This window comes from Petroclostridium xylanilyticum (assembly GCF_002252565.1).
Lineage (GTDB): Bacteria > Bacillota > Clostridia > SK-Y3 > SK-Y3 > Petroclostridium > Petroclostridium xylanilyticum.
Genome location: NZ_NPML01000002.1, coordinates 1 through 115343, shown reverse-complemented (window position 1 = coordinate 115343; position 115343 = coordinate 1). Strand labels below are relative to the sequence as shown.

Genomic DNA, 115343 nt, shown 5'->3' with positions numbered 1-115343 from the left:
ATTTACTTCAGGCAGATTCAACGGTTTCTTGAATTCAAAGCCCTTATCGTCTTTTGGTTTGGCAGGCACAAACTGCTGGCTTGTTTTTAAACTTGGATTCCTGACTGTTTTAATTTTTTCGTACTCCATGTTAACCCTCCTACTAAAAAGATTAAAGTAACATTATTGGTGTTTTGTTACCTAAATATTAATATAAATAGCGCTATTTAAGTAAATCTTATAGTTACTATTTAAAAATATTGAGTATATACTTGTATTTTTAATGTATTGTTTTATAATAATATTTATAAAACAATACATTGCGAGAGGAGATTTTTTTATGACCGTAGAACCAATAAGGGATAAAACGAAAATAAAGCAAATGTACCAATTTTTAAACGGGAAAAACCCTAAATATGGTTTATTATTCAAGTTTGGCCTTAATACAGGGTTAAGGATAAGTGACATCCTTTCTGTAAGGGTCGGGGATATTCTAAACGAAAACGGACAGTTCCGTGATTATTTTGTTTTAAAGGAGAAGAAAACAGCAAAAGAAAAAAAGATTAAGCTTAACAGCACTTTGCGTAAAGACATCCAGGATTATTTGAAGATCACGCATCTGGACTATAACAGTTTCCTATTCCCAAGTAAAAAAGGCAGCCACATAGGAAGGGTCCAGGCTTACCGCATATTAAAGGATGCAGCTGATATTTTAGGCATTGAGAATTTTGGGACGCATAGCCTTCGGAAAACCTGGGGCTACTGGACATATAAAGCTTCCAAATATAACATCGGACTTATTATGGACACTTTCAACCACAGTTCCCAATATATCACCCTTCGTTATATAGGAGTAAACCAGGACCAAAAAGATGAGTTATATTCTATTGTCCAGTTTTGAATAGCAGAAGAACTGCCAATATTTTTTGTTTTTTAGAAGGAAAAACCTTTTTTTTGTCGAATAAATATTTTTGTTGAATAATAATGCAAGTAACAAAATACCAATATTGTTGCATGGAATTGTACTAATAGAATTATATACAATACTAATATCAACCGTTTTATATACATTTATACTGTAAGAGGTATGATATGATTACATATTTCGACAATAACAACCCAACAATTAATTTCATGGAAAAACTTTCAGATTTTAAAATAGAATTCGGCATAAGCTGTTTAAGAATTTTGCTTGTTGAAAAAAACAAGATATTTTGTAGTGAAGAAATTGATGCAGCTAATAGTTCCCATTGTTGCGATTCATCTCTTGTTTTGGAAGATGTGTATTTGTCAAGTGAAAAATGGACCTTTTTATAATTAAATTTTGCCCCTCTATGATTTAGCCAGCCGATGGGGCCAGCCCCCACCCCCTCGAAGTATGGCTATGAAGTTCGAGCATAGAGGGAGATGGGCGGCTGGCGCCTTAACAGGCTATCATACAGGAACCTCTCATTGTAAACCGCACCCATATACTCAGTTGCTTCTTATTCCAGTGTTTCAAAGATATCTTCAAAAACTCTATCTCCATACTTTTCATAGAGCCTTGCCGCCATATTATAGCAGTAGTTGTCATCCCGTTCGGATATAATCAATATATTCATGCAGCTTGTTTCCAAAGCCAGGGAGTAAACAACCCGAATGCCGATGTCCCTGTACCTGATTTTAAAGAAGCCCGTCAAATTGTTGCCGCCTTTATTACCAAGGGGCTTGCCATAGCCCTGCGGGTGTGGCAAAGGATTCTTGCTGACTTTGCTGATGCCTGTCAACACTTGCTTTTGTACCGGTAACCGTCTTGCTTCAATAACCGTGGACCTTCTCCACGCCTCCCTATCCATATCAGTATCAATCGCCATATCCATGCCGTGCTTTTCTTCTATAGATTGGAACCATAGACCATCATGAGCAAGCCAGTTTTTTGCAAATATTTTATTCAGTTCCAACAACTCTTCTTTTGATAAATCACTAATTTTCTCCGCTTTTATCATTGAAACAACCTCATTTCTTGAATATGTTATCCATATATTTTTACCATTTCTCATTTAAATTTGAAAATGTATTATCTTAAACTAAACTAATCTAAGTCAAATAAGATCTGTACTAAGTATCTTCTAAACCAACCCCTAAGCATTTATTTCTTCCGCGGCAGCGGAAAGTTCTTCGCTGGAATCACTTATTTCACCGGTTGTGACAATAACTTGCTTCAGTAAGCTAAGGTCTTGTCTAATACTGACCTTCATGAAAATTTTTATCACTGTAGCAGCAGCTTTCAATAAAAGCACTTACTACCTCCGGGTCAAACTGCGTCCCCGCATTTCTTTTTATTTCAGCTATTGCTTCCTCCCTGCTCATTGCCTTCCGATATGTCCTGTCATTTGTCATGGCATCAAAGGCATCAGCAACCGCCAGAATTCGTGATAACAATGGAATTTCCTGCCCCATCAGCCCTTGGGGATAACCTTTGCCGTCCCATCGCTCATGATGGGAGAGGATATGTTCGGCAATAGGGGCAAGTTCCGGCACCGTCTGGGCAATCCTGTATCCTATTTCAGGGTGTTTTCTCATTTGTACCCATTCTTCCTCGGTTAAAGGCCTCGGCTTCATCAATATGCTTTCCTTAATCGCCACCTTACCGATGTCGTGGAGTATCGCTAAAAGTTCCAGCTCGTCCAGTTGTTTGGGGGGTAGGCCCATACTCTCACCAATCCTTCTGCACATTTCTTTCAACCGTTCTGCGTGTTCTTCCGTTTCCATGCTCTTTTCGAAAAGGGTAGCCTTCAGGGAAGATATAACGGCATTTCTGTAGCTTTTGGCATGCAAAAGCTTATTGCGGTACATCCAGTCCTCGGCTTCTTTCAATACCTGCCAGATGTTTTCTTCGGCTCTGCTTTTTGCGGCATAGCCAAGGGCAATGCTCACCTGTACGGGACCGTCCTTCTGGGAATCGCATTTTTCTTTGATCCGCCGGGTAATTTCCCCAGCCGTTTTTATATCGGTCTGAGGCAAAAGGATAACGAATTCGTCCCCGCCCCACCGGGCAATAAGATCCTCCCGGCGGCAGGAATTTTTGATTAGTTCCGCAGTCTTTATCAGCAGCCTGTCGCCCTCCTGGTGCCCGAATGCGTCATTAGCCAACTTCAGGCCATTGAGGTCGCCCATGATTACGGATATTGGCAGTTGACTCGGCGTATCCAGCCTCTTTATTTCTTCTTCAATAAACCTGCGGTTGTAAAGGCCGGTAAGCTGATCGCGCAAACTCAAGTATTTCAACTGTTCTTCATAACGTTTGTGCTCTGTGATGTCGCTATAAATCACATAAGCACCAAGCAATTCACCATCAATAATAATGGGAAAGCCTCTTATTATAACTTCAACAGGCAATCCTTCTTTAGTATAGTGTGTGCCTTCTACTATAATTTCCTTTCCCGATAATAAAGTTTTTGTATAATACCTGTTGGCAGTGTTTTCTTTTTCCATATCAAGGACGTAGTCAAGATTTTTTCCTTTTATTTCTTCCAATTTATACCCAAAAAGCTTATAAAAACTATAATTAATTTCCTCTATACAATAATTATGGTCAATGCGGACTATGGCATCTGTTGAGTTTTTAAACAAAACTTCCAGCCATTTCTTTTCAGTTTGAATTTTTTTATCGACTTCCACGCGTTCTGAGATATCTCTTGAAACAGCAACTGTACCTGCGCATCTGCCCTCCGCATCATAAACAGGAACCTTAATCGTTTCAAAAGGAACCAGACTACCATCATGACGTTTAACCCACTCTTCATAGCGCTGAACGCTGCCTGATTCCATAACCTTATGATCAAGTTTCCTGTGTTTGTTTGCTTCAGCTTCATTATAAAGATCCCAGTCAGTACGCCCGTTTATTTCTTCCGGTAAAAGAGATAGGAACTTTCCCGCGGCCTCATTTGCTACTTTATAAACCCCATTTTGGTCCTTGTAAAAAATCAAATCCGGAATAGTGTCTATAATTACTCTCAGTAAATGACGCTCCTTTTTCAATTCGGCCTCTATAGCTTGACGTTTCATAGCGGCATCAAGATTAGCAAAACAGTTTTGTGCCAACATATTAGTAATAGGTAGAAGCTCTTTTAGAAACATTTCTTCAATAGGAACGTTCCTCCCTAATAAGAGCAGTCCGAAGTTTCTCAGTGGGAACCCATAGTAATTTAAATCCTTTTTTATTACTATGACGTTTTTGTCCTCTTCTTGTAACAATTTTCTTTCAAATTCTCCAATAAGCTCATGATAAACAGGATTTTTAAGGATTATCCGTGGCACAACATAGATAGTTTCCAAACGATTATTTTTGTATTGTAAAACACTGACATGGGTGCAGTTCAGTTTTCTCAAAAATGCAGATGCGGCCTTTTTCACCAGCTTGTCCAGTTCCTGCTCGCCACTGACACAAAGAGCTAATTCGAGCAGAATTTGACTCCATATTGTATAATCCATTTTTAATCCTCCAACAATCCGATGACTGAAGTCTTATTATAAAATTCAAGATAATCTTTTCCCGTATTAGCAATCTCCCCTATAGTCAACACCCCCAGAAGCGGATATCCTGCATACACTGCTTCCAGTTCTTCATTAAAATCAGACTGGAGAAAGAGAACCCTGGAAACACAGTCCACAAAAAAGGTAGTTAGAGGTTTTTCTTTTTTCCCATTGACTGTTTTCCAATAGGATGCTTCAGCCAATTGACGGGCTTTGGCTGCACCAGCAATCAAAGAGTCTTTATCTCCTTTTAATATATAGACAAAAGAATTCAAAGGAACTTCTCCGACACAAATCAACCTGCCGCCATCCAGCGCAATAGGATCTCGAACCACCATTTCTTCTGCCATTTTTACAATCCCAAAGGGAAACCCTTTCGCCAGTTGGAAGAAATCAGTATTGTCAAAAGATTTCCCGGATATTTTTTCCACCGTTTCCCGATATACTTCAAATGCCGGACGCCAGTTCAGTGAAATTATTGTATTGCGGTCTGCTTCCGTTACTTTCAGTGGACCTGTCACAGGCTTCCAGCCATGAGCAACCCCTACCCCGCTTTTTATATCTGCCAGGGCAAAAACTGCCGCATCTTTTAATAATCCTTCCCCGGTAAAAACACAGGGCTTCCTTTCAAATGTCAGTGAACCGGCACCACCACCAATATAATTCGGGAGAAGCCCCCAACAATTAAACATGCTCTCAATTAGGGCAGAGATATGTTGGCTAAGTCCATCCATAAAGACAAACATCGTTTTATTTTCAAGAGATTGCCATTCAAAAGTTTGTTCTATGATTGCGTCCAGATCAGTAGATATGTCACTGATATCTCTAATCACCGCAGTACTTACAGGTTGACTGATACCAGCAACAACGGTTCCCTTCTCGAATATTTCTTTATCAAATAAAATCTGAGGAAAAATTCCTCCAAATACTGTTTTTTTACACTGTTTTAAAACTTCATCAACCTTTTCAGGAGTAAAGCCGTTGGCATCACAAGCCAGAATGAGAACTCCCGATGTATTCTCATCATCAGCTGCCTGTTTTAACAGATACTTCAACCTTTCCACAGTACCTTCCCTGTCTAAATTTATAAACATATTATCGCCCCTTTCATTCTGCAGGCAATGTCAATCTTATCATATTTTTTCTTATTATCCAATCCCGGGCAAGAATCACGATAAATGCAATATAATGCTTTTCTACCATGTGGCGTTCAATGCTTCCAACTTTTACTACAATGCCTCAGTCTAAATTTCCAACCATCGGAACTTGTCTTTCATTTCCCAAGTCCCGGGTATTAGCAATCAGCTTTTTCATTATAGTTTATCGCAGCAAATCGGTGCTGGAGCACAAGCATAAAGTGCTTCCAAAACATTGACACAAACATCACAATAGTATAGCTCCTTCCATCCAATCACAAAATCACTTCTAAACGGTATAATATATTTATTTTCTACATAATTTTCCAAATTCCTTCTTTTTTCTGTATTTTTTGAAAGTCATCTTGCTGCCATACTCAAATTTACAACACTTCTCCTCTCTCTACCTTCGTCTTCAAAACAAACACTGCTTCCACTAGCGGGAGTATATACCACTTCCCCGGTAGATTCATTTTTCAGTACAGTGCCCGAAAGTTTTCTTATCCCAGCACGATTTTTCTCAATTAACTGCTGAATTTCAACAATCATATTGGTTATTAGGATTTGTTTCTCCTTTACCAACTCATAACCATGCCAAAGTGCAGTTCTGTAGTTTACCACTTCTTTTGCTGCCGGGTTATTATAATTCTCTAGGGACATTGCTTTAAATAGTTCATCATGTGTTGTAATAATATTCTCGATTTCAGAGCTGTCTTTGGCTTCATTGATAGTTACAGCATTTATAAGAATATTTTTATTTGGTATCATATCTGCAAAACCTTTGAGTTCCGCTAATGCTCTATGGGATCTTGCAAGTTGTTTTAATACTCTTTTAGTTTCAAGTTCTGCATCTGGCGGTAAAAGTTTTACTTTTTCATCAGCCATGTAAATCCCTCCTCATGCCTATATTATAGACGTAATCTTTTCCTATTCCAATATAACATGGGTAAAAAATAAAAAAAATTACCCACGTCTTTAAGACATGAGTAATTTCTTCTTATATCCTGATGACAATTCAGTCATACAACTTTTCTTTTGCCGTCAAACAACGTTACAAGCTCATCAAGAGCAGTTCTCCTGCGTGGAGACGTTGAAAGGAATATAATTTTTTATGTAAATGCAATCCGTATGGCTGTGCAAGATTTTCTTTCTTCAATTAACAAGGTGCTACACACTATTATTAACAATCTATGTCTGCGAATGTAAAATCTTTTTTACGCTATATATAGATACAATGAAAGGAATCTCTCAAGTCATTTTTCATCAAACAACTCTTTCTTTAAATCATCCAATGTCTTTCCTGATGACGGTTCAAATGAGACTTCTTTTTTCAACGTCAAATTGATGTGGCTTTGTAGTAATTTATTTTGTATTTTGTTAATAACAATGGTCAAATTTTTTTCTTCTGTTAGCGGTAAGACCACATATATTTTATCTTCCTTTGTAAATACACTATCAATTTTACGAACAGTCTGCTTAATCATAGAACTTGCCTCATCCAAATAGTTTTTTTCTCCTTGAAACAGCAAAATACACAATGGTTTACTAGCTCGATTTGCCCGATCATATTCATTTATTATAACTTCCTCTATTTTTGTTTTATCATCTTCTTTCTTACCCTTTATTTCCCCATAAAAAGTCTCCATAACTTTTTCTATTCGTTTCGCAAGAAAATCAAATTTGAATGGTTTTGCAATATAGTCTATTCCACCAGCTTCGATAGCATCTTGTACAGTTTTGTAATCGCTATGCCCAGAAATGAATATAATGGGAATATTGCAATATACTGGATGATCTCTCAGTTGCTTTGCAAAATCAATCCCACTAATCCCTGGCAATCCTATATCTAAAATGATAAGGCTGACATCATTCAGATAAAAATGTGGTCTTTGACTGATTACATTAGCAGAACTTAATTCTACAATATTTGAAAAACCACTTTCCTCTAATACTTTTTTAATTTGTAATCGAACAAGATGACAATCTTCAATGATCAGTATTTTTTCCATTCTATAACTCCCCTTCCTTTTACGTGCTTAATGATTTACCCCTTTTATTTGGAGAATTTGACTTATAGCTTAAATTTTTCTTATTGTTTCTCTTACTCAGAAGTTATCAGATTCACTCAAGCTGTATGTATTACAAAAACAAATATCTTCTCTATCAATGTTTTTTGCAACATACATTGCCTTATCGGCTTTTACTATTAATTTATCAATACTATCTCCATCCTTGGGATAGAAACTGACACCTATGCTTAAAGATATATCTATTTTTTGTCCTTCATATGTTATAGGTTTATTAACTTTCTCATTTTCATAGCCGGGAAAATCAAATTTGCTTTTCCTGTCAATTTTTCACCAAATTTAATTGATGATATCATTAATGTCCCTTTTAAAACATTTGGAAGATGAACATTTAACTTTAAATTTTGGTCTTTCAGGTATAAAAATTCTATCTTAGGCACATCTAATAGTATTTTTTTGTCGATTATCTCAGAAAGCATGGAAGCCGCCTTGCCGACACCTATATTAAATATTTCTTTGAGGATATCATATTTCAGATCATTTATTTTCATAATTTATCATTCCTTATCATATCACATACAGTTTTTGCTTTTTCTTCATTAAATGGTTTGTTTATAAATGATAATACATTATATTTTTCTATTTCCTCTCTTACATTTTTTTGAACATCTGCAGTAAGTACGATTATTTTTGCATCAGCATCATAATCTCGTATTTTCTTTATCAAATCCTTACCGTTTAAATTAGGCATTAGCAAATCTATGAACACATAATCCGGATTAATTTCCTTATAAGTTTTAAAACCTTCTTTTCCATCACTTGAGAAATAAATTTCTGCATTATTCAAAAACTGTCTTATTAAGTTGGATGTAATTTTTTGTGAAAAAATAGAGTCATCTACTATTAAAATTTTTTTCATAAGAAATCTCCTTTACTTTCAGTAGTATATAAACATAACACTATCGCATAAGGCAACTCGGCATTTACCGTAGTCCAGCGGAAACTATAGTTAAATTAAGAATTTCATAACTTTCAATGTTGTATGCATACCATAATACAATAATATATAAAAAGCCAGCAATTAATATTTGAAAACTAATTGCTGGCCGGTTGCACCACTAATTCAAAATTCCCAAGGTGCCCATATATAATGGGAATTTATCATCATTTCCAACTCCTATATAAAAATCATTATATTTTCATAAAATTTAATTGTTTAAATTATACAATTATTTTACTATTTACATCAAGTAAAATCAATACTTTTAGCACGGTAAATTCATGAACCCATTTCCTACCAAAACCTTTTTACAAGGTTTTTAAAAAATGCCATTTCAGCATTCATTTTTATAAGATGAGCCGTATTTTTAATGTGTTCCCCAGTTTACAATGAACAGGAATCTGTCTTGGATCAAATATTATCATAAAATGTTTAAAAAAGCTCCCTTTATATTTTTTATTGACCATCGATATCCCCAATCTAATTTATATCTCTAATCAATATCTTACTATAAAAGGATTTGCTTTTTTACAGGTAATTTATTCATTGGCTAAATGTTCCTTCATGAATTTGCCGTGATTACTCTTAGCTTTCTAATTACCCAATAATGACAGACTCCCTTAAACTCTGTGTTTGAAATCTCTGTTTCTATAATAACTATCCTACTACTTATTCAAACATACAACCCATAATTTCAAATTTCTCAATACTATTTTCATAAACTTTTATCGGAATTTATCACAACTTTGACCACCATAGCCTATATCCTTTTTTATCCGCGGAGAACTCATATTTCATTAATGCGGAACATTTCCGGAGTTGGCTGTACTGTTTCAACCCTTTCATTATCATCTCCGAAAAATAATGTCATCTGTTTCAGAAGTTCATAAAACTCAGGATTTACTCTCATAAACTCAGAACTTGGACTCCCATAGTCATGCTATAACCTGTTATGCCGAGCTTTCACGCAGCACATTCCAAATCGGTTTTTGCAGTGATCGATTAAATATTTGTTTACATATTCCAGAGGGAAACGATGCTCCATGCCTTTGTATACCACATTAAAATATTCTACTGTAGGTTGGATTTCCCCCATTTGCTTATCAACTACCGTGTATGTAAATACCTCTATCTGTTCATATCCCAATTCAACTTTAATATCATCTATTCTCCTGTAATGATAAGGATCACCCTCTCTTGCATCTATTGCTGATACTGCCTCTTCCGGAATATTATAAACCACACCTAAGACATAATCCTCAGGCGATTCTATTATATCTAAGACGCCTCCTTCCCATTTGTTGGAAAACCTTGTGAAAGCCAGCCGATAGCCATTGAGTATGCCAACTCCGCAAATATCAAATTTGCCTTCACATCCTGCATTCCTCATAGTTTCCTTGAATGACTCAACATTTGTACAACTTCCATAAGCAAAATACTTTTTACTTATATCAATTCTCCTCTCTCTTCCATGAACTTTCTCCAGTCTCCATCCGGCACCAGGATTCCATTATCTTGCGCATATCTCTCATCAGTGTAGATATATACCCAACAGACCATCTCTTCCCCGTCCTCTGTCAATATGTTCTTTATATCTCTCACGTATAGATTATTGCTTCTCCCTTCAACATAGCCCTCCAACCTGTCCAGAGATTTCAAAAGATTCTCATCAACAGGTTCTATGACTTCACCTTTTACTATTTTATTTCCTGCTAACAAAGCTGGATAACCTTCAGGCAGATGGTAAAGCAGTCCATGTGTTTTCCCTCCTTTCCTTTTCTACGTAGAGAATGCGCACTGCCAAAGAAAAAGCCCTTTTCTCTTTGGTAGCTTCTCTCTCGTGTTCCTTCAAGGATATTATAGCGCCATATTATCAACACTGTTTTTAATTTTATTCTGGGACAAAAAGGCAAATGCATTGGATTTGGGTTTTTTATCTTTGTTTTTTTAACATCTTTTTCTGTATATCCCCTAAATAGTCTTTCAACCATATCCCTGTTATTATCGATATTTTATACTTTTATCTTTTAAAAACTTTTCAACAACTTGACATATAGTATCTGCCATAAATATCCCACCTATTAATGATAGTTAATATTGTCGAACATATACTCCCATAATACCATATAATGCCTGGTAACTCTATATCTATTTCTATAAATCAGAGATTTCGTACCAAAATTCCAGTGGAAATTTTATTTTTACTTAAATTGTTATTTTTTATATTTACTTTAAAATAATGAGAATAAAAACCGATCAATTTTTTCAGTTAGAGCATCCTTTTTACTGTCATGAGCTTTCGTATAATTAGCTCCCGAGGTTTCAGTTTCTTTTGCATGGCTTTCAGGCTTCCTCATCTGCAAAACACCTGCCAACCATGTCAATTTTGTATAGTCAGATACCATCCAATAACCCCTATAAAGAAAACAAAATTCGCCCTGACGGGCAACTTTAAAACCACAAATCGGATGGAGGCTAAACTTCATCCGATTTTATTATCATATCTCCCTCACAATGTGGACATAGGACAATTGGACTTCCGTTTTCAGCAAATTCCTCAGGTATATAGCTTTCATACGCTACAAAATCAGGTACATATTCTTCATATCCACACGCCCTGCATTTGAACATGATTAATTCATCTGGCTCATTTCCGCCAAACGGAATTTCATCAAATTCTTCATAGACTATCTCTTCATTTTGATTTGCTTTACTCATAATAATCCCATCCTATTCATGTTCTTACAAAATCATAGATGTATCCATATTTGTAATGCCATATTTCCCACAAATCCATAGTTTCTCTACTTTTTTTACATTTCAATGGATCCTTTGAAAAATTGTTTATCATCAATGCTCTCCATGTTAATGCTCTGTCTTTTGTGTCCCACCAGTCTTTTAATGTGTATTGTTTGCCTTTTAATCCACTTTTGATATACTTCAGTAATCCAAAACATTTCTTCACTTTTTGTTGTATACTTCCTGCATATACACCATATCTTCTCACCATCTTAAAATGCTTTGGCGGTATGTGCATCATCAGCTTCCCTATAAATTCTTCCACTTATATATTTTTTCCCACACTTATTGCAAAACCTACTTTTGCAACTAAAGCCTACTTTAATCTTCTCAAAACATTGCATGCAAATATATGCTACAAAACCTAACGTCACATCTCCACAATGTAGCATTTTTAAGACTTCACTGAGTAAGTGTTCTCTCATTTTCTCTGGAAACTTTTCTTTCTTAGCTTCCCAAAATCTATTAAAATGTTCTTGAAATATTTGTTTGATAATCCCTTTTGTCTTCATGATTATTTATTATCTCAAAATCCTATATCCTTTGCCAATACTTATCCACAGAAATTTTGCGCAAGCTATTTCCTTAATAACAAAAAAAGCCGACACCCTGCGGCATATGCGAGGAATGCCCTTACCGTTGAAATAAGTCAAAGCCTGTGGCGGGAGTGCGGCGTTTGCCGCCTCCCCGCTATGGGCGGCAAGGAGGAAATGATGGATTATCAATGTGTAACAACGCTTCAAGAAATAAGCGATTATCTCTGCGGCGCAAACCTCGTAGCTTTTGACTTTGAAACCACGCCCAAAGAGGAATACCGCAGGGATGAAAAGGCGGCGCTGGATGCGCAAATTTCCCATAATGGCAACAACAAGTTTTCCGTTTGCCAGAGCATCAACAATTTTCTGCGGCTCATTTGCAGTACAGCCCTCCGCTTTTAATCCGAAATGCCTTGCTCCGTCAGAAATGAGACTATGGTATGAACCATTCCCCTCACAACGATATCCGTTTTTATATACCCATTCACTCATTTGAACCGGATCAACAACCGGGTAAGGGGACACTCCTCTGCTATCGCCGGTCATCCTCTGTGAGGAATGTCCCAGTAAGCTTGAAACCACCATTGCCAGTGATGTCGGCCCACAGCCGCTCGTGCCGATGGTTCCGGTCTTCCCATAAGGCCTATCTGCCCATCTTTTGTCAGCCTGATTGAAATACACTACATCGATAGCTCCATCCGAAAAGGTTGCTCCCGAATAATCAATGCCGGTGCTTTCCCTGTAGCTTGTATCGTTTAAATCAATAGTCTGGTCAAGAGAAAAACTGTCACGTAGCTGTGTTACCTAGGCAAGCTCATTACCGGAAAATATTGTGCTCAAATAGTCCAGTGGATGCGTTATGATATACACAAACATGGTCAGAATTAAAAGCACCGATATTACCGGTATCAGTGCAATCATGATGATTCTTTTCCGTGCTTCCTCATCAGCAGCCGCCTTTAAGGCTAATTGTGCAAGTATTTTTGTCGTAGCCGGGTCTATTGCCATGTAGAATCACCTCCATAGAAAAAAGCAGCCTATTCGACTGCTTTTTTATCATATACACCATGAATGGCTAACAAATAAATAACCGCAACTCTGCGAGCTGCGGTCATAAATTCCAAAGAATCCTGACAGGGTGACACTCCTGTATCTCCTAACAATGGGCGACGGCTGCCTGTTCCGTCCTCAAGGATTCTTCACTTACTATTTTATTGTCTGTCTAAAGTAATTATACACCCAAAACTTATTTCGTTCAACCACATTTTTACCCATTTACTCATTTAAATTTTCATTATAAAGGAATAATGCATTTTTCTCTCTGTATTTACGTACTTTTTCTTCACTCATAACAAAAAGTGTTCTAGCAAAGTATACTCCTTTTCCAGATACTCTTACTGCAAGCAAAACATGCTTTCCATCCATTTCAAAAACTTTAATGTATTCAATAGATTCTTGTCTTGGATTTTTTGAAACATATGTTGGGTTTTCAATTATCTCTTCTATCCTACCACCATACCTTTTATAGTCTTCCGGGTGCTGACTCAACATGTGGTCAATATTTTGTTGTCCAATTATTATTGGTGTGCCAGGTTGAATATCAAGACCAAGCAATTCAATAACTCTCTGGTTAATCTCTCCTATTTTTCTTTTGTCCATATGCAGTTCTCCTCATATTCACATTATAGAAGATATCAAAAAGAGATTCAACCAAAATATAGGAAAATATTTACCTACCCCCAGCCTTACCCATAAACCTGAACTTGTACTCCGGTATTTCAAACACCACATGCAGCCGTTTTTAGCCAATCATCACAATAATAGGCATAATTTATACGGGATATCAGCCAAGAATTAATTTCAGTTATCCATTTATAAGGCAAATTAGAACGATGTATTCTTTTTTCATAATCCACTGCCGGTATTCCCAAATCACCCAGTAAATCAACGCCAATTAACTTGGCTCCGATGTATTCTTTATCCGGATATATTTTGCTTAAAATATCCACCATATTCATGGTCCAGAAATGATTGAAATTCTTGATCTTAGAACTATTCTCATTATCGTCAAAGTATGGCGGTATAAACTCACAGGATACTTCCGTCTCCGATACTATAAATTTAATAACATTAAAATGCCGTATAATACGATCTCTTAATAGTGACTCGCAAATTGTATAAGAATCAAATAACTCCTGAAAAAAGAGACCTGACACCATATCAGCCTTAGCCTGTAAATCGCCATTTTTAATTGCTTCTCGTAATATTTCCAATGAAAACGGCAATTGGATTTTTTGTTTTCTTTTTGCTAACCAAAATAAAGAATATCCGAAATCAGACCACTCAGAATCCGATTTTGGAACATTGAGCGGAATATTAGAATTTTTCACCCATAAATCCGTGGTATCATAGGTAATTACCGTACTGGTCAATGAATTTTTCATCCATTCAATATCTCTTATTATTCCTTCCGCCATTTCAGGAAAAATACTTGTAAGGTTTTCTGAGATAAACTCATTAGGCCGCAATTCACCGGAAATATCAAGTGGTGCAAAAGCCAGCCAACCGTTGCCTTTTTTAGCAATGAGTTCGTCATAAACCTTTTGGTTGCGTTCTGCATACAACTTCACGTCAAGCCAAAGTATTGTGTTTAACATGCAGGCAAACATCGTCCAATCACGGCAAGGAACAGCAGTAAGCTCCGATATTAATGATGGATCATACGGGTTTTGGGTAAAATAGTCCATTAGAATTAACTGTGGATAGCGACCCTCGATACATTTTAGAACCGCTAATAGTAATTGCGAAGGACTATAAGCAATTTTTTCAAGAAGGATATCATAAACAATTGAAGCTCTCAAAGGATGAAGAGTTTCAATATAGCGGCCATCATCGGAACTCTTTAATAAATACTCCTTACTCATTCTATCTAAAGCAGCAATAGCAGTATCACAACTACACTCTCGCTTAGCATCCTTAAATAGAACGGGACAGCCTATCTTCCCTGCATAACACACTAAATTCAAGAGCATAAGCCAAGAATCAGGATTTTTTTCACTTATTAATTTTTCTACCTGTCCAACTAAGCGTTGACGCAATGTCTGATTATTATTGAGAAGATAGATAAATTCTAAAAAGGTACCTCCTTCCCCGAATCGTTTCCATGCCTCATCAAAACTTCGGAATATCGGATGTGGATTGTCTAATGTTAAAACTTTATAAATATTCTCTGCTTCTATTTTGAAGAAATATAAATCAATTATATCTATTGATATTACGCTTCCATCTACTTTTGATAATTTGAAATCTTCTTCCCTAATAGATACCAAAACAGGAACTGAAACCCCTCTTGCCTGCAATTCTTGAAGCAATAGAACCCAATTGGTTTCTCCAGGATTAACATCGATATATATAATAATGTTCCGGGCATGTTTGATAATCCCTTGTAAAGCACTTACTAAATTCTCAGCCTGCCGGAAAGATTGTATATGCCTGACACAAAACACAAGCTGCTCAGGATAATTATCCAAAAGAAATCTATAACATAATGCGGATTTCCCTTGACCAGACACCCCTTTGATAATCACAGCTTTATGATTGCTAAGCGACAGACTGATTTTCTCAGTCCATTCACTACGGACAAAATCCAAATTATTTCGGATATGGGCAGGATGGGTAGAAACACCCTGGGAAAATTCTTGTTTGAGTATTTCAAAAGATTTATTTGAAGTCATATCACACAGCCGGATAAGGGATTTCTGATATTCTTTGTAATAGCCGTCAATAGAAGCTATATCCATACCGATTTTATATATTTTTTCCTGCCACAGAGGTAAAGAGGTATAGCCTTTGGTTTTGGATAGATCAGATATATTTTGTACACTTAAACCAGCAACTTAGTAAATCACTCCAAAGGCCTTATCCATCAGCCTTTCACCCTCTCAATCCTCACAACTGTCTCCACGTGACTCGTAGCGGGTGAAGTATATATGGCTGTCCAGCCTTGTCCGTCTGTCCTTCATGCGCTTTAGCTGCAATACGAATAGCTTTATCAAGCATTTAGTACACCCCATTTTATGTTTCCGATATAGATTAAACAGCAAACTATATCTATAATTTTTTAAACTCCATATACTACTTTAAAATCTGTTCAGGCTTTTCAAACTGCATTCTTCCGGGCTGAGCGTCAAACATATTCTGGATATCTACAAACGCACCCAAAGCATTCAACGCAAGTGTAAGTTCTTTAACAGCCTTTTCTTTATCCTGAGCATTAATCGATTCTATAGCACTTTTTATAAGATACCTTACATCATCTGCCCATATGGCATATCTTGAAAAGGTAGCAACATTGTTCCCATCACGCTGGTCAAAGGCTGCTCTCTCCAGTCGGGAATAAATATATTCCTCGGTATTACCATTGTAGTGTTTTAATTCACAGAAGGCTTGATGCTTACCGAGAGAAGAATAGAATTCAAGAACAGCCCGTATATTATCAGTTAGTTTCATCTGGTATCTCACCCTCTCCCATGACAATTTTAAAGCTCTTTTAACGGTTTAATGATCTTTTCAATTAATGCTTCATCGTCTGTAATACTGATAAGTGGCAAACTGAAAACATACGCCTCATCAATATGTTTGCATTCCTCGGATTGGAAATGATTAACTTTGCCATCCAATTCATAGTTATTGTCTTCACTTGCATCAGACCAATAAAACCAGATATTCCATAAATCCCAATGATCCCTTTTATCTATATCGGAGTATACAATTTTTCCGGCAGTAATAATTGGTTCTTCTACTTCATCTCCCCAAAAAGTGATTGTAATGCATTTATTAACCAGTTTATCTTTATTGTTTTGATAAACTCGGAAAATTGCTTCAACAATCCATCTGTCGGCCTCCTGCAAGCTTGCGCTTACATCCTTTGTTATTCTATTACCATATAAGTTCCCCCATTCAGGAGCCAATTGGTTGTCAATTTTAAATATTAATCGCTGACATTCTTTAAATACTTGTTGAATATATTGAAAAGCTAATGTTATTTGATGTCCCTTTTGAATATCACTCACACTGATTCCCCCTATAAAAAATATTTTTTTCTATTGTAATATCTAAGTTGTTCAATTGGTCAAAATAAGTTTTCTTCTCAGCAGAACTGTTTTCATCATTATAAAAAATCGGGTACGGCAATGAAAAAGCTGAATTCAACGACTTTTCCGGTAGAGATATCCCTGAAAAATCCCTCAATCCGAGCTTTTCCATATACTTCATCAAGTCGTCTACGATAATCTTTTCAAATGATGAATAGAATGGATACATTTTCTCAAGTGTTTTGTACAATTGATGCCATCTCAGATGAAATACATTTTCTTTTATTTCATTATATCTGCTTTGTATTATTTGGGTAGTTGCCGTTATATCCAAGTAAGCTTCGGCTTCTGTCAAATAAATAATATATCCCTTTCTGCCTTTGAAGCTTGACACAGATGATTCCGTAAAATTCTCTATATCATTACTTATTGCTTCAAAATAGCGAACTAATTGATCATTTTCGTCTGTTCCACTTTTCCCTGATTTGAATTTTGCTTCAACAACAAGAAGCAAGTCATCAAAACCATGTACATGGTCTCTAAATATAAGGATTAAATCCGGCTCTCCATAATTCTGATTCCAGGTCCAGAATACATATTCTACTTCCCGATAGCATCTCAGTTCAATTCCTTCCGAATTTAATTTTTCCCAGAGAGTTGTCCTTTCCTCGTTATATAAAAACGCAGATTCAATAAAAGGAATCAATATCATGTCTGGCCTTAGATATTTTAGAGTGCCAAAGACTGTTGAAGTAAGGATATCCTCAGTATACTCATAACCTAATGATTTGCCTTCAAGTACGGCTTGTATCAAATTATCACCCCCAATGGATAACTCCAAAAGCTCAAAATAGGTTTATTATTTAAAGAACTTAAAAATATCAAATATACTAAATGTGGTTTTACGGTAGACCTTGTTATACAAGGCTTTTTTAGGATTTGTAATCCAACCCCATCCTCTTGGTGCTTTCACCCCTAAGCTATGGCGTATGTATCTTTTTACACTCGTTCTTGCTGCAATACTCTTTCTAATACTTGGTTTTCTCATACCAAACTTCACCATGATCACACTCCCTCTATAATAAATTGTATCAAACAATATGTACAATAAAACGGACAGTCGTTTTTAATTTATAAAACAACTTATCCGCTTTACTCTGCATAAACTATTTGCATTATAATTCCTTTAGCGCCCATCATTGGTTTTTCCGGAATAGTTTTAAGACCTTTTTCAAGGATTACTTTCCCCATCACTGCCAGACATAAGGCATCTACCACATCGTCAATTTTCTTTCTATATGGGACATCGGCTAAAAATTTCTCTACAACTTGATCTGCTTTAGGATAATATTCTCTGAGTATTCCAAGACGTTTTTGTTGACCTTCGGTAGATGTTTTATGCTCAAGAATTGGCTGATTGTTATTAAGCTTTGAAAAACAAAATTCCGGATGGCTTTCAAGAAGCCCGTTTTTCCACTGAGGTTTGCTTTGCAAGAATTCATCAACTTGCTTTATTGCTTTGGCTATACCCAAGGTTTGTTCAGAGAGGCTTTTTCCTAAAATAGCAATGTTTCGCTCCCTTGCTACTTTCTTATCTTCTGCATATACTGCCTGTCTGCAAGGAACTTCAAATATGCTTGAGCCTTTCTTACCAAGCTCCTTTTTCACAATCAGATCTGGGCGTAGCTGATCTACAATTTCAATATTCGTCATTCTGTCAACTCGATAATGGGTGAAATCATTATATTTTTCTGAGAAGGTAATAAGATAATAATTTTCATCATCCCAGGATAAAGCATAAGGACTTACAAAATAAAGTTCTCCATTCTTTCTATATCTCTTTTCTTTTTTAATATCGTAGTCAAAATACTTGAAAGATACCTGCTTATTCTCTGCAATTGCGATATGAAGCCTGTCCACATTATAATAAATGTTTTCATTAATAGCCTTAACCCTGTTTGCCACATAAACTTGGCGATGAAGTAACGCAGCTTGATTAGAGCTTGCCAGGCTCTCGATCTTTTTTATAAGTTCATTACTCTTTTTATATGTAATAAATTTCGAACATTGAACAGCATCAACCATAGTTTCAATTCCGGTAATTCAAAAGGACGGTTTGTCACAAAATAATCCGTAGTTTTTGTTTTCCGAGTAGCAATATCTATTCCGTAATGACGTAAGGCCTCTATATCGTCGTAAATTGATTTTCGCTCAGCAGTAATGCCATAGCGTCCAAGTTCTGCTATCATGTCATTTATTGTCATTGTATTTTCTTCATCCGTTTTTTCAAGAAGCATTTTCATTAAGTATAGAATTTTCAACTTCTGATTGGAACTTTTTGCCATAACTGCACCCCTATAACCGCAATATTATTCCAAATAATTACACCTCCAATGATACCATAATATCACAAGAGGTGTCCAATAAAACGGATTGTGTTTTTGTATCCTACTTTTATCAGACTAATATTTTTACCGATATAAATTTGGTCGTTCAAAAAATGGACTCTATGAATGCCGAGGGGTATCATTTCAGAACATAAGTGTGATTCTAAATCTCATATTTTTCTTTAAACTTCTTAACCGCTGTCCTGCCCTCCATTCATCACAGTGCGATTCTATTATCCTTTACGTTCTTAACCTGCTTTGGGTCAACCAGTCTTTCCGGGTGCTCCTGTTCCTGCTTCTTGATATACTCAAGAAATCCTTCCAGACCGCCATGCTGTTCCAACAACTGCTCTCTTGACTTCCAGACTTCCTCAACAATCGGATCTCTATACGCCATAATTATCCCTCCCCATCAATTCATCAGGCGTTAGCAATATCGGTTCAAACAAGTTATTCTTCCGGTTGTAGTTTCGCAGCTTCGACATTATCTCGCCTTGAGCCATATGTGTACAGTTCCATGTGAGAAGATAGTCCATCTCACTTATTACCGCAAATGCAAGATGGTACGCATCAAGCCTTGCCTTCTCAGGTATATCCAACAATTTAATGTACTCATCGGCAAGCCTGCTTATATCATCTGTCAGCTTCAATATTTTAATACCGGAAATCAAGTCCAGCCTTCTCTTTGCTGCTTCCGGGTCGCCCATACGGCATTCTGCAATGACTACTTCCGAAATATATAAATCGTACTTAAATCTTGCAGTATCCCACCACTCCCTTGATGTCTGCTGCCTGGCAGCAATAACGATATCCCTGCTGAATCTGGCAGTAGCATAACTCGGTATTGTTGTTTCTATATAAACTTTCTCCATCGCAGCCTCCTTCACTTAACTATCAACTCAACTATATACTTGTACGTCAGGCTTCACGCTAACAAGCCTGTGGTACTTGTAGTATGTGTTCTCACTGCCAACAAATACCCTTCTTCGGCTCTGTCTGACCTTCAATGTCGGATCAAGTCTCATCCTGAAATCAGTCTTGCTATTGTCGCTGATCTGCTTAATGCTGCCCATATAGATCACGGCATGGTACATTTCCTTTCTATCCTCATACTCATATATTTCCTCGACTCCTGTAATCCATCTTGCAGACCAGTTGGGTACAGGCTCAAGCCTTTCCTGTATCTTTCTCTTAATGTTTGAAACTACATATTCATCATCAATAAGCTGTTCGCCCTCACCCTTGATAGTCTGATACAGAGGAAGTACATACTATCTTCTTCTTGACCCTGCTTGAGGCAATGGATGCCATGTCATTAGCAATATTCACAAGGAATGTTACACCTTTATACATCGCCCATAGGTCAACATTACAACCAGCCCCAGTAAAGGCTTCCCACTTTGCAGGTCTTCTTGTCCCTGTAGCCATCGGCATCAGCAGGAAGGTATCGGTAACCTTTGCTGCCGCCTGTGCCAATACCACAAGTAGCTGATCTCTATTTAAGAGAAATGCTGCGTGTCCAGCGAATTTCATCCTACGCTCTATCTCAATGGACATCTGCTCCGTGAGCTTCAGCATGAATTCTCGTACCATTTCAAGCGGCTTCAGGTAGACAACATCCAATCCTTCTACACAATACGCATCACGAACAATTTTGTTCATACCTTCATCATTCCAGTATGTTTAAAATCCAAGCAGTCTGTTAACTGCATCCCTACATAGAGTATTATAACACAACGAATGCGATGCTGTCTTAAAATTTGTGCACAAAGTTGGATTTTTCCACATCGACTATCGTTGCTCTCTCTCCCTAAGCTCCAGGTATATCATCACAAATATGCGTATTCAAGGCTCTTTGGAGTGGTGGTAATCAGGCTTCAAACTGCACAAAACAACCACGTATATATTATGTGCCATCAATGACTGTTTGTAACTAACTTTTCTAAAATTCTTAAAAATGACAAATTAATGTTAACTGACGTAGAGGTACTTACAGATACAATTCATCTACCTTCATTAAAATCTATGCCTATGTTATTATCAATCAACTTATTCTGTTCTGTACTTCAATGATAGTATAGTCTTTTGTGGGTTATTGTTGGGGGTTAATCTGTATTGATTTCCCCCACGTTTCCTCCAAGATTCCCCCAGACTTTTGTGGCTGAAGCCGCTATTTATGAGGTGTTCGGGTTTATCTTAATGCCTGTCCTAATGTTTTCACCGAAAAGTTCCGAACGCTCTGTATAACCTTTCATAGAATAGGGTCGCAGTGTAATTAGAAGCTCCATCCTTCAACTTCCATGAATTGTTCAAGGTTAATACACTTAACATTGAATCGCTCACAGATGTTCGGTATCTTTGCTCCATTGGGTTTATTAGCTTCATTTGTAATGACTGTACCGTCAATTATTTTTGCTTTCGCAATAACGAATGGGTCTGCTACTGGCTTACCGCTTAGTAGGTTCTTTCCGGATATTATTACTTGGAAGTGCTCTACTTTAAATATGTCCTGAACATCCATCCCATGTCCGTACTTCTCCGAGAATTTATATGCAGTCACAGACTTGATATTGGTCTCCAGCTTTAAAAGCTGCTTTAAAAATATAAAACGCAGTTCCCTATCAAACTCATAAAGTGCATAGATTTCATCAAAGTCGGCACCATCCTTAAATTTCTCTTCGGGTGATGCAATTTCCAGAAACAGGTCTTTGTAGCCATTTATAACATTATAATAATTTTCGGTTTGAAGAACTCCTATGGCTCCTTTATCAACTTTCAATCCCCTACTTCTGAGTATCTCTATCTGCTCACGATAAGTTTTAAACAGCTTGTCCCCCATCGCAATCCCCTTAATGTAAAATGGCCCTGGCTCTCAAGGAACACCAGGGCACTGATCAACTTTATCGATAACATCTTTTACAAGGTTATCGTAACATAACAATTACAAGTAGTCAATACTTATTGTGATTGTCATGCATAAATAGTATATGCAAAAAAACTAAAATAGAATCTCATTATACACTATTTTACCGCAGACGCTTAATATTTTCATAAAATACCAGCGGTGACTTTTTGTCATTAAATATTGACTTTTCATCGTCTATACCGATGTTTATACCGATGTTTCCCGAAGTTTTTCTGCGGAATATAGTTGTGAAAAAGCCTGTTATTTCAAACTCCGGTTCAGGTATTCCAGCTTCTTTACAGGCTTCCTTCATCCTATTAATACCTGTTCCCATTTTCTCTATATAGTGAATACGGTGCAATAAGGAAGCAATGGTAGGATTCCTTGTCATACTTCTTTTCCCGAAATCCTCTAAAGTCATACCGTGAGGCAGGGAACCAGGATTGCTGATTTCAACCCGGTCATCAAAAATCTCAACCATCACGTTGGCACCTTTTTCAAAGTAGTCCCTATGACAAACAGCATTAATAACTGCCTCCCTTATTGCTATTTCAGGTATTTCAAGAATCTCTTTTCTACGGATTTCCTTGATTTCATATCTCAAGTTCAGATGCTTCTTAAGAAACAGAACAGCCTCATCAATAACAGTAACCAAATCACCAATCAGGTCTTTCCGGTCAAGAACTGTTATCTTTTCAGTCCCTTTATATAAAGCACAGACCACTTGAGCCTGAGGAATATATTTCATAGGCTCATTTGAAAAGAATAGCACTCCTGCATTTGTTAAAGAAGTATGTCCTTCTGTTTTCACACAGCAATCCAGATTCAGAAGCATATCTTCCGGAGGAAGAACATTGCTAATTCCAGAAAGGTTCAGATACTTATCAAATGCTTTCCTGTCCAAGGATTCAGGTACTGTCGCCTCCGATTTAACAAGTTCATCAAATCGTATACGCCCCTCTGACTGTATAAAAGCAATAATTTCATTCCGTCCAAGCTTTTGAGAATTTGGCCCGACTCTGAGGAAAAAACCCTTTGAGCAACTATACGGCTTTTCTTTTCCTTCTGGCACTGACAGGATGATAATATTATTAAAAACATCAAGTTTAACAGCTACGTCCGGCTGTATCTGTCTTAGCGTGTCGTGAATTCGAGAACGGGCGGCGTTGCTGATATCAGTGCCAGTGATTTTGTCACCATCATCAACACTTATAAATACACGTCCGCCGGATGCATTTGCAAATGCGCATACTTCCTCTACGAGGCTCTTATCCACACTTTCTTTAAATTCAACTTTATAGCTTTCACCCTGATCTCAAGTTCAGTCTGCGTCATAAAGTTCAACCTCAAATCATAATAACCCAAAATGCCTATACAATTTGTTAAAATATAGTTACTACCATTTTATCCGCTTGTCCAAAATTATGCAAGGAAATGTTATTCTAATCAATCTTGATTCTTATTAATTATCTTTTTTGTACACTCAAGGGTTATCTAAAATCAACAAGGTAACAAAACCTCTGCAGCCCTCTATTTATCAACCTTTCGCCCTCTCAATCCTCGCGACAGTCTCACAATGCCTCAAGCGCATGAAAAAGATAATTTTTAGGAAGTTTTTCTTAAGTGTATAAAGCCATTTTCAATATGCAAGTCTAAATTCTGTTCTTTACTTTTCTTCTTTCCCAAGACAACACTTTTTATATTTCTTTCCGCTTCCACAAGGACATGGATCATTTCGCCCCACATAATTTTCCCGCTTGAAAGGTACATTCATAAAGTTTTGATTACTCTTGTGCTCGTTTAAGAAAGTTCCCATAAAACGCTCATCCTCTATCTCATTTTCATCATCCTCATCAAACGGGTATTCGCCATCACCATCCACTTCACACGAAAAGCCTCCAACCCATCCTTCCAGTGAATGTACATCTTCTTCAGATATAAAGGAATAATCGTCATCTTCCTTTAGTTCATCCAGAACCTCTTTTACCGACCTTTTAAGTTGGCGGTTCATAAAGTCCAGGTCAGCGATGATTTCCATTACTTTTCCATCTGCTACCGCCTTTTCTATGTCGTCCTTAAGTCCTGCAGGGTGTATCAACGAGCAGCACCTGGGAAGCGTGTCCCACACAAAGCTATAGTCCACCTCAAGCTTTCCATTAAAAAGCTCTTTGAAATAGAAAACAAGCTGTTCTCTCGAAACCACACCGTGATTCAATAAAATCAAAAGAGATTCTAACGCCTCTGTTCTCACATATTCATCCAATGAAGAATTCTCTATGATTCCTTTGATCGGTTCTATATTTCCGTCACAGACTGATGCAAGGATGTTTTTAAAATCCTCGGTGACCACATCCCCCAGCAAGTCAAATATCTGTTCATCCGGTAGGGATGCAATCTTGATAATACTTTCATACGCTTTTTTCTCTCGAAAGTATGCGAGAAGATAAATTGCAGGAAAATGAACCAGATACTTTGCGTCTTTTGATAAATTTTCTACATTACTTAGCGTATATTCCAATATTTCAAGCAGTTCCGGAATCGCTTCCTCTTTATTCGCCAAAGCATATTTTACAGCCTCTGCCGGGTAATGATCCTCAAACCGCTCATACCCCTTAAAAATTTTTAAATTCATCGTCGTAGCTCCCCTCTATGTTTGCCTATTCCTCTCTCCCGCGCATCGCGTGGATGTTAATCTGGGGTTATATGTCATGGAATGTATATAGAAAAATTCACAGCATGATTTATCTTCCCTTCCTGGGCGCTCTTACATCAAATAATCCAGATGCTTGTAATGCCTGGTTGAGCTCACCTTTAAAGGCAGTATGCCGGGGATACTTACTTCTATATTTTTCGGTTAAATCCATACCTTCCTGCTTTTCTCCCCTGTTTGCCAAGGTCTCAGCCATTGCAACCAACAGTCCTGCTGCTTTATGATAGCTCCCCCGATGCTGGTTGCTGACAATTGCATCTACCCTACGTCCTATTTCGTCTTTACACCATTTTAGATAAAACTCCTCTTGCTCCTTGGTTAGTTTTATAGACTCTTTTATAACCTCAATAATCTTCCGGTACTTTTTAACATAATCCCTGCTTGCATTATAACTCGTATTTTCAATCACATTCTCCCATTGTTCGTAAAGAATTTTTGAGTGAATTCCTTCCTTTGATAAAACTACCATCATAAACGTTACAAATACCGGTTTGGGATTTTCACTGGAGCTCCAGCCAAGCGGACCTCTGCCTTTACACATTTCAAATACCTTTTCATATCTTCCACCTAAAAGCAGAGCATTGAATAGAACCCCTTCGGATACAAAAGACGTATTTTGCTCTCTACTGTGGTAGTTGTTTACAGGTATCCTGCTTTTACCTCGAAGCTTCATAATTCTTTGTTCAGCTTCATTCCGTACCTCTTCAAAGCAATCACATTCAATAGCAGTTATATACAAGTCAAGTAAATATCCCATAGAAGGATTGGAATAAAAGCATTCCCTATACCCCTCCAATTTCAACTTATTATCATTCAACTTTTCCCCTATCCTTGAAATGGTTTCTGCTACTTCAGCCCTTACTGCATAATCTCTGGGAATCCTGGACAAACCTTCTCTGGCAACCTGAATGACCGAATCTGTATCATCTTCCATCTCTAAAGACGCAATCCAATCAATATATGCCTTGGGATATTTATCTGGATATTGCCTTGCAAATTCAGAAATAGCAGGAATACCACCCTTTAAAAAAACAGCTTCCCTCAGTAACTCGCTGACGTTCATTGGACTTTGTTTTTTTAAAAATTCAATCCATTCTGCTAGAAAAGCGTCAAAATCCGGCAACAAAGTGTCTAACGCATCAATGATATTTTTCAATTTAATTTTACGAGTCAGATACCTGTATTCATTCATTGATTCATACAACGAAGCCGGCCGCTCTTCGGAAGTGGAATTCATATATACAGACCTGAGAAAGAGCGCAACCTGCTCATCCATATCCACTTTTAACATATTACTGTAATCCGGGTCGCCAGGAAGATGTCCCGGTTCCTGTCCCATCTCCAATATGTCGAATAGTCTTCTATAGGCCTCTTCAGCAAGCTTATATTTTCCTTGCAGCAATAAACTTCTGGCTTGCAGAAAAAATTCGTCCATTTCCTCTGCCCAACTTTCATCGCCCCAATCTCTTTCTTCATGGATTGCATCATCCCAGCCCCATCCGTCGCAATATTCACCATCCTCCACTCTCTGTGCAAAAGCTTCTATCTCATCCATCAGCGTTTCCAAATTGGATATAACTTCCTTCTTATGCTTCGGAAGTACTAATTTATCCAAAAACTCTTGCCTCTTTGAAGGATGTTCTTTGCTGGCCCAGTCCAAGATTAAGTTACAAAAATCTTCTGTAGCAAAATTTTTTAAACGCATCCTTACTTCTTCCATAAATTCTTTATAACTTAATACAGCCATGTCTCTACTCCTTCCCTTTTCTATCCCCATAATTCCTGATATTCTTCTTTGTATTGTTCAAATTCATCCCCATAGTACTTCTTAAGGCGTTCAAAAATTTCAAACACAACAGGGCAAACCGCACAGTTTTCAACAAGGTTGATGAGCCTTGACCATATTTCATCTTTGTGCGTAAATGGATATTCCCTGCAATTTTCCGGCCTGCATTCATAGATTGAGCAACCAATTCCTGTTAAAAACGGACAGGGTTTTTTATTTATTATAAAGCCTTCTTCTGTTTTGATAAGATGCTTATCTTTGAACGCAACATCTGTCATTCCCAATCTTTTGGAAATCAATTGTTATTTGTTCACGGTTCACAGTTCTCAGTTCACAGAAATTAACCAAGAAAATCCTGTGAACCGTGAACTGTGAACTAAAATAGACAATGTAAAGTACTTAGTAATACTTATATAGATTCTGTTCCCCGTCTGAGAGGTTTCCTAATTTCTTTCGGAGGTTCTTTGACATGGTCTCTATCACAGGAACCTTTATCGTCTTCATCGCAATAGAAAAAAGCCAGCAATTTTCAATCTCCCGGTCTCCTCAAGATAATTCGAATCAAAATATATGTATGTTCTGCATTTGTCTCTTTTTTCATATTCAATGGCTTTGTTTTTAATAAAATCGGTAATGTCTTCATCTTTTTTACAATAAAAAAGAGAGAACGCGTCTCTTCATAAATTCTCATCAATGTCCTTTGCTTTAATCAAGCCTTGGAGCGAAGCAAACTCAATAATTTTCTCTCACTCCTTTTCAAATCAGCAATAACATTTCTGGAATCTATATTTAAAGGCTTTGTATTCTGAATTCCTTTTTGAAGCCTCTCAACGATCTCTCTTTTTGTTATAGCAAAATCCTTTGTAAATGAAATTGTTGCCATCTTTGATCACCTCTTTCTCTTGCCTTCACTTTTATTATACTACCAGACAAATAAAATATCAAACACATTCAGATTTAAAATTTACATTGTTTATTTCCCAATACCATTTTTCTTGAACCTTTGCGAACAAGCAGAATTTCTTGTCATGCGCTTTTTTAATTTCCATCTTTTTCCACTCAATACCAAATCTTATTAAATATCATTTTTGTGCACTCAAGGGTTACCCAAAATCAACAAATTTATAAAGTACCCCAAACCCTCTATTCATAAGCCTTTCACCCTCTCAATCCTCACGACGGCCTCACAATGAAAAGTCCACAGAAACATGTCCACTGGCTTGATTCCCTTAACATAAAACCATTTTCAAAGAGGTAATTCAAATGATACTATTTTTATCCAGATGCATCTATGGAAAACGGGGTTTTTGAAATTGCTCTCAAAAACCCCGCAAACCTGCATGGTTACTAGTCAAAATGGACTTGCATCTATATTGACTTAACATTTTGGTGGAGGCGAGGGGAATCGAACCCCTGTCCGAAAACATATCCACACAAGCTTCTCCGAGTGCAGTCAGTGTTTTGACATTCCCTCCACCTGACGCCCACTGACAGGCTTCAGGCTTTAGTAGCTTCATTTGTCATGCCAGGCTCAAAGCTTTGCCAGGTCACGTTCACCGCTGGTCGACGCCCAATCCCGGGCCGCGGTAGTCCCGGGTTGAACGGCTGCCTTTAATTAGGCAGCAAATGCTAAATTATCTTCAGCGTTTATATTTAAAATTCCAAGTTTTAAAGTGGCCCTGGTCCACTACTCGCTACTCGTGCTTCAACATCCCCGTCGAAACCAGTACGCCCCCATATATAAGTGGGGAGTGAATAGTGAAGAGTGGGAAGAAAAACATCCCTCAAAATACAACTATTCGTTCCACATCTATCAATAATTATACACTATCATATATAAGATAATGACAAGTTTAAGTGTACACTGGCAAACACTCCCCACTGTCCACTACTTATATCTTATTTCTTTCTTTTAATGCCCTGTCCATATCCCGTTTTGCATCTCTTTCTGCAATATCAGCTCTTCTGTCGTAGTTCTTTTTACCTTTTGCAAGTGCAAGCTCAACTTTAACTAATGAGCCTTTGAGATAAACCTGCAGCGGTATAAGTGAGTATCCTTGCTGCTGTGTTGCACCTATCAGTTTGTTTATCTGGTAACGGTGTAAAAGTAATTTTCTATTCCTCAAAGGGTCTTTATTGAATATATTCCCCTTTTCATAAGGGCTGATGTGCATACCCTTTAAGATTACTTCTCCATGGTCCACAGAGGCATAGCTGTCTTTCAGGTTGACTTTGCCCTGACGTATGGATTTAACCTCAGTACCTGAAAGCTCAATACCTGCTTCATAGCATTCTTCTATAAAATAATCATGTCTTGCTTTTTTATTTTGCGCTATTACTTTTACACTATCTTTACTCATGTTTTGCACCCACTTGCAACTGGATAAAATAGCCCTACTTGTACCGACAAATAGGGCATATACAGCTTATTCTAACGTCTCAACAATTTATTATATCACTGTTAATTTAATTGTCAAGTATAAATAAATTCCTTGTATACTATTTTTTTCTTCTTTTTTTGGTTTTTTCTTTCTCGGGTCTTTGACAGTTGCAACTTTTCAAACAGTGCTCAAAGCCTTGAAAATAGCACATTTTTGTGTCAAATTTGATTTTCTAAAAGTGCGTATTTTCTAGTGATTTTATTATTTTAATCTTAATTTTCAAATCATATCTGCCGATTTGTTAAATGACAGCAAATGCAGCATTAGCAAGAATTTTAAAAAACTACGCAAATTTTTTATTTAATCAAAAGCCTGAAACCCTTTAATATCAAGCCTTATCAGGCTTTTTGTATTCGTCAAGTGTCAAATATGGGATTATATCACTGTTAATTTAATTGTCAAGTATAAATAAATTCCTTGTATACTATTTTTTTCTTCTTTTTTTGGTTTTTTCTTTCTCTTTTGTCTTCTCTCTTTTCTTAGGTCTTGTGGATACTTTTGCTTTTTTATTTGCTAATCCAGTCTCAGGTATAGTATAAAATTTATCATCTTCCAATTGCCCGTCGTTTTCAATTTCTTCAACTAGGACAAAATCAATCTGCCTAGTTGCTAAATCAGCTTTAACCAATTTTACTTTTACTTCATCACCAATCTTATAGATTTTCTTTTTATTTTCTCCAATCAAGCTGTAATGCTTATCATCATATATATAATAGTCATCCTCCATGCTGCTTACCCGGACAAGACCTTCTATAGTATTCTCCAGTTCAACAAACATTCCGAAGGAAGTTACACTGGAGATAACTCCTTCAAATACTTCTCCTACCTTATCCTGCATATATTCCGCTTTTTTCAAATCTTCCGTTTCCCGTTCCGCTTCCTGCGCAGCAATTTCCTGATCGGATGATTGTTTTGCTGCTTGCTGTACAAAAGTTTTTAAGTATTCTTCCCTTGCAGGTGTGATACCTCTGCTGAGATTTTCCTTGATAATCCTATGGATTACAAGGTCAGGGTATCTCCTGATAGGTGAAGTAAAGTGGCAATAATACTTGGCGGCCAGCCCAAAGTGGCCTAAATTTTCATGAGAATACTTGGCTTTCATTAATGAACGAAGCATTACCGTACTGATAATTCTTTCTTCTTTTTTTCCCTTAATTTTATTCAACAGTTGCTGCAGTGATTTAGGATGTATCTTCGCAATACCTTTCAAATGGTATCCCAGATTGTATATTAATTTATTAAAATTTTCAATTTTCTCCGGGTCCGGTTCTTCATGAATCCTATATACAAAAGGAGTATTTGCCCAAAACATATGTTCTGCTACCGTTTCATTACAAATAAGCATGAATTCCTCTATAATTTTGTTGGATATGGTTATTTCATATTTTTTTACTTCAACAGGCTTTCCTTTTTCATCTAAGATAATTTTTGCTTCCGGAAAATCAAAATCTATACTTCCCCTGTCAATTCTCTTTTGTCTTAAAATCAGCGCCAGCTCTTTCATTAGTTTAAAATCATCAATTAAATCTTTATACCTTTCTATCAGCTCCGGATCTTCCTCTTCCAGAATCCTGGTAACATTCGTATATGTCATCCGTTCTCTGGTTTTGATTACACTGTCAAAAATCTCATAATCAACTACTTTTCCTGTTTTATCAATTTCCATAAAAACTGAAAGGGTTAACCTATCGACCTGGGGGTTTAGACTGCATATTCCGTTGGATAACTTTTTGGGAAGCATGGGAATTACCCTGTCTACAAGATATACACTGGTAGCTCTCTTAAATGCTTCTTTATCCAGTGGACTGTTTTCGGTCACATAATGGCTTACATCAGCGATATGTACGCCTAGCCTATAATTTCCATTTTCCAATCTTTCCACTGAAACAGCATCGTCTAAATCTTTTGCATCTTCGCCATCGATGGTCACGATCTTTAGATGTCTCAAATCATGACGTTTTTGTATTTCATTTTCAGGTACAGTATCAGATATTCTTTCAGCTTGTTTTATTACATCCTCTGGAAACTCTTCACTCAAATTAAATTGTTTAATGATTGAAACAATATCGGTGCCCGGATCATCCTTGTGTCCCAATACTTCAACAACTTTTCCTTCTGGATTCCTTCTGGCCTCCGGCCATCTTGTGATTTTTACAACAACTTTCTGCCCTGTTTTTGCACCATTAAACTCATCCTTTGGTACAAAAACATCCTGGGATATTTTTCTGTCGTCAGGCACAACAAATCCAAAATATTTGCTGCTCTCAAAGGTACCTACAATTGTCTCATTAGCTCTTTTTAAAATACGGATTATTTCTCCTTCGGCTCTTTTCCCTTCAATAATTGCACGGGTAAACCTGGCGATTACCCTGTCATTGTGCATTGCTCCGTTAGCGTTTTCCAATGGAATAAATACATCTGCAATGGTTTCATCATCAGGAACAACAAAGCCAAACCCTCTCTCATTGCCCTGAAACCGACCAGTAACAAGTCCCATTCTTTCAGGAATTCCATACCGGTTTTTCTTAGTCTTAATAATTCTTCCATCTGCCTCTAATTCATCTATGATGCTTAAAAAATGACCTATTTCCTCCCTTGGTACATCTAAAACAGTAATTAATTCTTCAATTAAAAGAGGTTTGTACGCATCCTCCCGCATAAATGCCAGTATTTTTTCTTTTTGTGTCATATTCACCACGTCCTGTTTTTAATATCATTTATTATAATACTGTCCAAATTTGCTTAATCTTACTCCAAATCTTTTTTGTTTTTTAATGCATATTAGGATCTATTTTATTGTAAAAGGCCAAAGACGCATTGTTCCATCCGCAGAGTTTCGAGGTAAAAAACTTCCCAAAAACAACAAAAACATCCTGTGACAGGATGTTTTTAAATATTTTTATCTTAAGAGCGCCAATAAAAGTGAGGTAACAATAAATACAACGGCAGCAACGGATGTCCACTTGCTTAATATTGCATCAATTGTTCTTCCTTTGTTTTTACCAAAAAAAGTTTCTGCACCACCTGCAATAGAGCCAGACAAACCAGCACTTTTTCCTGACTGTAAAAGAACAATCGCAATTAAGGAAATAGCAACAATTATATGTATAATTGTTATAAATATAGTCATTTTTACACCTCCCAAATTGTTAACACAATTATTTTAACACATTCAAATAGCCAGTACAACAATTTTTTGAAATTTAGGGTGCATTTAATTTAGTTGAAGAATATTGTTATAACAGGCTCTAAGCCTTTTTGCAACGCTCTTTCCATAATATTCATCAACTAAAAAATATACACGCTGAAATTTAAGCGTTAAATAAAAAGTGGGAAGGTGAAAAGTTAAATATTTTAACTCTTCACTCCCCACTCCAAACTGCTAATTATTATTTGTTTTTAAGATTGAACCAGGCTTTTAATCCCAGGTATTGGGCAGTTTCTCCCAGTTCCTCTTCAATTCTTAATAACTGGTTGTATTTTGCAACACGGTCAGTTCTTGAAGGTGCTCCGGTCTTAATCTGTCCTGCATTTACAGCAACCGCAATATCAGCAATTGTTGTATCTTCAGTTTCTCCGGACCGGTGAGACACAACTGCAGTATAGCCTGCTCTGTTAGCCATTTGGATAGCGTCCAGGGTTTCAGTTAAGGAACCGATCTGGTTAACCTTGATAAGAATGGAGTTTGCTACACCAAGATTGATACCTTTTTCCAATCTTTCAGTATTGGTTACAAATAAATCGTCTCCAACCAATTGAACTCTGTCACCAATTTTTTCAGTTAAAAGTTTCCAACCTTCCCAGTCATCCTCAGCAACACCGTCTTCAAGGGAAATGATTGGATATCTGTCAGCCAGGTCAGCCCAGTATTGTACCATTTCTTCTTTGGTCTTAACAGCTCCGGATTTTGGAAGATGATATTTTCCATCTTCTTTATACCATTCAGAGGAAGCTGCATCGATAGCAATTCTGAAGTCATCGCCAGGTTTGTATCCGGCTCTTTCGATAGCTTTCATGATTACATCCAAAGCTTCTTCGTCCTTGCTGAGGTTAGGAGCAAATCCACCTTCATCGCCTACAGCAGTAGTGTTACCCATTTCAGATAATACTTTCTTAAGGTTGTGGAATACTTCTGCACACATCTGTAATGCTTTTTTGAAGCTGTCAGCTCCTACAGGCATAATCATGAATTCTTGAATATCGACGTTATTATTTGCATGAGCTCCGCCGTTTAATATGTTCATCATTGGTACGGGAAGTACTTTTGCATTAGTTCCTCCTATGTACTGGTAGAGGCTCATTCCAAGTGCTTCAGCAGCAGCTTTTGCACAAGCCAGAGATACACCTAATATTGCATTAGCACCTAATCTTCCCTTGTTAGGAGTACCATCCAATGCAATCATAGTCTTATCAATAGCAACTTGATCCAATACATTCATACCGATGATTGCTTCTGCAATTTCATTGTTTACATTCTCAACAGCTTTGGTTACACCTTTTCCAAGGTATCTATTCTTGTCACCGTCTCTTAATTCGACAGCTTCAAAAATACCAGTAGATGCGCCGGAAGGAACAGCAGCTCTTCCTACATACCCTCCTTCTACCACTACTTCAACCTCAACCGTAGGATTTCCTCTGGAATCCATAATTTCTCTCGCAAAAACGTCTTGAATTTCAATATACTGCTTCATCAAAATTTCTCCTTTCGTGATATTGTTTATATTACAAGTGGGGAATGCGAAGTGAGGAGTGGAGAGTATAAAAGCCCACTGCCTGACGTCCATCATCCCTCACTAGCTAGCTCTAGTATATAATTATTTAAGCAAGCTTTCACCTGTCATTTCCTTTGGCTTTTCCAGCCCCATGATATCCAGCATGGTAGGAGCGATATCAGCCAATCTTCCTTTTTTAAGTTTTGCGTCTTTTCCAATCAAGATAAGAGGCACTACGTTAGTTGTATGGGCTGTGTGGGGGCCTCCTGTCACATAGTCAATCATCTGGTCTGAGTTGCCGTGGTCGGCAGTAATAAGTATTATTCCATCCTGGGCTTGTACAGCTTCTACCACTCTTCCTATGCATTCATCTACTGCCTCAACAGCTTTTACAGCAGCTTCAAAAACTCCGGTATGTCCTACCATATCACAGTTTGCATAATTTAATATGATAACATCATATTCTTTAGAATTTATTCTCTTTACTACCTCTTCAGTCACTTCATAAGCACTCATTTCAGGCTTCATGTCATAAGTTGCCACCTTGGGGGATGGAATTAATACCCTGTCTTCTCCCTCATAGACTGCTTCTACACCACCGTTGAAAAAGAAGGTTACATGGGCATATTTCTCTGTCTCTGCAATTCTGAGCTGCCTGTAGCCAAGTTTGCTGATATATTCCCCAAAAGTATTGGTAAGTTCCTGGGGTTTAAAAGCCACTGATACATTAGGCATTTCGGCATCGTATTGTGTCATGCACACATAATGTACAGGGAAGTAACCCTTTTTTCTTTCAAAGCCCTTGAACTCAGGGTCTACAAATGTACGGGTAATTTCTCTGGCCCTGTCCGGGCGGAAATTAAAGAAAATGATAGAGTCATTCTCCTCTATAGTCGCTGTTGGTTTTCCACCCTTTGTAATCACTGTAGGAATTACAAATTCATCAGTAACATCATCATTATAGGACCTCTCTACCGCCGTAACAGCCGATTCACAGACAGGGCCTGCGCCCAATACCATTGCTTCATAGGCCTTTTGGACGCGTTCCCATCTATTATCACGGTCCATTGAATAATATCTTCCCATTACAGTAGCTATTTGCCCAATCCCTATTGCCCTCATTCTTTCTATCAGTTGTTGTACAAACTCTCTTCCTGAGGTAGGTGGAACATCTCTTCCGTCAAGGAAGCAATGAACATACACATCTTCCAATCCTTCTCTTTTAGCTAATTCTAATAAAGCATACAGGTGTGTATTATGGCTATGCACACCGCCATCGGAAAGCAAACCAAACAAGTGAAGTTTGGAACCATGTTTTTTGCAATTATCGATTGCTTTTAATAAAATTTCATTATGGTAAAATTCGTCTTCTTTAATAGATTTGGTAATTCTGGTTAATTCCTGGTAAACAATTCTTCCAGCACCAATATTTGTATGTCCTACTTCTGAATTTCCCATTTGTCCTTCAGGCAGTCCTACATCCAACCCGCTGCAATGAATAATAGTGTTTGGATATTCCTTCATAAACCTATCCATATTAGGAGTATTTGCTGCCATTATAGCATTACCTTTTTCTAACTCATTTAGCCCATATCCATCCAGGACAACAAGCATAACCAGTTTATTTTTCATAAAATTCTCCTCACAATATAGTTCACGGTTCATAGTTTACGTTTCATAGTTCACGGATAAAATGCTGTGAACTGTTAACTGTGAACCGTGAACGTTAATATTAGTCATTATATCTAACAATCTTACTAAACTCTTCAGCCTTCAGGCTTGCTCCACCTACTAAACCGCCATCAATGTCAGGCATGTTCATCAATTCATTTGCATTTGCAGCATTTACACTGCCGCCGTATTGTATTCTGGTGTAGGTTGAAACTTCCTCACCAAACAACTCTTTAATAGTTTCTCTTATTACTGCATTTACTTCATTAGCCTGTTCTGCAGTAGCAGTCTTTCCTGTCCCAATTGCCCAGATAGGTTCATAAGCAATAACTACTTGTTTTGCCTGCTCAGGTGTTAATCCTCTTAATGCTATCTTTGTCTGCATTCTAACAAGGTCATTGGTAATACCCTGTTCTCTCTGCTCAAGAGACTCCCCAACACAAACAATTGGTATTAATCCGTGCTTGAATGCAGTCAATACTTTTTTGTTTACAATTTCGTCAGTTTCAGCAAAATACTGCCTTCTTTCAGAGTGACCTATAATCACATACTTTACACCTAAATCAACAAGCATATTAGGCGCAACTTCTCCTGTATAGGCACCTTTCTCTTCAAAATACATATTCTGCGCACCAACTGCAATGTTTGAGCCCTCTACTGCTGCTTTCACTGCCGGGATACAAACAAACGGCGGGCATACAACTACTTCCGCATCAACATTTGCCACAAGGGGTTTTAATTCTTCTACTAAAGCAACTGCTTCGGTAGGAGTCTTATTCATCTTCCAGTTTCCGGCTATGATTTTTTTTCTTGGATTTTTATCATCCAATACAGCTATTCCTGGCAATACTTTTCCTTCTAAAAATTCAAGGGAAGCACCACCGCCGGTTGAAATATGGGTCATCTTATCTGCATATCCCAGTTGTTCAACTGCTGCAGCTGAATCACCACCGCCGATAATGGTAATAGCATTAGCTTTTGCAACACATTCAGCTATCTCTTTTGTCCCTTCTGCAAATCTGGGGAACTCAAATACCCCCATAGGCCCATTCCATATAATTGTTTTTGCTTTCTTTATTACATTAGCAAATTTTTCTACAGTAATATGGCCGATATCAACACCCATCCAGCCATCGGGCATAGCATCAGAAGGTACATACATAGAATTTGCATCAGGCTTGAATTCATCTGCTACAATACTACCTACAGGCAGCAACAAATCAACACCTTTTTCTTCCGCTTTTTGCATAAGCTTTCTGGCAAGGTCGAGTTTATCTTCTTCACAAATTGAATTACCAATCTTATAACCTTTTGCCTTTAAGAAAGTATATGCCATTCCTCCGCCTATGAGCAATGCATCTACCTTATCCAGAAGATTTTCTATAACTCCTATTTTATCAGAAACCTTGGCTCCACCCAAAATAGCTATAAAAGGTCTTTCCGGGTTAGATAAAGCTTTACCCATTACTTCTATTTCTTTTTGAATCAAATATCCGGCAACCGCTGGAAGATAGTCTGCAACCCCAGCCGTTGAAGCGTGAGCTCTGTGGGCAGTTCCAAAAGCGTCATTTACAAAGATATCCGCCAGGCTGGCAAGAGCTTTTGCAAATTCCGGATCGTTCTTTTCCTCTTCCTTATGATACCTTACGTTTTCCAGTAAAACAACGTCTCCGTCTTTCATTGCAGCAACAGCAGCTTTTGCACTTTCTCCAATTACATCTTCTGCCATTACTACTTCTTTTCCTAATAATTCGCTCAACCTTTTTGCAACGGGTTTTAGACTGTATTTTGGATTAAATTCTCCCTTTGGTCTTCCCAGGTGTGAACAAAGTATAACCTTTGCACCCTGATTCATAAGATACTTGATAGTTGGCAAAGCACCTACAATTCGGTTTTCATCAGTGATATTTTTGTTTTCATCCAATGGTACGTTAAAATCACATCTTACCAGCACTCTTTTTCCAGACACTTGAATGTCTTCTATGGTCTTCTTGTTCATCATTTTTTGTCACCTCTTATAAAGATTATGTAACTATAAATTTTAAAAAAGCCCGGTCCTATAATGCATTTACTACACATTACAAAACCGGACCTCCAATTCTTAATTCTTAATTGTTAATTGTCAATTCTCAATTCAAAAACTATCCACTGTCCACTATTTTCGCACTAATGTCCACGGATGCAATTAATATTGCGGCTCTCTCCGAGCTATCTTTATATTAAATCCCTTTGCTGGCAATATAGTTAACAAGGTCAACGATTCTATTGGAATAACCCCATTCGTTATCATACCAGGATACAATTTTAACCATATTGTCACCCATTACCATGGTAGATAAACCGTCAATAATTGACGATCTTGGATCACCTTTATAATCGATAGATACCAAAGGCTCATCAGAGTATCCAAGGATACCTTTCATCGGCCCTTCAGCAGCTGCTTTTAAAGCAGCATTAACAGATTCTTTAGTAACAGGTTTTTCAGTTTCTATAACCATATCCACGATAGATACAGTTGGAGTAGGCACTCTTAGTGCAAAACCATTGAATTTGCCTTTAAGCTGAGGCAATACTAAAGCAACAGCTTTTGCTGCACCAGTTGTGGTAGGAATCATAGAAAGTGCTGCAGCTCTAGCTCTTCTTAAGTCAGAGTGAGGAAGGTCAAGAATTCTCTGGTCATTTGTATATGAATGAACAGTTGTCATTAACCCTTTTACGATACCGAATTCAGCATCAATAACCTTTGCAAAAGGAGCCAAACAGTTTGTTGTACAGGATGCATTGGAAATAATATGATGCTGTGCAGGGTCATACTGGTCTTCATTGACACCCATAACAATTGTAATGTCTTCGTTGGTAGCAGGTGCAGAAATAACAACCTTTTTAGCACCAGCTTTCAAATGCTTTTCAGCTGCTTCCCTCTTGGTAAATAAGCCTGTAGATTCAATTACAATCTGTACACCAAGATCTGCCCAAGGAAGGTTTGCAGGATCTCTTTCTGCAACAATCTTTATTTCCTTGCCATTAACAATGATAGCACCTTCTTTAACTTCAACAGTGCCATCAAATTTACCAAAACAGGAATCATATTTTAAAAGGTGTGCAAGCGTTTTTGAATCTGTTAAGTCGTTGATGGCTACAACATCAATCTGATCAGCAAATTTTTCCATAATTACTTTGAAAGCATTTCTCCCAATTCTTCCAAAGCCGTTAATACCTACCTTTATTGCCATAGCAAATCATCCTCCTAGTATGTAGTAGTGTTGTATTGATATATATTTAAGCTACAACGTAGCCTACAACCTATTAGTAAGACTTTCCTATATTGCCGAATACATTTTATATTATTTCAATCAAGTTTTCAAGTGATAAAAGAAAATTTATTAAATTTTTAACAATTTCCTGCTAATCATAATACAGTCCCTTTTAAACATCTCCAAATTTCTTATAAATTATACTGTTTTTTTATAATTAACCAACTTTAAAACTAAATATTTTGACTTTAAAGTTGGTTAATTTCATCGATAACTACATTAATTTATTTTTAACTTTAATATCGGTTATCGATATAAATAATCACCAAATAGTAAATACAGATATTTTGATTCAGCTTTGTGCTTAATTTTAGTGAATATGCTTAAAAAAAATGAGACTAAGAAAAAGTATTCTACAAAAACTTAATCTCAATCTCAATTTTAGTCTCTTATAAAAAATGCCCCAATAACTCCCGGTCCGGAATGGGCACCAATTACGCTGCCTACTTCTGAAATTACAAAGCCCTTGGGGTGAAATTCATTCTCAATTGCTTCTTTTAATTCTTCAAGCCTGTCCGGTATAGCACCGTGAGCAAGACCAACAACCTGATTAGACATATTATAGCCTTTACTTTTTATAAGTTCAACCATTTTAGGGATAATGTTCTTGCTGCCACGTATCTTATCCACCGGAACTACCAGCCCATCTTTAATTCCCAATACCGGCTTTATATTCAATATATTTCCTATTACAGCAGCAGCCAGATTGATTCTTCCACCTTTTTTTAAATATTCCAACGTATCTACAATAAAGTAGGTATCTATTCTTTCTAATAAGTAATTGACCCGCCCGATAATCTCCTGTTTAGATTTTCCTTCTTTCGCCATTTTAGCAGCTTCTACCACTACCATACCGTAACCGTAAGATAGCAGCATAGAGTCGATGACTTCTATATCTGCATCTTCTATGCTATTCTTTGCAATTACTGCCGATTGATAAGTACCACTTGCTTTTGAGGAAAGGGTTACACAGATAATTGAATCATTTTCTTGCAACTCTTTTCTAAAAACTTCTTCAAAAGCTGCCGGACTAATCTGTGAAGTAGTAGGCATTACATCGGAATTTTTCAGTTTTTCAAAAAACTCGGTGGAAGTAAGATCGTACCAATCTTTATAAGACTCTTCACCAAAATGAACTGTTAACGGTACAACTGTAATATTCAGTTCCTCTGCTAGATTCTTTGGGATGTCTGCAGTACTATCTGTAATAATTTTAATTTTTGCCATTGATTTTCCCTCCCCGGTTCTTTTTTACCATTCAAATTTTGTCAAATTCCCTTGTCCCTTAAGTGACTCAAATCCCTTTTGCCGTAAAGCTTCATATACTATAATGGCTACCGAATTAGAAAGATTGAGTGACCTGGCTCCTTCAATCATAGGAATTCGTATACACCTGTCCTTGTTATCTTTCAAAAGTTCTTCAGGAAGCCCGGCAGTTTCTTTACCAAATACCAGGAAACAATTATCAGGGTATGTAATATCGCTATAAATATTTACTGCTTTTGTTGTGGCATAAAAAAAGTTTCCGCCTTTATTTACCTTAAAGAAATGTTCAATATTATCATAATATTGTATGTCCAGTAAATGCCAGTAGTCCAAACCGGCTCGTTTTAAATGCCTATCATCCACCGAAAATCCAAGAGGTTTGACAAGATGCAGACGCGCACCCACTGCAGCACATGTTCTTGCAATGTTTCCGGTATTTTGGGGAATTTCGGGTTCTACAAGAACAACATTTAGATTCATTTTAGTCCCATCCTTTTATTCCGCTACTGCAATATCCAGCTCTATGGTTCCGCCGTTAGAAATGTTTAACGGCACACATACCGTCTTCATTTTATTAGTGGATATCTGCATGTTATCTCCCATCAGTAAAGAAGGCGGAGTAATATCAATAGCTATTCCCCGGTTATATAATATTGTTGCTGTATTTCCAAGTATCATATTAGCCGCTTCGGTAACAGCACTTCTGGATATTTCATCAAGTTCAGTTACCGGCATGCCCATCATCATAGCAGATGCAATTTTACAGGCGACTTCTTTATTCATACTAAAAATTACCTGCCCTCTCAGCTTCCCGGTCAATCCAATAATAATAGCTAAAGTATCGCTCGGATAAGGAGAATTCTTCAGGTACACCTTTCCAAGGGTTACTTCCATATTCGCAATTGATTTTAATACCGATTGACTTGCCTCAATAAACGGGTTAATATATTCAACATTCATTTTACCCCCACCCCTCTGTAAATATTGTATAATTCCGCCAATATTGCTTATAATTAACCAACTTTAATTTATTTTTTTAATTTTAATATTTGTTGTCGATATATGCCAACTAAACATATAATTATTATTCTATATGTTTTATTAAAAATCCTCTTTTTATGTAGATTATTTTAAAAATTTCTGAACCCACCTTGGCCTTTTTATTTCTATGGCCTTTTTAGGACATAACTCCTGGCAGCAGAAACATTTTATGCATTTATTCAAATCTACATAGGGCTTTTTTCCCCGCATGCTTATTGCCTTTGGAGGACAATTCATTTCGCAATCCCTGCACCCGATACATGTTTCATGTATAAATACCGGTTTTGGACTGACCCATCCATTAATCTTTTTTTGCATAAAGGGCGGTAAACCGTCCAAAAAACTTACCGCTCTTCCCACCGGTAATTTATAATCTTTTATCAGAAATGTGCTTATGTCATCACCTAAGATATTAATTTTAGATATGTCAGAAGGACAAAGTCCTCTTTCAATACTATTTACAATTGTATATACTTCTGACGGACTTATTCCAATAATGGTCGTGGCAACCAAATCTACTAAATAAGGGCTTGTACTAGCTATAACCGCTCCTATTTTCCTAGGATCTCCTCCTGATGGCCCACTCCCCTCCATTCCAACGATAGCATCCATTATGGATAAAGAAGGACTTATTAATTGACATAAATCCACCAACATATTGCAAAAATCCTTTTTATCCTGCATCCTGAAATGGTATTCTGCCTTATATGTGCCGGGGATCACCCCAAAAAGATTTTTAACAGCACCTGTAAACAAAGTCATGCCATGCGTCTTACATTTTGGGACAGTAATTACCAAATCCGCCTCCAGCGCCGGACTGATCACCATGAATGACTTGGTAATTTTACCTCCAGTGAAAGAAACCTCTTGATGGGTAAGGTCATAATTTAATATTGCGCCGGTTTTTTTGGCTACTTCTTCAATACCGCAAACTGAGTAAACACCTTTGAGCGCTTTCTCAGTATATAAACCTCCCGGACTATCCGCTATGGTAACAACGCCTCCCGCTTCCTGGACAGCCCGCGTAAGAGCTTCTACAAAAACAGGATGAGTGGTTGTAGCTTCTTCGGGCTTTTTTTTCATTAATAAGTTAATTTTAAGTAATACTTTCATGCCCGGTTTTACAAACTTTTGTATTCCGCCAAGATTGATAAAAGTCTGGTCTATAACAGTTTTAACTTTTTTATAGTCATATTCATCGCAACGCAAAAGTGAAACATTATTCATATTTCTCTCCCTCAAATAAAGTATTTTTTAGAAATTTATTATTATATTAACTAACTGCCACGCCGGGCACACCCGGCACAAATAATGATGTGGCCTTTTTTTGTCTGAAAACCGGTAGTTTCAGGCAAGACTACGTTTCATATTATTAAAGAAAAAGCACCAGTTATATAACCGGTACCTACATACTATTTTGCTCTAATTTTACGAGCATTATCAATTTTGACAGTATTGTCTCTTTCCCTTGGCGGATTATCAAATGTATTGATAAAGTCTCTTAGTTCGGTCTCTTTCCTAACCAAATCAATCTGAAGCTGTTGAATGGTTTCTTTTAATTCTTCATTTTCTTTTTTATATTTTTCAAGTTCTGAGGTGGCTTCATCCAGCTCTTGTATATATTGTTGCACCTGGTTTCTGAGGTTATCTAAAGCCTCAAGGGTTTTAAAATAATCATCTGCCACATTAATTGCCGTAAGGACCGCTGCCATGGAAGTACTTAATCTGTTATTTAAATTAGTTATTTCATTCATCTTTTTATCTATGTATAGTGCTACTTTTTGAATATATTCTTCTGATTCTACACCTATTACCGTATAATCCTTGCCATTAATTTTAACTTCGACTTTGGTTTTTGATGCCATAAATTGACTCTCCTTATTGTTCCCTGTTATCTTATATTAATAGAAGATCATCCGAATTTACCAAACTATATTTTCCGTAATCTGCTTTATCCGCTTGTAAGTAATCAAAACCTATTGTATTAATTTTTATTATACTATATAATGTAAAAAAATAATAGACTTTTTTACTGTTCATTAAATTCAAATGGGGAAATATTTCATTTTGCAACTATAGTCCTAAATCCTTATAGTGCTAAATACCTATATTAGATAATCTTGTCGTATTATAAAATATAAAGTAGTATTTTGGTTGATATTATTAAGAAATTATACTTTACAAAAAAGCGCAATTTCCTATACTATATACTAGGAAGTTTAATAAAACAATTTCTATTAAATGGTTAGGAGAGAGTATGATAGATATTTACATTAGTATAGCCAGTCTCTTAATACTAGCTGGGACAGTTACTCTAATCTTATTTTTTAAAGAAAGTGCCCATATTTCATCATTTGCTACAATTACATCAGGTATAATTTCTCTTATAATAAGTTTAATCTTTCCATTTCTTTTGAAAAATTTCGATTTTACTATGATTGCCTTATTATTGTCAGTAGTTCTAATGTTAACCTCTATTCTTGTCCTTTTTATTGAAAATAATTTAAGCAATGTAATATTTTCTAAAAGAACACAAAAAAGGGACTGCTATAGGTATGATAAAACAGAATGTGTTTTAGGAAAAGGTTTAAAAAATATATCAAATATATCAAATTTATCAACCATTGATAAGTACGATAATACAAAAAATATTAGCATCCATGGTGTAGATTCGCAGGAAAATACGTATAATTTTGACCGGGGCAGTGTTAGTACCAGCACCTCCAAAAATGATGTTTTATTAGAAGTTGGACAACCAGATACAACTCCATATTATCAATATGGACAGCCGCCTAGTCTTAAACAAGAGGATAAAAACACTAATTTGTCAACAGGTCTGGATATGGAACTTATAAATATCATCAACAATAGCATAGAAACCCTTGGCAACAAAGAAATAGATTCATTAAAGGAAAGTTTGGAAAACGGTGAGCTGATGGATGAAGAGGAATTGAGGCAACAGTGCGAAGAAGCCCTTGCACAATTAGGTAAAGACTGGTTGAAACAGGCACTGGTTGAAGAAATTTAGAAGCAAAGGGACGGCAGACTGTGCAAAAACGGAATGCCAAGGGGACGAATGCCAAGGGGACGGGGTTATCGACAACCTGGGTGTTGTCAACAACCCCGTCCCCTTGACACTGTCCCGTCCCCTTGACACTGTCCGTCCCCTTGACACGCCCCTTGACACCCTTTACTTTAAGCTATCAAAATAATCCTTATTCTCTGCTATTACTTCAATAAAGGCCTTAACAATATCGGGATCAAACTGGGTTAAACTGCATCTTTTTAGTTCTTCTATTGCCTCATTGTAGCTTTTTCTTATTTTATACGGCCGGTTTGAAGTCATTGCGTCAAAACTATCAGCTACGCTTAATATTCTGACAAGGTATGGTATGTTTTTCCCGTTTAACTGTTCCGGGTAGCCCCGCCCATCATACCGTTCATGGTGATACATGATTAGCGGAATGACATCCTTAAGAGAAGCGACGGGCTTTATTATTTCTACACCGTTTACCGGATGTTGCTTTAGAATATTCCATTCTTCATTGGTTAACGGCATTTTTTTATTCAGGATTTCTTTTGGTACTTCTATTTTTCCTATATCATGCAGATAAGCTCCATACTTTAAGGTTTTTTTTTCTTCCTCAGTAAGGCCCAGCTTATTTGCCACCAAATCACAAAATATGACAACCCTTTCCACATGCCCATAAGTATACCGGTCCTTTGCATTTATAACACTGATTAACGTTTTTATTGAACTTACCAGGTCAATATGTTCTTTCTCTATATCCATTTTCAATTCTTCCAAAATTGAAAAATAAGTTTCAACCCTGTTCTTATTAAAGAACTTTGCTCTATAAAGAGCATCATCAGCACTATTGATTAATTCAGTTTTAGATTTTGCCTTATCAGGGAAACAAGAAACTCCCACTGATACCGTAATTCTACCGTTGGGTTGGTTTTCTTCACCCTCAAAACTGTCCTGCTCCACTGCACCTCTAATCCTTTCTGCAACTGCCAGTGCCTGCTGCTCCGAAGTATCAGGCAGGATTACAGCAAATTCTTCTCCTCCATAGCGTGCTACAATATCCTGTGACCGTACATTCTCTTTTAATATTGCAGCAGTTTGGCTCAAGACCCTATCTCCCGCCTGATGTCCATAAAGGTCGTTATAATTTTTAAAATAATCAATATCTATAAATAATAGGGCAACCGGATAATTTTGTCTTTGCGCCGTTTCAATATGCTGAGTCAATGAATCCTGGAAAAATCTATGGTTGTACACCTGTGTTAATTCATCTATATTCGCCAAATTAGCCAATTGTTCCCTGTATTCTTTTTCTATTTTTACGTAATACCCTAGAAGCCATGCTGTCAGTACAAAGACACCTACTAATATCAAATCTGTTTCAAAGTGTTGGTTTACTGTATTGTAGGGCATGGCAATCAAATCGATAATTAAAATAATTCCAGAAGATATTGAAGCTACAATAATCCCATAAGCCATTCCAAATTGAATTGTTGAAGTAATAATTATAAATAAAAATAAAAATTTATATTGACTTATATGTGCACCGGATAAAAAAATTAAAATTGAAAATATCAAAATGAAGCCTATAATTTCAACAATGCTTGCACTATACGTATTTTTTTGAATTCCCTTTTTAGAGGAAAATACCCAACTTGCATTAATTAAGACAATAATAACAAGACTCACATTTAAAGTAATAATATTATATCCACTGTTATCTGTTTTAATCATGCCAAGCGCTGTCGCGTTATATTTACTAAAGATTATAATAGCACAAAAAAACAGTGAAAGTAATTTAACAATTGATGCGATTTCATAAATTTTCTTTCTTCGTCTATCTTCAAATTTATACATTTTCCACACCTATATCAAACTTTCTTATATAGATAGCAATAAGAGGCCAAGAGTGGCCTCTTATTGCTATTCTCCACGTAAACATTTTGGCTCTTCAGGTTGATAATACCCCACAAGGCATGCTGACGCTGATGCCATAAAAGCAAAAAAAGTCAGCACAGAAGCCCCTAAAGCAGCCATCATCATTAATAACCTTTTTTTCATATTCTTTTACCTCCTATTAAAATAGTTATTTTTCTCAGGAAATCATCTAATGTAGCCACTAAGAAGTTTCCTGGAGATGTCAGCATAAAGGCCTGCCACATAAGACCTGTACATATAGAAAGAATAATATTAAGTAGATTTACACTGTCAACTTTGTAGTAGAATATAAATAAAACTATTGTAATTCCCAACAAAATATGAGCAACTCTTATGGCTCCTTTTCTTAACCGTCTTCTCGTTTCTTCCTTCTTTATAGGTTTGTTAGGACTGTCTACAGGGCAGCGTCTGTAAATAATGTAATATGCAAATATAAAACTCAAAACAGCATAAACAAATACTGCTATCATGTTGAAATATATATCAAGCTTGTCTACTGCCATAGCAAGGCTGTCAAATATGATAACTCCCATAACTGCACACCGGTTAGGAGAGGTTGAGTGAGCACCACCTGAATACTTCTTTAAAATGGCCGCTGTACATAAGATAATTGCTGCCTGTAATAATATATCAAAAACAATTCCAAATATTAGTATAAGAAAAGTAGACCATACTGTATGAATCACAGCAAACGCACCATATGCCAGGACTTCTTCCCGGTCCTTGTCCAAATTTAAAGCAGATGATATTCGTCCTGCCAAAGAGTTTGAAAGCTTCTCAAACAAAAACATATTAACCCTTCACCTTATTCAAATAATATTTTATATAAAATATGCCCGTTACTATTAAAGAAAACAGCAGCAGGGAAGGCAAAAAATATAACTGCTTTGATAAGGCATCTTTTAAATATATTTCAGCAGAAATACGAAGTCCCTTATCAAGAATCAGGAAGTTGAGCCACTCACACAGCAATAAAATAATAACAGCTATCAAACTGGTGGCAACAGCCTTAAAAACATCAATGCCATTAATCTGAACCAGTAGAAAAATATGTATCATAAGATTAATAATAATGTGTACACCAAAATTTATAGGCAAAAGTCTCACTAAATACGTACTTATCCCTAGTAAAATACCGGATATGAGCAGCTTCTTTTTTTCTATTTTTGTATTTGACAGAATATAATTTGCAAAAATAAATAAAACTCCTTCAGGAATAGTCCGTACAAATATTTCAAATAATGATAATCTCAGCATTTGACACATCATCCTTTTATGACAAATAGTTATTAAAAATTTATTTCTGACCTCAGCCTTTATATATTTCGACGTAAATATTAAAAATCCTTCTAAAGCATAAAAAAATATGCTATATGGTTCACAGTTAACAGTAATAAACGATTTAATAGCTTTTACTGTGAACCGTGAACTGTGAACTTATTGACTTTATCTGCCATGTAAAATCATTATCAGTAAATATATATTTAATATATATTAAGACTAATAATTATTTATCTAGTTTGGGAAAATATAAGTATAACTTACGAAGCATTTATTATTAAAAAGAAATAGAAATAATTTTACATGCTATCGCTATAGGAAAGGGTGAACGCATTTGTCCATCATTTTTGTTGTAATGATTCGGTCGTTTGTTTCTTTTTTTGCTTTGTTGATACTGGTACGTTTAATGGGTAAGCAGCAGGTGGCAGAACTGAATTTTTTTGATTATGTGGTGGGCATTACCATTGGTTCTATCGCTTCTACACTTTCAGTGCAGGTCAATCAAAATACAACCGCTACTTTGGTGGGGATGGGGATATGGACAATACTCCCTATCTTATTGGCATATTTGAGCCTACACAACATATGGGTAAGGAAAGTTTTCGAAGGTGAGGCCACTGTAGTTGTTGAAAACGGGAAAATTTTAGAGAAGCATTTGGGAAAATTGCGTCTTACAACGGATGACCTTATTTCACAGCTCCGGTCTCAGGGTGTGTTCAATGTAGCCGATGTTGAGTTTGCTTTATTTGAAACCAACGGCAGCCTAAGTGTACAAAAGAAATCTCAAAAGCAGCCCCTTACCCCCAGTGACCTTAACCTGCCAACCCAATATGAAGGACTGCCTACAAATTTGATTGAAGATGGAATTATACTTGTTGATGCCCTCCGCTCTTTAAATCTATCAAAAGCCTGGCTGTATCATCAGCTAAAGAAACAAAATATCCAGGAGGTTTCACAAGTTTCATTGGCTCAATTAGATACAAAGGGTAACCTGTATGTTGATTTGCAAGGGGACCAGCCCTACTTTATCATTCCTACAACACAATAAACAGCTAAACCTGAATCTGAACCCGAATCTAAATACAAGTTAAGGAGGCTTTATTTTGAGAAAATATTTATTCTTGCTTATTTTTTTATGCACCTTTTTATTCCTTGCACCTTCCTGCACTCCTGTAAAAAAACCGCTGGACCGCAGAACTGAATTTTCTAAATATTTAAGTAATACAGAGGACGATATTCGAAAGGAAGATTGGAAAAATGCATTTAACAACCTGGAAAACAGTAAAAAAGCCTGGAGAAAAATAAAACCATTTCTCCAGTTGGATATTGATCACGATTATGTAAATGATATCGAGAATAATTTTACTTTGCTAAAAGGGTATATTGAAACCAAAGACAAATCAAACTCCCTTGCTACTATCCTTTTAATTAAAGAAAACTGGGAAAATATCGGACAAATGTGAAATAATTAATGTTTTGTGTCAGTTTAAATATGATTCCAGGCTCTAAGCTACAAAGCTTAGAGCCTGGAAAAACTTGCGTATAATGTTATTTTTGCAATTCCTTCACTACATATTGTTCAAAGAACTCTGCCATGTTCTTTTCATTAACTGAATGTACAGGGCCGTCTTCAATTTTTACTGAAACCGCTTTTGCACATTCACCAAGGCAAAATGCAGCTTTTACCGTTACCCTGTCTCCACACTTCCTGTCATTAATCATTGATTGCAACCCGTTAATTACATTATATGCCCCTTTCAGGTGGCAGGCACTTCCGATACATACATGAATGGTTAACATTTTCTCACTCCTTTGCATGTGTACCATGGGATAGAGCGTTGTGGAGAAGATGACGTTTATCTTTCAACATCCCATTATAAAGTGCAACAATCATCGGATTCTCCTCCGACCTCTTGATCTGCGAAGTTCTATCTGCTTTATAAATTCCATTTGCCCTGTTTTGCTTTGTATAGGAGTTAGTAGGTATAGGCTGCCCTGCTCCTCCGATACATCCACCTGGACAGGCCATCACTTCTACAAAATCATAGGACTTTTCACCTGTACGAATTCGTTTTATAAGCTCTTCCGCATTCTTGAGACCATGTACTACAGCAATTCGGATTTTCCTTCCATCTATCTCCACTTCAGCTTCTTTTACCCCTTCCATGCCCCGGATGCCCACAAATGCAATTTCCTTCAAGGTATTTGAGGTTTTTTCCTGGTAGCATCTCCTTAATACTGCTTCAGCCACTCCTCCGGTTACACCAAATATAATTCCTGCTCCACTGGCAAGACCGAAAGGCATATCCAGAGATTCCGGCTCCAGTTCATTAAAGACAATTCCCGCCTGCTTAATCATAGATGCCAATTCCTGCGTTGTGATTACGATATCCACATCTCTTTCACCTGCTGTTACAAATTCAGGCCTCGACGCTTCAAACTTTTTAGCAGTACACGGCATGATAGAAACTACAACCGCTTCCCTGGAATCAATTTCTTTCATACTTCTATAATGTTCTTTAATTACTGCTCCAAACATTTGCTGAGGTGAACGGCATGTAGATATATTTTTCAGCAGCTCAGGAAATTTTTGTTCTGCATACCTGAACCAGGCAGGGCAGCATGAAGTAAATAAAGGAAGTTCATCACCGCTGTTTAATTTTTCATTAAACTCTTTAGTCTCTTCCATTACCGTCAAATCAGCAGCAATTCCGGTGTCATAAATTTCATCAAAACCCAGTTTTCTCAGAGCCGCAACAATTTTACCCGTTACAATTTCTCCAGGAGGCAAACCAAATTCCTCTCCAAGAGCAACCCTTACTGCAGGAGCTATTTGGGCAACAACACGTTTGGTTTTATCATGCAATACCTTCCAAACCCTGTCAGTTTCATTTTTTACGACTAACGCCCCCGTAGGGCAAACAGATGTGCATTGTCCACAGCTAACACATTCTACCTCGGCTAACTGTTTGTTAAAAGCAGGTGTAACCTTTATTTTCGACCCTCTGTATGCAAAACCAAGAACCCCTACTCCCTGGACCTCTTCACACATTCTGACACAATCGCCGCATAAAATACACTTGTTAGGATTTCTAACAATAGATGTGCTGCTCTCATCCAAAGGATAATTATTATTGATTGTATCAAATCTGATCTTCTTTATACCAAACTTCATTGCAAGTTCCTGCAATTTACACTTACCATTTTTCTCACAAACAGTACAGTCCCTGCAATGATTGGATAATAGCAATTCCAGTATCATTCTCCTATGCTTTTGAAGTTTCGGCGTATTCGTATATATTTCCATTCCATCCTTGGGTGGAGTTGAACAAGAAGCCATCGTTCCACCCCATTTATCTTCTACCATGCACATCCGGCAGGCGCCATAAACACTCAACTCAGAATGATAACAGAATGTAGGTAAGTCAATACCCGCTTTCCTAACGACTTCAAGAACATGTTTCTCACCATCAAATTCAACTCTTTGTCCATCTATCAACATATAACCCTTCATGGCTTATACCTCCTCAATTGCAGAAAATGGGCAGGATTGCAAACAAGCACCGCATTTTATACACTTTTTCTGGTCAATGCTGTATGGTTCCTTAATTTTTCCTTCAATTGCATTTACGGGGCATACTCTCGTGCATTTACCGCATCCCTTGCATAACGCCTTGTTTATTTCTATAGACCTCAGCGCCTGGCATGTTTTTGAAGGACATTTCTTATCTACTACGTGGGCAATATACTCATCTCTAAAATATTTCAAGGTGCTGACAACTGGACCGGCTGCCGTTTTACCCAATCCACACAAAGCTGTTTTACTTATTGTATCAGCCAGATCAAGAAGCAGGTCAAGATCTTCTACTGTCCCTTTACCGCCAACAATCCTTTCCAATATCTCCAACATTCTCTTGGTCCCTTCGCGGCAGGGCACACACTTTCCACAGGACTCATTCTGGGTAAAATTCATAAAGAATCTTGCTACCTCAACCATACATGTATCTTCATCCATTACAACCAGACCGCCCGAACCAATCATAGCCCCTACTTTTTTCAATGAGTCAAAATCAAGAGGCAAGTCCAGGTGTTCTTCAGTTAAGCATCCCCCCGAAGGACCGCCTATCTGAACCGCTTTAAATTTTTTATTATTTTTGATTCCCCCGCCTATTTCAAAAATAACCTCTCTTAAAGTTGTGCCCATAGGGACTTCTATTAAGCCCGTATTATTTACATTGCCTGTTATCGCAAAGGCTTTGGTTCCGGGACTTTTTTCAGGACCTATGGATTTATACCACTCACTTCCGTTTATTATAATTTGAGGGACATTGGCAAAAGTCTCTACATTATTTAATACCGTTGGTTTACCCCACAAGCCGGCTTCTACCGTCCTTGGCGGCTTTACCCTCGGCATCCCCCTTTCGCCCTCTATAGAAGCTGTAAGGGCACTTCCTTCACCACATACAAAAGCACCGGCCCCCTGATTAATATGGATGTCAAAGTTAAATCCGGAATCCAGGATATTCTCGCCCAGCAAACCATACTCTCTAGCCTGGTCAATAGCAACTTTTAATCTCTCCACAGCAAGAGGATATTCTGCTCTTACATAGATATAACCTTCCGAACTTCCGGTAGCAACCCCGGCTATGATCATCCCCTCAATCATCCGATGAGGGTCCCCCTCCATGATGCTTCTATCCATAAAGGCACCCGGATCCCCTTCGTCTCCATTACATACCACATATTTTATTGCACTATTCTGTGCCAGTACCTGTGACCATTTTTTCCCTGCCGGATAGCCCCCGCCCCCTCTTCCTCTAAGGTTGGAGTCTGAAACTACTTTACAAATCTGTTCAGGAGTCATTTCAAAAAGACATTTGCTTAATGCCTTATATCCTCCTTTTGCTATATATTCCCGGATAGATTCCGCATCAATATGGCCGCAGTGTTCCAGGACAAGTCTTGTCTGTTTTTTGTAAAACGGGATTTCTTCCTGTGCAGCATAGGTCCTGCCTTCCCATCTGTACATCAGCCTCTCGACCGGTTCACCTTTGATAAGGGTTTTTTCTATTATTTCCTCACAATCTTCAAGTGTAACTTTCAAGTATAGATAACCGTAAGGCTCAATTCTAACCAGCGGACCCATTTCACAAAAGCCGTGGCAGCCACTTTTCTTAACGCCTATCCCCTGTTTTTCTTCAGAAAGGTCTACCTCAACCAATAAACCTCTGTCTTCCACCATTTCTTTTATTCTGTTATAGATTGCAATGGAACCGCCGGCTACGCATCCTGTCCCTGCACATACCAGCACTTTCTTTTGCTGTCTTTCCAGCGCTTCGCTAAATAATTGAGAGAATTCTTCCAACTGCTGAAGCGTTCTAATTTTCATTTTGACTCCTCCTCCCTTATGCTTCTTAATAATGCAGCTGCCGACTCAGGTGTCATCTTGGCATACACCTTGTCATTCACCGTAATAACCGGCGCCAATCCACACGCTCCAAGACATGATACGGTTTCTACCGTAAATAAAAGGTCATCGGTAGTGTGTTTTTCTTCACTTAATCCCAGTTCGCTTCTCAATGCATTCAAGATTGGTATGGATTTTCTGACATGGCATGCTGTCCCGTCACATATTTTGATTACATATTTCCCCTTAGGCTCCATAGAAAAGTTTTCATAGAATGTAGCCACACTAAAAACTTTAGCAGGAGTAATCTCCATCGCTGTAGAAATATACATCAAAATTTCTTCAGGGAGATATCTGTACTCCTTTTGTATTTCTTGCAGAACGGCAATTAAAGCAGATTTCTTTCGCTGATATTTTTCAATAATCCGGTCTACTTTTTCTAATTGATAAGTTGTTGACATTTTGAGCCTCCCCTTCCCCAAATACATTATTAATTCTTGTTGATTGGTATTCTGTATTTTGTATACAGCAACCGCGAACAAAGGCGCATTGTTCCAGCCGCATTGTGCGCCTTTGTCCACAGCTTTTTGCGTAAGCTATTGCCTTAATAATAAAAGATATTGTTAAAAAACTAACAATTTAATTATACATGGGCTTTGTACCTGTATCAAACATTGGATAATTTTCATTTTATTATGAAAAATTAAGAGGAGATTATTAGATATGGCTTTTATATAGTGGGGAGTGGGCAGTGGGCAGTGGGCAGTGGGCAGTGGGCAGTGGGCAGTGGGGAGTAAATCGAATTGAGAATTATGAATAGGTTACAGTTCACAGTTTTAGGAGATTTTTTACTGTGAACCATGATCTATTATCAAATTGAAAAAGAGCAACACCTTGTGGCATTGCTCCTTAATCACAGTAGTAAAATAGAACAAAGCACGGGGACGGTCTCCCGTGCTTCTCTTGCTTCATGCGTGTTTCCATGCTTCCCTCGTCTGAAAACTTACCCTGTAATGACGTTATATATTTCATCTCTAAGATTTATAAGAATTCTTTCAAGAAAGTCACTGCTGTTTCCAAGCATTCTTATGATTGTACCAAACCTTTTAATAGTAGTCAGTCCATAATCAATACCATGAATATTTTTTAAGAGTTCATAAAATCTATCAAGAAGGCGATAATTAAAATTATCGCAAAAAAATGCCAATGTAGCCTGATGTGTATAGCCTTCAAAAAAGCCGATTCCTTCAAGTCTTTGACAGTCTGGCAAAAGTAATTGATTATCAAGGAATATTAATTCTCCATTGTAATAAACCTTATTACAACTCTTATATTCTTTAAATTCAAAGCGTTCTCCTCTTTTCTCCCTTCCACAGGCAAAAACCTCAGAATACAGAAATGCAGAACTCCTTTTTAAATGGCATTCTGAAGTAGAATAAAATCTCGAACGCGCAAAAGGTATTGTAGGTTTTTGGACATAGTCAAAGAAAGCTCCTTTTCCTAATAAAAACTTGTTAAACTGGCTTGCGTACCCCTCCTTCATACGGTGAATTTTATTATATGACTGCCCATGCAATGCAACCCTTGAACTATCACCCAATTCAATGTTTATGCGGTAACAATCTCCTTCCATAATTCCGGCCGAGGCAGCCATTACCATAATATTCATAATGCCCTTTGTGTCATCAAAAAAAGGCTTAGCAATTTTGTATGGAGCTGTGAAAAATGAGTCTTCAAGCATAGTGACTCCGTTTGTAACTTTAGCTTTAATATACAATTTGCTATCTTTACCAAATTTGTTAATCATTATTATACACCTTCCAGGAGCACGCTTCGTTTTATCCATTGTATAACTTGGTTAAGACCTTCATTGGTATTGAGATTAGTAAAAACAAATGGCTTATCACCCCTCATCTTCTTAGAATCCCTTTCCATAACTTCAAGGCTCGCCCCAACATAAGGCGCCAAATCTATTTTATTGATAACCAGCAGGTCTGAGCGGGTAATTCCCGGTCCTCCTTTCCGTGGTATTTTATCTCCTTCAGCAACATCAATTACATAAATTGTTGCATCTGCCAGGTCCGGACTGAATGTTGCAGACAAGTTGTCGCCTCCGCTTTCAATAAAAACAATTTTTATATCCGGAAACTTTTTTATTAATTCTTCAACCGCTTCAAGGTTCATGGAAGCGTCTTCCCGGATAGCAGTATGCGGACATCCGCCGGTTTCAACTCCAATAATTCTTTCAGGCGGAAGCACACTGTTTTTAACTAGAAATTCCGCATCTTCCTTTGTATAGATGTCATTTGTCACTACACCTATACTGTAGCTTGGTGCCAAGAACCTTGTTAAACGTTCTATAAGTGCCGTTTTACCTGAACCAACAGGCCCACCAATACCAATCTTTACATATGCCATTTATTATTCCCTCCAAAACATTATGATATATATAATCGAGTATACAGTCTTTCATGCTGCATTGCTCTTAAATCAAATCCAATACAGCATAACCCTAGGCTTTCCTCGTTTAAAACCTCAACTTTATCGATAAGCTGTTGAAAAATTGCGTGAGCTTCAAACAATATGTCCTGCCCGTCTTTCTGGCTTATAGGCACAAGCTTTGCACAATTATTGACAATGGATGAAGCAGTGCTGTAGATAACAGCTGACAGCGCATCAGTTTTTCCAATATTAAAAAGCTTTGTCACCAAGCCATATAATATGCTGTAATGCCCGGCACATTCTCCGCTTTTCACCAATTGTGCATAAGAACTGAAAAAAGAATTATCCTTTAAAATGGATTCCACTATTTTTAAAAAGCGTATTCCCAATTTGGTACTAGCTATCCTAAGTTCCTTGGGAGTCTTAACAGCACAAAGAAGTTTATCTAGACAACGGATGTTTTCAAGTTCTGCCTCATTTGTATATTCCCACGCAAGTTTAGCCGCTAGTAAATCATTATAGAGAAAATTGTTCAAAAGATAACTCTGCAGATACTTCCTTGAAGAGTCAGCATTATGAACAATACCCTTCTGAACATATGTCTCCAAGCCATATGATTGAGTATATCCGCCAATTGGAAACAAAGGGTCGCTTATTTGAAGCAGGCAAAAAAGAGGATGCGTTTTAATCTCAGTGGGAGTGGGAGTGTGAATGCCCATGTGCATGACCCCCTAAAGGCGTTTTCAGCTTGGCTCTCTTCCTATTTGCCGCAAAATCACACTTTAAAAGCACAGTTAGAAGCGGTTCATCAAATGGTGTCAGTAACTCACCGTCTTCGATAAACAACGGAGCATGCCGGTTTCCAATTTCATAACATGCTTTTCCCATTTCAATCATTGTATTTGGCTTTATTGCAATACAGTCGCATTCGGATATTTCTACAATCAAAGCCTTTTTATCGTCCTGCCACAGAATATCACCGTCGCGCAGAGGACGACCTCCATTATTTCGAATCCCCACATCCAGACCATTTTTACTTACCTTGTGGAGCACTTTCTTTTCAACTTCATACCACTCTATAAAGACGTAATCACGTTCAATTTCTCCAATATCCTTGTCTTTAACATTTCCTACAATCTTTTCAATAATCATCCTTATCCCTCTTTTTATCTGTATTCTAAAACAGGAAGTAACGCTGCGCCATCGAAAGGGTTTTGAAAGGCTCGCATGTCAACAGCTCCCCGTCAACCCTGACATCATATGTTTCCGGGTCAACTTCAATATTAGGCGTAGCATCATTTAAAACCATATTCTTTTTAGAAACCTTTCTACAGCCCGAAATAGGAACAACCATCTTTTGGAGTTTCAATTTTTCAATTGAACCTAACTCCAAAGCTGTTTTTGAAACAAATGTGAGACATGTACCATACTTTGCTTTGCCAAAAGCTCCGAACATGTTTCTGTAAATAACCGGTTGAGGTGTAGGTATTGATGCATTGGCATCTCCCATTTTACTTGCAGCAATAAATCCGCCCTTCAGTATCAACTCAGGCTTGACCCCGAACATGGACGGTTTCCATAGTACAATATCGGCAATTTTACCCTTTTCAAGGGAACCCACATACTTGGATATCCCATGGGTCAAAGCAGGATTTATAGTATATTTTGCGATATATCTTTTCACACGGAAGTTGTCGTTTTTCCCCTGATCTTCCTTCAGAAAACCTCTTTGCTTTTTCATTTTATCTGCAGTTTGCCAGGTCCTTATTATAACTTCTCCAACCCTGCCCATAGCCTGGGAATCAGAGCTCATCATACTGAAAACTCCGAGATCATGCAGGATATCTTCCGCGGCGATAGTTTCAGGCCGTATTCTTGAGTCTGCAAACGCAACATCTTCAGGCACTTTGCTGTCAAGGTGATGGCATACCATCAGCATATCCAGGTGTTCATCAATTGTATTTACCGTAAAAGGCATGGTTGGATTGGTAGAAGACGGCAGCACGTTTTCGAGGGAAGCAATCCTGATGATATCAGGTGCATGCCCACCGCCGGCTCCTTCGGTATGGAAAGTATGAATTGTCCTTCCGTTGATGGCTCTCATGGTATCTTCAACAAAACCTGCCTCATTGAGCGTGTCGGTATGGATCGCCACCTGTACATCGAACCTGTCCGCTACCCTTAAACAGGTATCTATGGCTTTTGGAGTTGTTCCCCAGTCTTCATGCAGCTTAAGACCGATAGCACCTGCCTCGACCTGCTCTATAAGAGGCTCTTCAAAAGACGCATTGCCTTTTCCAAAGAAACCCAGATTCATGGGAAAGCTTTCAGCAGCTTCCAACATTCTATGAATATTGAAACTTCCCGGTGTACATGTGGTTGCATTAGTCCCGTCTGCCGGTCCCGTCCCTCCGCCAAGCATGGTTGTAATGCCGCTGTATAATGCAGTTTCTATCTGCTGAGGACAAATGAAATGGATATGCGTGTCAATTCCTCCGGGAGTTGCAATAAGCCCTTCTCCTGCAATGACCTCTGTCGATGCCCCAATCACCAAATCAGGCAATACGCCCTCCATCACCCCGGGATTTCCGGCTTTTCCTATTCCTACTATTTTACCATCTCTGATACCGATATCGCCTTTTACTATCCCCCACCAGTCAACAATAACAGCATTTGTAATAACCATATCAAGAGCGCCATCCTGTCTTGAAACTGATGGTGACTGCCCCATCCCATCCCTGATGGATTTGCCTCCTCCAAACTTGCACTCATCTCCATAAACTGTGAAATCATTTTCGATTTCGACAATCAAATCCGTATCAGCAAGTCTTATACAATCCCCCTTTGTGGGCCCGTACATTCCGGCGTATTCCTTACCCGGTATTCTATAACTCATGATCTCATTCAGCTCCTTTGAACCCCAGATTTTTTATCTTTAAAATAGCATTTTTAAAAATCTCTTCATCCTTTAAGTGTCCTCCTGTAAGACCATTTAAGCCATGAATAATTTTTCCTCCACCAATAGAAACCAATTCAACCTCCTTCTCCTCTCCCGGCTCGAATCTAACCGCCGTTCCAGAGGGAATGTTAAGCCTCATACCAAATGCTTTTTGTCTTTCAAATGATAGACATTTATTTACTTCAAAGAAATGGTAATGTGAACCTACCTGAACAGGCCGGTCTCCAGTATTTGAAACCCTGATAGCAATTTTTTCCCTGCCGCTGTTCAAGGTAATATATTCGTTTTTAATAAAATATTCGCCTGGTATCATAAAAGCCTCCGCCTCCTTTAATCAACGAATGGGATTATGTACGGTAACAAGCTTTGTACCGTCAGGAAATGTTGCTTCAATCTGGATTTCGTGAATCATGGCATCCACACCTTCCATCACATCATCCTTTGTAAGAATCTTCGTCCCAAAACGCATCAACTCGGTAACTGTTTTTCCATCTCTTGCAGCCTCCATTAATTCTGCACTGATCAATGCAACTGCTTCAGGGTAATTCAGCTTAAGGCCTCTCTCTTTTCTTTTTTTGGCCAGTTCTCCCGCAAAGTGCAGCATCAGTTTTTCTATTTCTTTTGGTGTTAAATGCACAACCATCACCTTCCCAATCAGAATAAAATTTACTATAGGCCTAAATGGCTATCTTCTCCTGAATTTCTTGAGGGTCAACATCTTTAGTGGCACCCTCCATTACAATTCTCCCCTTATCCATAACGTAAAAATAATCAGCAACCTCTAAAACAAACTCCAGATACTGTTCAACAATAAGCATGGTTATTTTTCCATTGCTTTTAAGCTTTTTTATGACTCTGGCAATTTCCTGAATAATGGAAGGCTGAATTCCCTCTGTAGGCTCATCCAGTAAAAGCAGTTTCGGATTTGATACAAGAGCTCTGGCGATTGCCAATTGTTGCTGCTGTCCACCGCTTAAATCCCCGCCTTTTCTCTTCAGCATGGTTTTTAAAACCGGAAAGAGTTCGTAAATGCTTTCATCCATGGTGCCTTTATTTTTGTTTCTTTCAAGCCCAAGAAGCAGGTTTTCATAGACGCTTAGCTGCGGGAAAATATCCCGTCCCTGCGGGACATAGCCAATTCCTTCAAGTGCCCTTTTGTAAGTAGGCATTTTAATCATTTCGGTTCCATCGAATGAAATGCTGCCGTTTGGTGTTCTCACAAGACCCATTATACTTTTCAGAAAAGTCGTTTTTCCAACTCCATTCCTTCCAAGAAGGCAAACTACCTGCCCTTCATTCATCCTTAAATTTATGTCCTTCAATATGAGGCTTTCATCATAATATGCACTCAAATTTTTAACGTTAAGCACATTTATTCACCCCCTCTTCCCAAATACACCTCAATCACTCTTGGATTTTTTTGGACTTTTTCCATATCACCTTCGTCTAGAAGAGTTCCCTCATGAAGAACCGTTACGGTGCTTGCACATTCTCTTACAAACTCCATATCATGTTCAACCACCACAACAGAACATTCCTTTGATATTTCTTTCAGAAGTTGGCCGGTCTTTTCCGTTTCCTTTCTCCCCATGCCGGCTACAGGTTCGTCCAAAAGCATGATTTCCGGCTGCTGAACAAGAAGCATTCCGATTTCCAGCCATTGTTTCTCTCCGTGAGATAAAGCTGCAGGCATCTTGTACCTCTTTTCGTATAAACCAATGATATTGAGCACATGCTTGATTCTTTCCATTTGCTCCCCAGTAAGCTTTGAAAAGAGCGTAGAGTATATTGACCTCTTCTTCTCAGCCGCAAGCTCCATGTTTTCATAAATTGTAATACCGTTAAAAACTGAAGGAACTTGAAATTTCCTTCCAATTCCAAGTTCAACGATTTCATGTTCCGACATTTTGGTCACATCACTTGTTCCCTTGAATATAATACTGCCTGCAGCAGGCTTTACCCGCCCGCAGATTGCATCAAGCAGGGTAGTCTTGCCGGCGCCATTAGGACCTATAAAAAAGTGTATATCCCCTTTTTTTACAGAAGTACTAAGATGATTTACGGCTTTGAATCCATCAAAACTAACCGTCAAATCCTTGATTTCCAAAACTCTATTCATATAGAACCACACCTTTTGGATTATTCTTTTATGATGAATAAAACTATACTTTATCGGTTCCAGCATTTGAAACTTTTGCAAATATTTTAACGCTGTTTTCCTTCTCTTCAGTGTTCGTAAATTTCCCTAACTTTCCTCTAACTTGATTAAAAATTCCCACCAGCCCTGATGGCATGAAAATAACAACAACGATAAAAGCAATTCCGATGAAATATGACCATATATCGGGAAAGCTTTCACTAAACCCACTCTTTAGCAAATTAACAAGTATTGCGCCGATAATCCCGCCAATCAATGTTCCACGGCCGCCTATGGCTACCCATATCACCATTTCCACCGACGGTACAATCCCCATTTCTGCAGGAGATATAATGCCGACCTGGGGGACAAATATCGCGCCAGCCAACCCGGCCAGGCCAGCTGAAATGCAATAAACAAATACCTTGTATACCGTAGGATTGTATCCTGAAAACCTGACCCTGTTTTCAGCATCCCGAATCGCAATCAACACTTTCCCCGTACGCCTGTTTACGATAAATTCGCAAAATAAATATGCCACTAAAAGCATCAGTACAGACACGTAATAAAGCCCCACCTTGGTCGAAGAAGCAGAAAGAGGAAAACCAAAAATGCTTTTAAAATTTGTTATACCGTTTGTTCCACCGGTGTAGGCCTGCTGGCCTACAAATAGAACCACAAAAATGATAGAAAGAGCCTGTGTCAATATTGAAAAATATACTCCCCGGATCCGGTTTTTAAAGGTTAAATATCCTATCAGCAATGCCAGTATGACAGGTAAAAGAACCGTCATGATCATTGCAAACGGAGCTGATGCAAATGGCTTCCAAAACCACGGCAATGTTTCCTGTCCGCTCCATTCCATAAAATCCGGCAGCTTGCCTCTACTGGATTCCAATTTTAGGTACATGGCCATACAATAGGCTCCCAACCCAAAATAAACACCATGTCCAAGGCTCAATATTCCCGTGTATCCCCAAATCAAGTCAATGCCAAGGGCAAGTATTGCATAGGCTACGAATTTGCCCAGCAAATTGGTCCTAAAATCGGATAAAAACAGTGGTGCTAGGCATAAAATTATAAATATTATGAATGCGGCACCGGTCTTTCCCAATATGTATTTTTTGAAATTTTCAACAATCTGTGTCAACTTGTTCCACCTCCCGTTACTCATCAAGGGTGCGGCTGCTTATTGTAAAGAACCCTTGTGGCTTCCATTGCAGGAACATGATTACTACCAAAAACACAAGTACTTTTCCAAGGGATGCATTGGTAAAAAATTCGAAGGTAGTGTTTCCAATACCTATCGCTCCAGCCCCTGCTACCGTCCCAATGATCCTGCCCACCCCACCTAGAACCACAACCATAAACGTATCAACGATATAATTGGTCCCCAGGGTCGGCCCGATAGAACCAAGAAGTGTAAGAGCGCAACCTGCAATGCCTGCCAGCCCTGACCCAAATGCAAAAGTCATGGCATCAATTCTTCTTGTATTTATGCCAAGGCTTTCAGCCATGCTTCTATTCTGCATTACAGCGCGTATCCTGCGTCCACTGCCGGTCCTGTACAGAAAATAGTACACTCCAAATATGCAAAATGTTGTAAGCAATATAATAAATAGCCTCTTATACGGAAGCTGCAGATCTTTCATAAGAACAATTCCGCCATTCAGCCATTTGGGACTCTTGACGTCCACATTGGGAGCCCCAAAAATGTTTCTTGCAAGCTGCTGCAAAACCAGGCTTACTCCCCAAGTAGCCAGCATGCTGTCAAGGGGTCTTCCGTAAAGACGCTTGATAATTGTAATTTCAAGCAGATATCCCACAAGGGCTGTAACAAGAAAAGCAGCAGGTATGGCCACAATAAAATAGCTGTCAAATAAACTTTTATCAACAAAGGATACAAACATGTTTTGTACCAAATATGTCACATAGGCGCCAATCATGATAAGCTCACCATGGGCCATGTTGATAATCTTCATAAGGCCAAAAGTAATGGCAAGTCCCAGAGCAGCCAGCATAAAGACAGAACTCACGCTTATACCGTTAAATATTTGCAGTATATATGTATTCATAGCCCCATTCACTCTCCAATATTTTTGTCTGTGCAGGATGTTAAATCTGATCCTGCACAGACAAAGCCATTTTAATTAATTGCTCAGGTCTTTAGCCCAATCGTAGGTCTTTAGGAACGGATCAGGCTTTACCGATTCTCCTGTACTCCAAATCTCCTTTATCAAGCCATCTTCCTGAACTTCTCCGATTCTTACAGGTTTCCAAAGATGCTGGTTTTCGCCTTCTATCTTGACCAGTCCCTCCGGTGCTTTGAATTCAAGGCCTTTTGCGGCTTCCTTTACCTTGGCGACATCTGTGCTTCCGGCCTTTTTCACTGCTTCTGCCCATAGGTATACCTGTATGTAAGCAGCTTCTATAGGATCATCCGTTACACGATTTTCACCGTATTTTGCCTTGTATTTCCTCACAAACTCCTTATTTTCCGGAGTATCTGTAGTCTGGTAGTAGTTCCATGAAACAAGATGACCTTTTATGTTTTCAGCACCGATTCCGCGTATTTCCTCTTCTGCAATACTTACCGACAATGTGGTAATATCTTTCGAAGTTATTCCTGCATCCTTTAACTGCTTGAAGAAAGCAACATTGCTGTCTCCATTCAATGTGTTAAATACAACATCCGGTTTTGCTGTCTTGATCTTATTGACAATTGTGCTGTAGTCTGTGTGTCCAAGCGGTGTATATTCTTCTGCTACAAGCTCGCCACCCATGGCCTTTAACTGTGCTTTAATTATTTTGTTAGCGGTTCTCGGGAAAACGTAATCAGACCCCAGGAGGAAGAACTTCTTACCTTTGTTTTTGAGCAGCCATTCAACTGCAGGCACTATTTGCTGATTTGGAGCCGCACCGGTATAGAATATGTTTGGCGAAGATTCCATTCCTTCATACTGTACAGGGTACCATAACAGGCCATTATTTGCTTCAAATACCGGAAGTACCGCCTTACGGCTCGCAGAAGTCCAGCATCCGAAGACCGTTGCTACCTTGTCATTTTGTAAAAGTTTCTTTGCCTTTTCGGCAAATTTGGGCCAGTCTGAAGCTCCATCTTCAATGACAGGCTCAATCTTTTTGCCAAGAACGCCGCCTGCAGCATTGATTTCTTCAATAGCCATCATTTCAGCATCTTTAAGAGACACTTCACTAATTGCCATTGTACCGCTTAGAGAATGTAAGATACCCACCTTGATTGTATCACCAGTGGCAGCCGGTGTACTGGTTTGAGTACTTACATCGGAAGTAGCCGATTGCTTTGATTGGTCCGATTTCTGGACGCCACACCCTGCCAAGAGCAGCATTGATACCGTAATAGTCATAGATATCACACTAATAATTCCCTTTCTTAACTCTTTAAAAAACCTATTTTTCATTACAATGACCACCTTTCAAATTTGTTTATGAACGTATTCTTTCCAAAAACCATACCGAGTAGCCCCGGTACAAAAACAATGAAAATATGGCTGATTGGTCAGGTCTTCGAATGGTGATTTTCCGACTGTAACATTCCATGTATGATGGTGCTTCCTCGCGCCACTTCTATCGGGTTTCGCAAACTCCAAACTCCGACCTCCCAGCTCTTTTCATTAACACACATTTCATGGCCATGAATGTAATGTTTTGTAATGACTAAATGTAAATAAAAATAATAGGCGCTATAAACAATACACACATTTCAACTTCCATCATGGAAAGTGCATTCTTTATAGCGCCTAAGCCATATTCGATTGATCCAAAACAAGAATCAACCATCAATATTTACATCATTATATTACAACCCAATTCAAAACAAAGCAACATAAAAAAATAGTAATTTTACTATAAAAAAATGCAATTTTCTTAAATCCCTCTTTTTCTAAATTCAATAGGTGTATATCCGGTATAGTTTTTAAATAAACGAGAAAAATAATCCGGACTGCTATAACCAAGTTTTTCACTTACCTCATAGTTTTTGTAGTTTCCTGTACGAATCAGATATTTTGCATGTTCCATCTTAACCTTTGTGACATAATCACTAAAATGATACCCTGTCTTCTTCTTGAAAAGCTTTCCAATATAGTCGCTTCTCATATGCACTTCCTGTGCTATTTTTTCAAGACTTATGTCATCTTCCACATGATTTAGAACATATTCGCAAGTCTTTTTAACAATACTGTCTGGCTGATGTAGTTCATATTTCCTTACTGTTTCTAGCATTCTTCCAATATATTCAACAAATCTTTTTTTCAAATCCTCTGCCCCTCCGCCATAAGGTATACTATCCCATGATTCCATCTTTTCAACTATTCCAAGCCACGGGTAAACAACAGCCATTTCCTCCGATAGTTTCGTGAGCACTTTTTCAAGCAGCATGTCCATTTTATAAAAATTATTCTCACATGTATTAGAAATATCCAAAAAAGTCCTTTCTGCCTCCTCTAAAATCTGTGAATCTCCTGACATAAGTAATGAGACAAGATTTATCTCCCGTTTTTTTGGATAATAAAACTGAAGATTTTCTTCAAGCAGTTTTCTCTCCTCTTCAAATTTCATTTTTTGTAAATTCTTTTCATCCAAATGCCTTTTAGTTCTTTCTAGAGTCTCACCTAACACGTCGTCATTCACAGGCTTGGTCATGTAGTCAAATACTCCAAGACGAATGCCTTGTTTAGCATAATTAAAATCACTATGGGTACTTAGAAATATTACACATACATCTACTTTTGCAACCTTAAGCTCATTCAGAAATTCTATTCCATCCATGCCCGGCATTTTAATATCAGTAATAACCAGGTCAAATTGTCCTGATTCAAGCTTTTTTAGAGCTTCTTTCCCATCACAAGCCTCTTCTTTAATTACAAACCCATTTTCACTCCATTTTTTAAACCGTTTAAGCATATATCTTGTTGTTTTGTCATCATCAACAATCAATACTTTATACATGCTTTCCCTTCTCTCCTATTTCAACTATCTTTCTTTTTTCCTTAATTCTCATAATAATTTTATGTAAAGTTTCTGCCGCTTCTTCAAGATTATAGGATAAGATTTTTTGATTCAACTGGTTGTACTCCCTTCTATCTAATTTTTTCGAAAGATAATACTTACATGATTCAAAGAGGTCTTTAGCTCTTGAATCTCCCTCTTTTAATAAATTAAGAAGATCCTGTAGGATATTTCCCATGTTCTCAACAACCAATCTTTTATCTTCTGTATTTTCTTGATTTAGTACGGTGTTTATAAATTTAGTCGCACAATCACAAACCGCCTTTAGCACATTTTCAAAATCTTCTTTTGCAGATTCCATTTCCTCATCTACCCTGTTTACAATAGCTTTTTCCAGTCTTGCAGACACTTTCATAAGACCGTTTGCCCCAATATTGCCTGCAATGCCTTTTATTGTGTGCACAAGTTTCTTAGCTTCTTCAAAATCTTCTACAGATATAAAATAATTTACCTTTTTATCATCTTGCCCGTGATTACAAATAAACTGTTCAAGGATGTCTTTATATTTTGCCTTTTTGCCACCCATTCTTTTAATTCCGTTTTCAAAGTCAATACAATTTTGAAAATCAGATTCTTCTTCAAAAGGTTCATCAAAAACCTGAACACTATCTTCAATATTTAAAAAACTTTTCAAAGCATTCATAAGTTTTACCGGATTCAAGGGTTTAGTCAAATATCCGTTCATACCGGCCTCTTTCGCTTTTTGAGCCACCCCCTCCACTGCATCTGCCGACAATGCGATAATGGGCAGATTGTCAGTACCCTGTAATGCCCTTATGCGGCGTGTAGCTTCATATCCATCCATCTCGGGCATTCGAATGTCCATTAAAACTGCATCGTATAATTTTTGTCGTACCATTAGGACTGCTAAAGAGCCGCTTTCGGCGGTATCAACATTAAAACCAAAATTTTCAAGAATTTCCTTTGTCATTTGCAAATTAATCTCGTTATCTTCTACAAGCAGGATCTTTTTTTGCTTGAAAATTCCTTTTAATACTTCTATTTTATTTTCATTTTGTGTAACCGGAATTTTATCTAATATTTCAAACTTAGCTGTAAAACTAAATGTTGAACCTTTTCCTACCTCACTTTCGACATAGATTTCACCATCCATGAGTTCAACAATTTTTTTACAAATGGCCAGTCCAAGACCTGTCCCTCCATATTTTCTCGAAGTAGATGCATCACCCTGTGTAAAAACTTCAAAAATGGACATTTTCTTTTCTTCGGGTATACCTATTCCGGTATCAGAAACGTTAAACCGGAGAATAACAATGTTTTTTTCTTTTTTAACCAATTCAACTAGAATATATAGACTTCCTTCATGAGTAAACTTTACTCCATTTGAAAGAAGGTTTAAAATCACCTGCTTTAACCTGGTAGTATCACCTTTTAAATACTTTGGTACATCGGGTTTAATATCAAATTTAAGCTCAAGTCCTTTTTGTTGGGCCTCAAAACCAACCATGCTGCAAAGATCGTTTATGATGCTGTAAAGGTCAAATTCAACTGCTTCAAGAGTCATTTTTCCTGCTTCAATTTTTGAAAAATCAAGTATTTCATTGATAATTCCCAACAGGTTTTTTGCCGCCATCCCGATTTTTTCGGAATATTCCTTTTGTTTGGGTTGAAGATGGGTATTTTCAAGGAGATATTGATATCCAATAATGGTATTTAAAGGTGTTCTTATCTCATGACTCATATTTGCAAGAAATTGGCTCTTTGCACTGTTTGCCAGTTCTGCTTCTTCCTTGGCAGCTTTCATAGTTTCCTCCGCACGTTTCCTTTTAATCAGTTCATCTTGAAAGGAATTATATAATTGATTAAAGGTCTGTGCCAGCATTCTCAACTCCTGCGACCCTTCTGGTGTGAGACTGAAAATTTCATTACTAAAGGAAAAATCTTTTAATAGTTCTGTATAATTCTTTATTGGATACGTAACTTGTGTAAATAATATTCTTATTAGCACAGCAATTGCACACATAATAATCACTGCCAGTATGGCCTGCAATATTGCAGCCCTTGTTGTTGCTTTACGTGCATTCTCCAATTCAGCTTCCAACCTGGCATTCATGATTTTCTGGAATTGCGCGATAGGATCCATGATACTTCTTTTGTCTGCATCATACTTAGCGTCAAACATGATATCCCGTGCTTTTGCCAATTTCTCATCCTTGCTGAGTTGTTGATCTTCACTGCTCAAATGAAAACTTGCCACTTCAGGTACCATATTGCTTTCAGCTTCACCCAATGCCTCCAGGACCAGTCGCATCGACCGTCTCTCGGTTTCAACAAGGGCGTCTGAATTTTTTTTAGCTTCAGCCAGAAGTGCCAATTCATCGCTTGGCGAATTTAATTCTCGGAGTCGTGCTATAACATTGTCCCGTGTTTTCGTGATATTTATTTCTTCCCAATATTTTTTCAGATGAGTGATGTCTTTAGTAACAGCGTATTTTCTCGCTTCATCTGTAAGATAATCCGAGGCATCCGCCAGATTGATGCCAAGTTGCTTAAACTCGGTTCTTCTCTTTTCTGCTGTTCGTTCAGCTTGAATACTAGAGTTCATATATAAAATACTAGCTCCAAGGAGTATTGCTATAAAGAAAAATATCCCTAACATTAGCGCACTAATCGTCGATTGCTTTATGATCATTTTTGATTTCATACAAAATGTTTCCAACACCTCCATGCAAAAATAAATGGTGAATATATCGATCCGGATTTTTTTAATTTATAAAAAAAAGGCATAGAAACAAGTTTGTAAGTTCTTCAAACTTGGCCTCTATGCCTTATTAATTTATTTTAAACCAAAAAAACTGCTTTTACAATAGCTTAAAAATATTAAAATATTAATTATACTTGCCTTAATTCAATCGCTCAGTTAAAATATATATAAAATTATGCTGTAATCAGGAGTTGGTATTCTTGGGAAAAATTCATCTAATAAGTCAGCCAGAAATACTGTTAGTGGATGATACCCCTGAACACATAGAAGCCGCCGTATCCGTACTTCGCGAAAACAATTTCAGAGTAAGAATCGCAACAAAAGGCAACACTGCTTTGAAATTAATCAAACAACATCAACCAGATCTCATCCTTTTGGATATATATATGCCGGAAATGGATGGTTTTGAAATCTGTGAAATTATTAAAAGTAACAGTGATTTTAGCAGCATACCGGTTATCTTTTTAACTGCCAGCAATGATGAAGAAAGTATCAAGAAAGGGTTTGCGCTCGGTGCTCAGGATTATGTTGTTAAACCCTTCAATATCTCAGAATTACTTGTACGTGTAAATACGCATATAAAATTGAAACAACAGACCCAATCCCTTAGAGAAGCAAATCGTGAACTTGATAGCTTTTGCTATTCTGTATCTCACGATTTAAAAGCTCCCTTACTGTCCATTAGCAAGCTAATCGAGTATCTTGCGTCAGACTACCTTGATAAATTGGATAGTGAGGGACAGGAGCTAATTAATAATATTCGGGAAAAATCGATGGAAGTAATAAATATCATTGACCATTTGCTTGAGTTTTCCAAGATGAGTGAAATGCAGATGCAAACTGAGGTTATCCATCTGGAGCAGTTGTTTCATAAGGTTTATGATGAACTTATAAAACTTCAGCCCAAAAGGCAAATCAAATTTAATGTAAAGCACCTTCCTGATATAAAAGGCGACCCTGTAATGATAAGACTTCTTGTTTTGAATATTCTTTCCAATGCTCTAAAATATACTCGCAATAGAAAAAAAGCAATCATTGAAGTCACATCGTCCGAAAGTGAGAGTGAATATATCATTTCAGTACGGGATAATGGCGTGGGCTTTGATATGCGGTACGCTTCAAGGCTTTTTGGAGTATTTCAAAGACTTCACTCGCAGAACGAGTTTGAAGGCTCCGGTGTAGGATTGGCAATATGTCAAAAAATATTAAAGAGGCACCATGGTAAGGCTTGGATGATAGGTGAGGTAGACAAAGGTGCAACCTTCTACTTTAGCTTTCCAAAAACATAAATTTTTAACCTCTAGTTCCACCCTAGAAAAAATAATGAAAAAGAGCAACACCTTGTGGCATTGCTCCTTAATCACAGTAGTAAAATTATTCCAACTCCGCTAATCTTGTTAATATTTTATTGCTTCTTTCAATAAATCTGGTCATGGCTTCCGATTCCAGTTGTTTGTGGCTCATCATTGCGAGGTCGTAAATCTGCTCACAAATCATCTTTACGTCTTCTTTCTTTTCCGGTTTATCCTTTAATGTGAGAATCATTTTGATCAGGTTATTATTTTTATTCAATACCAGTGTCTGCTCTTCGGGGAACATGGCTCTCATGTCCATGCCGCCAAACATTGCGCTCATTTCCTGCATTCTTCTTGAATGCTCGGATAATAGTATCATTCCGGAGACATTGGCAGCTTTTAGATTCTCTACCTGTATCTTCAACTTTTCGTTATTTAATGTCTCTTTGAATATCTTCTCCAGACTTTCCTTTATATTTTTATCAGCAGTTTCATCCTGTTTATCTTCTGTATTTTTCAAGCTTTCAGAGAGGTCGGAATCTATACGGTTAAACTTCACATCCTTTTCCTGAATCTCGAGGAACTGGATAAAATGCGTATCAATTGTTGAAGGCAGCAATATTGCATCCAATCCCTGCTCTTTAAACAGGTTAATATATTGGGCCTGCTGCTTTTCATTTGTTACATAAAATACTTTGTTTTTATGCCTGGATTCATTCTTTTCTAAATATTGTTTTAAAGTAACATATTCCCCGTTAATTGTTTTATAGATGATAATATCTTTTACTTTTTCATAGAATTTATTGTCACGGATACATCCGTATTTAATAAACGGATGGATGTCATCCCAGTAACGGTTATAGTTTTCTCTTTCGGTATTGAAGAGTCCGGTCAGCTTATCAGCAACTTTCTTTGTAATATGACTTGAAACCTTCAATACATAACCGTCATTTTGCAGGAAACTACGGGATACGTTCAAAGGTAAATCAGGACAATCCAGCACACCTTTTAGCAGCATTAAAAACTCGGGGATTACCTCTTTAATATTATCGGCTACAAATACTTGATTATTATATAATTTTATCTGTCCTTCAATACTTTCAAATTCATGCCTCAACTTAGGAAAATATAAAATACCCTTCAGGTTAAACGGATAATCTACATTTAAATGAATCCAGAACAAAGGTTCATTAAAATCATGGAATACTTTCCGGTAAAAGTCCTTGTATTCCTCATCAGTACAATCCATAGGCTTTTTGAGCCATAGTGGGTGCGGATCATTAATAGGCTTTGGTGCTTCCTCTTTTTCACCGTCTTTTTTATCCTTCTTCTCAGGGTCTGCATTCTCCAAATAGATCTCAACGGGTAAGAATGAACAATATTTTAGTAATATCTCTCTTAACTTAAATTCATCCAGAAACTCCTCGCTGTCTTCGGCAATGTGTAAAGTAACAGTAGTACCCCTTTCAGCGCGCTTGGAAGTATCCATCTCGTATTCTGTCCCGCCGGAACAAATCCATTTTACCGCTTCAGCATCTTTTTGGTAGGAAAGGGTATCAATTTCAACGCGACCGGCTACCATAAAAGCTGAATAAAATCCTAATCCAAAATGCCCGATAATTTGACTGCCTTCATCCGTCTTATCCTTGTATTTTGCCAGGAAATCCTCCGCTCCTGAAAAAGCAACCTGATTAATATACTTCTTAACTTCTTCGGCAGTCATACCAATACCATTATCTATAAACTGGAGCGTTTTATCTTTTTTATTAAAGACTACTTTTACATAATATTTTGTATCTTCAGGAATTTCCGCTTCACCAATTGCGGATAATTTCTTTAATTTACTAATTGCATCGCAACCATTGGAAACTAATTCCCGGACAAAAATATCTTTATCAGAATACAACCATTTTTTGATAATAGGAAAAATATTCTCAGTATGTACCGCAATATTCCCATTTTCATGAATCATTACAACCCCTCCTCATCTTAAGTGTTTTGTTTTCTATTCATAAACTATATAAGTCATAAGACTTATAGGATATTTAGCTTTTTGCATTTTATATTTTACACCTGGAAAAAATACATTGTCAAGAAGAAATTAGCACTCGTCGTCATAGAGTGCTAACAACATACCTCCGAAGCCAGTAGTAATATATATAAATAACACTAAATATATGACATACATTGTGACGGGTAAGTAGCATCACGTATAGAATGTTGCAGCCGGAAAATCACCCTCTCTATTATATGGAACAACGCTGGCACAAGAATCATAAACTGTATTAAGCCAAATCATATTTTTATTAAAAGGAGTTATCGATAATGGATATGTATAGAAATAAAATGATGTGTCCCTACTGGGGGGGATATATATTTTTTAGCCCTAATAACGAGCCTTATAGGAAAATGCCAGAATCAAATAGGAATATAAAGGCGATTGCCCACATAGTTGGAGGACCACTCGCTCCACAATTAAAAGGAACCGTGCTTTTTGAAGATGCACCCGGGGGTACCAGGGTAACGGTAGAAGTGACAGGTCTTCCACCATACCAGCCTGCCCAAGGGGATAAGGCCCCTGTCGGTCCTCACGGGTTTCATATACACGAGTTTGGAAATTGCGAAGTAGGTGATCCCGAAAATCCATTCCAGGCTGCCGGAGAACATTGGAATCCCACCAATCAACCCCATGGCAACCATGCAGGAGATTTTCCGGTATTATTTTCAAATAACGGTTATGCCAGGATGTGCTTTTTCACTAATAAATTCAAACCTATAGACGTGATAGGCAGGGCTGTCATTATACATCAAAATCCCGATAACTACCGTACCCAACCGGCCGGTGACGCAGGCAAGCGGCTGGCATGCGGGGCAATTAAAGCAGCAAGCTCCTTTTAATGTGTTGCATTAAAGCAGCTTTGCTGCTTTTTGTCCTTGCCTAAGAAAGTATATCAAAAAAAACAAAAGCGCATAAAACATTTACTATTGCATTTATATAAATGAATATCTATAATATAACTAATACAGTTTTGGAATGAATTTACTCTATTTATTATTGTATATTTAATTTATTAATCATAGGAAACAACACAGAATAATATCGATAACCTATATCAAAATTATAAATAAACTAATGTAGTTATCGATGAAATTAACCAACTTTAAAGCTAAATATTTGGCTTTAAAGTTGGTTAATTATAAAAGAATATTAAATAATTTTAACAGTAATTAGGCAGGAGATAGGAAATGGACCGATATCAGTTAACAAAGAAAATTGCTATTTTAGGCATTGCAGCAAACATATTATTATTAATTCTAAAGTTAATAGTAGGATTTATCAGTAGAAGCCAGGCCATGATTGCCGATGGCTTTAACAGTGCAGGAGACGTATTTGCTTCTGCAATGACTTATGCCGGAAATAAAATTGCCAGTCAACCGGAAGATGATAACCATCCGTATGGTCATGGCAAAGCAGAATATATTTTTTCCATGATTATCAGTTTTTCTCTCCTGCTTGTCGCCTATAAAATTTTTCGCAGCTCATTGGATGCCATTCTTCACAGGGAGACATTTATTTTTTCCTGGTGGCTGACCGGAGTTGCTTTGCTAACAATCATATTAAAATCCGGACTGTTTATATATACACGAAATGCCGGACGCCGCGAAGACAATCTGCTCATCCTCGCAAATTCTGAGGATCACCGGAATGATGTATTTGTTACCTCTTCTACTTTGCTCGGCATTATTTTTGGCAGTCAGGGAATTTACTGGATTGATGGCGTTGTAGGAATCGGGATTTCTCTATGGATTGCCTTCATCGGTATCCGCATTTTTAGCAGTTCCTATCATGTGTTAATGGATACCACTATCGATGAAGCGTTAAAGTCAGATATTATAAAAGCAATCGAATCCATTAACGGGGTAGATCATGTGGATGACGTTACCGCAAAACCTATAGGGCTTGGATTTATCATCATTGTGAAGGTTTCAGTAAAGGGTGATATGACAGTCCGGGAGGGACACAGCATCGCAGCCCAAATAAAGCAGAAGGTAAAAGGCTTTAAACACGCAAAAGATGTGCTGGTGCATGTTAATCCTGCTTAATGAGAAACCAAATTATCAGTAAAAGATTTTTGAATCGTACTTTTTTGAATCGTACTTTTTTGAATCGTACTTTTTTGAATCGTACTATGGAAAGAATGTTGAGGAAAAGCTTAGAGCTTGTTAGCGCAATGGATATTTGGCTTTTCATTAAAGAGCCAGTATAACTTTATATTCAGAGGTGATTCTATTGACTAAAGAAACTTTCTTACACCACGAAGCACATGTATGGTATTTATTTCACAGCGGTTTTGCTATTAAAACTCCAAATCATTTTATTGTTTTTGATTATTATAAAGACACTCCTGTTCGGCAGCCTCCCTGTTTGGAAACAGGAGTAATCAACCCTTCAGAAATACAAAACAATGCTGTCCTGGTATTTTCATCCCACAGCCATTATGACCATTTTAATCCCACGATATTAAAATGGAGGACAAGGATCAAAGATATAACGTACATTCTCTCATCCGATATTAAAGAAAAACAGGCAGACGACATTCTTTTTGTCAGTCAGGGTAACCACTATGATGTAAACGGTGTCCAGGTAGATGTACTTGGCTCTACCGATATAGGAGTGTCCTTTCTGGTAGGTATAGATGGATTGACTATTTTTCATTCTGGTGACTTAAATTGGTGGCACTGGAAGGAAGCCAGCGAAAATGAGAACCTCCAGATGAAAATAGGTTATAAAACCCAAATAGATTTATTAAAAGGAAAGAAAATAGATTTAGCTTTTATTCCTGTGGACCCGCGGCTTGAGGAATTCTACATGCTCAGTCTGGATTATTTTATGAAAACTGCAGGTGCAGCTATGGTTTTTCCGATGCACTTCAGCGATAACTTTTTAATTTTTGAAATGCTTAAACGTGACGCAAGCACAAAGGATTACTACACAAAAATAGTGAATATTACCCATAGAGGGCAGCAGTTTATCTACAAGCCTGTTTGATAGTCAACCTTATGAAATTTTTGACCCTGAACATACATGGAAGAGAAAGACTGTTACTAATTTCTACGCCAAAAAACTTCAGGTTAAAATTTTTGAAAAAGGAATATGTGTGTACGATAGTCCGGATTTGGATACTATTAGAAACTACTGTGAAGAACAGATTAACGCGTTATGGAATGAAGTCTTGAGATTTGAAAATCCGCATAGGTATTATGTAGATCTATCCAAAGCATTATGGGATCTTAAGGAAAAATTATTGCAGGAGCAAGCACTTAAATGATGGATAAAAGGCATCGATTCAATTATAGTTTTTATATTTCAGTTTTTTCAAGGATTAAGTAATAAATAATTGCATTTATTGTACAAAAGAGTCATAGAAAGCTATGACTCTTTTCTTCATAATTCCATTTATTTTAAAATATCTGTTAACCGCAATGTCCTTTAACATCTTCTCTTTTTACCATATTAATATGCTCAATACCGGCTTCCATATAAGTTTCTCCATAAGGGACGAATCCCAGCTTCTCGTAAAATTTTTGTACTTTAGTCTGGGCATGCAAATGAACTTCCTGAGCGCCCAAATCGAAAGCTTTACGGACAAGCATCCGAACTACTAAATCGCCTAAGTGTTTTCCCCTATATTCACTCAACACGGCAATCCTGCCCAATAAATACTGCCCGCCTGTAACAACTAGCCGCCCCGTTGCTACCGGAATATTATTTTCATAAACAACAACATGATGGGCTGTTTTATCTAATTCATCCTTTTCCAGTTCTTCTGGAACCTTTTGCTCTTTTATAAAAACTTCTTCACGTATTTTATAAGCGTGAGACAGGTCTTCACCTTTAGTAAGCCACTTTGTTGTTATCATAAATTTCTCCCTCTTGATTATGCTATATGTTTAGTTTAATAAAAAAACTTTTCTTCTGACATGATAAACATTAGCCATATGTTACCACCTCATGTTTATGATAACATATGTTAATATTATAAGCAACTATATATATCGACATGGGGACGGTTCCTCAGTCGCATGAAAAGCGCATTCGACAGACGAACCCTCCCCAAGTCGCACCGTCCCTATAAGCCGTTACGCCTGACTTTTGTTCAAGAAAAGGTATTGCTTTAGCCGCCAATTCATCTGGAAAACAATGTGCATGTATATCAATTATCATAACGTTTTTTAACCTCCAATAAGAATTACCTTTATTTCATATCCCTATACCTGTTTTTACTTATTAACCAACATTCCCCATCCAATTCACTCTCCATTTTGCCTTTCTCTATCTGCTCAAGAAAATCTGACACATCCTCAATAACCCTATCAGCCGCCTTGCTCCACAAAATAAGATGCCCTGATTCCTCATAGAATTCAAGTTTCTTGCACTGTGAACCAATATGTCCGTATATGTAAGTTGCACTACTCTTTCTCACGGTATCGTCTTCCAAGGCTTGAACCGTAAATACTGGACATTTTATTTCTTCCAGTATTGGCTTTGTCCTGGATAATAACAATCTAAAATTCAACAAGGCATTGAAAGGCAAACTTCGGAAAGAAGCAATGTATCTGCGAATATTGTTTAGTTTCCTTACCTTTAAGTCCTCAATAATATTTATGATAACTCTTTTCAAATCCCAGTAATAAATTGGAGTATTCAGTGTTACAACTGCATCCACTCTGTTATTCAATACAAGCTGGAAAGCAATCAAGCCTCCCATAGAAAAGCCCACCAGATACAAAGTATCACACTTTTCCTGCAGTTTATTATATCCCTCCTGCGCGGAGGCAATCCAATCCCAATAGGTACATCTCTTCATGTCCTCCCGTTTCCCTGTATGCCCTTTTAATGAAGGGCATTCCACTCTATAACCCTGTTCTGTCAGGAAATCTGCCAACGGTCTAATTTCATCCACATTTCCACCAAACCCGTGTATTAAAAGGCATCCTATTGCAGCTCTTCTATTTTTAATATCTAACCTCTCTGGCATCTCCCTTTTCTCCCTTCTAACTCTCGAACTGTTCGCAATATCACTGTTTTATTCATTATTCTGTTTTAAGAGTTACTTCAACAATTTTTTGCCTATTAAAAACCCTCTGTGGTATGATCCTGTTTCCCAATCCCCTGCTCACCACCATTACAGTCTGATTCTCTTTATATACACCAGATGTGTAGCGAGGAAAAAATCCTCTAAATTTTTTCAACAGTGTAAGAGGACACTTTATTCAAAACTCAACAATCCACTCTCCATACATGTCACTAAATCCAGTTTCCGCCTCATGCCTCTAAAGTCAATCTCAAGAATGGTTCTGTCATTGACTTTTTCATGGACTGCTGCAGTGAACCCTTCACCAAACTTTTTATGATGTACAATGACACCTTCACCGATTTTGTTCAGCATTTCACTATTCATACAAGCAACCACTTCGTTCACAAATACCGACCTCGGTTCCGCAATCCCGTTTTTACTTTGTGGACTGACCAGATAAAGGTACTCCTTTGCTCTTGTCATACCGACATAAAATCTTCCTTTCATTAAAATCTTACTTTTGTATCAGACATAGTTCTTACTCTATGGAACTATAATTTTAAGTACATGCTTATATATATATATGAATATATAAGTATGATACTCCTAATTTTTATATATGTCAATAGTAACTGCAACATTTAGAAAAGAAAAAAGTGCATGAAGTTTTTCTTCACTGCACCCTTTTTGTTTAGATAATTAACCTAACCTATCCTACTTATCAAATCTGGTTATTTTTTACCCTCTGTATCAAATCTTTTACTTTCTCTTTAATAATATCCCTTGTTTTTCTATAATCTTCTATCGGGCCACCTGACGGGTCAGCAAGCCCCCAATCCTCCCTATGCTTGCATGGTACATAAGGGCATTCTACATTACATCCCATCGTTATTAAGATATCTATTTCTGCTGGTATATCACTTAACAACTTGGGATGATGACCGCTCATATCTACTCCTGCTTCTTCCATCACTTGCACTGCCAATGGTTTTACTTCAGGATAATGTTCTGTTCCTGCCGAATATGCTTCTAATACATCACTTCCTAATTTCTTTGCCCAACCTTCTGCCATTTGAGAACGACAGGAATTGTGGACACATACAAATGCAACTTTCTTTTTCATATGTTATACACCTCTTTCATCAATTTGTTTAAACCAATGTCTTGTGTTGTTGGCTATTCTAACAAGGGTAAGCATCAGCGGCACTTCTACCAATACTCCTACTACAGTGGCAAGGGCTGCTCCTGATTCCAGTCCAAATAATGAGATTGCTACTGCAACCGCAAGTTCAAAGAAGTTACTTGCTCCAATCATCCCCGCCGGTGCTGCAATATCATGGGTAAGTTTCCATGCTTTTGCCCACCCATAAGCAATGAAGAAAATTAGGAATGTCTGGATAATTAATGGTATGGCAATTAATATAATGTGTAGAGGATTACTTAAAATAATTTCTCCCTGGAAAGAGAAAATAATTACTAAAGTAAGTAATAATCCTATAATGGTAATATTATCGAATTTCTTTAAAAAAACATTTTCAAAGTATTCTATTCCTTTATGCCTGATGATATATTTTCTTGATATGTATCCACCTGCTAAAGGAATAACAACAAATAGTACAACAGAGAGAAATAAAGTATCATAAGGTACAGTCACATTGCTTACTCCAAGTAAAAATGCTACAATTGGTGTAAATGCAACTAATAAAATCAAGTCATTGACTGCTACCTGAACTAATGTATAAGCAGGATCCCCTTTTGTTAAATAACTCCAAACAAACACCATGGCGGTACATGGTGCCGCTCCTAATAATACTGCACCAGCAAGATAGTCTGTTGCCAAACCTGGGTCAATCCACTTGCTGAATATTACTTTCAAGAAAAACGCTGCTATGAGATACATTGTAAAAGGTTTAATAAGCCAGTTTGTTACACAGGTAACTGTGAGTCCTTTTGGTTTTTTTGTGGCACTGATAATACTGGAAAAGTCAATCTTGAGCATCATAGGATATATCATAAGCCATATCAATATGGCAACCGGAATAGATACCTGGGCATATTGAAACTTATTTAATGTTTGAGGAACTACAGGAAGTAGTTGACCAATGGCTACCCCTGCTATAATACATAAAGCCACCCATAAAGTTAAATATTTTTCAAAAAAACCTAATCCTTTTGTTTCCTGCATTACTTCTTTATTGCTCATGTTTTATTCCTCCATTTCTCTTAATTTTAAACTTGCCTTGTTTTATTCATCTAATTGTTCACAGGCAGTATTGCCATCCTTGCATTTCTTTAATTTTTCTGTGTCTTTTATGCACTGGTTGTTTATGTTCATTTGATGGTTAAGAAAATCATAAAGCAGACTATTTTGCTGTATAAATTCATCGTCTACCTTATAATAGACCCATTGAGATTTCTTTTCATAAGTAATGATGCCTGCATTTTTTAATTTGTTTAAATGTCTTGAGACATTGGATTGAGTAATACCAAGTATGGCTTCAATCTCACATACGCACAGTTCCCCCTTTCTCAACAAATTTAATATTCTTATTCTGTTTTCATCTCCCAGTGCTTTAAATATTTCAACCAATCTATTCACCACACTTATATATGATTATATTCATTTACACTCATATAATATGCCTAATTTTATATTTTGTCAATATAAGCTCACATTTTATTTGTATTTTTATACTATCATCATAAAATTTTCTAATTCTTATTCAAATTTCTTTTTCTTACGAATAGATAATCCTTTATCTATTGCATCCTGTATAATTTGATGACAACATTTTCCCAAAGGGTTTTTCTTTTGGCACTGTGGATTACTCATAGCCCCAGTAAGTTTTAAAACTTCTTTCATATTATTAGTACCATCTTTTACCACTGCATTTATAACTTGTTCCTCTGTTACTTTACTACAGTAACAAGCGTATGCTGTTGTTCAAATTTTTCAATTTCTAAAGTCCGTGAATAGGGAGTGTGAATAATTCAGGGTAATAAGTTATAACGAATTCTTCTTTCCATATTGCAGGGATTTATGTACTTAAATCTTCGATGGATGTTTAAGTACATAAATCTGCATATCTGCCATATACTATAGAATTTACTTCATTTACAGTACATGCTGTCCAGATAGCATAGTCCTGTATTAGTTTTAAAATATTTCTGTTTAATGGTTTTTATCTGTTCTTTTTCCATACCATCCTCAAAAATATTTACAAGAAAATCTGCTTCCACAAGAATTTGAAAATCTATATCATCTATTTTGCTATAAGTATGATGGTTGCCTATCAAATAACAAACTCTGTCTAAAAAATCTTTACTCAATATAAATTCCTGCAAAATATCACATGCTATAGGTGGCCCTTCTATTTCCTGGTACTTTCCAGCAGATGACGAGTATTTCCTTTCACTTTCCTTAATCCCGATATCATGTAAGATTGCAGCCGCTTCAAGGATTTTAAGTTTTTCTTCCGGGATATTCTCAAGTTCCCCTATGCTTTTTGCAAATCCATACACCTTTAGCGCATGATTAATTCGCTTAACATCACCATCAAAGTATTCTATCATTTTCTTCATGGTAGCACTTACAATATTCACCATATCCTCTCTCCTCTTTTAAAGCCTACACTCATAGTAGGCAAACTCTGTATATATCTCATCGATCCTGTGCTTTATCATGATCTCTTCCTGTGAAGGTTCTACCTTCCTATAGTATAGTGTAGACCTGTTATCTATTTTTTCTCATATTCACTTTTAATATCATTAATTTCCTCATTTTTATCAGCAAATACTGCTGCCATATTTTCTACTGCTTCTGTTTTCCACCTCCTGACCAAATTCGGGTTTAGTTCATATTTGGCGGCTATTTCATTAAAGGCATTTCCTCACGCAAAACTTCAATAACGATTTTTGCTTTAAATTCTGCCGTATGATTTCTTCTTTTCACCTGTGGATAATCTCCTGTTTTTTCGTCTTAATTGCCGCACTTATTATACCAAAATTCACTAAGAAAATCGATTTTCGTTGTCTAAATTTCTATAACCATATTTCTAATACTTTCCTCATCATAAGTCTATGGATTTGCTAATCCGGAGTACAATATTAACCTGGGCTTTAACTATTGTTGACTCGTTAGCAACCTTGCCCCCCTCCTCCAATAAAAATGCAACCAGCTTTTCCTGTGGAAGTATATTGAAAAGAGCCTTCCTTACTACCATGGCCTCTATGGCAGGATGATCTATCTTTATTATCTCATACTGTTCGGGAGATAGTATATCTACCATACGTCTTGCCGCCTCTGGCCCAATTGGTGCCCTCCTGCCCACAATCAATACATCCTGCATGTGAGGCATTTCAAATTCTGACATACGCATGGTAATTTCAACTTTTTTAGTGCTATCTACACTCTTCGACATTTTTTCCCTTCTTCCGTTTGATTTAACGAGAATTTTACCATAATTTGAACAATTTTAGTATTTTAAAATCCAATGAAAAATATATAAATATCATACCTCTCTCATGGATGCCACTTATAATAACCATTTCGGAATCAAGTGGGAAGAGTTCGCCCTTGACCTGCTGGACAAAAGATCAGAAAGAAACAATAGGAGCCTTCCTTCTCTTGTCTGGAAAAGTTCATAATACATCATCGGTTACAACTCCTTTACAAAAGAAGTTAGTATTTTAATACTTATCCCATTTATTCCACCAGATTCATGATATACACATCATATTTTACTATTTCCATTGGCTTATTGCAAATATAAATTGTTTGCATAATGCACATTCTATCCGCTAAAAATATCCTATCCCATTATTTAGAAGGATGGAAAAGAGGTGGATGACAAGTGGAAGATGAAACAAAGGATACGGTTCTTGATAATGAATCTAATTGCACACTTCATTGTTGCAGGATTTTTCTTTTTATTTATCTTTAACAATAAGGGATTCTCCTCCATATATGAGAGCTGTGACCAGAATGTATAAAAAATAAGTTTTAGCAATTCATTGCTCACCTACACTAATGTTTAGAGGTAGGCAAATTCTTGCCTCTCAATACTGCAATCATATTATCCATTCTTTCCCCAACATCCATTTTCCCCGTAATCTCCAATATTATAATTTTGTACAGAAAGACTCTTCCATGGGGACGGTCTCCCAAGCAGATAGCCCTGGGCATACGAAATACCCAACTGTTTTGCGGTATTTAAGTCTTCCTCTGTTTCTATTCCCTCTAAAATAATTATTGAATAACCATCAAATAGTTTTGTTAAATGTTCGATTATTCGTTGTTTTAGTGGGTTTTCTGCTAAACCCGCAGCATAGTAGCAATCCAGTTTAATATAATCAGGGTTTAACTCTACCCAGTGCTGAAAAAAGGAATAGCCTGAACCCATATCATCTACTGCAATTTTTACACCACGCTTCCGCAGTTTGTTAATCACTGATTTTAATGCTTTCCAATCATTGACAGGTTCACTTTCCGATATTTCTATTACCAAAGGAGCGGGGGTAACAAAATGTTCATCCCACCAGGATAAAAACCATTTCTCAAGTAGAGTAGAGGGAAATACGTTTAAGAATAGATTGCTGTTGTAACTCACTGAATTTATTGCCTGAAATAGCAAATAGGAATCAAGTTCAGTTCTGCAGCCCTCTTGTTCTGCCTGCTTAAATATATCCAGAGGAAAAAGTTTATTTAGAGATTTGTTGCGTACAAGAGCCTCATATCCAAGTATCTCTCCAGTTTCTATTTGGCAGATAGGCTGATACCAATGTACTAAATCCGATATATCAATCGTTTGTATTTGCTTTAAAAAATTCACTTTTGTCCACTTCCTTTATGCTAAACATTTCGTTCTGCATAAAATCATTAACCTATTGAGTCTTTTTTTACACACAAAAAAGCAGGCACTATATGAGTTGCCCGCTTCCAGTAATTTATGAATAAGGTGTAAGGTTTAAGCAGCTTTTTGGCTTTCCCTTAAACCACATCCCTTGATCCTTGCCCCTATATCAACTGGCAACCCAACCATCATGGCACTTATATGCTTTAGACTTGTGGCTTTGCGTCCCCGTCTTTCGACGAGTTTGCCTTTTTCAAATATTAAGTTTTAAAGATAGTAACACAGTTCATTTTTATAGTAAAACATTACCATAATATTATTTATTATCTCTATTAACATAGAAATTGGAATCAATTACTTTAATATTATCGTTAATGTTTAAAACGGTATTGCTGTAATAATAAACTGCATCTATTTTTCCATTCCTGTCTAAAACTTTACAGTATGTTGAAATACCAGAAGGTGTCCCAACTATTCCCATTTTTATACACTTTCCTGCAATTAATAGGCCGCCACGCACAATGCTGGACGGCTTTTTAAACAATATAGCATTCTTTGCCATTAAATTGGTCTGGTAACACCCTTTGTCGGCAATTACTACATTACCGTTAGCCTGGATAAATGAAGTTTGTCCATATTCAAAAATTATATCTGCCTCATTTCCATACAATTCTTCTATTTTATTTATATAATCATTTATTTCTGTATAAAGTGTTTTTATTTGCCTTGAATCTTCTATGCACTTTGCATTGACACCAGTTAGTATCCTTTTTACGTCTTCTAAAATTCTAATGAGTTCGTTTGTTTCTTCATCAATGGATAACTTTATTAAATTTTGAATATCTTTCATAAGGTTGTCTAATATATCCTTTTTGCTAATTACAACTTGAAGCAGTTCCCTTCTAATATCTACATGATTCTTTGACATTTCTGACAACTTCGCCACACTTCGACACTCTTTTACCACTTCAAGGATTTGCTTCAATTTAGGCGTAACGCCCAAATAATTTAGCATATTTAAGCCAGCCGATACCTTACTGTTTATAATATTCCCATGGACTCTGATATTGCCTTTTGCATACACATTTGCATGATAGATGTTGCCAAAGACCGTAATATCACCTCCAGCAGAAACCTTCAGATTTTCAGCTATATTCCCTTTGATTACGATGTCACCATCAAAGCGGACATTGCCAGTACCAACATCTACATCATGGGGTACAACCAAAGTAGGGACAACACTTATTACACCTTTTTTATACTCTGGCCTTCCAGGAGAAACGGCCACCACTTTTGTTTCGTTATCTAATAAGACAGCCCCCTTTCCTACTTTGAGTGGTATATTCTTTCCCTCCCTTGCTTTTAATACCTCGCCAGTTACAGTAAATCCATCCCTCCCTGGAAATGCAGGAGCAACCTTTAACGCAAGCACATCTCCAACATTTACAGTAGGAATAATTGTATGAGTCATAAGGTCCACTTTTTTTTTCAGTATCAAAATCAGGATTCCGATAACTTGTATTTTTGAAAAAGAATTTTATTTTACTATTGAAACCATTAATTGGACGCTTCCCTTCTGCTACAACAGCACTTCCTCCGTTAGGTTCACTTATCAATTCATTTATTTTTTCTACATTTATAAATTTAGTGTCAACATTTAATTTTTTCAATTCCTCAAGGCATTGGTCCAAAGTAGCGGCAGGTGGTTGAATTTCATTATAATCTGAACGAATAAATACAACATTTCTGCGTTTTTCGTCTTTAACAAAGTATTTTTTACCAGGAATTTTGTTAATTTCCAGTATTGCCTGCATTTTATCCTTGGATAAGCGGGCTTCAATTTTAGTAACAGGTTCAATCACTGTAGCTTTGAATTCAATCCTGTCGCTGCTTGTCACAATAGCAGCACCAAAAACCTTTTTACCGTTAATATACACATCTATTTTGGGATCATCTACTACTATGGAAGCATATCTACCCTCTTGCAAAGGGTCGGTGACTTCTACCTTGCCAGAAATAATTTCAATGTAACCATCTTTATTCTGCTGTTCTGATAAATCTTCATTTCTATGATTTATAAGTTCTATCTTATATTTCCCTGGTATTTTAACCATACCCCAGAATTTACTATTCGGTGGTTTAATAATATATACTTTCAATTGTTTCTTATCACATTTATAGACCTTTTCAGCCTCTAAAATAGCTTCCTTTACACTACTTGCACTGATTATCATTATACATTTCACCTCTCTTTCTTTATTCGGGAGCCATTTATGTCTAAATTGTTTTAATGCTAAAAAAGCTCTTATGTACCAATTAAACTTTATATCTTAATAATGAAACAAAATATCTATATTGTTACTTTATATGTATATATTTTCTATAATTAGAAATTTTCCTGACTATTTTATACACCAAACTACGATGATATATCATTTCCTTTATTCTACCTAATTATCTAAAATGGAAAAGTCCACCTTATTGCAGGTGGACAGCAGATATATCAAGCAACTTTTACAGGATAATGGTTTTAAGGAAATAGCTATAGCAGGACTAAATGAACATTTTTATGCTATAACTGCAGGTCGGCTGATGGTCCCCAATCGCTGTCACGCTTCATCCATTCTATAATCACCATTTTGCCATCATCCTTCAATGCCCAGTAATTAACCCGTGCTACTGTACTTGCAAGTATAACAATTTCACGCTCTGTAAAGCTCTTCTGGATTTTCTCTATCAGCTCTTTTGGTATCATAATAGGCGATTTTGACAAACACCTCGCATATATTCAATTGCAAGCCTTTCTCTATCCGAAAATGATGACACTAAATCTGTTCCCACACATCCTTGTAACGCAGCAAGCTCTTCTCTGGTAATGTTGTATTTATCAAATTCAAAGGAATTCATATCTATGCAAAATGGGCAAGATACAATAAAAGAAGCTTGCATACGAACAAGCTTCAAGATACGCCTATCAAGGTCTTTGTCTGCATGAGCAACTAAAGACTCCAGCACACCAAAACTAACGGCTGTTTTAGGATACCAGGCTAACAGTTTGGGGACAAGCAGCTCTTTACCTGCAACCTTCTTACTAATCCATATTCCTATTCTTATTAAAAGCGGAATCCTTTTAGGTAGTTTTATAAATGCTTCCATAATATCACACTCTTATTTTTGCTCCCCTGATTCAGTTTCATAATTCCAGTCAATAATATCCACAAGATTATAAACTATTGATTACCATAACGTACAGTTCAATCCAAATCAACTGCATTTTCATAGATTAATTTTTTATCCTTCGCTGTTATAACTTTTTCGGTCATTAAGGCAATAAGAAAAATTCCTGGAATATCAACGATGAACCTGGTAATCATAAACTTCCACCCCATTGAGGATGCTTCAAAAAGCAGCATAGGTATTTTCGTCGTAGACCATGCTCCAATGAAGATAAAGACGTTGGACAACTTGCTGCCTTTACGAAGTAATACCCCAGCCACGGGGAAAGCTGCATAAAGCGGCCCCGCTGCTGCTGACCCCAGAAGAAATGCGATGGTAATTCCAATGAAACCTGATTTCTCCCCCATTAATTTTATCATGGTCTCCTTCTGTACCCAAACATCCAATAAGCCGAGTAATATGAAAATAGGTGGTATTACGGATAACATTTCAAGCAAGTTATCCCCTGTGATTTTCAGCGATTTCTGTCCTATTTCTGGTGTTACAAGAATGATTGCAAGATTTATAACCATCAGTATAAAGAAAAAACTATAACGTTTTAAAGTGTTTTTCATTACAATATCACCCCGATCACAATTGCTACTACAAATGAAAAGACAAATGCCAATGAGTTTCTTATTATGGCTGCTTTCTTTCCGAAATATTTCATCTCTACGGGGATAGTAACAATACCCACCATCATTAAAGTCGAAATAAAAACCGCTATTTGCATAAAGCCAGCTCCACTTTTCAGTAACGCAGATGCTAACGGAAAAGCAACAAATCCAGGAATTAGCGTAATGGATCCAATAACAGCAGCCACGATCATCCCAAGCCACCCTGACTGTTCTCCAATCAGTTTTGATATGGTTTCAGGACTCATTACAGCAAGGGTAATTCCAATGATGATTAAGATAGACAGAAATTGTGGCAGTATATTCTCAAAAGATTTCCATGCCTTTTTAAGAGCCATTTTGGTTTTTTTCCTGTCCTTAATAAATGAAAGGAGAAGCAGTCCTAATGCAAGGATATATAATATCACCGTAAACAAACATATACACCTTCCTATCTTAAAAAATAAGCCGAACAATTCGGCCTTTATAGTACGAATATTTTGAGTTTAGTAACTTTTATTTTGATATTCATTGTATGGTTTAGACTTTCTATAGAGTTTGCTTAAGACCTTGACAGTAATCTATCAATTTCTGCTTAGTTGAAACCAACGACGATATTTCCATTTATGTCAACCACAGGAACACCTCTTTGTCCTGATTTTTGAATCATTTCCATTGCACCATCCCGATCTTGGGCTACATTGATTTCTTTAAATTTCACTTCCTTATAGTTTAAATATTCCTTCACCCTTGTACACCAGGGACAGGTTGGTGTAGAATAAACTGTAACATTCATAGTAATACCTCCTCGACTATTGATTTTTAATGTAATTATTGAGTATCAACACATATCATCCTATTTTAATTGCTCCCATAGGACAATAATTCACGCACTTTTTACATTGAATACATTTATCCATATCCACTTCGGGGGCTTTAAAGCCTTGTTGTTTCAATGCTCCTACAGGACATATCCTTACGGATGGACATGGATGGTTTTGTGGACACCTGTTTTTGTCAACAGTTATTGCCATGTAAACACCCCTTTTCACAATTTCTATGTCAGTGTATATATACCCCATATGGGTATATAATAACATAATTTTATTTAAATTTCAATATATTTGAATATTAGATTTTTAAACAATGATTGACTTATACACTTTTTTATGGTATAGTATTTCACAGACATTAAAGTCATGAAGGCTTTTACCATCTTTAAATGAAAACTACTTTATGAAATCAAACCACGAAGGGATGCTATAAGGAATAGCTTTATTTGTGGTTTTTTGTTTTTGAAATACAACCATGAAGGTACGCCAAATGAATTGGTACTTTCATGGTTTATTTATTTTATTATTTGAAAGGGGATTTTCAAAATGCAGAACAAATCAGTAAAGGAAATGGTTCTATCGGGTCTATTCATTGCAATGGGGCTGCTGCTGCCCATGATTTTTCATGCCTTTGGTATGGGATCAACATTCCTACCCATGCACATCCCAGTATTACTCGCAGGGTTTGTTGTAAGTATGCCTTATGCCATTGCTGTCGGTGTAGTTACGCCAATTTTAAGCTCACTGCTCACAGGAATGCCTCCGATGTTCCCAGTTTTACCCTATATGGTATTTGAACTCGCTGCCTACGGGGCTGTTGCAAGTCTGCTGTATAGAAGATTGAAACTTAATGTGTACATATCCCTGGTAGGAAGTATGATTGTTGGAAGAATAGTATCTGGCATTGCGGTTTGGGTTCTTGCAACCTTCTTCATGGCAAAACTCCCTGGTCCAATCCTATTTATAACTGGCAGTATTACCAAAAGCATTCCTGGCATTATCATTCAACTTGTGTTTATTCCAGCATTAATACTGGTGCTTAACAAGAGTAATCTAATCACAAGAGAGGGGCTTCCAAGTGAATCATAAAGAATTCTTCAACTCAATGGCAGAAAAATGGGATACTATTTGCCACCATGATAAGAATAAGAACAATGAGATGCTGGATTTAGTTAATATCAAACAAGGTTCAAAAGTCCTCGATGTCGGAACTGGTACAGGGGTGATGATTCCTTTCCTTACTTCAAGAATCGGTGATACTGGTGAAATTGTTGCTGTAGATGTTGTCGAGAAAATGATCGAAGTAGCCAGGAGCAAATACAATGATTCCAACGGTAACCCCGCAGCAAAACAGATGTTATCCTGCATTTGCTGCGAGGTTTTGGAATCGGGTTTATTATTCGGGAGTGTAGATTATTATTTTTATATAGCATAAGGTGTATTATGAAATCCTTTTATAAATTCTACAATTTTCTTTTCATCTATTGGCCTTTCAATATAATATCCTTGAATTTTGTCGCATCCATATTCTAATAATTTATCAAACTGTTCCTTATATTCAACACCTTCTGCAATTACTTTATATCCCAGTCTATGTACAGTATATATAATTGACGATATCAGTTTCTGTATTTTTTCATCTTGATGGATATAATCAATAAAAATTTTATCTATTTTTACTTCCGTTATCGGGGAAAAAACAAGGCTTTTTATGGACGAATACCCTTCGCCAAAATCGTCTAATGCTATATCAACTCCTAAATTAATAAGTTCTGTTAAATCCTTGAATCTTTGTTCATCTAACTTTAATATTTGAGTTTCGGTTATCTCTAATTTTATTTGACGAAAGTCTATATCTTCCTCATGGATAGTTTCCTTTATTTTTTTCAAAAAATCCTTTTCTGCCACTTGTTGTGGAGATATATTTATGGCTATCTTTAAGTTTAATCCTTCCTTGTTCCATTCTTTTATTTGTCTTAAAACTTTTTTTATAAGCCAATATCCCAGTTTCCTTATAAGCCCCATTTCTTCTGCTATGGGAATAAACTCGGCAGGTGAGATTTCTCCTAATTCTTGATTCTTCCATCTCATTAAGGCTTCTGCTTCATCAATCTTTTTTTCCACTACATTGTAAATAGGCTGATATATTAAATATAACCCTTCATAATTTCTTTCTATGGATTTTGTTAATTCTTTTGTTAACAAAGTCTTTCTCTTTATTTTTTCTTCTATAGAATCTGTAAAATGTTTATAGTTTCCTTTTCCTTCGGTCTTCCCTTGATACATGGCAATATATGCTTTTTTTATAGTATCATCTATTTTGTCATTTGAATTAGGAGTATATATCCCTATGCTGACGGTAGACAGTATCTCATAATCTTCTTCTTTAAATACTTTATTAGATTTATTCACTATGGATTGAACTTTTTTATCAATTAACTCCTTCTCATTTTTATGAAGAAGTATAACAAATTCACCGCCGTTATATTTAAATACTATTCCTTCTTCCCCAACAATTTGGGACAATCTATTGCCAAACATGGATAAGAATTTATCTCCTATAGAATGACCAAAGGTACCGTTGATATATCTAATGTTATCAATATCTAAAAATGCCACTACATACTCCTCTATATTTTCAATAAATGGACTTTGTAAATATTCTTTACTTATGACTACTCCTTGAACACTTTTTATATCCATAAACCTCTATTTTTTCACCTCTTGTATTTGTATAAAGTGATAAAAGGGCAGTAAAATCATTCATACTGCCCATCATTTTTGAATTAAACTTTAAACCTGCTGACAACCTCCATTAATCCTTCTGCTACAGCACTTAAATTTTGGGCTGTGGATGCCACTTCCTGGGAAGATGTAGTGAGTTCTTCTGAGGACGCGGCTATTTCCTCCGTTGCTGCTGAGTTTTCTTCTGCTATAGCACTTGCACTTTCTACTTTTTCTATTACAATATCCTTTTTATCTACAATCCCTTGCATAGACTTATATGTTTCTTCCATGTAAGGAGCGATTTTTTCTACAGATGCCAATATGTCCTCAAAGGATTTTAATGTTTTGCTTAAAATATCTACTTGTTCATTTACAAGACCTTTAACATCATTTGATGTACGGATGACTTCATCTGTATCTTTTGCAGTAGATGATACCAAATGTGCAATTTTTTCCGTAGACTGTCTTGATTCTTCTGCCAGTTTTCTCACTTCTTCGGCTACTACTGCAAATCCCCTGCCGTGTTCTCCAACCCTTGCCGCCTCGATGGCTGCATTCAGTGCAAGAAGGTTGGTTTGTTCCGATATGGTTGATATGATTTCTGTTATACCGCCTATTTCCTTTACAGAATCTGTAAGCGTTTCTACTTTTTTAACTACTATTTCAAAGGCTTTTCTTATATCTTCTATAGATTTTGCCAGTTTGTCTATTTCTTTTTTGCCTATATCGGCTTTGGATGCAGTGTTTTTAGTTTCATCTGATACGTTTTTCAAAGTTTCATATGCATATTCAATGCTACTAGTTACATCTTTCATTGCACTGGCTATATCTGTTAAATCTTTTGCCTGACTGGTTGCTCCATCTGCCACCTGCTGCATGGTTGATGTCAGTTCCTGTGAGGATGCCGACATTTCTTCTGATGTTGCCGCCAATTCTTCCGAATTAGCACTTACTTCTTTTGATTTTTCACTTATATTCAGTATCATTTCTTTTAAAGAATTATGCATATCTTTTAATGCATTAGATATTTCTCCAAATTCATCCTTTTTATTGAGATATTTAGAATGAATTTCAGTTGTAAGTTCTCCTGATGCTATTAAGTTTAAATATTTTTTAACGTTATCCAAAGGTTTGACAATATATATTCTTATTAGCATATTAAATAACGCCGTATTTATTATAATCAGTATTAGTGATACGGTTCCAACACTATAAATTGAACTATTTAGAATATCTTTATTTTGAGCAAACATTGAATTGAATTGAAAATATGCAGTTATACCAACAAAAACAATAAACAATATTTTTGTTAATAAGTAACCGAAAATTATTTTTCGTGTGATAGAAAATTTAAGTTTAAAATTTTTCATAATTACATCCTTTCTTTCTATTTCTATTTTTTCTTCCTTTGTGCTACTCCTATATAGTTTTCTGGATACTTTTATCTATACCACACTTATACTTCACCTTCGCAAGCAAGAAATTATTCCAACTTTTTACTTGCAAGTATTTTTTACCAATTCTATGTAACAATATAAGTATATTGTTACATTATATGTTTTAAAAATTTCCAACACAACTAAAAATTTGAATAAGTTTTCTTATTTCACTATGCTCTATATACCTTGATACAGTATGAATTTCTTACGAAACTTATACTACCCTTAATAACAGTTTTACTATTTTTGCCTTGTTAACTGGTTTAGGTATATCTAATATACAATAAAATACTTATAGTTACGAACCATCTATGATAGGTGGCTCTCCTATATATATACGAAGGAGGCGGTATAATACATTTACCACATTCTAATGAACCTCCTCGACTTATAGGTATGAATTCGAAAACTCGTAGAGCTTCGAATTCTATATTTGAGTCCAAGCATTTTCTGCTTTACCTCCAATATTCTCCATTAAATTCCAATATATTTTCCAATTCACCGTGGGATAAATCACCACGGCTATTAAACCCCAAAGTCGGTTTAAACCGACTATTTTTTAAATGCTTTATCCAATATTAACCATATCTGGTTCCATTCTATAGGCCTTACCCCTGTTATTTTTTGATGTGATATCTGCTATTCCTGTATCTCTTCTTCTAATATTGAAGGTTTTGGCACCTTTGCCCTTGTATATAGTACAATTCCTCTTTCATAAACCTTATCACTGAATTCACTTAAGAACACTCTACATTCTTCTAGAATTATGCCTTTTAGGTTCTTGTAGATAATATTTGTTTATTAATGTTATAAATATAGCCAGCCATGCAAACCCTGCTGAAAAACCTGCCAGCACATCACTCGCATAATGAACTCCAAGGTATATCCTGCTAATTCCTATAAAAAGAATCAGCAAACTAAAAAAGATTACAAGTAGATATTTTATAAAACTATTCTTAGTATTTTTATATATAAAATACAATATCAAACCATAGAAACTTAAACTTACCATAGAATGACCGCTTGGAAAACTAAATCCGCCAACCTCAACCAGACGCAGTATATCCGGCCTTTGCCTGTGGAATATAACTTTAAATACTTCATTTAAAATCCATGTAGCACCTAGATTTACCGCTATAACCTTTCCATACAGGGTACAATTTTTATTTCTTCTTAAAATTACATAAGTTAACAGGGCAATAAGGACTAAAATTGAAGCCGAACCCATATAAGTTATAACTACCATAATAGTTGTCGTACTTTTAGAAATAAATGTGGATATATAATCATATATGGTTTTGTCAAATATAACCAGTTCATTCCTTATAAGGTCTTCAGAAAGTTTTATAAATAACAACACTGGGAAAGTGACGGTAAATATCATTTTTTTATATTTGCCGAAATATTTAATGACTATAAAAATAAATCCAATCAACAGAACAATAATATAAAAATAACCTTTTGCTATTGTTTCAATTCTATTCCAATTTTCACCTAATACAAATCCCAGTCCAATGAATGATATGCACCATATAATTGAACCGATAAGGTTATAAAATAAAAAACTGCTTAATTTGATTTTACTTATCCCACTTAAATAAGGTACTATATGCCTGGCTCCCGGTATATATCTGCTAAATAGCAACAATAAAACTTTATTTTTATTAACCATTCTTTCTGTATATTCCAACTTGTCTTGTGTAATAAAAATATACCTACCATATTTTATAAGAAAATTTTCACCATACCTAAAACCAATCGCATAAGCCAATATTGAGCCCAAAAATGTCCCAATTACAGCATAAATAATAGATAATATTAACGATTCATTAGAGTTCTTCCATGTTAAGTATCCCAAAAAAGCCATTAAAGGTTCTCCGGGAATTGGCAATCCTAAAAATTCCAGTGCCAGACTTACTATAATACCTGAATTACCATACTGTTGGATTAGCGTAATAAAGTAGTTCTTTATCAATGTTTCACCTCTTAATTTTCATTATTCTGTTGGCAATCACAATCATAAATAATATTGGACCATATTTTGAAAACATAATCATTATTTTGTCCAGCAATACACTTTTATAGGCTAGTCCATTTATTGCTTTGAACAAAACAATATTCATTTGCATCAGTATTTCCTCCTTTTTCTCTCTGCAACCATAAGAATAGTTATTATCAAAAATGTAATCAGTATATTTTCTTTTAACTATAAATCTCATTTATCTCATCATATTAAATTTTACAATTATTATCCAAATCAAAAGTCATAATTCATAAATTAACCATCTACAGTTCTAAATATATAAATAAAAATAGTAAAAACAAGCAAGCGCTCGCAACAATATATATTCCAACTTCAGCATATTTTTTATACTTCAGCATAAAATCATAGATTTTATAATATTTACTTTTATAGTGTGCAATTGTTCCAGTGCCCTGAACAATACCTGTATCTTTTAACTTTTTCCATACATAGTAGAACATTACACACAATATCGTTATCCCAATTGTTATGATGTCAAAGTAGTTTTCAAGATAATACTTTGCAGTATCTCCAAGGCAAAATATAAATAATCCTTCAGCAAAAAATCTAATACCTCTCCCTATTATGGAAGATATTATAAATATAGATAATCTTACATTAAAAACACCTGCGGATATTGTAAAAATCTTATAGGGAATAGGGGTCAAGCCCGCTATAACAACAGCCCACCCACCGTACTTCTCAAAATAATTTTGAACTTTATTTATTTTATCTTCTTTAAAAAACCTTTTTAATAAAGGTTTCCCAAATTTTCTCCCGAGCGTATGTCCAAATATACCACCTAAAACTGATGCAACCGTTGTAACTAAAGCATAGATTATGGCTAATTTTCTATTGGCAAAGGCCATAGGGATTAGTAGTATATCAGGAGGTATTGGAAAAAAAGATGATTCCGCAAATGATAAAGTAATGAGCCCTACTACTCCATAGGCTTGCAGCAATTGTATAAAGTTTGTTAAAAATTCATTCAAAGTTATCACTTCCTTTGCTCTCGATTTATTACCATATCTATTTTTAACTTATTGCCGCATTTACCACAGCCGTATTTGAAAAATTTTTCCACATACATAAACCGGGATAGCCTTACGGAAAGGATATCCCGGCTTTCTACTACTCTTCTACTTCTTCATTTATATCGTCTTTGTCATTTGTATTTTTGCTTTCATTTTCTATACTTTTGCCTTCTTTTTCGTCATCTGCTTCAGACTTTAATATTTTTCCCGTATTTGCATCAATTTTGATATCATATTTCTTTTGTGCTGTTTGTACTTCTACTCCGTAAACGATAGTTCCATCTTCGTCTTCCAGTTCTACTTTTAAAACTTTTGCGTCTTTTTGTGAAGATAGGGCAATATTTTTCGCTTCTTCCCGACTGATTTTAACATTTGCCTTTGAAAGATTGATATCTTCCTTATCTTCTTTCTCTCCTTTTTCAGCAACTACAGCACTCTTTGCAACAGCATTGTTATCGGCAGCAAAAGCCTTGGCATTAATTAATCCCAAGGAACCAAATGCAACTCCTACTGCAAAGATTCCTCCCAAAGCAAGGGTAAGTATTCTCTTATTCATGGACATCTTCTCCTTTTCCTGTTTTGATTTATTTATTTTCTTATCTTTTAAATCCATAGTCTCACCTCCTCTCGTTTAGTATGAATTTATTATAGAAATATTTTCTTAAAACACCATTAGATAAACATTAGAATTGCATTAGAAAGAGCCTGTAATTCTTACAGGCTCTTTCTAATATATAATTATTTTAAAGGAAGGATTATTATTATATCTGTGCCTTTTCCAGCAGCACTTTTAACAGAAATGCTCCCTCCATGAGCATCAACAATCCATTTAACAATGGGCAATCCCAATCCGCTTCCTCCTGTACCCCGTGCCCTTGCTTTGTCTACACGGTAAAACCGATTAAATATTAGGGGTATTTCTTCTTCAGGTATTCCTATTCCGTTATCACTGATAATAATTTTTGCATTATCTCCATTATTGATTGCATTTATTTCTATCTTTCCGTTTTCTGAAGTAAACTTTATACTATTATCAACTAAAGCCCTTAACATTTGCTTTAACAGCCTTTTGTCTGCATAAACCCGTTGAGAATCATTTTGTTTAGAAGATATATCACGATTTGGCGCAACAATCCTGCTCTCTTTTATTACCTCATTGATTAACTCATTTAGCCAAAATTCTTCTTTTACCAGTTTTTGAGTCCCACTCTCACCTCTTGCAAGGAAGAGTAGTTTTTCAATTAATTCCGTCATATTTGAAGTTTCATTTTTTATAGCATCAATTGATTCTTGAAGAACATCCCTATCTTCCTTTCCCCATCTGTCTATCAGGTTAATATATCCTTGGATAATAGAAATTGGCGTCCGAAGTTCATGGGAAGCATCAGATACAAATTGGCTTTGTCTTTCAAAGGAGGATTGCAGCCTGTCAATCATTTCATTAAATGTCCTTGCAAGTCTTGTCAGTTCGTCATCAGGCCCTATAACCTCTATTCTTTTGTTTAAATCATGAATACTGATACTTTGTGCAGTTGTAGTGATATTGTCTATCGGTTTTAATACTTTTTTACTTATGATAAAACCTATTAATACAGATATCATCATGCCAATTGCATCGGCAATAGCCATCAATACAAAAAGTATTTTCATAAATCCATATTCATTTTCCATATCCTTAATAACTTGCAGATAGACAATTTTTCCGCTATTAAGTACAATTTTACTATTTCTAAATACTAAATGCTTTTCTCCAGCTTCTATTTTTTTAGTAATATCTAAAGGCGTGGTTATTGATATTTCACCGGTATAGTTTTCTGACGAATTTAAGATATTACCATTTATATCTGCAATATTAATATCTACATTTTCATTAAATTGAACTTCTCGAATGAATTCTTTATTTAATAAATCTTCTTGCCCATTATCTGAATCCTTCATTTTATCAATCATAATACTACTTGTATTTTCGACCTGCTGGATTGCCTGATGGACAAGAAAATACTTTACGCCATACAGAATAGAGGCATTCAATAAAATTAACACTAATGAAAATAACAAGGCATAAATCATTGTTAATTTTAAAGAGATTTTGGTAAACCTCAAAAAATTAATTCTCATTTGTATTCTCCTTCAGCATATACCCCACACCCCTTATGGTATGAATAAGTTTGGTTTTAAAAGTATCATCAATTTTACTACGTAAATATCGGATATACACATCTACAACATTTGTATCTCCAATATAATCATAGCCCCAAACCTTTTCTAATATCTGCTCCCTCGTTAAAACAATACCTTTATTCTTCATAAGATACTCCAATAAATCATATTCTCTTTTCGTCAATTCAATGGACTTTCCATTCTTACTAACCTGCCGTTTTGATAAGTCCATCGTCAAATCACCTATCTGTAAATTTTCCCCAGTATTTACCAACTCATCCTTTCGCCTTAATGCAGCACGTATTCTTGCTAATAACTCTTCGATTGCAAAAGGTTTTGTTATATAATCATCTGCGCCTATATCCAATCCCATTACTTTATCAGTAACATCATCTTTGGCAGTAAGCATTATAACAGGTATATTTGAAAACTGCCTGATTCTTCTGCACACTTCCATTCCATTTAATCCCGGAAGCATAATATCTAGTAAGATTAGGTCATACTTATTTTCTTCCGCTTTTTTCAAACCTTCTCTACCGTCGAAGGCAGTATCTATCATATATCCTTCGTGCTTTAATTCAAGTTCTAAAAATCTTACTATCTGCTTTTCATCTTCTACAATAAGAATGTTATAATTCTTCATCTAATCCTACTCCTTATTTAAGATGTTTAGGTCCTATACATTAAACCTGTTTACCGAATTTGTCAAATCTTCTGCATAGGCTACCATTTTCTCGGTAAAGGCTGATATTTCCTGAATGGTTGCCGTCTGCTCCTCAATTGAAGCCGATATCTCTTCAGTACCTGCCGCACTTTCCTGAATAATTCCTACAATATTTGATATTTTGTATATATAAACATCAAACCTTTTTACAATGCTTTCATAAAATCATTTTCAAATAACTTTACTCAAACTTCGCACCTATAAATGTGCTGTCGAACCTTGACAATTCAATACTTTAAGGCAATTCATAAGCGTTAAGTTAAGCCACATTAAAGTAGGCAGTTGCGGCAAAGACCAATTGGATTGTCTTTTATACGGCAGATTAATAGCAATTGTTTTGATGTTTGTAATGTATTCTGCATTGCAGCAATTGATGTATTTGAATAAGCAGCGGAGTATAAGTATGATTCTGTTTATCAAATTAATTGCTACAAAAGCAGATATAATATCAAAAACCTTGCTGTAACTGCAAAAGCAATAAATTGTTTAGTATTCGTTTTTCAAAGGACAGCTGAACAAAGCTTACATGACTCAAGAACGCGTAAAACAACAGCTGAAATATTACGGGAGCATTCTTGTGTCATTAGTATTTAGCAAATTATGGCTTAGGTTAACGCCTATGATTCAATATTTAATGTTTGCTATTATTCCCTGTCCAATTTCTACAGACGCACAATATTTATCTACAAAACAAACTATAAATGATTCATTATATTTTGGAGGCTTTATTGTAAGAGGCCACATATGCTTACTTATGATGTCCTTCTCTATTTCATTTAAATCAAATACTTTAACAGCATTTTCAAGTGCTATATCTGGATGCCTGAATGCATGCTTCCCTCCACTTAGTTTTGTAGTTCTCCAATCATATAAGAATAAATCGTGCAGTAACCCACCCCTTGCAGCGGAAACATAATCTAAGCCTACATATCTACAAATCATATAACTGTAAAATGATACATTTAAACAATGGTCAAGACATGTCGTAAAGTAATGATGCCTATACCGATTCATCATTTTTACATTTTCATTTCTCAGCAAATCTTCAATGTAACTCTTATATTCCCTATAAATCTCGTTGTCTGCCTTTAACTTTAACCTTAATTCTTTTAAACTCATTTTGTACATATTCTCTAATCTCCTGATTAAGTTTGCCAACATTTAAAAATCGCAATTTAGGAAATGCCTGAAAAATCCTTTTGTATTTTACTACTCGTTCACGAAAATTTTCCATAGGGTTTTTATAATTCATCAGTACAACTTGCTTTAGGTCTATTATTTCTGCAACTGATTTTATTGTATCAAAAATAAAATAAATAATTATAATAGCCGTCATAATAAATTTCATTGACATGTTCAAAAAAGCAACATACTTAACAGTTATAGGATGAACAAAAGTGATTAGAATATAAGAAAGTATTCCCCAGAATATAGAATACTTTATACATACTCTCCCATGCAAATTTAAAAAGTTATTACTGTAATCCCACCATTTGCAGTTAAATATTTTCTCTAAAACATATCCGGTGATATATTCAAGTATTGTTGTTAATAACATAGCCAACAATATTTTAACTGGTGCTGACTCTGATATAATGCTAAGGCTATTATTCAAAAAAATTAGCAACTGAATAATCAATATTGCCCCAAATCCATATATGGGACAGAAAGGACCATGCAAAAATCCTCTATTAATAAATTTCTTTTTAGAAATACTAGCATAAATTGTTTCCAGCATCCATCCTATAAAAGAGTATAGGGCAAAATATATTACAATATCAAAAAAGTATTCCCCCACTGTTTCTTCCCCCTTACAATACTACACTCAACATTACTCATAAATGACCGGACCGTAATACTGAAATAATAAGAAACAATACTATTGCGCCGGCAATTACCAGACCAATTTTTAAAATTGTTATATTTAGAAAATATACCTCTACTCCTGTATGGGCACTCATTCCAGAACCTATAATAATGCCTGCAATGACGATACTGACTGCCAGTAACACCATACTAAATGAAAGACGGTTAAAAATTTTTTCTATTTGTTTCACAATTCTCTCAATATCCTTAATCTTAAACTGCATTGTAAAATCTTCATCTTCTATTTTTTCTAAAAAGTTCAGCATCGAGGATGGGAATTTCCTTGCTAAATTACCATAGTCCATAATTCCGCCAATAAATTCTTTTCCTATTTTTTCGGGCGAGAATATTCTAAACATTAACTTTCCTGTAATTGGCTCTGCAACTTCTAAAATATTAAGTTGTGGGTCTAATTTTTCTACTAAACCTTCTAAGGTAATAAGTGATTTTGCAAGCATTGTGAACTCGCTCGGAATCATAATATTATAGGAAAAGGCAAGGTGAAAAATCTCATTGAGTACCTCACCAATTTTTATCTCGCTTAGAGGAATTGACAAATATTTATCCCTTAATATATCAATATCCTTCTCAAGTTTTTTTATATTTACCCAACTTGACATTGCATCTAATCCTACTATTCCTTGAATAATCAATTTGCTGTTTTTAAATGTAATCCCCATTAGCATTTTAAGAAATTGGGTTTTCCGTTCCTCACTTAACTTCCCCACCATACCCAAATCCAAAAACGCAATTACATTCCCTTCTAAAACCATAATATTACCGGGATGGGGGTCTCCATGAAAAAAACCATCTCTTAATATCTGATTAAATATAGAAGTAGCAAGGTTATGAGCAATTACTTTACGGTTAAGCCCTGCTTTCTCCAGTGCTTCAAAATCATTTAACCGTATACCATCAATATATTCCATTGTTAATACACGACGTGTTGTATGAATCCAACTGATATTAGGAACAATCACATCTTTATCTTTCATAAAATTTTTCTTAAATGTTTCTGCATTTTCTCCTTCAATTCTAAAATCCAGTTCATTTTTAATAGTAATTTCAAATTCCTGCACCATCTTACTAAAATCATATAGTTTCCCATACTTCGTATGATTGTCAATAAAATATGCGAGGTCCTTCAATATTTTTAAATCAAGGTCAATGTTCCTCTCTATTTTAGGTCTTTGAACTTTGACAACTACTCGTTTCCCTGATAGTAATTCTGCAAGATGAACTTGTGCAATAGATGCTGCCGCTAAAGGCTTTTCATCAAATTTCGCATAGATATTTTCTAGTGAGTCATCCAATTCGCTTTCTATCACATTTCTAACTTCTTCAAATGGAAAAGGCGGTACTGTATCCTGCAATTTTTCCAGTTCTTCAATGATATCCTGTGGTAGAAGGTCGGGTCTTGTACTAATGATTTGCCCCAACTTTATAAAGGTAGGTCCTAATTCTTCTAATGATAGCCTTAACCGCTGACCTACAGTAAGTTTCGTAAATTTATTTTCAGCCGTGTGTTTTACTATTCTTTTCCTTATATTTAAATAAGACAGGATGCCCATCTGGTCTATGAAAGTACCAAAACCATGTTTGATAAACACTAGAATAATTTCTTGATATCTTTTAATATGCTTATATCGATTAATAGCAATCAATTTATATCACAACCTATTTACAGTTTTTTGCATATACCACTTAATTTTTTATATGTTATTTTTTAGTCTTGACTATAAGTTAAGTTTTAAACCAAAGAAGGTCGGATGACCGAATTAATTGTCTCAGGTAAAAACATTGTTCACTTTATGATTTTTTTACTTTTTTAATTCTTTCTTGAGATTACTAATATCATCTTTTGTTGCAATCTCTTGTTCATTTAGTATCTCTATGAGTTCTTGCCTGATAATCTTCTTTATATCTTTTTCTGAAAGTAAATCTTCTTTTCTAGCAATATTCATGTAATCCAATGATTCAATAATTACATCCTTTATCATTTTCTTAAAGTCTTCTCTCTGCTCTTCTCCCTTTTTTACTAAGTCATTAACTAAATCTTTTGCATCTTTTCTCGCTACTTCTCCCTTGTTTACTAATTCATCTACTACTGCTTCAATTTTTTCTCTTGAGTATGAAAATAAACCAAGTCCCATATTAATAGATTTTTCAATTATACCTGGCATACCAATCTCCCTTTCTTTTTACAAATTTATTCAAATAATATCTGCATGGCGTTTAATGCTTCCGGCAAATCTTCTTCTTCGTCATCAAGTAGAACCTGTATAGCCGTCCCAAACATTGCACCTAAAATAAGTCTTGATAAAGATTTTGGTGAATATCCTTTTAGATGCTTTATTTGAAGATTATTCAAAATGTACTTTTCTATCATATTCGATAGTTCCTTGAATAAATTGCTTAGTAAACCACTAAAAGCAGGTGTCCAAAGTGCTAATCCTGTAAAATCATATAGTAATTTAAAAAGTTCTGGATTGTACTTTAGTAAATCTCGAAAATATTTTATCAAAGATAATGCTCTTTCCTTAGGGAATGCCTCTACCGTTAAGCACTCCTCAATCTCTAATAAATATTTTCCAATCATCATTTTTACTACTTCTGTAAATAACCCTTCCTTATTCTTATAGTAATAGTTTAACTGGCTAAGGACAACACCTGCTTCATCAGCAATGTCTCTCAATGAAACATTGGCGTAGCCTCTAGAAGATATGCATTTAGAAGCAGCCAATAATATTTTTTCTGATTGGTTTAGTTTATCAGTTTCATCTGCCACGCTCTTTCTCTCCTCCTTTAATTCGGACATCCGACCTACAACAAAAATATTATCATACTTATAAGATTTAATAAAGATACTAATAAAAATATCCTACTTAAAATCAATTTATACTATCTCTTTGTGACTCTTATTGCTGTTAAATAATAATATGCATTGGTAAAAACCACCATATACAGCCCACGCCTCCAATTCCCAAGTAATGATACCCCGTAGGGGTAATCAACTCACATCATATTATCGCCACTGTACATATCGCTCCGTTCCTTACAGCCCTGTCTGTTTCCTCCTTTGGGTCTATTACACCCACTACGAGCCTCTTTTTTATTTCTTAAACATCTTGGGATAAGGCTTTGGAGGTTAGCCGTACCACAGGTGAAATTCCCTCAATAAACCTAAACTGATATACATTTTAACTATAACTTTATATTTCATTGAAAAACTTTTTTATTGCTCATTTAAAAGTTCCTTCAATATTGCTTTAGATTCCTGCGGGAGTATTTTAATAAAGTGTTCCAGTCCGATGTTGTATACAAGGGCAATTATCATATTTTCCCGTTCTCTTAAATCTGCTAGTGCCTGTCCATCAAAAAGTTCCAATTTGTTTTCATAGGGAGTATGCTGAGCCCACTGCTCACAAGTGAGCCTCTGTGGTTCTTTAAAAGGTATTAGTTCTTCCTTATCTTCTTCTGGTACAAAATACTCAAGTGCATTTTCTACCCATTTTATAAAGTCCCGCTCTTGTGGGATTTTACCGCCATTTTCTGCTATTTGCTGATTTACAGTATCCTCTGCTATTTTTCTAATATCTTCTTTGCCATCAAAAACCCTCAAAACAGTACTCTCGGGCAACTCAATAGTCTGTAATACTTGTTTTATACTAAAACCCATTTCTTTTAATTTCTTTACAATTTGCAGTGTACAAGACATTTCTCCTGTTAACTGACCTATTTTTCGTCCTTCTTCACGCATATCAATTCCCATATGCCTTTTTCCTCCCTAAAGTTCACAAGCCGCAATCTATAAAAATTCAGTATTAAATATAACTGCACTTATTTCATGGATAACCCCTTATTTATAGCAACCTGAATTATTTTGTGACAGCACTTTCCTAATGGATTATTCTTTTTACATTGGCTGTTTTTCATCGCCCCTGTAATTTCTATAATATCTTTAACGGTTTTTGCACCATGTTTTATTACGGCATTTATAACCTGTTCCTCTGTAACCTTGCTGCAGTAACAGGCGTATTTAGGATTGGCATCTTTTTTAAACCATATAGGCACTTTCACTTGCTGTTTATCAAACTTAACACCTGATTCTGGATTATAATAAACAATATCACATTCTTCATTTACGCATATATAATAATCCATATCTCCGACCAATTCTGCAAGGGCATCAACTACCAAATGCTTTACTGTAATATTTTTTACTTTAATTCCTGATGTTCTACACACAGGACATGTATCGTCATTTTCTATTTTATGAAATGTATCTTTTCCACCAGAGCAACAACAATTATTTATTTTTTCATTTGTCATTTCATCCTTACCTTCCTTTATTTTATCATTTTAATTATATACCCTCATTCTTGTATCAAGAAATATAAAATCTCAGAACTTTATTTTCTTTTCTTCTTTACCCTTTATAAAAGGACTTTTCTATTTTTTAATTTTTTCACTATTATGAATTGAACTGTTCAACACAACTTTATTATCTATTTAACACAACTTTTTTATTTTTAACACAACTTTTTTATTCGTGACACGAGTTTTTTTGGGTTATACAGAAAAGCCTTCTTTTTATGTGTACACAGGTTCATTTACATTTTTAAATATCAAAAGCAAAGATACAATTGCTAACAAGTCAAATAAAGACGTCATAGTAATCATTGGAAGAGTTCCTTCTATTCCAGCCAGGTTCATTGAAATTCCCTTTGATAAAAGCGCAGCCATTATCAAAACATTAGTGACCGTCGCAATTGGTGCTAACATGTAACCAAACGGTTTTTTCTTTATCAAAAGCAACCCTGATAAAAAAATCCCGGGCAGAAAGAATGCCAGGTCAAATGCTTGAACTGTGAGTGTAGTGCCATGCTCAACTTCCAAAGGTACAGAACCGTCAATGAGTGTTGGTATGACTCTCGCAAGCCACAAGTATCCTATCATTGCCGTAGAGAACATTAGGTAGCCTCCTGCAAACCTAACTGGCAATTTACTACTGAAATAAGAACTCATTTTTTCAATATCAAATGCCAGCAAAGTCAAAACAAATGCAAAAAAACTTGCTGACATAAGCACTACATATACCAAAAACAGCCTGTTATACATTGCAATAAATGTATATATCATATATGTAATTAAAAAATATCCTAATGTTCCACCCAGAAGCAGCCTTCCTTTTATTAAACCTTTTCTTGCCAGAAAGAGCGAGATTATAAGAATCGGGATGCCTAAACCCAATGTCACAATATCCTGCGGTATGGCCTGCAGGGCTGCTAATACAGAATTGTTGCCATATATTCCTTTACCGTAAATAGTTATTGTTTGACCGTGTATTGATGTAAAATTATATTCTCCAGGACCTTGTTTTGAAAAAATTCCACATGTTGTTGCAATCAATGACAGAGCAGCAATACATAATACCAGTAAACTTATAGACTTTCTAAATTTCATATTCCAAATACCCCCTATAAATTTGCTTAATAACTATTGTATCACACTTTAATAATATACAATGCAATATTTGTAAAATAAATGAATGCCTAAGATTCTCTTCTTAGCCCTGGACTTCTACTTTTTATTGATTCAATAATCGGATTTATTGATTTTTTATTTGTCCAGTCAGCAGGATGTTTATAGCATGCAAGCATTCCTTTTTCATCGTCAGTAAGTTCATCAGGTTTCTTATGCTCAATTTTTTTCTTTAGAAAATACATTAAAACTCTGTCAATTGGATTTAACTTCTTATAATTGAAGCCACCCCGCAAGTGGAAGAAATGGACTTTCTCCTTCATTTCTTCAGTAAAATTATTGTTTATAATATCATTTATTGCTTCAGGATGTGCGGGAGACGCACCTACAGAGAATACTATCACTTTTTTATCTTTCATTCTGTCGAAGTTCTTTTTTATGAGTGAGATACCCAAAATACCAGCAGCATACAGTGAACCGCCATAAACAATTGTATCATATTTGAGTATGTCATTTAGTGTAATTTTAGACCTTTCAAATAAATCCGCCTTGACTTCATCTGCAATCCACTGTGCATAGCGTTGTGCGCTGCCATATTTTGATTTATAAATAACAACTACTTTATTAATGTTATCTGACATATTATTTTTCCCCCTCTTTTTTCACCTTATCTCCTCCATACAAAGTCCGATAAAATATATATGCTTTTACTTTATCATCTTCAACATATCATTGACTTCATCTATGCTAAATTCTTCAGGGTCAAAAGAACCCCCCACCCATTCAAGCATGGATTCATGCTCTGGATGCTGCGGGTCTTGGATTGCTTCAAGGAAATCTTCATATCCCCACGGTCCCCCTACATCTTCAGGCGGGCAGTTTCTTTTACCACCGATACATATTGGATATTTAATGCCTTCTTCCGGGTCAAGCACCTTCTCAACAACAATGTCATGTCTCCAGTCATCACCAAAATCGTAAACATATCTGAATTTATCCTTTGGTGCAAAGTTCATGCTGCTTAACTTTACCCTTTTTGCACTTTTAACTTCATATCTGTCGTAAAAGTCCCAGTCATCATCTTTTTCCCCAATAATCATTTCTCCCAGCCTAAACTCATAAAGGTGGGATTCAAACCATCCCATCGCATACTGGATTATCCTGTGGAGTTTATAAAACGTGATATCGTCTCTAACCAATACCCTCCTCCAGACAGGAGGCTTTACGTCTTTTAATGTTATTTTCAACTGAAGAATTTTCATACCCTCACGACTCCTTCTATCTTATCATTTCTCTATATTTTGCAATAGTAAAAATAATATCCTATTATCATTATACATTAATATTTATTTATCCAAATACCTTACTATAAATATCGGCTTCTATTTTTTAATATCCATGCTTTGAACCATAATAAATTAACCGTTATAACTTCAATTTTATTTTGATAAAATTTTGCTACTTATCAAACAAGCATTCTGCATTTGTAATTCTTAATCTTTAATTCTATTTTCATACCACTTTATAACCTTTCAATAGCATAACTTCATTATTCTAGAACCAACTTTATTATTACAGAACCGACTTTATTGTCACAGAATCAACTTTATTATCACAGAGTCAACTTTATTATTTTATATACTCACCCTTATTCCTTATCCCTAAAAATCCTTACCCCTAACTATGTATATTTAAAATAATCTCCACTCCACCCCCCACACCCTCAAACCCTTATGCCTTCTCGCCTTAACCCTATTTCCCTAATCTCTTCCATATAATAAAGTCCGCTCTATTTTCTCATATTTTTATCCCATTTATTATCATATTTTCCTTAATTCTTGTAATGATTTTTAAAATAAAGTTGGTTCCGAATAGGGATGTTTTGAAAGGGAAATAGGGATAAGTTTCATGGGTTAAATTTTAAGGCATGCACATTTTTCAATCCATTTCTCAATCGCTGTATCAATATTTAAATCAATATAATAATCAATACTTCTCTCAATCCCTTTAAAATCAATAGTTTGAAGGTTGTAATCAATATAACATTCTAATCAAAATTCTAATCTCCTTAACCCTTACACCTTATCCCTCACCGCCTACCAAAAAGCAAACCCCGCAGCAAATCAGGAGTTATCCTGCATTTACTACGGGATTTTGGAACGAACTTTATTTTTATGGAGCGAAGTTTATTATCATGGAGTGGAGTTTATTTTAGTTATATAATATTGATTTATTTATTTCTCACTTAATTACTGATTTGTGCCTTTTTTGTAAAAACAATTTGCGTAACAATTCCAATTACAATAGACAAAAGAATAACGCCAATCCAAATCTCAAATCCAGGATGATGCTGAAGTTTATATACTTTTTCCGCCTTCATACCTTCAACAATCTTACTTTCATTATATTTCTTTATCAACGCCCCAAGATAGTTACCGACAAAAATGCCAGTGGCAATTCCTATGGTCATAAATGCTGAAACAAGTTGTTTATTTAAGAAAAGAAGCAATAGAGCAACTGCACATAAAATTAAATAGAACTTCCAGTTATGTGTTGCCCACTTGAACAAATATTCTGTATTTAAAACTGTAAATGCTAACAAGGCAATCACCGCTAAAACAACGACCTCAATAATCACAAAATTGTATTTATTTTGTTTCATAGTTCCACCTCTCTACCCTCTGAACTTCTTACTCTACAAATTTCTATATATAGTAAATTGTATATAAATAAAAACTCATGTCATCCTCCTTCCCTCCTCAACCCCCTATCCCTTCTCTCCTTAACCCTATTCTCCTAATCCCTTCCTGATAATAAAATCCGCTCTAAAATTCCATAATTTTATCCCATTTATTAATACTTTTTCCTTAATTCTCGTAACAATTTTTTAAAATAAAGTCGGCTCTTTTTAGAGGTAAGTTGAAAGGGCAAAGGTATAGTGAAAACTCCTTTCTTGTTGGTGTTTGTTTACACTATATATTCGACATGCAAAGGAGTTTTACTTTTGGTATTAAAAGTAATTTTATTACAAACACTTCAATAATCCAGGGGCAAAACACCTAAATCCCATATCTCAAACCATTGATTCTACTGGAGTTCAAGATTTGAAATTCCCTCAATTAGGACTCATTTCTTGCTTAGATTGATCATCTATCTCACAAAACTCCCTATGTGTATTTACAAGTCCATATGACAAAAAGATATGTATTACCAAAATTTACTTTAATTTCTTTTAAAAATATTTGCACACCTGACATACTCAAATCATAATTTAGTCTATCTCCAATCAATGACCACACATAAATATTCTAAAGGATTATGGTAAAGTCCTGCATAGGCGTCTGGTGCCTTTTCAGGTTTTATGACATGACTTATAATTTTGTCTACAGGAAGTTTATGATTCCGTATCAGTTTAAATATGGTATCATAATTCCACTCAACGCTGAATGCATTTCCTCTATCTACTCTAACCGGAAACTGCCACATATGGGCTCCACGTACTGTAATATTTTTTATATGTATATCCCAAAATATATCATTTGCATCTGTTTCAAAGGGCACACGGGGTGAACCTAAAAGGATGACTTGTCCACATACAGCGGTAGACTGAATACAGTTTTTAATAACTCCAGTATGCCCAACAGCATCTACTGCAACATCTGCACCTTTCCCCTTGGTCATTTGCATGATAATATCAACCTGTTTTTTGGATTCTACATCTACAACTGTGTCCACTCCGGCTTTTTCTGCCGCAATACATCTTTCTTTCACAGGGTCTACTCCTATTACATTCGCTCCTTTCATCTTATACATAAGTGCTGCAAGAATTCCCACTGTTCCCAAACCAAAAACGACAACCGAATCTCCCAACCGAATTTTGGTGATATTTGGTGCTGTTATTGCAATTTGTGCCATACAAGCCACTGCTGCATGAACCGCATCTATCTCCTCAGGTACTGGGAAAAGATAACACCACTGATGTTCTTCCCCATGCAAAAAGCGCTGAACAGATGCATGCTTTCCAGCATAAAATACCCTGTCACCTACATTAAAATTTTTGATACCGCTACCTTTTTTTACAATTCTCCCTATACAGCCATAGCCAGGTCTAAATGGAAATGTTACTTCCTTTTCCAATGCATATAGACGTGCCAATTCCGTACCCGCACTAATAATAGATGTTTCTGTTTCGAGTATAACTTCCATAGGTGCAAGATTATTACAGTCAATGTTTTCACTTTTAAACTGAACAACCCCTTTTTTAGTGAATTCAATATAATTCGATTGCATTAAATCGTCCCTCCATCTATAAAATATTTATAGCTTAATTCATGATCAGTATGATACTGAATTAAATACCTTTGAACATAACCTTAGGAAAGGCTTCATTGAAAGCCTTTCCTAAACTTATTAATAGCATCGAATAGCATTATTCAGTTAAAGTTATACAGTCAATATCAAGACTTGCAGGTCCAGCATTCGCCTGAAGCTTAATAGTGTTTGAATCTGAATTTAAGTTTACTGTCTCTGTCACCGTTGTAAAATCACTTGCTTGCGTGAATGAAACTTCTTTTACAAAATTACTATTTACATAAAACTTCCTTACAGTAGAATCATAAGTATATAAGTACCTTATGTCCATATTTTTGCTTCCACCAGTGCCTCCGTCTACAGTGAAGGTTATTGAAGATGAACTATCATCCCACAAGGCTACTGTCTTCCCCCCGGAAGCATCTGCTTTATCATAGATTGTATACGAACCTGTAAGTGCTCCCTCTTCTGCCTCATAGGTATAAGTTGTTGAACTACCTGAAGAAGAATATATTTCAAGCTTATCTGCCGTTATAACATACCCTGTTGAGCTTGAATTCTTCCTTCCTGTATAAGATGCCCTGATCGTATGCGTTCCTTCTGATAGTGTATCACTACTCCACACAAGTGTTTGTTCTTGCCGGCTTGAATTGTAAAAGTCTACATCAACCGGTGTTCCACCGTCAATAGAGATTTCTGCTATCCCGTGGTGTGCATCATTCGTGCCATAAACATCTACCTTTGTACTGTTAAATGTGTACTCGTAGTATGCACCTGAAGTATAAGTATAATGCTCATCTCCATTATAGAAGTCCGGGTCTGATGCAGTTTCCCATGTTCCTGTATATGAAAAATCCGTATCATTAACCACGGTTACATCATCTGAAGGAGTTGGAGTTGGGGTAGGGGTTGGCGTTGATGAACTTCCTGAAGGATATACAAGGTCATAATGATTGTCTCTTATATACCTTGTTGCAGGTCCTAAATCATCAAGATCACCATTACTGTCAACACCGTTTGAGGTCCAAGCCATTACGTCCTGCCACCCATTACTTAACGCCGAGCTATAATCGTCCGTTATTGTATGCCCTATTGAGCCAACTGCAGGGCATTCTCCTATAATTGCAGGTTTACTTGTTTCCAACCCATAGTCTGCTGGACTCATATAGGAAGGAATCCCAAAATAAGGTTCCTGCCAATCATAGTAATAAGGTGCGTAAAAATCAACGTAAACATCTGGATCATTAACAATTGCTTGTAATGCACTGTCGCCCCATCAATTCCCCTGAGCATCGGTACAGGTTTCACTGTTCCACTTGATACATGCAGCGCCTTGAGTAACAAGTATGTCAGAATTCTCATGTACTGCTTTTGCAACCTTAGCAACATATTCTTGAAGGTCTTTCTTCGGTAAAGCACCACGATCTTCCTGTTCGTGTACCCATTCTATTTCATTGCAAGGCTCGATAGCAAATAGGTACGGATTGTTTTTATACCTATTCACAAAAGGTATTACATAGTTATTTACCATGGAATCGATATTTGAACTGGAGGTATACATGTTTCTCCATGCTTGGTAGTTAGGGTTATCTGTTATAGTGTTGTCAAACGATATCAATGTAGCCAGTATATATACCCCTCTATTGGCCGCGATCTGAAATAAATCATCAAGATCTTCCCAATGGGCCTGTGTGGCTCCTGTAACATTACCGCTACTTTCTATAGTAATTCCACCATCACCGTTGCAATTAATCCACACTCTTGTTGCATTGATTCCGTTCTCTGCAAGTCTCTGAAACTCTTGGTCCCACTGATTATAGTCAAAATTGCCACCAAAATCATTCCATGCAAGCCAAGGTGTGTTCGCTGCATTAATCCATATGCGTTCTCCGCCTGCATAAATTCCGTACCTGACACTGTAATTCTGTCACCAAAAGCTGCTTTGGCGGACTGCATAGGCTGTATTTGAAAACAAATTAGCCCTAGCAAAACAATACTCATCACTATACAAAAAGTCTTTTTAAAATTTCTCACTATAACCTTAGCCTCCTTAATGACTACTGTATAAAACCCTTCACTATACAATAGTTTTGAGAATTTATATCAATAAGGTAATTGCACTACTATGTACTATATAGGTCTATTGTACCTTCCCCCCGGCTTGACCCCTTTATCTTGGACATAAACTCTTAAATTCTAGCTTATTCACAGTATTACAATATAAGTCGGTTTGCCATTGACATGGAGCTACTGTGGCTATGGTTCCTCGCCCTGGGGCCAGCCCAATAATTAAGGGCTTGCCAGCTCCTAAGGCTACCATATCCACCTCTCCAAGTAAATGGTCCGCTCCGCCAAACCTTAGATGAGTAGTAATGGTCAAGCCTTGATTTCCAGCGCTTTCACGGTATTGGAAATGACTCCTTCATAATATTCTGTAGGAGAAAGACCATAAATGCTTCCATGGATTCTTCGATTGTTGTAGAACTCTACAAAATGGGCCACTGCCTCATAAGCCTCACAATAGTTCCTGAATTCATACCAGGACAGACATTCATCCTCCAGGATGGAATGATAAGATTCAATGTGAGCATTGTAGTTTGGTGATTTAATGGGGATTCTTTCATGCTCAATGCTTAGTTCATCACATGTATCTTAAAAGAGATAACTGATAAATAAAGGCCCATTATCAGAGCGAATAACCGGCTTATTCTCCCTGGTATACAGGTCTCTTCGCATTAGGGCTCTTTTCAATGTTACAACAGCATCCTGGGCACTGCAGTTGAGCCCCATATAGTAGTCAATGATATTTTTATCAAATACATCGATGTAGGAGAGTAGAAAGAAGAATCTATCCTCCCCAGTGATGTACCCGTATTTAACATCTACTTCCCATAGTTGATTAGGGCCTGTCACTGTGCGGTTCCTGGCAATCTTCTTAGGACGCTTAGGCTTTATCTTTCATTGAGGACGGAGAATATTGAGTTCCATACGCAGACGGTAAACCTTCTTCTTGTTAATGACCAGGTGAAGCTTCTTTCAAAGGGCTATGGTGAGTTTCCAATATCCATAAGCAGCCCCTTCATTCTCAATGAACTGCACAAGCCATTTTTTAATCCTGTCATCACTAATCCTGTTACCGTCTTTTTTATAGGAGTACCCAGGGATAGGCCGTCCACCATTGTAATTAGGCTCTTTATTCTTGTTGTTGATGTGATAGTAATACGTAGAGCTGGGAATGTCTAAAATGGATAATACCAGATTTACAGGATGACCCTTTTTGATGTACTTACAGGCTATTTCAATCTTTTCAGAGCGTGTGGGTTCGTTTTTTTTAACAGGTCACGAAGGATCTGATTCTCAAGCTCCTTTTCACCCAGTAGTTTTTTGAATTGTTCATTCTCTACAGCTGCTTGTTTGGCTTCTAGACTTCCGTGAAGCTGCTCTATGGATCCGCCCAATCCTATTGGACTGTTATTCTTGGCCTCACGAACCCATCGGGATACCATATTAGAATTTAACTCATACCGCCTGGCAACAACAGAATTGTTACCAGTCTCAAGAGCTTCTTTTATCACTTGTGCTTTGAATTCTGCGGTGTATTTTTTCCTTTGCATTGGAATGCCCCCTTGCTTATGTTCATTGTATCAAATACGCTTAGTAAATTTCAATCCAATTAAGGGGCTTAAGAGCCCTTTATAAAGCGTAACCACCTCTTTTTTCGTCATGAATTTATTGTACAGTTACTAAATTTTTATAGCTAATTTTAATGCTTTCCAAAGGTGATATATCAAATGCTTCCTGCTCAACTACAAACCATTTAAGCGTATACTCTTTAGATACTTTTATAATTTCTGGGATATCAACGATTCCTGTTCCAACTTCTGTACCTTTTTTACTTTCCTTATCTTTCATATCTTTAAAATGAATATAAGGAATTCTAGATGCATACTTCTTGTAGAGCTCTAAAGAATCAATATTGGCATATTCAACCCAAAACGTATCAAATTCAAAATTAACATATTCAGGATCTGTATTTTCAATTAATAGATCTATTGCGTATTTTCCATCAAATAAATAAAACTCATTCCCATGAATATGGAACAAAAAATTGAATCCGTTTACCTTGCACTCCTTCCCCAGTCTATTAAACCTCTTTGCAGTTTGCAGTGTCACTTCTTTGCTTGAAATATACTTATCAGGGATAAAGGGACATATAATTGTTTGTATTTCAAGTAAATTGCAATACTTTAGATGATGCTCAAAATTATTTTCCAGCTCATCTATAATAACATGCACGCCTGCCGGCAAAAGATTTAATTCATTGATTTTTTGCTTTATCCTTTCTACAGGAGTCTTATAAAAACCTGCAAACTCAACTCCTTCATATCCCACTTGTGCTACTTTTTCAAGAGTCCCAAGATAATCTTTTTGTATTTCCTCTTTAATTGTATATAGTTGCAATCCTACTCTAGGCATTATATACCCTCCAATTCAATTTTTACTATTAGTATGATAAAATTGTTTTCCGTTATAAATTCAAGCATCCGACTTTCATTTCAATAGAGTAGTCTTACCTTTCTTTATTTGGCACCTTTATTGTACCATGCAACGACCTTCCATCTTTCCTTCCCATGGAGAGGTTTACCTACAATGTCAAGTTTTCCATTGTTGTTCAAATCTACAAGAAATCCATCATGTATACCTGTTCCTTCATCAACTATATGCTTAATGAAATTACCTTTCCCGTCATTTTCATATATGAATATACAAGGTTTCCTTCCTTTATAATCTCTGTTTTCATCAGCTACACCAATTTCACCTACAAAAATATCTACCTTACTATTTCCACAAATGTCTCCTGCTTTTAAAGAGTGCGGATCTAACAAGTTTTCATCGATCAGATGTTCTTGCCACATACCTGTAATTTCATTACTCGGTTTGAACCAAGCCAATTTTCCCCCTTGAGGCTTATTGTATATACACGCATCTCCCTCTGAAAGAATAATTTCATTTTTTCCATCTCCATCAACATCAGCAATAAATACCTTTGTGGAAATATAGTCTTTAGCATACTTATGTCTGTACCACTTTCCACCCCCATATTTAAACCAGTGAGTTCCACACACGATTTCATTCTTTCCGTCTCCATCTATATCACCAATAGCCAAGCCCTCCTCCGGCTGAAGACCTTCTTTGTTCCATTGCCAAGGTTCTATCGATTCTGCGATTTTAGAAGCTATTTTCTCTATACCTGGCCATGGACTCATTGTGGGATCTTCAGGAATAGGTATTCTATAAAGGTGTGTACCTCCATTTTGTTGATTTGTAAACACGATTGACATGGCACCATCATTTGTGACATCTGCAAATACAATATCATGAAACTGATTGTTTCCGGTTTTGGCAATCAATCGCTTTTTCCATTTTCCCTTTTCGTTTGCTGGATTTTCCCACCAAAATATTTCATCCCTTCTTACATCGGAGCCCACAACAACATCAGGGTACCCGTTTCCTGTAATATCATAAACAGTTCCTCCACATTCAATCCCCACTAAATCTTTATCAATCAAGTGAATATCCCATTCTTCATTTTCGCCTCTATTTTCAAGCCAGACCATTTTACCATTTCTTCCACCTATAACAACATCAACCAGTCCATCATTGTTGATATCACCTACCGCCGAAAATGTATTCATATCCATTTCGCTTGTAAGAGTCACATTAACAATTTCAGCAATAATTTTTTTCTTAAAATTCACTTTGCTCATTTGAACATTCCCCTTCCTACCATAAAGCTCATTTCGTCTTTATCACTATCATCCGATATATTTAAATACGTTCTTTTTAACCAACCCGTCCACCATATTTTTTTATGATTTCTTTCCACTGCTGTACTTTATCTTCACTGACAGTCTCTAATTCAGTAAAGCTATAGCTTTTTCCTATCTGTTCCCACTTATGCTTGCCAATATCATGATAGGGCATGAGCTCTGCATTTTTGATACACGGATAAGTTTTACATATTTTAGCAATTTCTTGAAAATGATATTCTGTATCATTAACTCCTGGTATTATAGGACACCTCAAAATCATATTCGCCCCTAAGGAATGAAGTAAGGTTATGTTGGCTAACACTAAAGTATTATCACAGCCTATATACTCTCTATGCAAATCACAGTCAGTAAGTTTATAATCAACTAAGAATGTATCTACTAAAGGAACTAGCTTTTTAAGTCTATCCTGTGCGACTATGGCATTCGTTTCTATGCATGTATTTATATTTTGTTCTTTTAGTGCTTTTAAAAGTTTTTCTACAAACTCAAATTGAAGGGTACACTCACCTCCTGATAAAGTAACTCCTCCACCCGACTCCTCATAAAACTTTTTATCTTTTTCTACCTC

The 115343-nt window shown here is 36.4% G+C and carries 131 protein-coding genes, 1 other RNA gene, 4 pseudogenes and 2 riboswitches; of the genes and pseudogenes, 14 read left to right on the top strand and 122 right to left on the bottom strand.

The features are described from left to right. The first annotated feature begins 319 nt into the window (after positions 1 to 319). Positions 320 to 880: a tyrosine-type recombinase/integrase gene (locus CIB29_RS00715; RefSeq protein WP_094545781.1), complete on the top strand. Its 561-nt coding sequence runs from the start codon at positions 320 to 322 to the stop codon at positions 878 to 880. Positions 881 to 1071: 191 nt separating this feature from the next. Beyond that, on the top strand, positions 1072 to 1296 hold the full coding sequence (locus CIB29_RS00710) for a hypothetical protein (RefSeq protein ID WP_094545779.1): 225 nt from the start codon (positions 1072 to 1074) through the stop codon (positions 1294 to 1296). Positions 1297 to 1463: 167 nt separating this feature from the next. Here CIB29_RS00710 and CIB29_RS00705 read toward each other — a convergent pair whose 3' ends face one another. The 51 genes and pseudogenes from CIB29_RS00705 to CIB29_RS00480 all read right to left on the bottom strand — a co-directional run bounded on the left by CIB29_RS00705 (position 1464) and on the right by CIB29_RS00480 (position 43183). Then, positions 1464 to 1964, bottom strand: coding sequence for a DUF6125 family protein (locus CIB29_RS00705; protein ID WP_242965012.1), 501 nt, complete (start codon positions 1962 to 1964; stop codon positions 1464 to 1466). Positions 1965 to 2199: 235 nt separating this feature from the next. Then, positions 2200 to 4452: an HD domain-containing phosphohydrolase gene (locus CIB29_RS00700; RefSeq protein ID WP_094545777.1), complete on the bottom strand. Its 2253-nt coding sequence runs from the start codon at positions 4450 to 4452 to the stop codon at positions 2200 to 2202. A 2-nt stretch (positions 4453 to 4454) separates the two neighbouring features. Next, a complete protein-coding gene (locus CIB29_RS00695; RefSeq protein ID WP_094545775.1) occupies positions 4455 to 5588 on the bottom strand; it encodes an FIST signal transduction protein in 1134 nt (377 codons plus the stop codon). Positions 5589 to 5990: 402 nt separating this feature from the next. Beyond that, positions 5991 to 6515 carry a Fic/DOC family N-terminal domain-containing protein gene (locus CIB29_RS00690; protein ID WP_198543683.1) on the bottom strand — a complete coding sequence of 175 codons (525 nt, stop codon included), beginning with the start codon at positions 6513 to 6515 and terminating at the stop codon, positions 5991 to 5993. A gap of 368 nt (positions 6516 to 6883) precedes the next feature. After that, on the bottom strand, positions 6884 to 7639 hold the full coding sequence (locus CIB29_RS00685) for a response regulator (RefSeq protein ID WP_094545773.1): 756 nt from the start codon (positions 7637 to 7639) through the stop codon (positions 6884 to 6886). 96 nt (positions 7640 to 7735) lie between these two features. Then, the gene (locus CIB29_RS19130) at positions 7736 to 7885 is read right to left on the bottom strand and encodes a hypothetical protein (protein WP_242965022.1); all 150 of its coding nucleotides are present in this window, start codon (positions 7883 to 7885) and stop codon (positions 7736 to 7738) included. A gap of 35 nt (positions 7886 to 7920) precedes the next feature. Further along, positions 7921 to 8208 carry a chemotaxis protein CheC gene (locus CIB29_RS00675; RefSeq protein WP_094545769.1) on the bottom strand — a complete coding sequence of 96 codons (288 nt, stop codon included), beginning with the start codon at positions 8206 to 8208 and terminating at the stop codon, positions 7921 to 7923. Further along, positions 8205 to 8576 carry a response regulator transcription factor gene (locus CIB29_RS00670; RefSeq protein WP_094545767.1) on the bottom strand — a complete coding sequence of 124 codons (372 nt, stop codon included), beginning with the start codon at positions 8574 to 8576 and terminating at the stop codon, positions 8205 to 8207. The genes CIB29_RS00675 and CIB29_RS00670 overlap by 4 nt, the downstream gene beginning before the upstream one ends. 176 nt (positions 8577 to 8752) lie before the next feature. Beyond that, positions 8753 to 8838, bottom strand: a riboswitch (cyclic di-GMP riboswitch). 606 nt (positions 8839 to 9444) lie between these two features. Then, positions 9445 to 9567: a hypothetical protein gene (locus tag CIB29_RS19380; RefSeq protein ID WP_278335787.1), complete on the bottom strand. Its 123-nt coding sequence runs from the start codon at positions 9565 to 9567 to the stop codon at positions 9445 to 9447. Positions 9568 to 9597: 30 nt separating this feature from the next. Next, positions 9598 to 10107: a gamma-glutamylcyclotransferase family protein gene (locus CIB29_RS00665; RefSeq protein ID WP_278335800.1), complete on the bottom strand. Its 510-nt coding sequence runs from the start codon at positions 10105 to 10107 to the stop codon at positions 9598 to 9600. Beyond that, positions 10104 to 10376 (bottom strand): gamma-glutamylcyclotransferase family protein, encoded by a 273-nt coding sequence (locus tag CIB29_RS00660; protein ID WP_242965010.1) that lies wholly within the window; start codon positions 10374 to 10376, stop codon positions 10104 to 10106. The genes CIB29_RS00665 and CIB29_RS00660 overlap by 4 nt, the downstream gene beginning before the upstream one ends. Then, the gene (locus CIB29_RS00655) at positions 10370 to 10648 is read right to left on the bottom strand and encodes a hypothetical protein (RefSeq protein WP_094545760.1); all 279 of its coding nucleotides are present in this window, start codon (positions 10646 to 10648) and stop codon (positions 10370 to 10372) included. Before CIB29_RS00655 ends, CIB29_RS00660 begins: the two co-directional genes overlap by 7 nt. Positions 10649 to 10888: 240 nt before the next feature. After that, positions 10889 to 11062, bottom strand: a complete 174-nt coding sequence (locus CIB29_RS18465) for a hypothetical protein (protein ID WP_157910163.1) — start codon at positions 11060 to 11062, stop codon at positions 10889 to 10891. A gap of 70 nt (positions 11063 to 11132) precedes the next feature. Then, positions 11133 to 11375: a hypothetical protein gene (locus tag CIB29_RS00650; protein ID WP_094545758.1), complete on the bottom strand. Its 243-nt coding sequence runs from the start codon at positions 11373 to 11375 to the stop codon at positions 11133 to 11135. Positions 11376 to 11391: 16 nt separating this feature from the next. Beyond that, the gene (locus tag CIB29_RS00645; RefSeq protein ID WP_423241275.1) at positions 11392 to 11694 is read right to left on the bottom strand and encodes a hypothetical protein; all 303 of its coding nucleotides are present in this window, start codon (positions 11692 to 11694) and stop codon (positions 11392 to 11394) included. After that, positions 11669 to 11968 (bottom strand): transposase zinc-binding domain-containing protein, encoded by a 300-nt coding sequence (locus CIB29_RS00640; protein WP_094545754.1) that lies wholly within the window; start codon positions 11966 to 11968, stop codon positions 11669 to 11671. The genes CIB29_RS00645 and CIB29_RS00640 overlap by 26 nt, the downstream gene beginning before the upstream one ends. Before the next feature lie 9 nt (positions 11969 to 11977). After that, entirely contained in the window at positions 11978 to 12673 is a 696-nt protein-coding gene (locus CIB29_RS19615) for a C39 family peptidase (RefSeq protein WP_198543681.1), read from the bottom strand. 123 nt (positions 12674 to 12796) lie between these two features. After that, the gene (locus CIB29_RS00630; RefSeq protein WP_094545750.1) at positions 12797 to 13000 is read right to left on the bottom strand and encodes a hypothetical protein; all 204 of its coding nucleotides are present in this window, start codon (positions 12998 to 13000) and stop codon (positions 12797 to 12799) included. A 267-nt stretch (positions 13001 to 13267) separates the two neighbouring features. Further along, complete coding sequence (locus CIB29_RS00625; protein ID WP_094545748.1) at positions 13268 to 13651, bottom strand: PBECR3 domain-containing polyvalent protein; 384 nt, start codon at positions 13649 to 13651, stop codon at positions 13268 to 13270. Between the two features lie 119 nt (positions 13652 to 13770). Next, positions 13771 to 15792: a hypothetical protein gene (locus CIB29_RS00620; protein WP_094545746.1), complete on the bottom strand. Its 2022-nt coding sequence runs from the start codon at positions 15790 to 15792 to the stop codon at positions 13771 to 13773. Positions 15793 to 15958: 166 nt separating this feature from the next. Continuing rightward, a pseudogene (locus CIB29_RS19120) lies at positions 15959 to 16051 on the bottom strand (GTP pyrophosphokinase); the annotation flags it as partial. Positions 16052 to 16126: 75 nt separating this feature from the next. Next, the gene (locus CIB29_RS00610) at positions 16127 to 16501 is read right to left on the bottom strand and encodes a hypothetical protein (RefSeq protein ID WP_094545745.1); all 375 of its coding nucleotides are present in this window, start codon (positions 16499 to 16501) and stop codon (positions 16127 to 16129) included. 29 nt (positions 16502 to 16530) lie between these two features. Further along, positions 16531 to 17064, bottom strand: coding sequence for a hypothetical protein (locus CIB29_RS00605; RefSeq protein WP_094545743.1), 534 nt, complete (start codon positions 17062 to 17064; stop codon positions 16531 to 16533). Then, positions 17057 to 17899 (bottom strand): hypothetical protein, encoded by an 843-nt coding sequence (locus CIB29_RS00600; RefSeq protein WP_094545741.1) that lies wholly within the window; start codon positions 17897 to 17899, stop codon positions 17057 to 17059. Before CIB29_RS00600 ends, CIB29_RS00605 begins: the two co-directional genes overlap by 8 nt. Before the next feature lie 45 nt (positions 17900 to 17944). After that, the gene (locus CIB29_RS00595) at positions 17945 to 18148 is read right to left on the bottom strand and encodes a hypothetical protein (protein WP_341444347.1); all 204 of its coding nucleotides are present in this window, start codon (positions 18146 to 18148) and stop codon (positions 17945 to 17947) included. Positions 18149 to 18237: 89 nt separating this feature from the next. Further along, entirely contained in the window at positions 18238 to 19050 is an 813-nt protein-coding gene (locus tag CIB29_RS18785; RefSeq protein WP_242965008.1) for a DUF429 domain-containing protein, read from the bottom strand. A gap of 59 nt (positions 19051 to 19109) precedes the next feature. Continuing rightward, on the bottom strand, positions 19110 to 19430 hold the full coding sequence (locus tag CIB29_RS19115; RefSeq protein WP_242965007.1) for a hypothetical protein: 321 nt from the start codon (positions 19428 to 19430) through the stop codon (positions 19110 to 19112). A gap of 259 nt (positions 19431 to 19689) precedes the next feature. Further along, on the bottom strand, positions 19690 to 19869 hold the full coding sequence (locus CIB29_RS00585) for a hypothetical protein (RefSeq protein ID WP_094545739.1): 180 nt from the start codon (positions 19867 to 19869) through the stop codon (positions 19690 to 19692). Then, positions 19859 to 20344 carry a type II toxin-antitoxin system VapC family toxin gene (locus tag CIB29_RS00580; protein WP_094545737.1) on the bottom strand — a complete coding sequence of 162 codons (486 nt, stop codon included), beginning with the start codon at positions 20342 to 20344 and terminating at the stop codon, positions 19859 to 19861. The genes CIB29_RS00585 and CIB29_RS00580 overlap by 11 nt, the downstream gene beginning before the upstream one ends. A 27-nt stretch (positions 20345 to 20371) precedes the next feature. Next, positions 20372 to 20545, bottom strand: a complete 174-nt coding sequence (locus tag CIB29_RS18780) for a hypothetical protein (RefSeq protein WP_198543680.1) — start codon at positions 20543 to 20545, stop codon at positions 20372 to 20374. A 163-nt stretch (positions 20546 to 20708) separates the two neighbouring features. After that, positions 20709 to 21005: a hypothetical protein gene (locus tag CIB29_RS00570; RefSeq protein ID WP_198543679.1), complete on the bottom strand. Its 297-nt coding sequence runs from the start codon at positions 21003 to 21005 to the stop codon at positions 20709 to 20711. A gap of 742 nt (positions 21006 to 21747) precedes the next feature. Further along, positions 21748 to 22311, bottom strand: a complete 564-nt coding sequence (locus CIB29_RS00565) for a DUF4411 family protein (protein ID WP_094545731.1) — start codon at positions 22309 to 22311, stop codon at positions 21748 to 21750. Between the two features lie 187 nt (positions 22312 to 22498). Then, entirely contained in the window at positions 22499 to 22858 is a 360-nt protein-coding gene (locus tag CIB29_RS19375) for an ATP-binding protein (protein WP_278335799.1), read from the bottom strand. A gap of 525 nt (positions 22859 to 23383) precedes the next feature. Then, positions 23384 to 23671, bottom strand: a pseudogene (locus tag CIB29_RS19370) (AlbA family DNA-binding domain-containing protein); the annotation flags it as partial. 372 nt (positions 23672 to 24043) lie between these two features. Next, positions 24044 to 25009 carry a DUF1186 domain-containing protein gene (locus CIB29_RS00555; RefSeq protein ID WP_094545727.1) on the bottom strand — a complete coding sequence of 322 codons (966 nt, stop codon included), beginning with the start codon at positions 25007 to 25009 and terminating at the stop codon, positions 24044 to 24046. Positions 25010 to 25118: 109 nt separating this feature from the next. Beyond that, entirely contained in the window at positions 25119 to 26834 is a 1716-nt protein-coding gene (locus CIB29_RS00550) for a hypothetical protein (RefSeq protein WP_094545725.1), read from the bottom strand. Positions 26835 to 26854: 20 nt separating this feature from the next. Beyond that, positions 26855 to 27151 carry a YkgJ family cysteine cluster protein gene (locus tag CIB29_RS00545; RefSeq protein ID WP_094545723.1) on the bottom strand — a complete coding sequence of 99 codons (297 nt, stop codon included), beginning with the start codon at positions 27149 to 27151 and terminating at the stop codon, positions 26855 to 26857. Between the two features lie 431 nt (positions 27152 to 27582). Beyond that, positions 27583 to 27756 (bottom strand): hypothetical protein, encoded by a 174-nt coding sequence (locus CIB29_RS18460; RefSeq protein WP_157910161.1) that lies wholly within the window; start codon positions 27754 to 27756, stop codon positions 27583 to 27585. A gap of 504 nt (positions 27757 to 28260) precedes the next feature. After that, positions 28261 to 28609, bottom strand: a transfer-messenger RNA (tmRNA) gene (ssrA, locus tag CIB29_RS00540). Positions 28610 to 28765: 156 nt separating this feature from the next. Continuing rightward, a complete protein-coding gene (gene smpB, locus CIB29_RS00535) occupies positions 28766 to 29233 on the bottom strand; it encodes an SsrA-binding protein SmpB (protein ID WP_094545721.1) in 468 nt (155 codons plus the stop codon). A 505-nt stretch (positions 29234 to 29738) separates the two neighbouring features. After that, positions 29739 to 32003, bottom strand: a complete 2265-nt coding sequence (gene rnr / locus CIB29_RS00530; RefSeq protein WP_094545719.1) for a ribonuclease R — start codon at positions 32001 to 32003, stop codon at positions 29739 to 29741. A gap of 210 nt (positions 32004 to 32213) precedes the next feature. Beyond that, positions 32214 to 32444 (bottom strand): preprotein translocase subunit SecG, encoded by a 231-nt coding sequence (secG, locus tag CIB29_RS00525; RefSeq protein WP_094545718.1) that lies wholly within the window; start codon positions 32442 to 32444, stop codon positions 32214 to 32216. 259 nt (positions 32445 to 32703) lie between these two features. Then, positions 32704 to 34005, bottom strand: coding sequence for a phosphopyruvate hydratase (gene eno / locus CIB29_RS00520; RefSeq protein WP_094545716.1), 1302 nt, complete (start codon positions 34003 to 34005; stop codon positions 32704 to 32706). A gap of 123 nt (positions 34006 to 34128) precedes the next feature. Continuing rightward, entirely contained in the window at positions 34129 to 35658 is a 1530-nt protein-coding gene (gpmI, locus tag CIB29_RS00515; RefSeq protein WP_094545715.1) for a 2,3-bisphosphoglycerate-independent phosphoglycerate mutase, read from the bottom strand. Between the two features lie 100 nt (positions 35659 to 35758). Beyond that, positions 35759 to 37696 (bottom strand): triose-phosphate isomerase, encoded by a 1938-nt coding sequence (gene tpiA, locus CIB29_RS00510; RefSeq protein WP_094546004.1) that lies wholly within the window; start codon positions 37694 to 37696, stop codon positions 35759 to 35761. Between the two features lie 220 nt (positions 37697 to 37916). Then, positions 37917 to 38930: a type I glyceraldehyde-3-phosphate dehydrogenase gene (gap, locus tag CIB29_RS00505; protein ID WP_094545713.1), complete on the bottom strand. Its 1014-nt coding sequence runs from the start codon at positions 38928 to 38930 to the stop codon at positions 37917 to 37919. A gap of 462 nt (positions 38931 to 39392) precedes the next feature. After that, positions 39393 to 40238, bottom strand: coding sequence for a DegV family protein (locus CIB29_RS00500; protein ID WP_094545711.1), 846 nt, complete (start codon positions 40236 to 40238; stop codon positions 39393 to 39395). Between the two features lie 24 nt (positions 40239 to 40262). Beyond that, on the bottom strand, positions 40263 to 40757 hold the full coding sequence (gene trmL / locus CIB29_RS00495; protein ID WP_094545709.1) for a tRNA (uridine(34)/cytosine(34)/5-carboxymethylaminomethyluridine(34)-2'-O)-methyltransferase TrmL: 495 nt from the start codon (positions 40755 to 40757) through the stop codon (positions 40263 to 40265). A 15-nt stretch (positions 40758 to 40772) separates the two neighbouring features. After that, positions 40773 to 41237, bottom strand: coding sequence for a chemotaxis protein CheX (locus tag CIB29_RS00490; protein ID WP_094545707.1), 465 nt, complete (start codon positions 41235 to 41237; stop codon positions 40773 to 40775). A 165-nt stretch (positions 41238 to 41402) separates the two neighbouring features. After that, positions 41403 to 42545: a DUF362 domain-containing protein gene (locus tag CIB29_RS00485; protein ID WP_094545705.1), complete on the bottom strand. Its 1143-nt coding sequence runs from the start codon at positions 42543 to 42545 to the stop codon at positions 41403 to 41405. Positions 42546 to 42730: 185 nt separating this feature from the next. Further along, positions 42731 to 43183: a cell division protein ZapA gene (locus tag CIB29_RS00480; protein WP_094545703.1), complete on the bottom strand. Its 453-nt coding sequence runs from the start codon at positions 43181 to 43183 to the stop codon at positions 42731 to 42733. Between the two features lie 392 nt (positions 43184 to 43575). On the opposite strand from CIB29_RS00480, the gene CIB29_RS00475 reads away from it, so the two are divergent. Continuing rightward, complete coding sequence (locus CIB29_RS00475; protein ID WP_094545700.1) at positions 43576 to 44346, top strand: hypothetical protein; 771 nt, start codon at positions 43576 to 43578, stop codon at positions 44344 to 44346. 162 nt (positions 44347 to 44508) lie between these two features. Here the strand turns inward: CIB29_RS00475 and CIB29_RS00470 are convergent, their stop codons facing one another. The 4 genes from CIB29_RS00470 to CIB29_RS00455 form a co-directional block, all read right to left on the bottom strand. Continuing rightward, entirely contained in the window at positions 44509 to 46203 is a 1695-nt protein-coding gene (locus CIB29_RS00470; protein ID WP_094545698.1) for a bifunctional diguanylate cyclase/phosphohydrolase, read from the bottom strand. A gap of 66 nt (positions 46204 to 46269) precedes the next feature. Beyond that, complete coding sequence (locus tag CIB29_RS00465; protein ID WP_094545696.1) at positions 46270 to 46407, bottom strand: cyclic lactone autoinducer peptide; 138 nt, start codon at positions 46405 to 46407, stop codon at positions 46270 to 46272. Continuing rightward, positions 46404 to 47075, bottom strand: coding sequence for an accessory gene regulator ArgB-like protein (locus CIB29_RS00460; protein ID WP_094545694.1), 672 nt, complete (start codon positions 47073 to 47075; stop codon positions 46404 to 46406). Before CIB29_RS00460 ends, CIB29_RS00465 begins: the two co-directional genes overlap by 4 nt. Before the next feature lies 1 nt (position 47076). Next, on the bottom strand, positions 47077 to 47541 hold the full coding sequence (locus tag CIB29_RS00455; RefSeq protein ID WP_094545692.1) for a hypothetical protein: 465 nt from the start codon (positions 47539 to 47541) through the stop codon (positions 47077 to 47079). 379 nt (positions 47542 to 47920) lie between these two features. Between CIB29_RS00455 and CIB29_RS00450 the strand changes: the two genes are divergently transcribed. Both CIB29_RS00450 and CIB29_RS00445 read left to right on the top strand, forming a co-directional pair. Beyond that, positions 47921 to 48613, top strand: coding sequence for a DUF421 domain-containing protein (locus CIB29_RS00450; RefSeq protein ID WP_198543678.1), 693 nt, complete (start codon positions 47921 to 47923; stop codon positions 48611 to 48613). 55 nt (positions 48614 to 48668) lie between these two features. Beyond that, positions 48669 to 49028, top strand: a complete 360-nt coding sequence (locus CIB29_RS00445; protein ID WP_157910160.1) for a DUF4363 family protein — start codon at positions 48669 to 48671, stop codon at positions 49026 to 49028. Positions 49029 to 49113: 85 nt separating this feature from the next. On the opposite strand, the gene CIB29_RS00440 is transcribed toward CIB29_RS00445, so the two are convergent. The 19 genes from CIB29_RS00440 to CIB29_RS00355 all read right to left on the bottom strand — a co-directional run bounded on the left by CIB29_RS00440 (position 49114) and on the right by CIB29_RS00355 (position 68212). Further along, positions 49114 to 49365, bottom strand: a complete 252-nt coding sequence (locus CIB29_RS00440) for a (2Fe-2S) ferredoxin domain-containing protein (RefSeq protein WP_242965006.1) — start codon at positions 49363 to 49365, stop codon at positions 49114 to 49116. Positions 49366 to 49369: 4 nt separating this feature from the next. After that, the gene (locus tag CIB29_RS00435; protein WP_094545684.1) at positions 49370 to 51079 is read right to left on the bottom strand and encodes a 2Fe-2S iron-sulfur cluster binding domain-containing protein; all 1710 of its coding nucleotides are present in this window, start codon (positions 51077 to 51079) and stop codon (positions 49370 to 49372) included. A 3-nt stretch (positions 51080 to 51082) separates the two neighbouring features. Continuing rightward, positions 51083 to 52954, bottom strand: coding sequence for an NADH-quinone oxidoreductase subunit NuoF (locus CIB29_RS00430; RefSeq protein WP_094545682.1), 1872 nt, complete (start codon positions 52952 to 52954; stop codon positions 51083 to 51085). Continuing rightward, positions 52951 to 53433: an NADH-quinone oxidoreductase subunit NuoE family protein gene (locus tag CIB29_RS00425; protein ID WP_094545680.1), complete on the bottom strand. Its 483-nt coding sequence runs from the start codon at positions 53431 to 53433 to the stop codon at positions 52951 to 52953. The genes CIB29_RS00430 and CIB29_RS00425 overlap by 4 nt, the downstream gene beginning before the upstream one ends. Before the next feature lie 542 nt (positions 53434 to 53975). After that, complete coding sequence (locus CIB29_RS00420; protein WP_094545678.1) at positions 53976 to 54779, bottom strand: urease accessory protein UreD; 804 nt, start codon at positions 54777 to 54779, stop codon at positions 53976 to 53978. A 2-nt stretch (positions 54780 to 54781) separates the two neighbouring features. Then, positions 54782 to 55390, bottom strand: coding sequence for an urease accessory protein UreG (gene ureG, locus CIB29_RS00415; protein ID WP_094545676.1), 609 nt, complete (start codon positions 55388 to 55390; stop codon positions 54782 to 54784). A gap of 20 nt (positions 55391 to 55410) precedes the next feature. After that, positions 55411 to 56133, bottom strand: coding sequence for an urease accessory protein UreF (locus CIB29_RS00410; RefSeq protein WP_094545674.1), 723 nt, complete (start codon positions 56131 to 56133; stop codon positions 55411 to 55413). Then, a complete protein-coding gene (locus tag CIB29_RS00405) occupies positions 56105 to 56566 on the bottom strand; it encodes an urease accessory protein UreE (protein WP_094545672.1) in 462 nt (153 codons plus the stop codon). Before CIB29_RS00405 ends, CIB29_RS00410 begins: the two co-directional genes overlap by 29 nt. 25 nt (positions 56567 to 56591) lie before the next feature. Continuing rightward, the gene (gene ureC, locus CIB29_RS00400; RefSeq protein ID WP_094545670.1) at positions 56592 to 58310 is read right to left on the bottom strand and encodes an urease subunit alpha; all 1719 of its coding nucleotides are present in this window, start codon (positions 58308 to 58310) and stop codon (positions 56592 to 56594) included. A 4-nt stretch (positions 58311 to 58314) separates the two neighbouring features. Next, on the bottom strand, positions 58315 to 58686 hold the full coding sequence (gene ureB, locus CIB29_RS00395; RefSeq protein ID WP_094545668.1) for an urease subunit beta: 372 nt from the start codon (positions 58684 to 58686) through the stop codon (positions 58315 to 58317). A 21-nt stretch (positions 58687 to 58707) separates the two neighbouring features. Further along, positions 58708 to 59010, bottom strand: a complete 303-nt coding sequence (gene ureA / locus CIB29_RS00390) for an urease subunit gamma (RefSeq protein WP_094545666.1) — start codon at positions 59008 to 59010, stop codon at positions 58708 to 58710. 40 nt (positions 59011 to 59050) lie between these two features. Beyond that, positions 59051 to 59743, bottom strand: a complete 693-nt coding sequence (gene urtE / locus CIB29_RS00385) for an urea ABC transporter ATP-binding subunit UrtE (protein WP_094545664.1) — start codon at positions 59741 to 59743, stop codon at positions 59051 to 59053. A gap of 2 nt (positions 59744 to 59745) precedes the next feature. Further along, positions 59746 to 60492 (bottom strand): urea ABC transporter ATP-binding protein UrtD, encoded by a 747-nt coding sequence (gene urtD / locus CIB29_RS00380; RefSeq protein WP_094545662.1) that lies wholly within the window; start codon positions 60490 to 60492, stop codon positions 59746 to 59748. 43 nt (positions 60493 to 60535) lie between these two features. Then, on the bottom strand, positions 60536 to 61660 hold the full coding sequence (gene urtC, locus CIB29_RS00375) for an urea ABC transporter permease subunit UrtC (RefSeq protein WP_479724512.1): 1125 nt from the start codon (positions 61658 to 61660) through the stop codon (positions 60536 to 60538). Between the two features lie 16 nt (positions 61661 to 61676). Then, positions 61677 to 62585: an urea ABC transporter permease subunit UrtB gene (gene urtB, locus CIB29_RS00370; protein WP_094545658.1), complete on the bottom strand. Its 909-nt coding sequence runs from the start codon at positions 62583 to 62585 to the stop codon at positions 61677 to 61679. A 75-nt stretch (positions 62586 to 62660) separates the two neighbouring features. After that, a complete protein-coding gene (gene urtA, locus CIB29_RS00365) occupies positions 62661 to 63950 on the bottom strand; it encodes an urea ABC transporter substrate-binding protein (protein WP_094545656.1) in 1290 nt (429 codons plus the stop codon). A gap of 15 nt (positions 63951 to 63965) precedes the next feature. Next, on the bottom strand, positions 63966 to 64139 hold the full coding sequence (locus CIB29_RS18455) for a hypothetical protein (RefSeq protein WP_157910159.1): 174 nt from the start codon (positions 64137 to 64139) through the stop codon (positions 63966 to 63968). A 277-nt stretch (positions 64140 to 64416) separates the two neighbouring features. After that, the gene (locus CIB29_RS00360) at positions 64417 to 65499 is read right to left on the bottom strand and encodes a response regulator transcription factor (protein ID WP_094545654.1); all 1083 of its coding nucleotides are present in this window, start codon (positions 65497 to 65499) and stop codon (positions 64417 to 64419) included. Continuing rightward, positions 65492 to 68212, bottom strand: a complete 2721-nt coding sequence (locus tag CIB29_RS00355) for a hybrid sensor histidine kinase/response regulator (protein WP_242965005.1) — start codon at positions 68210 to 68212, stop codon at positions 65492 to 65494. The genes CIB29_RS00360 and CIB29_RS00355 overlap by 8 nt, the downstream gene beginning before the upstream one ends. Positions 68213 to 68484: 272 nt before the next feature. Here CIB29_RS00355 and CIB29_RS00350 point away from each other — a divergent pair, with 272 nt between their 5' ends. Continuing rightward, the gene (locus tag CIB29_RS00350) at positions 68485 to 69573 is read left to right on the top strand and encodes a hybrid sensor histidine kinase/response regulator (RefSeq protein ID WP_094545650.1); all 1089 of its coding nucleotides are present in this window, start codon (positions 68485 to 68487) and stop codon (positions 69571 to 69573) included. 85 nt (positions 69574 to 69658) lie between these two features. Here CIB29_RS00350 and htpG read toward each other — a convergent pair whose 3' ends face one another. Further along, positions 69659 to 71551, bottom strand: coding sequence for a molecular chaperone HtpG (htpG, locus tag CIB29_RS00345; protein ID WP_094545648.1), 1893 nt, complete (start codon positions 71549 to 71551; stop codon positions 69659 to 69661). Between the two features lie 437 nt (positions 71552 to 71988). Here htpG and CIB29_RS00340 point away from each other — a divergent pair, with 437 nt between their 5' ends. The 4 genes from CIB29_RS00340 to CIB29_RS00325 all read left to right on the top strand — a co-directional run bounded on the left by CIB29_RS00340 (position 71989) and on the right by CIB29_RS00325 (position 74909). Continuing rightward, positions 71989 to 72477 carry a superoxide dismutase family protein gene (locus tag CIB29_RS00340; RefSeq protein ID WP_094546002.1) on the top strand — a complete coding sequence of 163 codons (489 nt, stop codon included), beginning with the start codon at positions 71989 to 71991 and terminating at the stop codon, positions 72475 to 72477. A 348-nt stretch (positions 72478 to 72825) separates the two neighbouring features. Continuing rightward, positions 72826 to 73683: a cation diffusion facilitator family transporter gene (locus tag CIB29_RS00335; protein ID WP_094545646.1), complete on the top strand. Its 858-nt coding sequence runs from the start codon at positions 72826 to 72828 to the stop codon at positions 73681 to 73683. Between the two features lie 187 nt (positions 73684 to 73870). Beyond that, complete coding sequence (locus CIB29_RS00330; RefSeq protein ID WP_157910158.1) at positions 73871 to 74629, top strand: MBL fold metallo-hydrolase; 759 nt, start codon at positions 73871 to 73873, stop codon at positions 74627 to 74629. Beyond that, positions 74586 to 74909: a hypothetical protein gene (locus CIB29_RS00325; protein ID WP_157910176.1), complete on the top strand. Its 324-nt coding sequence runs from the start codon at positions 74586 to 74588 to the stop codon at positions 74907 to 74909. Before CIB29_RS00330 ends, CIB29_RS00325 begins: the two co-directional genes overlap by 44 nt. A gap of 145 nt (positions 74910 to 75054) precedes the next feature. Here CIB29_RS00325 and CIB29_RS00320 read toward each other — a convergent pair whose 3' ends face one another. From CIB29_RS00320 to CIB29_RS00235, 18 genes and pseudogenes are all read right to left on the bottom strand, one after another. Continuing rightward, entirely contained in the window at positions 75055 to 75501 is a 447-nt protein-coding gene (locus CIB29_RS00320; RefSeq protein WP_094545641.1) for a GNAT family N-acetyltransferase, read from the bottom strand. Between the two features lie 335 nt (positions 75502 to 75836). Next, entirely contained in the window at positions 75837 to 76619 is a 783-nt protein-coding gene (locus CIB29_RS00310) for an alpha/beta hydrolase (protein ID WP_094545639.1), read from the bottom strand. 231 nt (positions 76620 to 76850) lie between these two features. Continuing rightward, positions 76851 to 77141, bottom strand: coding sequence for a hypothetical protein (locus tag CIB29_RS00305; RefSeq protein WP_094545636.1), 291 nt, complete (start codon positions 77139 to 77141; stop codon positions 76851 to 76853). A gap of 238 nt (positions 77142 to 77379) precedes the next feature. Then, complete coding sequence (locus CIB29_RS00300; RefSeq protein WP_094545633.1) at positions 77380 to 77781, bottom strand: arsenate reductase ArsC; 402 nt, start codon at positions 77779 to 77781, stop codon at positions 77380 to 77382. A gap of 3 nt (positions 77782 to 77784) precedes the next feature. Then, positions 77785 to 78861 carry an ACR3 family arsenite efflux transporter gene (arsB, locus tag CIB29_RS00295; RefSeq protein ID WP_094545630.1) on the bottom strand — a complete coding sequence of 359 codons (1077 nt, stop codon included), beginning with the start codon at positions 78859 to 78861 and terminating at the stop codon, positions 77785 to 77787. Positions 78862 to 78903: 42 nt separating this feature from the next. Beyond that, positions 78904 to 79260, bottom strand: a complete 357-nt coding sequence (locus tag CIB29_RS00290; protein ID WP_242965003.1) for an ArsR/SmtB family transcription factor — start codon at positions 79258 to 79260, stop codon at positions 78904 to 78906. A gap of 117 nt (positions 79261 to 79377) precedes the next feature. Continuing rightward, positions 79378 to 79593: pseudogene (locus CIB29_RS00285) on the bottom strand ((2Fe-2S)-binding protein); the annotation flags it as partial. Between the two features lie 176 nt (positions 79594 to 79769). After that, the gene (locus CIB29_RS00280) at positions 79770 to 80264 is read right to left on the bottom strand and encodes an HD domain-containing protein (RefSeq protein ID WP_094545621.1); all 495 of its coding nucleotides are present in this window, start codon (positions 80262 to 80264) and stop codon (positions 79770 to 79772) included. Positions 80265 to 80728: 464 nt separating this feature from the next. After that, positions 80729 to 81079 carry a hypothetical protein gene (locus CIB29_RS00275; protein WP_094545618.1) on the bottom strand — a complete coding sequence of 117 codons (351 nt, stop codon included), beginning with the start codon at positions 81077 to 81079 and terminating at the stop codon, positions 80729 to 80731. Positions 81080 to 81733: 654 nt separating this feature from the next. Then, a complete protein-coding gene (locus tag CIB29_RS00270; RefSeq protein WP_094545615.1) occupies positions 81734 to 82489 on the bottom strand; it encodes an EAL domain-containing protein in 756 nt (251 codons plus the stop codon). A 193-nt stretch (positions 82490 to 82682) separates the two neighbouring features. Then, positions 82683 to 82769, bottom strand: a riboswitch (cyclic di-GMP riboswitch). A gap of 57 nt (positions 82770 to 82826) precedes the next feature. Continuing rightward, positions 82827 to 83981 (bottom strand): FapA family protein, encoded by a 1155-nt coding sequence (locus tag CIB29_RS00265; RefSeq protein WP_094545612.1) that lies wholly within the window; start codon positions 83979 to 83981, stop codon positions 82827 to 82829. 43 nt (positions 83982 to 84024) lie between these two features. After that, positions 84025 to 84624: pseudogene (locus CIB29_RS19365) on the bottom strand (flagellar assembly protein A); the annotation flags it as partial. Between the two features lie 458 nt (positions 84625 to 85082). Continuing rightward, the gene (locus tag CIB29_RS18775) at positions 85083 to 85283 is read right to left on the bottom strand and encodes a hypothetical protein (protein WP_198543677.1); all 201 of its coding nucleotides are present in this window, start codon (positions 85281 to 85283) and stop codon (positions 85083 to 85085) included. Continuing rightward, positions 85262 to 85666 carry a carboxymuconolactone decarboxylase family protein gene (locus CIB29_RS00255; protein WP_198543676.1) on the bottom strand — a complete coding sequence of 135 codons (405 nt, stop codon included), beginning with the start codon at positions 85664 to 85666 and terminating at the stop codon, positions 85262 to 85264. The genes CIB29_RS18775 and CIB29_RS00255 overlap by 22 nt, the downstream gene beginning before the upstream one ends. 98 nt (positions 85667 to 85764) lie before the next feature. Continuing rightward, positions 85765 to 86301, bottom strand: coding sequence for a permease (locus CIB29_RS00250; protein WP_094545607.1), 537 nt, complete (start codon positions 86299 to 86301; stop codon positions 85765 to 85767). Continuing rightward, positions 86301 to 86777, bottom strand: coding sequence for a permease (locus CIB29_RS00245; RefSeq protein ID WP_094545604.1), 477 nt, complete (start codon positions 86775 to 86777; stop codon positions 86301 to 86303). The genes CIB29_RS00250 and CIB29_RS00245 overlap by 1 nt, the downstream gene beginning before the upstream one ends. Positions 86778 to 86935: 158 nt before the next feature. Continuing rightward, a complete protein-coding gene (locus CIB29_RS00240) occupies positions 86936 to 87136 on the bottom strand; it encodes a glutaredoxin family protein (RefSeq protein WP_094545601.1) in 201 nt (66 codons plus the stop codon). Between the two features lie 55 nt (positions 87137 to 87191). Next, positions 87192 to 87374: a 4Fe-4S binding protein gene (locus CIB29_RS00235; protein WP_094545598.1), complete on the bottom strand. Its 183-nt coding sequence runs from the start codon at positions 87372 to 87374 to the stop codon at positions 87192 to 87194. Between the two features lie 345 nt (positions 87375 to 87719). Here CIB29_RS00235 and CIB29_RS00230 point away from each other — a divergent pair, with 345 nt between their 5' ends. Continuing rightward, a complete protein-coding gene (locus tag CIB29_RS00230; protein ID WP_094545595.1) occupies positions 87720 to 88262 on the top strand; it encodes an ECF transporter S component in 543 nt (180 codons plus the stop codon). Further along, a complete protein-coding gene (locus tag CIB29_RS00225; RefSeq protein ID WP_094545592.1) occupies positions 88252 to 88608 on the top strand; it encodes a class I SAM-dependent methyltransferase in 357 nt (118 codons plus the stop codon). Before CIB29_RS00230 ends, CIB29_RS00225 begins: the two co-directional genes overlap by 11 nt. Here CIB29_RS00225 and CIB29_RS00220 read toward each other — a convergent pair. The 8 genes from CIB29_RS00220 to CIB29_RS00185 form a co-directional block, all read right to left on the bottom strand. Further along, positions 88596 to 89876, bottom strand: a complete 1281-nt coding sequence (locus tag CIB29_RS00220; protein WP_094545589.1) for a putative bifunctional diguanylate cyclase/phosphodiesterase — start codon at positions 89874 to 89876, stop codon at positions 88596 to 88598. The two genes, CIB29_RS00225 and CIB29_RS00220, sit on opposite strands and share 13 nt — an antisense overlap. An 83-nt stretch (positions 89877 to 89959) precedes the next feature. Further along, positions 89960 to 91270, bottom strand: coding sequence for a methyl-accepting chemotaxis protein (locus tag CIB29_RS00215; RefSeq protein WP_094545586.1), 1311 nt, complete (start codon positions 91268 to 91270; stop codon positions 89960 to 89962). An 817-nt stretch (positions 91271 to 92087) separates the two neighbouring features. Then, positions 92088 to 93314 (bottom strand): bifunctional DedA family/phosphatase PAP2 family protein, encoded by a 1227-nt coding sequence (locus CIB29_RS00210; RefSeq protein WP_094545583.1) that lies wholly within the window; start codon positions 93312 to 93314, stop codon positions 92088 to 92090. Between the two features lie 4 nt (positions 93315 to 93318). Next, positions 93319 to 93468 carry a hypothetical protein gene (locus CIB29_RS18450; protein WP_157910157.1) on the bottom strand — a complete coding sequence of 50 codons (150 nt, stop codon included), beginning with the start codon at positions 93466 to 93468 and terminating at the stop codon, positions 93319 to 93321. A gap of 157 nt (positions 93469 to 93625) precedes the next feature. Beyond that, positions 93626 to 94354 carry a YqaA family protein gene (locus CIB29_RS00200; protein ID WP_242965001.1) on the bottom strand — a complete coding sequence of 243 codons (729 nt, stop codon included), beginning with the start codon at positions 94352 to 94354 and terminating at the stop codon, positions 93626 to 93628. Positions 94355 to 94493: 139 nt separating this feature from the next. After that, positions 94494 to 95009 carry a PepSY domain-containing protein gene (locus tag CIB29_RS00195; RefSeq protein WP_094545577.1) on the bottom strand — a complete coding sequence of 172 codons (516 nt, stop codon included), beginning with the start codon at positions 95007 to 95009 and terminating at the stop codon, positions 94494 to 94496. Between the two features lie 125 nt (positions 95010 to 95134). Continuing rightward, the gene (locus tag CIB29_RS00190; RefSeq protein WP_094545574.1) at positions 95135 to 96514 is read right to left on the bottom strand and encodes a sensor histidine kinase; all 1380 of its coding nucleotides are present in this window, start codon (positions 96512 to 96514) and stop codon (positions 95135 to 95137) included. Next, the gene (locus CIB29_RS00185) at positions 96504 to 97199 is read right to left on the bottom strand and encodes a response regulator transcription factor (RefSeq protein WP_094545571.1); all 696 of its coding nucleotides are present in this window, start codon (positions 97197 to 97199) and stop codon (positions 96504 to 96506) included. Before CIB29_RS00185 ends, CIB29_RS00190 begins: the two co-directional genes overlap by 11 nt. Positions 97200 to 97578: 379 nt before the next feature. Between CIB29_RS00185 and CIB29_RS18770 the strand changes: the two genes are divergently transcribed. Next, on the top strand, positions 97579 to 97746 hold the full coding sequence (locus CIB29_RS18770) for a hypothetical protein (RefSeq protein ID WP_198543675.1): 168 nt from the start codon (positions 97579 to 97581) through the stop codon (positions 97744 to 97746). Positions 97747 to 97904: 158 nt separating this feature from the next. Here CIB29_RS18770 and CIB29_RS00180 read toward each other — a convergent pair whose 3' ends face one another. The 17 genes from CIB29_RS00180 to CIB29_RS00095 all read right to left on the bottom strand — a co-directional run bounded on the left by CIB29_RS00180 (position 97905) and on the right by CIB29_RS00095 (position 111854). After that, on the bottom strand, positions 97905 to 98399 hold the full coding sequence (locus CIB29_RS00180; RefSeq protein ID WP_094545998.1) for an HD domain-containing protein: 495 nt from the start codon (positions 98397 to 98399) through the stop codon (positions 97905 to 97907). Then, a complete protein-coding gene (locus CIB29_RS00175; protein ID WP_094545569.1) occupies positions 98347 to 99078 on the bottom strand; it encodes a putative ABC transporter permease in 732 nt (243 codons plus the stop codon). The genes CIB29_RS00180 and CIB29_RS00175 overlap by 53 nt, the downstream gene beginning before the upstream one ends. Before the next feature lie 37 nt (positions 99079 to 99115). Continuing rightward, positions 99116 to 100810, bottom strand: coding sequence for a 2-polyprenylphenol 6-hydroxylase (gene ubiB, locus CIB29_RS00170; RefSeq protein WP_341444346.1), 1695 nt, complete (start codon positions 100808 to 100810; stop codon positions 99116 to 99118). A gap of 156 nt (positions 100811 to 100966) precedes the next feature. After that, entirely contained in the window at positions 100967 to 101329 is a 363-nt protein-coding gene (locus tag CIB29_RS00165) for a phasin family protein (RefSeq protein WP_094545567.1), read from the bottom strand. A 26-nt stretch (positions 101330 to 101355) separates the two neighbouring features. Continuing rightward, positions 101356 to 101934 carry a TetR/AcrR family transcriptional regulator gene (locus CIB29_RS00160; protein WP_198543674.1) on the bottom strand — a complete coding sequence of 193 codons (579 nt, stop codon included), beginning with the start codon at positions 101932 to 101934 and terminating at the stop codon, positions 101356 to 101358. 447 nt (positions 101935 to 102381) lie between these two features. Then, positions 102382 to 102918, bottom strand: coding sequence for a hypothetical protein (locus CIB29_RS00155; protein ID WP_094545562.1), 537 nt, complete (start codon positions 102916 to 102918; stop codon positions 102382 to 102384). Positions 102919 to 102986: 68 nt separating this feature from the next. After that, positions 102987 to 103478: a Csac_0668 family 2Fe-2S cluster-binding (seleno)protein gene (locus tag CIB29_RS00150; RefSeq protein ID WP_094545559.1), complete on the bottom strand. Its 492-nt coding sequence runs from the start codon at positions 103476 to 103478 to the stop codon at positions 102987 to 102989. A gap of 261 nt (positions 103479 to 103739) precedes the next feature. Beyond that, entirely contained in the window at positions 103740 to 104558 is an 819-nt protein-coding gene (locus CIB29_RS00145) for a hypothetical protein (RefSeq protein ID WP_198543673.1), read from the bottom strand. A 143-nt stretch (positions 104559 to 104701) separates the two neighbouring features. Continuing rightward, on the bottom strand, positions 104702 to 105271 hold the full coding sequence (locus tag CIB29_RS00140) for a flavodoxin domain-containing protein (protein ID WP_094545553.1): 570 nt from the start codon (positions 105269 to 105271) through the stop codon (positions 104702 to 104704). Between the two features lie 66 nt (positions 105272 to 105337). Next, positions 105338 to 105892 (bottom strand): plasmid pRiA4b ORF-3 family protein, encoded by a 555-nt coding sequence (locus CIB29_RS00135; protein ID WP_094545551.1) that lies wholly within the window; start codon positions 105890 to 105892, stop codon positions 105338 to 105340. Positions 105893 to 106875: 983 nt separating this feature from the next. After that, positions 106876 to 107292: a hypothetical protein gene (locus CIB29_RS00130; protein WP_094545548.1), complete on the bottom strand. Its 417-nt coding sequence runs from the start codon at positions 107290 to 107292 to the stop codon at positions 106876 to 106878. Positions 107293 to 107906: 614 nt separating this feature from the next. Then, complete coding sequence (locus tag CIB29_RS00125) at positions 107907 to 108920, bottom strand: zinc-dependent alcohol dehydrogenase (protein WP_094545546.1); 1014 nt, start codon at positions 108918 to 108920, stop codon at positions 107907 to 107909. Positions 108921 to 109059: 139 nt separating this feature from the next. Beyond that, positions 109060 to 109974: a CBM35 domain-containing protein gene (locus CIB29_RS00120; RefSeq protein WP_157910156.1), complete on the bottom strand. Its 915-nt coding sequence runs from the start codon at positions 109972 to 109974 to the stop codon at positions 109060 to 109062. A gap of 243 nt (positions 109975 to 110217) precedes the next feature. Continuing rightward, positions 110218 to 110700: a hypothetical protein gene (locus CIB29_RS18330; RefSeq protein WP_341444345.1), complete on the bottom strand. Its 483-nt coding sequence runs from the start codon at positions 110698 to 110700 to the stop codon at positions 110218 to 110220. Beyond that, positions 110661 to 110975, bottom strand: coding sequence for a hypothetical protein (locus CIB29_RS19105; protein ID WP_094545540.1), 315 nt, complete (start codon positions 110973 to 110975; stop codon positions 110661 to 110663). Before CIB29_RS19105 ends, CIB29_RS18330 begins: the two co-directional genes overlap by 40 nt. 342 nt (positions 110976 to 111317) lie before the next feature. Next, on the bottom strand, positions 111318 to 111572 hold the full coding sequence (locus CIB29_RS00100; protein WP_094545536.1) for an integrase core domain-containing protein: 255 nt from the start codon (positions 111570 to 111572) through the stop codon (positions 111318 to 111320). Positions 111573 to 111593: 21 nt separating this feature from the next. Further along, entirely contained in the window at positions 111594 to 111854 is a 261-nt protein-coding gene (locus CIB29_RS00095) for a DDE-type integrase/transposase/recombinase (RefSeq protein WP_157910155.1), read from the bottom strand. A gap of 48 nt (positions 111855 to 111902) precedes the next feature. On the opposite strand from CIB29_RS00095, the gene CIB29_RS18445 reads away from it, so the two are divergent. Then, entirely contained in the window at positions 111903 to 112184 is a 282-nt protein-coding gene (locus CIB29_RS18445; protein ID WP_157910154.1) for a hypothetical protein, read from the top strand. A gap of 50 nt (positions 112185 to 112234) precedes the next feature. Here the strand turns inward: CIB29_RS18445 and CIB29_RS19100 are convergent, their stop codons facing one another. The 4 genes from CIB29_RS19100 to CIB29_RS00075 form a co-directional block, all read right to left on the bottom strand. Continuing rightward, positions 112235 to 112555, bottom strand: a complete 321-nt coding sequence (locus CIB29_RS19100) for a transposase (protein ID WP_094545532.1) — start codon at positions 112553 to 112555, stop codon at positions 112235 to 112237. Positions 112556 to 112670: 115 nt separating this feature from the next. Then, on the bottom strand, positions 112671 to 113417 hold the full coding sequence (locus tag CIB29_RS00085) for a sugar phosphate isomerase/epimerase family protein (RefSeq protein WP_094545530.1): 747 nt from the start codon (positions 113415 to 113417) through the stop codon (positions 112671 to 112673). A 104-nt stretch (positions 113418 to 113521) separates the two neighbouring features. Continuing rightward, positions 113522 to 114709 (bottom strand): FG-GAP repeat domain-containing protein, encoded by a 1188-nt coding sequence (locus CIB29_RS00080; protein ID WP_094545528.1) that lies wholly within the window; start codon positions 114707 to 114709, stop codon positions 113522 to 113524. A 76-nt stretch (positions 114710 to 114785) separates the two neighbouring features. Then, positions 114786 to 115343 (bottom strand): glycyl-radical enzyme activating protein (locus tag CIB29_RS00075; RefSeq protein WP_117434589.1); only part of this gene is annotated, 558 nt, incomplete at its 5' end.

What these genes read in the sequence shown, in the direction of transcription:
- CIB29_RS00715 (WP_094545781.1), top strand. Translation starts at nt 320, where the DNA reads ATGACCGTAGAACCAATAAGGGATAAAACGAAAATAAAGCAAATGTAC.
- CIB29_RS00710 (WP_094545779.1), top strand. Translation starts at nt 1,072, where the DNA reads ATGATTACATATTTCGACAATAACAACCCAACAATTAATTTCATGGAA.
- CIB29_RS00705 (WP_242965012.1), bottom strand. Translation starts at nt 1,964, where the DNA reads ATGATAAAAGCGGAGAAAATTAGTGATTTATCAAAAGAAGAGTTGTTG.
- CIB29_RS00700 (WP_094545777.1), bottom strand. Translation starts at nt 4,452, where the DNA reads ATGGATTATACAATATGGAGTCAAATTCTGCTCGAATTAGCTCTTTGT.
- CIB29_RS00695 (WP_094545775.1), bottom strand. Translation starts at nt 5,588, where the DNA reads ATGTTTATAAATTTAGACAGGGAAGGTACTGTGGAAAGGTTGAAGTAT.
- CIB29_RS00690 (WP_198543683.1), bottom strand. Translation starts at nt 6,515, where the DNA reads ATGGCTGATGAAAAAGTAAAACTTTTACCGCCAGATGCAGAACTTGAA.
- CIB29_RS00685 (WP_094545773.1), bottom strand. Translation starts at nt 7,639, where the DNA reads ATGGAAAAAATACTGATCATTGAAGATTGTCATCTTGTTCGATTACAA.
- CIB29_RS00675 (WP_094545769.1), bottom strand. Translation starts at nt 8,208, where the DNA reads ATGAAAATAAATGATCTGAAATATGATATCCTCAAAGAAATATTTAAT.
- CIB29_RS00670 (WP_094545767.1), bottom strand. Translation starts at nt 8,576, where the DNA reads ATGAAAAAAATTTTAATAGTAGATGACTCTATTTTTTCACAAAAAATT.
- CIB29_RS19380 (WP_278335787.1), bottom strand. Translation starts at nt 9,567, where the DNA reads ATGAGAGTAAATCCTGAGTTTTATGAACTTCTGAAACAGATGACATTA.
- CIB29_RS00655 (WP_094545760.1), bottom strand. Translation starts at nt 10,648, where the DNA reads ATGGTTGAAAGACTATTTAGGGGATATACAGAAAAAGATGTTAAAAAA.
- CIB29_RS18465 (WP_157910163.1), bottom strand. Translation starts at nt 11,062, where the DNA reads ATGGTATCTGACTATACAAAATTGACATGGTTGGCAGGTGTTTTGCAG.
- CIB29_RS00650 (WP_094545758.1), bottom strand. Translation starts at nt 11,375, where the DNA reads ATGAGTAAAGCAAATCAAAATGAAGAGATAGTCTATGAAGAATTTGAT.
- CIB29_RS00645 (WP_423241275.1), bottom strand. Translation starts at nt 11,694, where the DNA reads ATGCACATACCGCCAAAGCATTTTAAGATGGTGAGAAGATATGGTGTA.
- CIB29_RS00640 (WP_094545754.1), bottom strand. Translation starts at nt 11,968, where the DNA reads ATGAAGACAAAAGGGATTATCAAACAAATATTTCAAGAACATTTTAAT.
- CIB29_RS00630 (WP_094545750.1), bottom strand. Translation starts at nt 13,000, where the DNA reads ATGGCAATAGACCCGGCTACGACAAAAATACTTGCACAATTAGCCTTA.
- CIB29_RS00625 (WP_094545748.1), bottom strand. Translation starts at nt 13,651, where the DNA reads ATGGACAAAAGAAAAATAGGAGAGATTAACCAGAGAGTTATTGAATTG.
- CIB29_RS00620 (WP_094545746.1), bottom strand. Translation starts at nt 15,792, where the DNA reads ATGGATATAGCTTCTATTGACGGCTATTACAAAGAATATCAGAAATCC.
- CIB29_RS00610 (WP_094545745.1), bottom strand. Translation starts at nt 16,501, where the DNA reads ATGAAACTAACTGATAATATACGGGCTGTTCTTGAATTCTATTCTTCT.
- CIB29_RS00595 (WP_341444347.1), bottom strand. Translation starts at nt 18,148, where the DNA reads ATGGTGAAGTTTGGTATGAGAAAACCAAGTATTAGAAAGAGTATTGCA.
- CIB29_RS19115 (WP_242965007.1), bottom strand. Translation starts at nt 19,430, where the DNA reads ATGGCAAAAAGTTCCAATCAGAAGTTGAAAATTCTATACTTAATGAAA.
- CIB29_RS00585 (WP_094545739.1), bottom strand. Translation starts at nt 19,869, where the DNA reads ATGGCGTATAGAGATCCGATTGTTGAGGAAGTCTGGAAGTCAAGAGAG.
- CIB29_RS00580 (WP_094545737.1), bottom strand. Translation starts at nt 20,344, where the DNA reads ATGGAGAAAGTTTATATAGAAACAACAATACCGAGTTATGCTACTGCC.
- CIB29_RS18780 (WP_198543680.1), bottom strand. Translation starts at nt 20,545, where the DNA reads ATGGGCAGCATTAAGCAGATCAGCGACAATAGCAAGACTGATTTCAGG.
- CIB29_RS00570 (WP_198543679.1), bottom strand. Translation starts at nt 21,005, where the DNA reads ATGAAATTCGCTGGACACGCAGCATTTCTCTTAAATAGAGATCAGCTA.
- CIB29_RS00565 (WP_094545731.1), bottom strand. Translation starts at nt 22,311, where the DNA reads ATGGGGGACAAGCTGTTTAAAACTTATCGTGAGCAGATAGAGATACTC.
- CIB29_RS19375 (WP_278335799.1), bottom strand. Translation starts at nt 22,858, where the DNA reads ATGGTTGAGATTTTTGATGACCGGGTTGAAATCAGCAATCCTGGTTCC.
- CIB29_RS00555 (WP_094545727.1), bottom strand. Translation starts at nt 25,009, where the DNA reads ATGAATTTAAAAATTTTTAAGGGGTATGAGCGGTTTGAGGATCATTAC.
- CIB29_RS00550 (WP_094545725.1), bottom strand. Translation starts at nt 26,834, where the DNA reads ATGGCTGTATTAAGTTATAAAGAATTTATGGAAGAAGTAAGGATGCGT.
- CIB29_RS00545 (WP_094545723.1), bottom strand. Translation starts at nt 27,151, where the DNA reads ATGACAGATGTTGCGTTCAAAGATAAGCATCTTATCAAAACAGAAGAA.
- CIB29_RS18460 (WP_157910161.1), bottom strand. Translation starts at nt 27,756, where the DNA reads ATGGCAACAATTTCATTTACAAAGGATTTTGCTATAACAAAAAGAGAG.
- smpB (WP_094545721.1), bottom strand. Translation starts at nt 29,233, where the DNA reads ATGAGTAAAGATAGTGTAAAAGTAATAGCGCAAAATAAAAAAGCAAGA.
- rnr (WP_094545719.1), bottom strand. Translation starts at nt 32,003, where the DNA reads ATGACACAAAAAGAAAAAATACTGGCATTTATGCGGGAGGATGCGTAC.
- secG (WP_094545718.1), bottom strand. Translation starts at nt 32,444, where the DNA reads ATGACTATATTTATAACAATTATACATATAATTGTTGCTATTTCCTTA.
- eno (WP_094545716.1), bottom strand. Translation starts at nt 34,005, where the DNA reads ATGAAGCAGTATATTGAAATTCAAGACGTTTTTGCGAGAGAAATTATG.
- gpmI (WP_094545715.1), bottom strand. Translation starts at nt 35,658, where the DNA reads ATGAAAAATAAACTGGTTATGCTTGTTGTCCTGGATGGATATGGGCTA.
- tpiA (WP_094546004.1), bottom strand. Translation starts at nt 37,696, where the DNA reads ATGAACAAGAAGACCATAGAAGACATTCAAGTGTCTGGAAAAAGAGTG.
- gap (WP_094545713.1), bottom strand. Translation starts at nt 38,930, where the DNA reads ATGGCAATAAAGGTAGGTATTAACGGCTTTGGAAGAATTGGGAGAAAT.
- CIB29_RS00500 (WP_094545711.1), bottom strand. Translation starts at nt 40,238, where the DNA reads ATGGCAAAAATTAAAATTATTACAGATAGTACTGCAGACATCCCAAAG.
- trmL (WP_094545709.1), bottom strand. Translation starts at nt 40,757, where the DNA reads ATGAATCTAAATGTTGTTCTTGTAGAACCCGAAATTCCCCAAAATACC.
- CIB29_RS00490 (WP_094545707.1), bottom strand. Translation starts at nt 41,237, where the DNA reads ATGAATGTTGAATATATTAACCCGTTTATTGAGGCAAGTCAATCGGTA.
- CIB29_RS00485 (WP_094545705.1), bottom strand. Translation starts at nt 42,545, where the DNA reads ATGAATAATGTTTCACTTTTGCGTTGCGATGAATATGACTATAAAAAA.
- CIB29_RS00480 (WP_094545703.1), bottom strand. Translation starts at nt 43,183, where the DNA reads ATGGCATCAAAAACCAAAGTCGAAGTTAAAATTAATGGCAAGGATTAT.
- CIB29_RS00475 (WP_094545700.1), top strand. Translation starts at nt 43,576, where the DNA reads ATGATAGATATTTACATTAGTATAGCCAGTCTCTTAATACTAGCTGGG.
- CIB29_RS00470 (WP_094545698.1), bottom strand. Translation starts at nt 46,203, where the DNA reads ATGTATAAATTTGAAGATAGACGAAGAAAGAAAATTTATGAAATCGCA.
- CIB29_RS00465 (WP_094545696.1), bottom strand. Translation starts at nt 46,407, where the DNA reads ATGAAAAAAAGGTTATTAATGATGATGGCTGCTTTAGGGGCTTCTGTG.
- CIB29_RS00460 (WP_094545694.1), bottom strand. Translation starts at nt 47,075, where the DNA reads ATGTTTTTGTTTGAGAAGCTTTCAAACTCTTTGGCAGGACGAATATCA.
- CIB29_RS00455 (WP_094545692.1), bottom strand. Translation starts at nt 47,541, where the DNA reads ATGCTGAGATTATCATTATTTGAAATATTTGTACGGACTATTCCTGAA.
- CIB29_RS00450 (WP_198543678.1), top strand. Translation starts at nt 47,921, where the DNA reads ATGATTCGGTCGTTTGTTTCTTTTTTTGCTTTGTTGATACTGGTACGT.
- CIB29_RS00440 (WP_242965006.1), bottom strand. Translation starts at nt 49,365, where the DNA reads ATGTTAACCATTCATGTATGTATCGGAAGTGCCTGCCACCTGAAAGGG.
- CIB29_RS00435 (WP_094545684.1), bottom strand. Translation starts at nt 51,079, where the DNA reads ATGAAGGGTTATATGTTGATAGATGGACAAAGAGTTGAATTTGATGGT.
- CIB29_RS00430 (WP_094545682.1), bottom strand. Translation starts at nt 52,954, where the DNA reads ATGAAAATTAGAACGCTTCAGCAGTTGGAAGAATTCTCTCAATTATTT.
- CIB29_RS00425 (WP_094545680.1), bottom strand. Translation starts at nt 53,433, where the DNA reads ATGTCAACAACTTATCAATTAGAAAAAGTAGACCGGATTATTGAAAAA.
- CIB29_RS00420 (WP_094545678.1), bottom strand. Translation starts at nt 54,779, where the DNA reads ATGATTAACAAATTTGGTAAAGATAGCAAATTGTATATTAAAGCTAAA.
- ureG (WP_094545676.1), bottom strand. Translation starts at nt 55,390, where the DNA reads ATGGCATATGTAAAGATTGGTATTGGTGGGCCTGTTGGTTCAGGTAAA.
- CIB29_RS00410 (WP_094545674.1), bottom strand. Translation starts at nt 56,133, where the DNA reads ATGGGCATTCACACTCCCACTCCCACTGAGATTAAAACGCATCCTCTT.
- CIB29_RS00405 (WP_094545672.1), bottom strand. Translation starts at nt 56,566, where the DNA reads ATGATTATTGAAAAGATTGTAGGAAATGTTAAAGACAAGGATATTGGA.
- ureC (WP_094545670.1), bottom strand. Translation starts at nt 58,310, where the DNA reads ATGAGTTATAGAATACCGGGTAAGGAATACGCCGGAATGTACGGGCCC.
- ureB (WP_094545668.1), bottom strand. Translation starts at nt 58,686, where the DNA reads ATGATACCAGGCGAATATTTTATTAAAAACGAATATATTACCTTGAAC.
- urtD (WP_094545662.1), bottom strand. Translation starts at nt 60,492, where the DNA reads ATGAATAGAGTTTTGGAAATCAAGGATTTGACGGTTAGTTTTGATGGA.
- urtB (WP_094545658.1), bottom strand. Translation starts at nt 62,585, where the DNA reads ATGAATACATATATACTGCAAATATTTAACGGTATAAGCGTGAGTTCT.
- urtA (WP_094545656.1), bottom strand. Translation starts at nt 63,950, where the DNA reads ATGAAAAATAGGTTTTTTAAAGAGTTAAGAAAGGGAATTATTAGTGTG.
- CIB29_RS00360 (WP_094545654.1), bottom strand. Translation starts at nt 65,499, where the DNA reads ATGTATAAAGTATTGATTGTTGATGATGACAAAACAACAAGATATATG.
- CIB29_RS00355 (WP_242965005.1), bottom strand. Translation starts at nt 68,212, where the DNA reads ATGATCATAAAGCAATCGACGATTAGTGCGCTAATGTTAGGGATATTT.
- htpG (WP_094545648.1), bottom strand. Translation starts at nt 71,551, where the DNA reads ATGATTCATGAAAATGGGAATATTGCGGTACATACTGAGAATATTTTT.
- CIB29_RS00340 (WP_094546002.1), top strand. Translation starts at nt 71,989, where the DNA reads ATGCCAGAATCAAATAGGAATATAAAGGCGATTGCCCACATAGTTGGA.
- CIB29_RS00335 (WP_094545646.1), top strand. Translation starts at nt 72,826, where the DNA reads ATGGACCGATATCAGTTAACAAAGAAAATTGCTATTTTAGGCATTGCA.
- CIB29_RS00320 (WP_094545641.1), bottom strand. Translation starts at nt 75,501, where the DNA reads ATGATAACAACAAAGTGGCTTACTAAAGGTGAAGACCTGTCTCACGCT.
- CIB29_RS00310 (WP_094545639.1), bottom strand. Translation starts at nt 76,619, where the DNA reads ATGCCAGAGAGGTTAGATATTAAAAATAGAAGAGCTGCAATAGGATGC.
- CIB29_RS00305 (WP_094545636.1), bottom strand. Translation starts at nt 77,141, where the DNA reads ATGACAAGAGCAAAGGAGTACCTTTATCTGGTCAGTCCACAAAGTAAA.
- CIB29_RS00300 (WP_094545633.1), bottom strand. Translation starts at nt 77,781, where the DNA reads ATGAAAAAGAAAGTTGCATTTGTATGTGTCCACAATTCCTGTCGTTCT.
- arsB (WP_094545630.1), bottom strand. Translation starts at nt 78,861, where the DNA reads ATGAGCAATAAAGAAGTAATGCAGGAAACAAAAGGATTAGGTTTTTTT.
- CIB29_RS00280 (WP_094545621.1), bottom strand. Translation starts at nt 80,264, where the DNA reads ATGGTGAATATTGTAAGTGCTACCATGAAGAAAATGATAGAATACTTT.
- CIB29_RS00275 (WP_094545618.1), bottom strand. Translation starts at nt 81,079, where the DNA reads ATGTCGAAGAGTGTAGATAGCACTAAAAAAGTTGAAATTACCATGCGT.
- CIB29_RS00265 (WP_094545612.1), bottom strand. Translation starts at nt 83,981, where the DNA reads ATGACTCATACAATTATTCCTACTGTAAATGTTGGAGATGTGCTTGCG.
- CIB29_RS00255 (WP_198543676.1), bottom strand. Translation starts at nt 85,666, where the DNA reads ATGGAAGCATTTATAAAACTACCTAAAAGGATTCCGCTTTTAATAAGA.
- CIB29_RS00250 (WP_094545607.1), bottom strand. Translation starts at nt 86,301, where the DNA reads ATGAAAAACACTTTAAAACGTTATAGTTTTTTCTTTATACTGATGGTT.
- CIB29_RS00240 (WP_094545601.1), bottom strand. Translation starts at nt 87,136, where the DNA reads ATGAATGTTACAGTTTATTCTACACCAACCTGTCCCTGGTGTACAAGG.
- CIB29_RS00235 (WP_094545598.1), bottom strand. Translation starts at nt 87,374, where the DNA reads ATGGCAATAACTGTTGACAAAAACAGGTGTCCACAAAACCATCCATGT.
- CIB29_RS00230 (WP_094545595.1), top strand. Translation starts at nt 87,720, where the DNA reads ATGCAGAACAAATCAGTAAAGGAAATGGTTCTATCGGGTCTATTCATT.
- CIB29_RS00220 (WP_094545589.1), bottom strand. Translation starts at nt 89,876, where the DNA reads ATGGATATAAAAAGTGTTCAAGGAGTAGTCATAAGTAAAGAATATTTA.
- CIB29_RS00215 (WP_094545586.1), bottom strand. Translation starts at nt 91,270, where the DNA reads ATGAAAAATTTTAAACTTAAATTTTCTATCACACGAAAAATAATTTTC.
- CIB29_RS18450 (WP_157910157.1), bottom strand. Translation starts at nt 93,468, where the DNA reads ATGCAAATGAATATTGTTTTGTTCAAAGCAATAAATGGACTAGCCTAT.
- CIB29_RS00195 (WP_094545577.1), bottom strand. Translation starts at nt 95,009, where the DNA reads ATGGATTTAAAAGATAAGAAAATAAATAAATCAAAACAGGAAAAGGAG.
- CIB29_RS00190 (WP_094545574.1), bottom strand. Translation starts at nt 96,514, where the DNA reads ATGAGAATTAATTTTTTGAGGTTTACCAAAATCTCTTTAAAATTAACA.
- CIB29_RS00185 (WP_094545571.1), bottom strand. Translation starts at nt 97,199, where the DNA reads ATGAAGAATTATAACATTCTTATTGTAGAAGATGAAAAGCAGATAGTA.
- CIB29_RS00180 (WP_094545998.1), bottom strand. Translation starts at nt 98,399, where the DNA reads ATGAGTTTAAAAGAATTAAGGTTAAAGTTAAAGGCAGACAACGAGATT.
- CIB29_RS00165 (WP_094545567.1), bottom strand. Translation starts at nt 101,329, where the DNA reads ATGCCAGGTATAATTGAAAAATCTATTAATATGGGACTTGGTTTATTT.
- CIB29_RS00155 (WP_094545562.1), bottom strand. Translation starts at nt 102,918, where the DNA reads ATGGGAATTGATATGCGTGAAGAAGGACGAAAAATAGGTCAGTTAACA.
- CIB29_RS00150 (WP_094545559.1), bottom strand. Translation starts at nt 103,478, where the DNA reads ATGACAAATGAAAAAATAAATAATTGTTGTTGCTCTGGTGGAAAAGAT.
- CIB29_RS00140 (WP_094545553.1), bottom strand. Translation starts at nt 105,271, where the DNA reads ATGTCAGATAACATTAATAAAGTAGTTGTTATTTATAAATCAAAATAT.
- CIB29_RS00135 (WP_094545551.1), bottom strand. Translation starts at nt 105,892, where the DNA reads ATGAAAATTCTTCAGTTGAAAATAACATTAAAAGACGTAAAGCCTCCT.
- CIB29_RS00130 (WP_094545548.1), bottom strand. Translation starts at nt 107,292, where the DNA reads ATGAAACAAAATAAATACAATTTTGTGATTATTGAGGTCGTTGTTTTA.
- CIB29_RS00125 (WP_094545546.1), bottom strand. Translation starts at nt 108,920, where the DNA reads ATGCAATCGAATTATATTGAATTCACTAAAAAAGGGGTTGTTCAGTTT.
- CIB29_RS00120 (WP_157910156.1), bottom strand. Translation starts at nt 109,974, where the DNA reads ATGGCTTGGACCTCAAACGGTGTTGACAGTAATGGTGATCTTGATGAT.
- CIB29_RS19100 (WP_094545532.1), bottom strand. Translation starts at nt 112,555, where the DNA reads ATGCAAAGGAAAAAATACACCGCAGAATTCAAAGCACAAGTGATAAAA.
- CIB29_RS00085 (WP_094545530.1), bottom strand. Translation starts at nt 113,417, where the DNA reads ATGCCTAGAGTAGGATTGCAACTATATACAATTAAAGAGGAAATACAA.
- CIB29_RS00080 (WP_094545528.1), bottom strand. Translation starts at nt 114,709, where the DNA reads ATGAGCAAAGTGAATTTTAAGAAAAAAATTATTGCTGAAATTGTTAAT.